The following is a 113,213-nucleotide window of genomic DNA, read 5'->3' on the forward strand; positions in this document are numbered from 1 at the left end:
ACCGTGGCAGCAACTGCACCGTGCCGGGGTCGGTCAGATGGACACCGGCATGGTGATCGAGGACGCCGTCGAGTTCCAACGCATCGCCCAACGCCGCGGCCTGCCCCGGCACAGTCACTGAGGGATGCGCCGGTGAGCCGGCGGCACCGCCGGACCGTGCTGGGTCAGTCGGGGATCAGGTCGCGCCGGGAGCGCCATACGACACCCAGCGGAACGCACACGAGGAAGCACAGGAGCAGCACGAAAACCCCTGTGCTCGGTCCGTTTCCGTCCGCGTAGTCGGGCACGTGCGAGAAGACGGCGCTGACCTGCAGCCAGCGCGGCGCGTGCAGCACCGAGCCCATCAGGACGAGCACCGCGGAGCCGGCGACCGGGATCCAGGTCGCGACCGCAACGGTGCGGCGCGCACCGACCAGGAGCACACCGACACCGGTGAGCGCCAGGACCGCCGGCCACTGGCCGACGGTGTAGGCGAAGTTGCGTCCTGCGGCGGCGTCGTCCAGTTGGGTCATCGTCACCAGCGCGCCGATGCCGCCGACCACCGCCAGCATCGCGAGCGACCCGAGCACCGCCACCACCGCGCGCACCACGAGCGGTGTCCGCCGTGCCACGCCACAGGTCAGCACGTCCTCGAGCAGACCGTCGGCCTCGTCGGTGCCGCTGCCCAGCACCGTCAGCACCGCGTAACAGCCGGCCAGCAGGGCCAGCAGCACCCCGGCGAAGGAGAAGAACGCAGCGTCGAGTCGGTGCTCGCCGGTCAGGTCGCTCATCAGCTTGGCGGTCGACGAATCCCGTTGCAGTAGTTGGACAAGACTGCCACTCATCCCACCGAACAACGCGGCGAGTGCGGCGCAGACCGCGGTCCAGCTCAGCCAGCGTCCGCGCTCCAGGTGCCAGGTCAACGCGAGCGCGGAGCGCACCTGCAGGCGGTCGTCGCTGGTTGCCCGGTCGTGCAGCGGCGCGGTCGCGTACTCCCGGCCGCGCCCGATCAGCCACACACCTGCGCCGACCGCTCCGCAGAGCGCGGCGAACACGAGCAGGCTCCACCACCGGTCATCGGTGTATGGCGCCTCGACGTCCTTCCAGCCGAGCGGACTGACCCAGCGAAGCGCGGTGACGCCGTGCACGTTGGCCACCGCACGGAGTGCGAAAGCCACTGCCAGCGCGAGAAATCCGAGCAGTTTGGCAAGCCCGGTGCTGTCCGCCGACTCCCCGGCGGCCAGACCGATCAGCCCGAAGCAGAGACTGCAGCATGCCGTCACGGCACCGAGCCCGACGGCGCCCTGCCAGGTCAGCTCGTCGACGATCGGGAGCTCGGCCACACCGACAGCGGCGACCGCGAGACCGAAGCCGACGGCGACGACCGCGACGGCAGTCAGCCCACCCCGCAACCGGTCGCGCCCGTCGTGACCGCTGGCCTGCAAGAGCTCGGCGACACCCGAATCCTCGGCACCACGAACAAAACTCACACCAAGCAGCAGCGCCATGATCGACGATGCGATGATCAGGTAGGTGCCCATCTCCCACGCCGCGAGCTGCCCGATGGTGCCCGGGTCCGGCAGCGGACCGTAGAGCAGCCGGGTCGCCGCGTTGTCGCCCAGACTCTCGATGAGGTGCTGGCGTTGGGAGAGCTTCGGGTAGGTCGAGGCGTATGACGGTGCCACCACCGCGAGGAGCCCGAGCAACGGCAGCGTCCAGGCGAGGATGCGCCGACGGTGGGTCCGCAGGGCGACCCGGGCCGGGCCGGTTCCGTGCGCCGCGCTCATCTCGCCGCCACCTTGTAGTGCCGCAGGAAGAGGTCCTCCAGGCTGGCCGGTGTGCACCGCACATCGGTCGGGTGTGCCACCAGGAGCACCTGCAACACCCGGTCGACAGCCTCCTGCGGGACGCTGGCCTCCACGCGGATCTTGCCGTCCGACAACGGCTTACGGGCGACCTCGACTCTAGTGCCGAGCACGTCCTGGACCTCGTCGACGACCCGGTCGGCGACGTCCCCCGACAGCACCGCACTGATCGTGGACGCCGCGAGGTGCCGCATCTGGGACAGCTGGCCGGTCTCGACCAGCCGGCCGTCCTTGATGATCGTCACCGCGTCGCACAGCTGCTCGACCTCGCCCAGGATGTGGCTGGACAGCAGGACGGTGCGTCCTTGCGAGGTCGCCTGCTCCACACACTCGCCGAAGGTGCGCTCCATCAAGGGGTCGAGGCCGGACGTCGGCTCGTCGAGGATGAGCAGCTCGGTGTTCGCCGCGAAGGCGGCCACCAGCATGACCTTCTGCCGGTTTCCCTTGGAATACTTACGGATCCGTTTGCTGGTGTCGAGTGCGAACGCCTCGATCAAGGCGCTCTCGCGCTGGTCGTCGTAGTCGCCGCCGGCGGACCGCCGCAGTCCGGCCAGCGCGTCCAGTGCCTGCCGCCCGGTGAGCGTGGGCCACAGTGCGACCTCGCCGGCGACATACGACACCTGACGGTTGACGGTCGCGCTGTCAGTGGCGGGGTCACGGCCGAGCACGCGCACGACCCCGGCATCCCGCCCGTAGAGGCCGAGCAGCACCCGGATGGTCGTGGTCTTGCCGGCGCCGTTCGGCCCGAGGAATCCGTGCACGGTGCCGCGGGACACGGCCAGGTCGAGACCGTCGATCGCCCGGAACCTGCCGAACGTCTTGGTGAGGCCGACGACCTCGATGACTCGGTTGGTCGTCGGCGACTGCTCCACGGCGCGTGCCTTCGTGGACGGGGTGGTCATGACACGGCACCTTTCGACTCGGGCGGCAGCAGGCCGCGCTCGAGCAGCCCGCTCTCCAGTTCGTGCATGAAGGACTTCTGCAGGTCCTCGGGGAAGAGCTGCGTGGTCGCATAGCCGACGTACTCGCCCGAGCTCTGCGACGCCTGCTCCAGCATGCCGCGCACCTGACCCGGTGTGAGGTCCAGTGCTGCCAGGAAGTCGACGGAGTGCTCGGCCATCTCCTCGACCCGGCGGAGCCGTTCGGCCTCGGGCAACGTGTCGACGGACCGGCTGAGATCCCGGAACTCGATGAAGAGCGGAAGGATCAGATCAAGTTGCTCGTCGGTGAGATGCTCCGCGAGGTCGGTGATCATGGACGGCAGCTCCGTGCGGTAGCAGGCGAATTCGACCACCTGCCGTTCGGCTGCGATGAGCGCGGCCACCTCGGGATCACCGGCCCGGGCGAGCAGCCGGTCGTACATCTCGTGCACCGCCCGCGGCATCGGGGACACCGGCCCGCCCTCCCCCGTCGTACGCAGCAGGTTGACCAGTTGCTGTCGCTGCCGGCCCAGTTCGCCGATGCGCTCATCCACCCCGGCGAGTGTCACCGCGAGGTCGGTGCGGATCGCGTTGCGTTCGTCCGGGTCGTCACCGGACTCCTCGATCATCGCTCGCACCGAGACGAGCGGCACCCCGGAGCCGACCAGCCAGCGGATCCGGACCAGCCGCGCCAGCTGCACCATGCCGTAGTCGCGGACCCCGCCGATCCGCTCGGGCACCGGCAGCAACCCGATCTGGTGGTAGTAGCGGATGGTCCGCACGGTAGTGCCGGCCAGATCCGCCAGCTCTTTGACTCGCATGCTTCGATCATTGACTGTGACGTAACGTCACAGTCAAGCACCGACGGCGCAATTCCGGTCGCTCGGCATCCAGTGCGTATGTATCGTTTGATACATGATGGAGATCAGCGAGCCCTCCACCGCGAACGCTCAGCGGTTGTGGCACTACCTGGGAGACGTCGAGCGCTGGGGTGACCACCTGCCGACCTTCAAGTCCGTCCGGCACGTCGGGGGCCCTACCCCGACGGACGTCGGCAGTCGCTTCGAGGTGCGGCAACCCGGGGTTGCCACGGCGGTCTACGAGATCACCCGGTGGGAGCCGGAGCAGGGCTTCACCTGGGTCGGCCGGGTGCCGGGAGTTGCCACCACCGGCTCACACGACATCGAGCCGGACGGGGACGGCAACCGGATCCGGCTCGCCCTCGACTGGTCCGGTCCGCTGGCGTGGGCGATCCGGCCGTTGCTGTCGGCGAAGGCACGCCGGATGATGCAGTCCGAAGGCCAGACCATCGCCGGCCTCGCCGAACGGCCCGAGGGGTGAGCAGCCCGCGAGAAGCACTGTTGCAGAAGGCGATCGGCTACTTCGCCGAGCACGGTGTGCGTGACACGAGCCTGCGCACCCTCGCGGCAGCCATCGGCACCAGCCAGCGGATGCTGCACTACCACTTCGGCTCGCGAGAGGACCTGCTCGTGGCAGTCATCGAGTCCGTGGTCGAGACCGACACCGCCGTGCTGAACCACCTCTTCGCGACCGAGCCGGACCCGTTCGAGGCGGGCCGGGAGAACTGGCGGATCGCGGCGGAGCACGCACAGACCTTCGGTGCGCTCTACTTCGAGCTGTCGTCGCACGCGATGTACGGCAAGCCGTATGCCGAGGAGCTGGGACGGACGCTGGTCACGCGCACCCAGGCGGCGTTCGAGGCGGCATACACCACGCTCACCGACGAGGCGTCCGCGCGCACCCTCGCCCGGCTCACCCTCGCCGTCGGGCAGGGTCTGCTGTTCGACACCCTCATCGACGGCGACCGTGCGGCATCCGACGCCGCCATCGAGGAGTTCATCACGATGATGCGTGCCCGACTCGACCGGACCGTCCGGCCTGGCTGACCGCGAACCAGCACAGCGCGCCGAACAGGACCACGTGCGCGAGGACGGTGCCTGCCTTGCCGGCCAGACCCAGATCGAGCAGCGGGAAGGCGAGCAGGAGCACGCTGGCCGGCCGCGCCAGCCGCGCCCGCCAGGTCGCCACCGCGAGGGACACGACGCCGACCACCGTGCCGCCGAGGAACATCAGCAACACGACGACCCCGATCGGGTTGCCCGACATGTCGTCGATGAGTCCGGCCGCGGTGTCGGTGGGCAACCCGTTCTGCACGGCCTGCAGTTCGACGCCTTGTATGGCGCGCACGCCGGTGAAGCCCATCATCGAGATGACCGCGACAGCGCCACCGATCCGCGCCGCCACGGGGCTGCGCCCCACGCACGCCTGTGCCAGCCACACGAACGCTGGCACGAAGAGCACCGTGCCCAGCAGGCCGACGAGCACGGAGAGGACGAACACACCGCGGTTGGCGTCGATCGCCGCAAGATCGGCCGCAGTGCTGGAGTCTCGCAGTGGCGAGATCGCTGCCTCGGTCACCCCGAGCAGCGGTGCGACGACCAGACAGGTCAACCCGACTCGACGCCCGAGCAACGCGGGCGGTGGAGTCGACGAGATCGGTTGGGCCTGTTGCGCAACGGGTGTGGCCATGAGGGTTCTCCTTGGGTTGCGTCGCGATCGGAGCGGGGACGTCCAGCACGCTAGGAGCGGCGCAGCCCTCGGCGCCTCGGCCACCGGGACGGATCGCGGTGCCGTGCGAACGATGCGGTCTCATCCTGCAGAACGAGGCGCGCAGGCCGACCTCGGTTCTATCGTGTGCAAATGCAGCGCATCCGCCGGCATCCACAGCTGCTCGATGCAGCGCTCGCCGGTGTGCTCCTGGTGGCGGGGCTGGCCGACACCGCACGGCGGCCGGAGCTGCTCCACCCGGTCACCGAACTCTTCGTGCTGCTCTCCGTCGGTGCGATCGCGCTGCGCAGCCGTGCGCCGCTGCTGATGTGCGTGGTCGCCGCAGCCGGACTCGCCGGATTCGGGCTGCTACCCGAAACCACCACTCCCCTCTGGGGATTCGTGGCGGTCCTGGTGCTGGCGTTCTCCGCGGGCGCGAACCTGGGCGGCCGGCTACGCCTTGCGGGCGTCCTCGCGTTGCTCGTGGCGGCATACATCCTCCAGGTGGCCACGAGTGCCCGCCTGCGCGACGGTGAGGTGTCGTGGGCGGACGTGTGGATCACCCCGCTCGTGCTGATCGGCGTGCCTGCCCTGGCCGGCGGGCTGCTGCGTCATTCCCGGGCGCAGACCCGGCGGGTGCGCGAGCTCGCCGCGGAGTTGGCCGTCGAGCGGGACCACCACGCGGCGGCCGCGGCCGCCGCAGAGCGCAACCGGATCGCCCGCGAACTGCACGACGTCATCTCGCACTCGGTCAGTGTCATGCTCGTGCAAGCCGGTGCCGCCGAAGCGTTGCTGCCTCCCGCCGCGCCCGCACTGCAGCCGGTGCTCCGGGTGCGCTCTGCGGGGCGGGACGCGCTGGCCGAACTGCGCAGGCAGCTCGGCCTGCTGACCGACGGGCCAGGTCCGGGCGACCCGATGCCTGGTCTGGATGATCTGCGCTCCCTGGTCGCCGGTGTCGACGGACAGCTCGAGGTTGTGGGCGACCTCGACGGAATCAGTTCTCCCGGCGTGCAATTGACCGCCTACCGGGTGGTGCAGGAGGGTCTCACGAACGCGCGGCGGCATGCGAACGGCGGGTCGGCCCGGGTCCGCGTCGTGCGTTCCGAGGCGGCGATCGAGGTGACGGTGCTCGACTCCGGCGGCGGCGATGGCGGCGGCGAGGGCGGCGCGACGAGCGGTGGCTACGGGTTGCGCGGGATGCGTGAGCGGGTCGAGTTGTATGGCGGTGAGCTCACCGCGGGACCCCGCGGTGACGCACCCGGCTGGCGGCTGTGCGCGACACTTCCGCTGGAGCAGCGATGACCGGTCCGATCCGGGTGCTGGTGGTCGACGATCAGGCCCTGGTCCGCAACGGCCTGGTACTGATGCTGGACCGGCACGATGACATCCAGGTCGTGGGTGAGGCCGCCGACGGGCGCGCTGCCGTCGAGCGGACCCGTGAACTGCGACCCGACGTGTTGCTGATGGACGTCCGGATGCCGGTGCTCGACGGCATCGATGCCACCGCCGCCGTTGTGGCGCTGCCCGATCCGCCACGGGTGTTGGTGTTGACCACTTTCGACGTCGACGACTACGTCGTCGCGGCCCTGCGTGCCGGCGCGAGTGGCTACCTGCTGAAGGACGTCGACCCGGACCAATTGGTCCGGGCGGTGCGCGACGTCGTCACCGGCGATCTCCCGCTCGCCCGGCAGGTGCTGGATCGGCTGGTGGCGTCATACCTCGGGGTTGCGCCGCGCCCCACGGACCCGCGTCTGGAGCGACTGACCGCGCGTGAGCGCGACGTGCTCGGCCTGCTCGGTCGTGGCCTGACCAATTCGGAGATCGCGGCCCAGCTCTACCTGAGCACCACGACGGTGAAGACCCACGTGGCAGCGGTGCTGGCGAAGCTCGGGGTTCGCGACAGAGTGCAGGCTGCACTCGCCGCGCGGGAACTCGGCGTCACCAGCCCGTGATGTCGACGCGGCGCCGACAGCCCGTTTCTGCGGTCGCCGAGTAAGCAGCGGTGGCCGAGTAGGTCGAGCCGCTAGGCGAGACCGTGATCGAGGTCCCGCACACACCCGCGGTGGCCGAGTAGGTCGAGCCGTTAGGCGAGACCGTGATCGAGGTCCCGCACACACCCGCGGTGGCCGAGTCATCACCCCGCGCAACCCATTTCAGCGCAGTCCACTTCAGCGGCGGCAATCTCAGCGGTGGCCGAGTAAGGGCGAGGAACGAGCCCGCATCGAGGTCCCGCACACACCAGCGCTGGCCGAATCATCACCCCGCGCAGTCCATTTCAGCGGTGGCCGAGTAAGGGCGAGGAACGAGCCCGCATCGAGGTCCCGTCCGGTCTGATGTTCAGGCGACCTTGTCGGCGGCCCAGCCGGGCATGGCGCCGTCGGTCAGGTCCCAGTGCACCCCGTCGGCAGTGATGGTGGCGGTGTAGCCGTGCCGGTGGACGATCTGGTGGTGTCGGCGGCAGAGCATGGCAGAGTTGTCCAACGCGGTGTCACCGCCGGCCCACCAGGGCAGGATGTGGTGGATCTCACAGTAACCCGGGGGTCGGTCGCACGCGGGGAAGGTGCATCCCATGTCTCGGTGGACGACGGCGGCCCGTATCGCTTTGGTGGCCAACCGTTTTTCACGCCCCACGTCCAGGGGTTGACTCTTGGTGCCGAGGACGACGGGGATCAGGTCCGCGTCACACGCCAGGCGGCGGGCGGTACCCGCGTCGAGGATCTCCCCGCCGATGGTGATGGCACCGTCCAAGTCTGTGAGGAGCCGGTGTAGGTCCATGGTGACCAACACGGTGGCGCCGGCGCCGATGCCCATCCCGTCCCCGCACACGGTCTTGGCGCCTGCGGCGACCAGGTCCATCAGCGCGTCCACCCGCCGTTTGCCCGGGGTCCGTTCATCCCGCACCCGCCCGGTCGCGGCGCCTGTGCTGGTGCCGCCCGTGCTGGTGGCGCCGGAGGCCGCGCGATTGACGTCACCGTCGCAGTCGTCGTGCTGGACGTCGGGGTGCAGGCCGAACGCGGCACCGGCGTGACCGGTCGAGTCACCGGTGTCACCGGTGTCACCGGTGGTGTCCTGGAGGTCACCGGTGGTGGTGTCCGCGTCGTGGGTGGGCCCGGAGTCACTGTCGCCCGCGACACCGGCGGCGGCGTCGGTGGGGTTGCTTTCCTGGCTGGTGGTGGTCCCGCCCGTGGTCTCGGTGGTGCTGGTGTGCTTGGTTTGGGCGGGGTGGGGTGCGGACAACGCGGTGATGGCTTGTTTGAGGATGGCGGCGTTGGCGGGGCACAGGTCCGCGATCAACCGGATCATCCCGGTCGGCAGGGTCCGCCAGGTCAACGACTCCACCTTCTCCAGGTGCGCATCCTCGGCCGAGAGTTTGTCCGCGGCATAGTTGGCGATGATCCGCCGGGTCAGTTCCGTCACGCCCCGGGACCCCAGCGCCGGGTCCAGTTGCAGGAACCACGCCTGGATGTCTTCGCGGGCCGCGGTCGGTAACACTTCGGCGACTTTCGCGGTTTGCCGTAACGCGGTCCGGGCGGTGGCCAGGGTGCAGGACCCGTCGCGGACCGCGGACGCGATCACATGGTTGCGCCGGTCCCGGCACGCCTGCGCCACCACACTGATGGTGGACGCCGCCGACGGTTCAATACTGGTCCCCGCCCGTGCTGCGCACCCGGTGACCCACTGGGTGGCATTCGCCGCGTCCGAGGTCAACAACACGCCCCGGTCCAAAGCGTTCGCGGTCGCCACCGTCGCGACCTGCCCGGCCCTCGCCTGCAGCCGCAACAGGACCCCGACGAGGTCGGCCTCCTGGTCGTCCCCGAGTTGCTCCAACACACCCGGCAACTCATCCAACGCTTGGACGGTCGCGGTCACCTGGTCCAGGAGGCGGGGTCCCAAACCCGGCTCCGGCCGCCGGGCGGGATCGGGCCCGTCCCAGCAAGTCGTATCCGGTTCCACTGGTACCGGTTGGTCGGGGATGCGCAGGGGTGAGTCGATGGCCATGGTGATCGAGTCCCCCTGTCCCCTGGGTGGTTTCGTTGTCATGATTCTATCGGGTGGCGTTCAGGAAGTACAGAGGTTATGCGAACATTTCTTCGATACGTTCGCTCTGAAACGTATCGGAAGTACGCCAAAAACTGTGCGCGGACCTCGATACGCCGTTCCTCCGCTGCGCTCCCCCACGCCTACTCGGCCAACGCGTGGGATCGGCTACTCAGCGAGCGCGTCGGGTCGGCTACTCGGCCGGCGCGGCATACGGCTGCTTGGCCACCCGGGGGACGCGACCTCGATACGCCGTTCCTCCGCTGCGCTCCCCCACGGCTACTCGGCCAGCGCGTGGGATCGGCTACTCGGCCAGCGCGTCGGGTCAGCTACTCGGCCGGCGCGGCATACGGCTGCTTGGCCACCCGGGGACGCGACCTCGATACGCCGTTCCTCCGCTGCGCTCCCCCACGCCTACTCGGCCAGCGCAAAATGGCCGGGTCGCCAGCGCGTCGGGTCACCTATTCGGCCATCGCGTGGGGGGACCTCGGCCTCCGCTTCGCCCCCCACGGCTACCCCGGCCAGCGCGTGGGGGCGGCTACTCAGCAGCGCGTCGGATCGGCTACTCGGCCGGCGCGGCATACGGCTGCTTGGCCACCCGGGGGACGCGACCTCGATACGCCGTTCCTCCGCTGCGCTCCCCCACGGCTACTCGGCCAGCGCAAATAGCCGGCTCGCCTACTCGGCCAGCGCGGGTGGCGACCTGTATACGCCGTTCCCCCGCTGCGCTCCCCCATGGCTACTCGGCCAGCGCGGCGACGGCGGATCGGCTACCCCGGCCAGCGCGGGATCGATCGGGGCCTAATGGAACACCAGGGTCAGGAGCAGGCTGGCGACGAGTGCCGAGCCGCCCATGACCGGCAGCCCGACCAGCAGTTCCTTGCGGTACATGGCATCCTGCTGGTCCTCCGGGGAGAAACCCATCACCATCGCACCGCCCTCGGAGTACGGCGAGACCGCCATCGACAGACCCCCGATCGTGGCGCACACGAACAGCAGGGTCGGGTTGAGGTGCGTCACCGCCCCAGGGTCGGCACCACCGGGAAGAGCGCCGGAGCGGTGACCCCGATGTAACTGCTGAAGGCCGTGATGACGGCGGCGACCAGTGCGAGGAACACCGGGACCAGGTAGGTCGGCAGGTGTCCGTCGCCCAGCCAGTTCGCGATCTGCGTGATCGTCCCGGCCGCCACGGCGACCTGGATGAGCATGCCCATCCCGCTGATCATGATCAGGATGCCCCAGGGCACCCGCGCGATCACCCGGTGGCTGTCCGCGGTGCCGCACAACATCGCCACCACCGCCAGCACGATGCTCAGCAACGGCGGATCGACGTTGGTCGCCCAACTGCCGAACACGTCGACGTGCGAGAAGAGCACGTGCAGGATCGACGGCACCAACGCCAGCAGCAGGAAGATCCCGATGAGCAGCAGGGTCACCTGCTGGTGACCGTCGAACGGCTCCGGCTCGGCGACCACCAGATCCTCACGTCGTGCCTGCTCGCCGCGGCGGATCGCCTTCCTGCGGAAGTACAGCGTCATCACGACGATCACCAGCAGCGTCAGCACCAGGTAGGCGACGAAGATCGCGAAGGAGATCCCGAACGCCCGCGACTCCGAATAGCCGAGCTTCTGGAACAACCCGCGGAAGACGATGCCGTTGAGACTGGTCATCAGGTTGGAGCCGACCTGGGCGCCGACGATCACCGCGAGCCCGGCGAGCAGCGGTTCGATCTTCACCTGGGAGCAGATGACGAGAGCGGCGGGCGCGAGAAAGACCATCACGGCGTAGAAGCCGGCTCCCAGCCCGGCGACGACCACAGCCGTCACGAAGAAGACGACCGCCAGCCCCCATGCGAGTCCGCGCGAGCGGTGCAACATCCGGGTGCGAGATCTTCTCCAGCGTGCCGTTCTCGATGGCGACCGAGAAGAACAGCGTCACCGCGAAGATCGTGAAGAAGATCGGGACCGGCCACAACGCGGTCACCTCGGCGGGCTTCATCCCGAGGACGAACACGCCGATGAGATAAGCGAACACGATCGCCAGCAGCCCGTGTTGATCTTGGTCCGGTAGCTGATCCCGATCGATGCCACGATCGCGATCGCGATCAGCAGGCTATGCATGGTGCTGCCCGGCGCCGACTGGACTGATCCACCATTGTGCCGACCGCATCGTGTGTCCCATCGCCGCTCGGGTGGCCGGTCGTCCACGAAGGGCACACCGCCCAATTCTTGATTCGATGAATACAAGAACCTGCTGAAAGCTGCCTGGGAGCGTCCTCCCTCTGCGCTGGACACGCGGCCGGGCTGGGCGCCCCGTCCGGGTCGGCCCACTGCGTTCACCGAATCTCAGTAGCTCACTACTGAAGCTGCTTCGTTGCGCGGAAACTATTTTCGTTGGTATGACGACGCAGGCCAGGGACGCTGCGCACCGTGTCCCCCACAGACCCTCGTTGCACAGCGCCGTGCCACCCGCGGCCGGCGTCCGCAGCCCCGCGACGCTGACCCACCGGCTGGCAACCGCCAACTCCTGCGACCTGGACGCCTTGCCGGCGAACCGGGCCGGGCGGCTGACCCCCACGCAGCAGGAGCAGCTGCGGGCCCGGCTGCACGCATCACGCCGCAGCAGTATCGTCCCGACCACCTGTTGTGCGCTGGCCCTCGCCGTGCTCGCCTACAGCCTGTGCACCGGCAGCCTGGAGACCGGCACAGAAGTCTCCATCGGGCTGCTCGCGTCCGTGGCCGGGTGGCTCGGTCTGGTCCGGCCGCACTACCGGCGGCTGAGCGGGGACATCGACGCGGGTCGGGTCGCCTGCGCCGAGGGCCACGTGACGCGTGAACGGGACGGCTGGCCGGACTACCAGGGCAGCAGCGAGTCCTGCTCGCACTACTACGTTCTCGGCACCAAGAGGTTCCTGGTCTCCGGGGACGGGTATGCCGCACTCGTCGAAGGCCGCGCCTATCGGATCTACTACCTCACGGACGCACCCACCGACCGACGCCAGGTGATGTCGCCGATGGTCAACATCGAACTGGTCGCCGGACCCGACTGAGCTCGCCCATTCGGTGCACCCTGCAGAAAGTGCGCCATACCGCACCTTCTACGGACCGCCGTCGGGTTCGCGGATGCGCTTTCTCCGTAGTGCGACACGGATGCCGGCCCTGCTCGGCATACCTACCTTCGATGCATGAACACACGCCCGTGCACCCTCGCCGCGATCGTCGTCCTTGGTATGTCGCTCAGCGCCTGCTCCGGCGGAGGCGGTTCGTCGGGAGGCGGTGCGCCGTCAGGAGCGGGCGCCGCGTCGCCACCGGCTTCGCACGCGCTCGCCTCGGCCGCCTCCACCGGCGCGAAGGCCTCGCAGCAGGTGGCCGTCAAGGCTTCCGACGTGGACACCTGCAAGCTCATCACCCCGGCGGAAGCGGCGAAGGCCCTCGGGGAGCCGGTACGCGCCCCCGAGCACGACAAGGACCAGCCCACCGCGTGTGACTGGCAGGCGACCAAGGACCTGCCCGTCGAGATGGTGTATGTCGACGTCTTCGGGCAGTTCGACCAGATCTACGGCAGCATGGACGACAAGCAGATGACCGATGCGTTCGTGCTGCAGAAGGTGTCGGGCGTCGGCGACAAGGCCTTCACCCAGTCGTTCAAGGCCGACAAGAGCGGCTCGAACGTCGGGGACGTCTTCGCGGTCAAGAAGGGCGACGTCGCGCTGAGCTTCACCATCCTGCGACCCACCATGTCCAAGCAGCAGGGATTCGCGGCGGACAAGGTCCTCGCCCAGGCGGCGCTCGGGCGGCTGTGACGGGTTCCTAACCCGGCTCCTCCGGTGCCGCCACCAACTCGGAACGGCCGGCCACCCCGAGCTTGCGGTACGCGTGCTGCAGGTGGCTCTCCACCGTGCGCACCGACACCACCAGCAGGTCGGCGATCTCCTGGTTGGTGCTGCCCCGCCGGGCCAGGTCCACGATGTTGCGTTCCCGCGCGGTCAACGCGATCGGCTCGACCAGCAGTAGCGGCTTCGGGGCGCCGGGACACTGCGCCGAATACGCCCGCGACGCCTGCGCCATCCGGTTGGCGGCCGCCGCGTGACCGGCCCGACGCTCCGCACGGGCGGCCTCGGCACTCGCCTGCGCCGCCAGCATCAACGCGCCCGCCTCGGCGAAACGCTCTGCAACCGCTCGAAGTTCACCGGCGCCACCGCCCGCGGACGCAGCCGCATGCGCCGCGAAGAGCGCGACGAGCCCCGCGTCCGTCGCACCGGAGAGTATGGCGAGCCGCTCCTCCACCGCGGCGGCATCGTCGAATCGCGCGACGAGATGCAGGCAGGCCGCCTCCAGCACGAGTTGCCCTGCGTTCCTTGCCCGTTCGGCGCCGGCAATGGCCTCGCTCCGTGCCTGTGGCAGATTCCCCGCTGTCGCCAGGACCACCGAGCGGGCTCGCGCCACCGATGCGGCGAAGATGCAGGTCGCGGGGGTCAGCCGATCGTTCGCCTCGTCCAGCACCTCCCTGGCGAAATCGGTGTTGCCGGCCAGCGCTTCCGCGCGCGCCAGATCCGCCAGGCAGGAGACCACGGTGCCGTTCGCGTCCGACTCACGCAGCGCCGACGCCGCGGCGCGCAGGGCGCCGAGGGCGCCCCGGACGTTTCCCGCCGCCAGCGACGCCCCGCCCACGGCGGCGTTGAGCAAGCCGTAGGACTGGGTGTGCCGGGCGGTCTCGAGAGCCGCACGGTGCAACGAGTCGGTCGCGGTGCTGACGGCCTCCCCGATCTGCCCGGACCAGCGCAGGGCATACGCGTACTCCCACTCCAGCTGCGCGTTCGCGTACGTCGGGCCGTACGGCACCGCCCCGGAGAACTCCTGGCTGGGCGCGGCGGCACGCGCCCATTCGACCAGCGCGACCGCCTCGCAGACGCGACCGGCAATGACGAGCGCCGGCACCACCGCCAGCGAGGCGAGGACGCGGACCCGGACCTCGCCGTCAGGGTCCTGCGCGATGTCGAGTGCCGCGTCCAGGGCGGCGTTGGGAGCACCCCGGAACACCTCGACCGCAGCCCGCATGCCGGCGATCAGCGGCACGTAGGGCGCGAACTCCGGATCGTGCTCGGCCTCCACGAGGAGCCGGACCGCCGTCGCGGCGTCGTGCTGACTCCAGGCACGGGACATCGCGGTCTCGAGCGTGACACCCATCCGCTCCTCGCGGGTCAGCGGGCTGCGCAACAGACGCCGGTAGACCCGGTCCGCCTCTGCGCCACGCCGTTGGTCGAACAGTGCACGGCCCAACACGTGCATGGACTCGAAGGTGGGCTTGGCACCGCTCACCGCCACCCGCGCGAACCGCTCGGCGAGGCCGGCGTCGAGCAGCAACGCACGCTGCGCGGCATCGACCATCAGGGCCTTGTCGGAGATGTCGCCGCCCTCCAGCCGCCAGCCGGCCACCCGCACCACGTCGGGGCCGCTCACCAGTCTGCGCCGGGTGAAGGCGTCGGCCAGCCGGAGTTCGATGGTGGTCCTCGCGAGCGTGCCCAGCGCAGCGCGCACGACACTGCCGTACAACGGATGCGCCATACGCAGCCGGCCGGTGCCGTCCTCCTCGATCAGCGACCGCTGTGCGAGCTCGTCGATCTGCCGCCCGACCCCGAGCTCATCCCCGACGGGGAGCGGCAGCGGCTCACCGACGGCGACGATCTGCAGCGCCCGTTGCTCGTCCTCCGGCAGCCGATCCATCCGGTCGGCGAGCAACTGCCGGAGACCACCACCGCCGATCGGGCCGTCCCAGCGCCAGACGTCGGCGCGACGCTGCAATGCTCCGTCGTCGGTGCCTTGTGCAACCAATTGCCTGAGCCAGAGCGGGTTTCCGCTGCTGTGCGCCCACAACAATGCCAGTGTTGCGGCGTCCACGGCGCCGCCCAGCACCGACTCGGTCAACACCGACACGTCGTCCTCGGCCAGCTCCTGGATCTGCACGTGCTCCACGCGGTCGTCGCGCGCCAGCGCGGCCAGCCAGGCCGGGATGTCGTCGTCACGGGCGGTGAGTAGCAGCCGGACCGCATCGCCACCACGGACCAGCTGCTGCACGAGGGCGGCGGTCAGATCGTCCAGCAGCGGCGCGTCGTCGATCACCAGCAACTCACGCGACGAGCCTCCGGCGGTGAGACACCGGCGGGCCCAGCCGAGCAGCCGGAAGCGGTCGGAGTCACCCGCGTCCGGCATCGTGCCCGGCAGCAACGGCGCAACCGCACCGAGCGGAACCTCACGTGTCTGCTCGGTGCCGATCGCCCAACGGACCTGCCAGCGTTGGCCTCTGGCGTTGTCGGCGAGCTCCCGCGCGAGGCGGGTCTTGCCGACACCGGCCCGGCCGGAGAGCACGACGCATCGCCCCGCCGGATCCCCGAGCGCCTCCGACACCAGCGCCAGCTCCTCGGCGCGCCCGACCAACGGCCATCGCGCTGCCATGCGGTCAGGTTAGTGGGAACCGGCGGTCTCCGCGGCTCCGTAGTCGGTCACGGATGTATGACGCCCCTGCGGGGAGTTGGGTCTGGTGCCATGGACAAGCAGTCGGCGATCGCGCACCTGCCCGGCACGTACGGGTTCGCATTGTTCCTCCGGGACCTCGGGTTGAGCGACGCCGAGATCGCCATACGCCTCGGCCTGGACGAGAAGGTGACCAGCAACCTGCTCACCGTCGCCGAGGCGAAACTTCGCCAACTGATGTCCTCCGGGGACAACGGTGCAGGATCTCCGTAGTGCGCCACGGATGCGGCCCGGCCCCGACCGGGCGAACCTGGCGATCATGAGCACCCAGCTTCGGCATGCCGCCGTGATCCTGGTCGCACTGGCGACCGCGATGTTCGGCCAGTTCATCGGATCCGCTGCGCCGGCGCATGCCACGGGCACCGACCCGGCAACGGTCAACTTCGTCTCCTCGCTCAGTCCCGTGGCGGTGGGCGGCACGGTGCCGTTGGCGGCCTACGTACGCGACGTGACGCTCGGCTGCATCGGCGTCCATAACTGTGACACCCCGAAGGGAACGGTCGAGTTCTCGCTCGCCGGGAACGGCCGCACCGAGAAGCTGGGCAGTGGCACGCTCGTCCCGGTGGCGCACCTCCACGCGCAGTCGCAGACGCCTCCCGCCTCGGCCGTCGTCACACTGCCCGCGGGCACCTACACGCTGACCGCCCATTATCTGGGGGACGACACCTTCAGCCCCCACCACCGCGACCAGCCGTTCACCGTCACCAAGGCCTCGCTCCCGGCCAAGCTCGACCAGAGTTCGACCGAGTCCGCCTCCGGCAAGTCCGTGCGGTTCACCGACATCTTCGGCGCCACCGGACACGCACCGGGACCCACGGGGACGGTTCAGTTCTACGACAACGGCCAGCCCCTCGGGTTCGCCACCGTCATGCCAGGAGCGCCGTTCATCAGCCCTCGGGCCTGGCTGGACACGACCAAGCTCACTCCCGGTAAGCACGCGATCACCGCGGCGTACTCCGGCGACGCCAACTACAACGCGGTCTCGGCCGCTGCGGTGCAGCACACCGTGAAGTACCTCATCCCCAGCATCAACCCCTGCGCCATCGTCACCTGCAGCACGACACCCACCCCTCCGCCGAACAGCACCTGCACCAGCTCCGGCACCGAGGGCCATGCGGCCGGTGACTGCGGCGTCGGCAATGTCACGACGACGCCGGGACCGAACTCGACCGCGAGCGGCACCTCCGGCGCCGCTGACCCCGGCGCGGGCGGCGGTAACGGAGGAGGCAACGGCGGCGGCAACGGCGCTCCCGGAAACGGTGGCGCGAACGGCGGTGGCGCGGCGAACGATCCGGGTGCGTCGGCCGGACCGGGGTCGACGGGCAGCGGAGTGGTCGCGGCGGGTACGGCGGACGGGTCCAACGCTGCGGGCTCCGCGGCCGCGGCGGGACCGGTCGATCCGCAGGCCACCAGCGGCTCCCACCTGACCCTGTGGCTTGCCATCGCGATCGTGGTGCTGCTCGCACTGGCAGCCGCGCTCGTCCTGGCCCGCCGGCGGCGGACGCCGAGCGTGTGACGGCGGACAGGAGCGTCCCCATGGACAACGACCCCGTCGCCCTGACCGCCCGGTTGGTCGCGGCGAACAGCTTCGACCTCGACGCGCTGCCGGCGAACCGGGCGGGCCGGCTGACCGCGGCCCAGCGGCGGCGGCTGCGCACGCGGTTGCGCTCGTCGCGCCGCAACAGCTGGGTGCCGAAGATCGGCTGCTTCGCCGCACTCGCGTTCCTGATCCACGGCGCCGCAACGGGCACGCTGAGCGGAGGCACGGCACTGTCCGTGGCGTTCCTCGCGTTCGTCACCGGCTGGGTCGGGTTCGTCATACCCCACTACGGCGGCTTCGGCAGGAACGTGTCCTCCGGGGTCGTGGCCAACCTGGACGGCGTCGTCACCCGCAAACACGAGGTCGGCGGCGACTACTTCGCCATGGGTGGCGGCGACGACCACTACTACGTGCTCGGAGATGCGCGGTTCCGGGTGTCCCGCACCGGGTACGACGCGCTGGTGGACGGTGTCCGGTGCCGGATCTACTACCTGCCCGACGCACGCACCGACGACCGGCAGGTCATGTCGCCGATGGTGAACATCGAAGCCCTGTCCGACGGGTGACGGCACTCACCACAGCTGCAGCGAGCGTTCGAAGATGCCGGCGAGCGCGGCATCGTCGACCGGGCGCGGGGAGATCGTCAGCAGCCGCTGCTGTTTGGCGGCGCCCTCGACCAGTGCGTCGATGTCGGCCGGGCCGAAGCCGACGGCCCCGATGCCGTTCGGTATGCCGATGTCGCGCATCAGCCGGATCAGCACCGAGGGAAGGAAGTCCGCGGCGTCGTCCGGCTGCGCGGCACCGGGCTCGAGCAGTTGTGCCGCCCGGAGGTGACGCTCGGGGGCCGCCGGGAAGGTGTAGCGGAACGCCTCCGGCGCGGTGAGCGCCACCGACATACCGTGCGGAACCATCGGCTCGTCGGCCGGGTAGTCCTTCGGGTGGAAGTCGCGGACCTGGCCGGCGATCGGGTAGGCGTTCGCGTGCGGGATGTGCACTCCGGCGTTGCCGAAACCCATCCCGGCGAAGGTGGCGGCCATCGCCATGTCGCCGCGGGCCCGGGTGTCCGACCCGTCATGCACGGCCTGCCGGAACGACTGCGCCAGCAGGCTCATCGCCTTCTCCGACCACATGTCGGCGATCGGGTTGGCGCCGCAGTAGGGCACGCGCTGCTCGGGCCGCTTGCGCTCGAAGCTGTCGTATGGCGCTGCCGTGTAGCTCTCCAGCGCGTGACACAGGATGTCCATGCCCGCCGACGCAGTGACACCGGCCGGCTGGCTGACCGTCAGGTCCGGGTCGATCACGGCCAGGGTGGGCCGCGGCATGGCGTGGCTGATGCCGGTCTTGACGTGCTGGTCGAGCACGTCGAGCACACAGACGGTGGTGCTCTCGCTGCCGGTCCCGGTCGTCGTCGGCACGGCGATCAGCGGTTTGAGCGGCTGCTGCGGCGCCCGGCCCGCACCGATCGGCGCGTTGATGTAGTCGAGCAGCTCACCGGGGTTCGTGGTCAGCAGGTTGATCGCCTTGGCGGTGTCGATGGCCGACCCGCCGCCGACCGCGACGAACGCGTCGAAGGGGCCGTGCTGGCGACCGAAATCCACCGCCGCTCGCAGGCTCTCGTCGGTCGGTTCGACGTGGCTGCCGTCATACATCTGCGCCTCGATGCCGAACTCGCCCAGCTGCTCAGCCACCCGCTGCGGCGTGCCGGTCGCGGCGACACCGGCGTCGGTGACCACGAGCACCCGGCGCGCACCGGTGCGGCTCAGGTCGTAGCCGATCTCGGCGGAGGCGCCGGATCCGCACTTCAGTTGCGGAGCGCCGTAGGTGAAGATCGTCTCCGGGTTCGCCGGTCTGCTCATCGGATGCTCCCGCGTCGACTGTGCCTGATAGAACACCGAAGGCCCCGTCGTCAGTGACGGGGCCCACGGGAACAAACTGTGGAGCATAGGGGATTCGAACCCCTGACCTTCTCATTGCGAACGAGACGCGCTACCAACTGCGCCAATGCCCCAGGAAGCGAGAGCAACTTTAACACCCGGAGCCCGATCGGTTAAATCGGCCGCCTGGTGTCGGCTGCCCTCGCCGCGCGGCGTTCAGCCGGCGCGGAAGACGGAGGGCAGGTCGTCCAGGTCCTGGTCGAGCGCGAGCCCATCGAACGGCAGGTCCTCGTTGGCCACGTGCTCGTAGGACTTCGGGTTGGAGGTGGGCGCCGGCGCCTGCTGCGGGCGTTCCGGGGCGCGCTCCTTCATGGTGTATGTCGGGGGCGGCACCGCCACGGGCTGCCACGCGTCGGCATTGTCCGCCACCGGGGCCCGGACCGGCGCGGGTTGCGGCTGCGCGGGTGCGGAGGCGGAGGCGCGCACGTCGAAGACCTGCTCCTCGGGCGGCTGCGGGGCGACGGCCTGCGCCATCCGGGACGGCGCCGGCATGGTCGCCTTGACCACGGGCAGCGGCGCTGCGGTCTTGCGCCTGGGCAGTTTCGCGGCGCCACGCAGACCGCGGCCGGGCCCCTGCTGCGGTGCCGGCTGGTCCGCTGCCTTCCGGGACGCCTGCTGCGGAGCGCGTGCCGCCGGGCGCCGGGCGGCCGCAGCGGCCATCGCGGAGGCGCGGCACCAGTAGAAGACGCCGCCGGAGACCGCCAGCATCAGGATCGGCGACCACCACGGCACGGCGCCGAACGGCGCACACACGACGGTGATCAGCAGGATCGCAACGCTCAGCACGAGGGCGATGGCACGCAGTTTCGGCGAGCCCGCGGTGGCGGCGGACTGCGCGAGGCGGTGCCGCTTGCTCGGACCCTGCGCGTCGGCCGGACGCGTGTCCGGTGCGATCGGTTCTTCGGTGACGGGGGGCTGGATTTCTCCGGTCATGACGGTCCCTGCTCGCAGTGACGGGCGCGGCACGCTGTCGCGGGCCTGCGGTGCCGACGGTCGGCCGGCCTCGGATGTGTCGGCGGTCTGCTCGGCCATGCCCTCGATCTCGATCGGGTGCTCACGACGTTCGAGCACCCGCATCGCATCGCTGAACTGGTCGACGGATCGAGCCGTGGCCAAGGCCTCGCGGCGACGGATCCAGTGCTGCAACAGATAGGCAGCCCAGATGACGACAATGGCCAGGAAGATCAGGCTGCTCGGCTGCTGCACGGGACAGACGTTAGAGCCAAAACCGTTGCAATCCGTGGACGTCCGCGGTGTGTCGCTGCTTGCACAGCAACGCCTCATATGCCAGGTGGGTGATGGTCAGGCGAGTTCCGTTGTGCGACATACACTTTCACAGTTGTCACACCGTTCACCTGATTCCCACGCCCGAGCGTCGCCAGGCGAGCGTTTCAGTATGCCGATCGCGTGGCATACGCCGCGATCGGCATACTCCACGAGCGACAGGGTGCGTGGGATATGCCGGGCGCGCGGAGTGTGCCGCGATCGGCATACTCGCGACAACGCGAGACCGGGTTTTCCACAGCCTCCCTGCAGCGAATCGCCCGGTCCGTCAGGATCGTCCAGATGACAGGTGAGTCCGCAGCCGTCAGGCACCTCGTGGTCGGCCGCCCCAAGAGGTATGGCGCTGACCGGCGTTCCGTCGCGACCGAGCTCGCGGCGGAACACGGTGGCGTGGTGCATCGCCTCGCGCTGGCCCGGCACGGCATCGACCGTCACGGCATTCGGACCGAGATCGCAGCAGGGCGGTGGTTCCGGTCGGGGCGTCATACCGTGGCCGTCGGTTCACCCGAGCTGAGCATCGTCGCACGGCGGTGGCGTGCGGTCTGGGAGACCGGCTCCGGGGCGCGGCTCGACGGAGCCAGCGCGCTGGGTGCGGCCGGCATGACCGGCTTCACCACATCGGTGATCGACGTGTCGTTGCCCGCCCGAAACCGACATCACCCGGTGGCCGGCGTGCGCCCGCATCGGTTGCATCATCCTGCGCCCGTCGTCGGTGCGGGAATCCCGCGCGTTTCGACCGAGATCGGCACGATCCACGCGGCGCAGTGGGCGGTGTCGGACCGCCAGGCGGCGTTGTTGATCTGTTTGCCGGTGCAGCAGCGGCTGACGACTCCGGCGCGGCTCGGGCTGGCCTGGCGTGGAGTGAACCGATCGGCGCGGCGGTCGTTCCTGGATGCGGTGATCGCCGACGTGACCGACGGTGCACATTCCTTGGGTGAGCTCGACTTCGCGCGGATGGCGCGTGGGGTCGGTTTGCCTGAGCCGACGCGGCAGGCGGTGCACAAGGGTCCGAAGGGCCGCGTCTATCTCGATGTCCGGTGGGACGACGTCAGGCTCGTGGTCGAGATCGACGGCGGTCACCATGCCCTTGCGCTCAACCCCGTCGATGACGCCTTGCGGCAGAACGAGCGGGTGGTCGCAGGCGAGCGGGTCCTACGGATCCCGGTCATCGGGCTGCGGCTGATGCCGCAGGAGTTCCTGCTGCAGGTCCGCCGGTTGTATGACGCGCTCCACCACGCCCGGCGCTGACGGCACACCGTGAGTATGCCCATCGCGGCGAATACCACGCGGTCGGCATACTCCCCTACTCCGCCGAACTTTCGGGTATGCCGCGCGCGGCGAATACCACGCGATCGGCATACTCCTGTACTCCGCCGACCTTTCGGCGCCATCGGCTCAGCCCCCGACGCGGCGACGGAAGCGCTCGACCATGGTCTCGCTCGGGAGTTCCTCGACGGTCACCGCGAAGGTCAGGTGGTCGTGCCAGGCGCCGTTGATGTGCAGGTACCGCTTCCGCAGCCCCTCTTCGCGCAGCCCCAGCTTCTCCACGACACGCAGACTCGCGTCGTTGTCCGGCCGGATGTTCACCTCGATCCGGTGCAGCCCGGCGTCACCGAAGGCGTGGTCGATCAGCAGCGCGAGCGCGAACGGTGTGATCGACCGGCCGGTATACCGCTCCCCGATCCAGTAGCCCGCGGACGCGGACAACAGCGCGCCCCGGGAGATGCCGAACAGGTGCATCTGGCCGACGAGTTCGCCGTCCCGCTCGACCGCGAACGGCAGCAGCCGTCCCTCACGCGCTTCCCGGTCCTGCGCGTGGACCATCTGGGAGTAGCTCATCGAGGTCGCGGCGCTGGGGCCGGGAGCGGTCGAGTCCCACGGGCGGGTCCACGCCGCGTTGGCGGAGCGCAACTCCAGGAACTCCCTCTTGTCCGCGCGAGCCCGCAGCCCGCGCAACACGATCCGCGAGCCGCGCCACTCGCCGGTGACGGCGACCGGCCACCAGCGCGAGCTAATGATCGCCGCCGTCCAGTTGCGACACCGCGTGTGGCAGCACGGCTTCGAGCAGACCGAGAGCGTCCTTGACCCCGCCGGTCGAGCCGGGGAGGTTGACGATCAGGGCCCGGCCGGCGACACCGGCGATGCCACGCGACAGACACGCGGTCGGTATGCCGCCACGCACGCCCTCGGCACGCAACGCCTCGGGGATGCCCGGCACCTCGTGGTCGAGCACCGCCCGGGTCTCCTCGGGGGTGCGGTCGGTCGGCGAGATGCCCGTCCCGCCGGAGGTGAGCACGACCCGCGCCCCCGCCTGCACCGCCTCGCGCAACGCGTCACCGACCGGAGGACCGTCCGGCACAACCTTGCGGGTGACGGTGAAACCCCAGTCCTGCAAAGCCTTTTCGAGGAGCTTGCCGGAGCGGTCGTCATACACTCCGGCGGACGCGCGGTTGGAGCAGGTGATCACCCAGGCACTACTCACGCGGGTCTCCTTCGCGCCAGTCGCCGGAGCGACCACCGGCCTTGGCGGTGACGCGGACGTCCGTGATCCGGGCGTGCTTGTCGACGGCCTTGATCATGTCGATCAGTGCGAGCGCGGCGACGGTCACACAGGTCAGCGCCTCCATCTCGATGCCGGTGCGGTCGGCGGTGCGCACCTCCGCGACGATGTCGACCCCGTCGTCGGCCACGGTCAGGTCGACGGCGACGGCATGCACCGCGATCGGGTGCGCCAGCGGCACCAGATCGGGGGTGCGTTTGGCGGCCTGGATCCCGGCGATCCGCGCGACCGCGAGCGCGTCACCCTTGGGCACGGTGTCCGATCGCAGCGCGTCGATCGCGGTGGCGGACAACAGGACCCGACCCCGCGCCTCGGCGACGCGCGCGGTCACGGCCTTCGCGCTGACGTCGACCATGTGCGCGGTGCCGTCGTTCCTGAGGTGGGTCAGTTTCTCAGCCATCCGAGATCGCCTGCTCGCGGTGAGCTTTCACGCCAGGCCCTCCAGGGGTATGACGCGCAGCGTCTCCCCGACGGCAACCTCTGTCGTGGCAGCCGGGACGATGGCGAGCGCCTGCGAACCCGCCAGCCCGCCGAGCACATGGGACCCCTGCCCGCCGATGGGACGCACGACCCGGCCGTCCTCGTCGAACACGACCCGGGCGAACTGCTGCCGACCCGGAGGGGAGGTCCACCGCTCCGCCACCGCCGCCTCGACCGTGGGCACCGCCGGGTCCCGGCCGGCGAGCACCCGTGCGGCCGGCGCCACGAACAGCAGGAAGGACACCAGCGAGCTCACCGGGTTGCCGGGGAGCGCGAAAACCGGTGTGCCCGCTACCGTCCCGATGCCCTGCGGTTTCCCGGGCTGCATGGCGACCTTCACGAACTCGAAGTGGTCGCTGTCCTCGAAGGCCAGCTTCATCGGCTCGAACGCTCCGGCGCTGACGCCGCCGCTGGTGACGATCAGGTCCGCGGTCTGGGCGAGTTCGCTGAGTGCCTGCCGGACGGCCTCGGCGGTGTCGCCCGCACGACGCACCTCGGCGACCTCGAACCCGCACTCCCGCGCGAGCGCGCCCAGCATCGGCCCGTTGGAGTCGACGACCTGCCCGTGGGCGACCGGCTCGCCCGGTGACACCAGTTCGTCGCCGGTGCTCACGACCGCGACGCGCGGCCGCGGGAGCACCGCTATCTCGTCGACGCCGACCGACAGGAGCACCGGGACGTGCCGCGGCTGCAACAGCGTTCCGCCGGCGAGGACCTCGTCGCCCGGCTGCACGTCCTCGCCCTGGCGCCGCACCGCGGTGCCGGCGTCGACGGCCCCGCGGATCTGGACCCGTTCCGTGCCGCCGTCGGTCAGCTCGACCTGCACGACCGCATCGGCCCCGGTCGGTAACGGCGCACCGGTCATGATCCGCCAGCAGGATCCCGCGGACAGCTCCAACTGTCGGGTGTCGCCGGCGGGGATGTCGCCGGCCACCGGCATCTCGACCGGTGACTCCTCGGTGGCCCGTTGCACGTCGGCGGCGACGACGGCATACCCGTCCATCGCCGAGTTGGTGAAGCCGGGCAGGGCGACCGCGCTGCGCACCGACTCCGCGGTGACCATGCCCAGCAGGTCGGCCACCTCGGCGGTCGGCCGCCGTTGAGCGGGCAACGGGCCCACCGAGGCGATCACCCGTTGCTGGTATTCGTCGAAGGTCAGCACAGGTGCAGCCTAGTGATCGGACGCGACCGCTCAGTGCCCGAGATGGTCACCGTCGGTCTCGTCGGTGCCCGGATGCCGGCCGCGTCCCTCGTCGGTGTCGATCCAGTCGGTCAGCCAGGCGCGGAAGTCCGAGCCGAAGTCACGGTGCCGCACCGCCAGCCGCACCATCGCCTTGAGGTAGTCGAGCCGGTCACCGGTGTCGTAGCGCCGGCCGCTGAAGACCACGCCGGTCACGCCTCCGCCCGGCCGGTCCGGGTTCTGCGCCATCTCCAGCAGGGCGTCGGTCAGCTGGATCTCGCCGCCGCGGCCGGGTCCGGTGTGCGCGAGCACATCGAAGATCTGCGGTGAGAGCACATAGCGACCGATGATCGCCAGATTGCTCGGCGCCTCCCCGATCGCCGGCTTCTCGACGAGGGAGTTGACCCGCACGAGGTCGTCGGTGGCATCCGGGATCGCCGACACGGCCGCGCAGCCGTAGAGGTGGATCTGGTCCTCCGGCACCTCCATCAACGCGACGACCGACCCGCCATACATGTCCTGGGTCTGAACCATCCGCTCCAGCAACTGATCCCGCTCGTCGATCAGGTCGTCACCGAGCAGCACCGCGAACGGGCTGTCACCCACGTGCGTCCGCGCGGACAGCACGGCGTGGCCCAGACCGAGCGGCTCACCCTGGCGGATGAAATGCACGTTGCCGAGGTTCGCCGACTTGCGCACCCGGCGCAGCCGCAGCTGGTCGTCCTTGCGCTCCAGCGCCTGCTCGAGCTCCCAGTGCCGGTCGAAATGGTCCTCCAGCGCCGTCTTGTTGCGCCCGGTCACCATGAGGATGTCGTGTATGCCGGCCCGCTCGGCCTCCTCGACCACGTACTGGATGGCCGGCTTGTCCACCACGGGCAGCATCTCTTTCGGGATCGCCTTGGTGGAGGGCAGGAACCGGGTGCCGAGACCGGCAGCCGGAATCACAGCCTTGAGGACAGCGGAATTCCCCTGAGTCGTCATGGCGTTCAGGCTAGGGCACCCGGGCTGGGCCTCGCCCCGGTTACCGGCAAGAATCATCTGTATGACGCGGCTCACGTTGCCCTCCGACAAAAAGGCCGCACGGCGGGTGGTGCGGACGGCGCGCACGGCCCGGCGGGCGGGCGTGACGGACGAAGAATGGGCGGAGCTCGGGGCAGACCTCGGCGCCGGTCTGGTGGCCTGGCTGCGCGGCCGGCCGCGCCCGTCCGTGGTCGCGCTCTACGAATCGCTGCGGACCGAACCACCCACGAGTGGGGTGCGGGATGCGTTGATTTCACTCAACGTTCGGCTGCTCGTCCCGATCCTGTTGGACGACAAGGACCTGTCCTGGCGGGATCCGGAGACGGGTGCTGAGCTCGGCGTCGACGCGATCGCGGACGCCGACCTGATCATCACCCCCGGGCTCGCCGTCGCTGCGGGTTCCGGTCTGCGGCTCGGGCAGGGCGGCGGCAGCTACGACCGCGCCCTGGCCCGGGCCGAGCAACGAACTCCCGTGCTGACAATGCTTTTCGACGACGAGCTGGTCGAGCACGTCCCCGCGGAGCCGCACGATCGCCCGGTGCACGCCGTGCTGACACCCGCGGGTGGGGTGGCGGCGGTCGGACGCACCGTTTGAAATACTGGGGCGACCCCCGACCCACTCTGCCTGCGAAGGAGACCCACCCGTGGCCACCTCCGCGGCATCGAGCTTCACCACCCACGACCTGGCAGCCGTGCTGTTCATCGGCTCACTGGTGCTGCTGATCTCCATCCTGGCGGTCCGTTTCGCGAACCGGTCGGGCATGCCGACACTCGTGCTCTACCTCGGGATCGGCCTGGTCATGGGCGAGGCCGGGCTCGGCATACATTTCGAGAATCCGGAGCTGACCCAGGTCCTCGGCTACTCGGCACTGGTGCTGATCCTCGCCGAAGGTGGCATCTCGACGCGCTGGTCCGGCATCCGAAGATCCATCGCGCCCGCGGCGGTGCTCTCGACGCTCGGCGTGCTGGTCTCGGTCGTGACGGTCGCCGTGTTCGTCGCACCCCTGCTCGGCAAGTCGTGGACCATCGCGCTGCTGCTCGGCGCCATCGTCACCTCCACGGACGCCGCGGCGGTGTTCTCGGTGCTGAAACGGGTCGGTCTGCCCCGGCGGCTCACCGGCGTGCTGGAGGCGGAGTCCGGTTTCAACGACGCCCCTGTCGTGCTGCTGGTCGTCGCCCTCGCGACGGCCGCGACCCCCGGACAGACGGCGCACGCGTGGTGGGTCGTGACGATCGAGGCGGTCCTGGAGCTGGTGGGCGGCGCGATCATCGGTCTGCTGCTCGGCTGGATCTTCGCCCACCTCAGTCGGCGCGCAGCGCCGGGCTCCTCGGGTCTGTTCTCGATCGGCATCCTGGCCGTCACGATCCTGGCGTATGCCGCCGCGACCCTCGCGCACACCAGCGGCTTCATCGCGGTCTACCTGGCCGCGCTCGTCCTGGGCAACAGCAACCTGCCGCACCACCGGGCCGTGCACGGCTTCGCCCAGTCCTTCGGCTGGCTGGCCCAGATCGGCCTGTTCGTGCTGCTGGGCCTGCTCGCCTCACCCAGCCGGCTCGGCTCGCAGGTGGTCCCGGCCATCGTCGTCGGTCTGGTGCTGCTGTTGATCGCCCGGCCGCTGTCGGTCTTCGCCAGCCTGACGTGGTTCCGGTTCTCCTGGCGTGAGCAGCTGTTCCTGTCCTGGGCCGGGCTGCGCGGTGCGGTCCCGGTCGTGCTCGCCACGGTGCCGCTCACCGTCGGCACCCCGCGCACCGAGTGGATCTTCGACCTCGTCTTCGTGCTGGTGCTGGTCTTCACGCTGGTCCAGGCGCTGCCGATGCCGTGGATCGCGCGCACCCTCGGGCTCGCCGAGTCGGCGCAGGTGATCGACCTCGACGTGGAGGCCACCCCGTTGGAGGAGCTGCGCGCCGACGTCCTGCAGCTGCACGTCGGCGCCACCTCACGGCTCAACGGCGTCGAGATCCAGGAGTTGCGCCTGCCCGAGGGCGCGAACGTCACCCTCATCGTGCGCGGCGACCAGGGCTTCGTACCCACCCGCCGCACCGTCATCCGGCGTGGTGACCAGCTGCTGCTGGTCACCACCGCGGGCTCGCGGGAGCAGGCGATCCGCCGGGTGCGCTCGGTGTCCCGGGACGGTCGTATGGCGGGCTGGTCGACCCCGTGGCGCACCGATTCGGACCAGTAACGGCTGTCCACCGTCCGACTGGTGGATGGGTCGGCGGCCGGAACGGCATACACTGTGCGCCGTGCCGACCTACGCCTATGCATGCAAGGACTGCGGGCACGCCTTCGATGTCCAGCAGTCCTTCTCCGATGACGCCCTGACCGTGTGCCCCGAGTGCGGTGGCGTGTTGCGCAAGCAGTTCGGCGCCGTAGGGGTCGTCTTCAAGGGCTCCGGCTTCTACAAGACCGACTCGCGCGAGTCGGGCAAGAAGACCGCGCCGTCGAGCGCGGCGACCGCCAAGGACTCCTCCAGCAAGGACTCCGCGTCGAAGGACTCGTCCAGCAAGGACGCGACCAAGTCCTCGGGCGGTGACAAGGCGGCGTCCGCGGCGTCCGGCTCCTCGTCGTCGAGTTCGTCGTCCTCCGGCTCGTCGTCGAGCGGCGGCAGCGCGGCCTGAGCCGTCGACGTCATCCACATCCCGCCGCTCCCCCGTACGTCGTCCACCGATGACACCGTTGCGCCCTGCCTGCAGCTGACGGTGGCTGGTTAACCTCGGCTGCATGACTTCAGCGCAGCGAGCGGATATCGGCGTCATCGGCGGCTCGGGCTTCTACTCCTTCTTCGACGACCCCGAGCGGATCAGCGTCGACACCCCGTTCGGAGCGCCGAGCGACGACATCGTCCTCGGCGCTGTGGACGGCCGCCGGGTCGCCTTCCTCGCGCGGCACGGCCAGGGTCACCGTTACCCGCCGCACCTGGTCAACTACCGGGCCAATCTCTGGGCGCTGCGCTCGGTCGGGGTCCGCCAGGTGCTCGCGCCGTGCGCGGTCGGCTCGCTGCGTGCCGAGCACACCCCCGGCACGCTGCTGGTGCCCGACCAGGTCGTCGACCGCACCAGCGGGCGAGCAAGCACCGTGTATGACGAAGTCGGCCCGGTCGTGCACGTTTCCTTCGCCGATCCCTATTGTCCGCAGGGGCGTTCGGCCCTGCTCACGGGTGCCGGCGAACACTTCGACCGCCTGGTGGACGGCGGCACCCTGGTCGTGATCGGCGGACCGCGTTTCTCCTCCCGTGCGGAGTCGCAGTGGCACCAGGCAGCTGGATGGTCCGTCGTCGGCATGACCGGCATGCCGGAGGCGTCGATCGCACGTGAACTGGCGATGTGCTTCTCCACCGCGTGCCTGATCACCGACAACGACGCCGGCGTCGAGGGTGGTGGCGAGTCCGTCACCCACGAGGAGGTCATGCGGGTCTTCGGCGACAACATCGAGCGGCTCAAGGTCGCCCTGCGCGAGGCGATCTCGCGACTGCCGGAGGCGGAGTCGGACGACGCCGCGACCTGCCCCTGCCGTCGGGTGCTCGACGGTCAGGAGCTGCCGATCACCCTGCCGTCATGAGCGAACGGAGACTCCAGCGCCTGCTGCCCGATTCCTGGCAGGGCGACGGCCGGGAGGCGCGTTGGCGCCGTTCGCGCGCACGGCGGGTGCTCGCTGGGCTGCTCTGCGGGGTCGCCGTGCTCGCGGTCGTCGGCGCGGTGCGGCCGGCAGATCCGCCGACCCACTCGGTCGCGGTCGCCGCACGCGACCTTCCGGCGGGCAGTCGGCTGACCGCCGACGACGTGCGGGAGGTGCGGTGGTCCACCGCGGACCGGGTTCCGGGGCGTGTGTCGGTGCGCGCGGTGCCCGGCACGATCCTGACCGCGCCGATCCTGGCGGGCGAGCCGTTCACCAGCGCCCGGGTCCGCTCGGCCCGGACCTGGCCCTCCGTCCCCGCCGGTCGCGTGGTCGTCGGCGTCTCCACCGGCGACACCGCGATCACCCGGGTGCTGCAGGCGGGCGATCGAGTCGACCTGATCGACACCGGCAAGGGCGCCACGATCGCCGTTGCCGTGCCGGTGCTCGCGGTCATCGCCGAGACCGCCGCAGCACATGGGACCGGCCTTGCGGGCGGGTCGTCCGCCGAGGCCCCCGCGGTGCTCGTCGCGGTCACCCCGAGCGACGCGGCGGCGGTCGGTTCCGCGAGCGCGGCGCGCTCGGGAGGACTGGGCGGCGGCATACAGCTCGCCCTGCGGGCAGCGGTGTGAGGAAGGTCGAGCTTGGCTACTCGCGGGTCACGAAGTAGCACACATCACGCGGCTCCACCGGTGTTTCGCGTTTATTCTGCTGCCACTTTTCGTTAGTGTGCCGAACGACAGTGCCCCAACCAGCCCAAAGGACACACCCCCATGAAGGGTTTCAAGGAATTCCTCATGCGCGGCAATCTCATCGAGCTTGCCGTCGCATTCGTCATCGGCTCCGCGTTCGCGACACTTGTCGAGAACTTCGTCGGCAAGATCGTGACGCCGATCCTCAATGCATTCAGCGGCGGCGGTCCGGCCTCGCAGGGCCTCGGCTTCAAGCTGAAGTCCGGCCAGTCCAACACGTTCATCGACCTGTCCGGCATCATCAACGCAGTCATCGTGTTCGTGCTCACCGCGCTCGTGGTCTACCTGCTGTTCGTGGTCCCCTACAAGAAGTACCAGGCCATGAAGGGCAAGGAGGCGTTTGCCTCCGGCCCGACCGAGGTCGACCTGCTCACCGAGATCCGGGACCAGCTGGCCGGCGGGTCCCAGCAGAAGTAAGGGCCTCCGGGGTAGTCGTTCGCGGCTGACCACCCGCGCAGAAGGGCGGGACCGTTCGACGGTCCCGCCCTTTCGCATGCCCTGGAGATGGCCCTCACTGCCAGTGCGGCGGGCGCTGCTCGCGCCACCAGCGATCCTGCGCCGATTCGGGCCCGTCATCGGCGCCGGCGACGCGACGCTTGCCTCGCTCGATCCCCGGTTCTTCGGCCGGGTCTGCCGCGGACGGGTCCCCCTCGACGGACTCCTTCGTCCAGTGCCCGGCGTCGGGGTGGCCGGTGGTCGCCGGTCGGCTGGCCCGGCGATGGCGCCGCACCGGCCGAGGGCGTTCCCCGTCGGACGGCTCAGTCATCGGCCAGCCACGGGTTGGCGACGGCGCGGTCGTGGGCGCTCTCCAGCCGGTCGTCGCTGACGGCGGCGGAGGCGGCGTGAACGGCGGCGGTCAACCGGACGACCTCCCGCCCCGGATCACGGAACAGATCCCGGGTCCAGACCCGCTCGTGGGCCCAGCCCAGCCGCCGCAACTGCTCCACGCGCAGCCGCTCACGGTCCCGGGTGGACTCGATCGAGCCGTAGACGGGCCCGTCGGTCTCGATCGCGACCAGCAGCGAGCCGGGGCGTAACGGGTCCTCCACTGCCAGGTCCAGCCGGTGCTTCGAGGTGCCCCAGCCGGGGTGGACGACCAGGCCCTCGGCGCGCAGCCGGCGGGCGAGGTCGTGGACCAACGCCGGAATCTCGACCTCGGGTGCCGGTGGCAGCATCGGGCGGTCCAGCACGCTGCCGGAGGATGCGGCCCGGCGGCGTCGCCCGTCCGGGCCGAGCACCACGCCGGCCGGCGTCGCCGGTGTCTCGGCCGGAGCGGTCTCCTCCGACTGGACGCGGCGGGCCGCCCCGCCGGACCCGGCATACAACAGGAAGTCACGCAGCAGCAGGCCACCGCGCGAGTGCAGCCTGCCGGGGTGCAGCTCGGTGCCGGAGAACGAGGACACCATCACCATCCGCCTGCGGGCGCGGGTGATCGCGACGTTCAGCCGGCGCTCGCCACCCTCGGCGCTGATCGGTCCGAAGCGGTGCGGTGCCGTGCCGTCCGCGGCCCGGCCGTAGCCGACCGAGAGGATGATCGCGTCGCGCTCGTCGCCCTGCACGCGTTCGAGGTTCTTGACGAAGAACGGCTCCGCCGCCTCCTCGTCGAGCAGTCCGGCCAGTTTCGGATCCTGCGCCGCAGCGTCCCGGATGGCGGCCTCGATCCGGTCGGCGTGCCGCTGCCCGAAGGCGATCACCCCGATCGACTCGTCGGGGCGCTGCCTGACCTGGTCCTGCACCACGCGGACGACCCGCTCGACCTCTGCGTCCGCGGAGCCACTGCGGGCTTCCGGGCCGTCGTGGACCACATCGAGCCGGACCACGGTGTCGTCCCCGACCCCCGGGAAGGTGACCAGCCGCCCGCCATACATCTGCGCATTCGCGAACGCGATCAGCCGCTCATCCAAAGCCCTGTAATGCCAGGTGAGTTCGCGCTTGGGCAGCAGCGGCGCAAGCGCGTCGAGGATCGACTCGGTGGCGGACGGGCCACCGTCGCCGGGATCATCGGCGCCGCGGAAGAAGCTGGTCGGCGGCAGCTGGTGCCGGTCGCCCGACACGACGACCTGGCCGCCGCGGGCGATCGCCGAGATCGCCTCGGCCGGGGGGATCTGCGACGCCTCGTCGAAGACGACGACGTCGAACCACACCCCCGGTGGCAGCACGGAGGCGACGAGCAGGGGGCTCATCACCCAGCACGGTTTCACCGCGGTCAGCAGCTCCGGCGCCTGCGGCAGCAGGTCGCGCAACGGCACCGGCCGCTCGGCGCGTGCCTGCTCGCGCAGCAGCGCCTCCTGCTCGGGCAGGTCGCGCATCGTGCGACGCACCTGATCCGCCCAGGACGCACGCACCGCCGCGCTGCCGGAGTGCACGTGCTCCCGGTCTGCCTCGAGGTATGACGCCGCCTTGGTGCGCAGGTCCCCGCCGTCCGCGGCGCCATACGCAGGATCGAGGTCCGCGATCCGGCGGAGCACCGCTCGCCACCACACGAATTCGAATTCGGTCCCGACCTGCGGGGCGCGGACCTTGCGCGCCGCCAGGTCGTCGATCAGGTCGCCCAGCCCGTTGGCGCGCAACTGGTCCAGGCTGCCGATGACGGTCGGCAGCAGCGCCAGCCGGTCCTTGGCGTCGGCGAGCCGTCGCAACCGGTCCTGCAGGGCGTCGAAGTCGGCTTCGAGCAGTTCGGTGCCCTCGCGGGTGCCCTCGAGCCGCTCGGCGAGCCACTCCAGCTCCTCCCGGAGTCGCTCGTGCGCGGTGACGTACCGGGCCAGGTCGGCGGGCGCCGAGGGCCGAGATCCCTTGCCCGCCACCGTCTTCCAGCGTTCCTGCTGACCGGCGGCGAGCACCAGCACGCCGTGCAGGTCCGATGGCGGCTGCCCCGGCCGGAGCAGGGTCCGGGCCTGCTTGCGCAGCCGGCGGCGCTCGAGCGTCCCGAGGTCCGCGGGATGCTTCTTGCGGAAGTCGCTCGAGCCGGTCGCGAACGCGAGCTGGTCCAGCGGGGCATGGAACACCTCCGGGCGGAACGTCTCCAGGGTGCGGTGCGCCTCCGACATCAGCTCCAGCTGCCGCTCCGACTCCCGCATCGTGCGGGCCTCGGGCAACCCCACCTTGTCGCTCACGGCGTTCATCAGGTCGCGGTGCTCCTGCAGCCCGCCGTCGGCGAGCCGGGTGACCAGTTCCTCGGTGCGGGCCGCCTGCTGTACGCCGACGACGCGGCCGCCGTACCAGGGGTCCGGTGTGCCGTCGGTGCGCCATGCCCCGAGCTCGGCGACCTCGACCAGTTGGTCGCGCAGCTCGTCCCGGCGGGCCGCCGAGATCGCGTCCAGGTCCGCCGGATCGATGTCGGCGTGGGTGCGCGGCGCCGGCTTCTTCGCGTAGAAGGCCGCGATCGCGGCCTGTGCCTCGTCGACGCTCACGCCCCACGGTTCGCGGCGCTCGTGCATCGCGGCACGGTGCCCGGCCAGGTGGTCCCGCAGCGCGACCAGCTCCGAGCGGCCCTCGTCCGGGACGGGGTCGGCACCCACGATGTCGTCCATCGCCGAGACCAGTCCCGCGACCGTCCCGCCGCGACCGCCCTGACCGTCGTGCGCGTCGAGCACCAGGTCCCGCAGACCCACCCGGTCCAGCCGCTTCACGACCGCGTCGATCGCGGCGCGCTTCTCGGCGACGAAGAGCACCCGCCGACCGTCGGCGGCCAGCGCGGCGATCAGGTTGGCGATGGTCTGGCTCTTGCCGGTACCGGGAGGGCCCTCGACCACGAGGTGCGCGCCGGCGCGGGCGGCCTCGACCACGTCCTGCTGCGAGGCGTCGGCGTCCAGCACGAGTCGTTCGGTGTCCGGGTCCCGGTCCACCAGCGCCGCCGCTTCGGCGGCGACCTCCTCGGTCGCGGCCTCGTCACCGGCCAGCGCCGCGATCACCGGGTGCGCGGCCAGGGTGTCGAGCTGCTCGGTGAGATCGCGCACCATCGGCAGCTTGGTATAGCTGAACGTGCCGACGACATACCGCCGGTCGATCCGGAAACCGGGTATCTCGGAGCACGCCTGCTGGATGCCCGCGAGGACCTTGTTGACGTCGACGTTCCGGGCGCCGGCGAGGTAGTCGTCGATCGCGGACCGGTCGAGACCGTTACCGTGCTCGACCTCCACGTACTTGGCGAAGACCGAGTTGAACTCGGTCTCAGGTGCGACCCGCAGCACCAGTTCCTGTGGGTCCTTCGGGGACCCGGTGATGTCGAGGCGGCGCAGCAGCATGGGAGCGGCGGGCTGGCGGGGAGCGCCCGGGTGCTCCCAGGTGGCCATCCCGATGCTGAGGTAGCAGGAGGAGATGCCGCGCTCCTCCTCCAGCGCCTGGGTGCGCGACCGGATGACCCGGGCACGGCGTTCGGCCTCCGCCAGCGCCGCAGGTTCGCGCAGGATCAGCCGCAGCGGCACGGATCCGGCGGAGAACAGTTGCGCCATACCGGCCGGGTGGGCGCGGGTGAGGTCCAAGGTTGCGCTCGGCAGGTCACGGAACCACAGCAGGGTGTTCCGGCCGCCGAGATCGACCAAATGGCGCTGCCACTCGGCCACTGCCTCGCGCACGAGGGCATCACGACCGGTCTCCGGTGGGGTGCCGACCGAATCGTCTTGCGGGCTGGGCGAACTCACCGAGCAAGGCTAACGGTCGTGCGGACGGCCTCTCGCAAGGCACGCCCGGAGGGCGCGCACATCGGCCGGCTCCACGGATCCGGGCGGGTCGTGCCATACCGTTGCACCCGGGCCCACCGGCCCTGGATTCGTCATGCCGTCGCACCTGGGAGGATCACCGCGATGCGCCTACGCCGTCACCGTCCCAGCGACCCTGGGCCCGTCGTCGAGCGCGACGAGCAGCGCACGGACGCTCGGCTCAAGTCCGGGGCGGACGACGTGCCGTCCGCCGCCGAGGCGGTCGAGCGCAACCCCAACAAGGGCATCGATCGTGCAGCGGTCATCAGCCACGCGCTGAAGTGGACGGCGAGCTGGTCGTTGCGCTTCCTCGTCGTGGTCGCCGCGACCTGGGTGGTCCTGCAGATCCTGGGCATGTTCTGGCCGGCGCTGCTGCCGGTCGCCATCGCGTTGCTGGTGACGACGGTGCTGTGGCCGCCGGTGCGGTGGATGCGCGCACACAACGTCCCACCCGCGCTCGCCGCGGTCGGTGGCATGCTCCTGGCCGTCGTGGTCGTCGGCGGGATCATCGCCGCCATGGCACCGACGGTGTCGTCCCAGTGGGGTGACCTGGTCAACCAGTCGGTCGCCGGTGTCAACCAGTTGCGGGACGAGTTGCAGAACGGCCCGCTGCACATCCAGCCCGACCAGATCGACCAGGCCACCACCAGCATCACCGACCGGCTGAAGTCCAGCGGTGACCGCATCGCCTCGGAGGTCTGGGGCGGCATCACGCTGGCCGGCCAGGTGCTGATCGACGGTGTGGTGGCGCTGATCCTGACGTTCTTCTTCCTCAAGGACGGGCCGCGTCTCCTGCCCTGGCTGCGGGTGTCGGTGGGCCGCGGCGCCGGTGCCCACCTGACCGAGGCGTTGACCCGGGTCTGGAACACCCTGTCCGGTTTCATCCGGACGCAGGCGATCGTGAGCGCGGTCGACTCCATCTGCATCGGCATCGGCCTGGTGGCCCTGCAGATCCCCCTCGCGGTGCCGCTGATCGTGCTGACGTTCTTCGGTGGTTTCATCCCGATCGTCGGGGCGTTCGCGGCCGGCACCATCGCCGTGCTGGTCGCCCTGGTCGCCGGCGGCATCACCAAGGCCGTCATCGTGCTGATCATCATCGTGGCGGTGCAGCAGATCGAAGGACACGTGCTGCAGCCGCTGTTGCAGAGCCGGTCGATGTCGCTGCACCCGGCGATCGTGTTGCTGTCGATCGCGTTCGGCGGCGACCAGTACGGCATCATGGGCGCGTTCTTCGCCGTACCGGTGGCGGCGTCGGTCGCGGTCCTGTGGCGATATCTCTCCGAGCAGATCGATCTGCGCACCGGTGACGCGTCCGCAGCCGAGTTGCGTCAAGCCACGTCGGAGGGCGAGTATGCCGCCGCGCGCGGCGCGGACCACGGCCGGCTGCTGGCGCGCTTGCACGGCCGTTCCGACTGAGGACGGCGGTCAGCCGGGCAGTCGCGCGACGATCCAGTCGATGAGCGGCCGGCCCTGCTCCCAGTCGGACCGCACCCGGTCCAGCAGCGCCGGTGTCTGCACGAAGTCGGCGAAGCCGTACTCCTGCAACACGGTCAGCGACCGCTTGCGCAGCAGGTGGATGCGGGGATGGTCCTTGGCGTAGCCGCGTGGCGCGGTCTTCAGCTCGTCGCCGCCAGTGCTCCAGCCCTGGGCGGCGAAATCGTCGAGGAGGCGCTGCAGCTCGGCGCCGTCCGGTGAGTCGATGCCGGCCCGGATCGCCTTGAGCGCTGCGGAATCCGCGTGGTAGCACCCGGCCGCGGACCGCACGCCCGCTGCGGACACCTCCAGGTACCAGCCGGTCGCCGTGCCGGCGCTGACGAACAGTCCCTGGTGGGTCTTGTAGGGCGTCTTGTCGGCCGCGAAGCGCACGTCCCGGTACGGCCGGAAGAGCTTGGCCGGCCCGAAGTCGTCTTCCAGCGCCTCGGCGATCGCCGCCATCGGCGCGCGCACGGCCTCGTCATACAACTGCTTGTGTGCGGTCCAGAAGGTCTTGGAGTTGTCGACCTCGAGGTCGTCGTAGAAGTCGAAGGCCGCCTCGGGGATGCCGGTGAATGCCACGGACCGATCGTAGGTCGGGTCGCGGGGTGCCCGCGCGACGACCGACCGACGCGTGAGTTAGGTTAGGCTAACCATTATGTCGAGCGAGAGGAATCCCACCGTGAGCGTGACCGCCGTGGTGTCGCCCTACCGGATGTTCCCGGTCCGCCTGAGCCGGCGCGAGCGCCGCTCGCCGAGTCTGGTCCGGTTGACGTTCACCGACCCGTCGCTCGCACACTTCGCGGACCGGGGTTACGACCAGCGCATCAAACTGGTGGTGCCCAGGCCCGGCGGGCTCCCGCGCAGCGACTTCCCGGCCGACGAGAACTGGTGGGAGGTATGGCGCGACCAGCCCGTCGAGGAGCGCGCGTTCATCCGCACGTACACCGTCGTCGACGCGCGCCCCGACACCGGCGAGATCGACGTGGACTTCGTCGACCACGGCGTGACCGGTCCCGGCTCCCGGTTCGCGGTCGAGGCGCAGCCCGGCGACGGGGCGATCATCTTCGGCCCGAACGCAGACTTCGACGGCGACGCCGGCGGACTGGAGTTCCGCCGCGAATTCGCAGGATCGGCAATGCAACTCGTCGTCGGCGATCTGAGTGCGTTGCCGGCGATCAACGGCATCGCGACCCGGCTGCCGTCCGGTGCACACGGACTGATCTGCGTCGAGGTGCCGCACGACGAGGACGCCCGCGGCATCTTCGCGCCACCGGAGGTCGACATCGTCTGGTGCGTGACCGACCGCGGGGACGACCAGGTCGCCGCCGTGCGTGACTGGCTGGAGTCGATCGGCCCGCTGGCGGCGGACGGCGCATCGACGACGGTGGTCGACGACGGCGCGGTGGACACCTACTGGGAGGTCTCGGACCCCGAGTCGGCGCCGAGTGACGGGCCGGCCCTGTCGGCCTGGATCGCCGGCGAGTCCAGCCGGGTCCGCGAGCTGCGCCGGCTGCTGGTCAACGACTTCGAGGTGCCCAAGGGCGCGGTGTGCTTCATGGGCTATTGGCGGATCGGCGTCGCCGGCTCCTGAGCGACGCTCAGTCCTCGGCGACCTGCGTCACCGTGCCCGAAGTGATGCGCACCAGGTCGGCGAAGCCGATTGAGACGACGCTGTTACGGCTACCGGCCGCGGCCCAGAGCACGCCATACTCCTGCAGGCTCCGGTCGACCAGGGTGCGCAACGGCGCGGGGTGACCGATCGGCGACACTCCCCCGATCGGCTGCCCGGTGACCTCCTTGACGACCTTGGCCCGCGCCATCTGCACCGGCACCCCGAGCTCGCGCGACAACAGGTCGGTGTCGACCCGGTGCACGCCGCTGGTCATCACCAGCAGGGGCTCGTCGCCCGCCTGGAAGACCAGGCTGCTGGCGATCGCACCCGGGTCACAACCCAGGGCCGCGGCCGCCTGCGCGGCGGTGTGTGCCGACTCCGGCAGCACCCGCACCTCCCCCTGCACGCCGGCCTCGTGGAGCAGTTGGCGGATGTCGTCGGTGCGGTCCGGCACGGGTTTCCTTTCGTTCGAGGGCTGTTCGGCTGCGGTCAGCTGAGGCCCTGTTCCGCGAGTTCAACGATTGCGTGTCCATGCGCAACAAGAGCCAGCGTCATGGCCCACGAGACAGCGACCAGCAGCGCGCACCGGATCAGCGCTCGCCGATCGGTCGGTTGCGGCTCCAGCAGGTCGCGCACGCGGGACACGACATCGCTGTGCGTGGCGCCGAGCGCGCCCTCCGGTGCGCGGCGGTCGGTCAACGCGGCACGGCCCAGCGCGTGGGCGACGATGACGGGGTCGCCGACGGCTGCCGCTGCATCGCGGTCGGCCCACCGCTCACACGCGTGGTCGACCGGAGCGACGAGATCTCCCACGAGTGGATTGGCGGCGGCCGCAACGCGGATCACGAGGGCGTACAGGTGGTGCGCATGGCGCAGGTGGGAGCGTTCATGGGCGATAAGAGCCTTGCGCTCCGGCACCGTCATCACGGCCAGGAGTTCGCGCGACACGACGATCCGGCCGCGTCGTCTGCTGAACCAGGCGGGCGCAGCGAAGGCAACCCGCGACGCACCGGCCACCACGGCGAGATCAGCACTGGGCGCCAGGCGACGGCTCGCCGCGTTGGTCGTCCGCACCGCCGACAGTGACAGCACGATGCGCGCGCCGGCCCGGGCGAGCAGCGCTGCTGCCACGATCGCGCACCCGACGGCGCACCAGGCGGGGATACGAAGGTTCGCCCCGAGGACGGACGCCGACCAGTCGGACGGGTGCACCACGGGGAACAACTCGATCGTGCCGAGGTAGGCGGTGAGACACAGCACGATCCCCTGTGTGAGCGCGAGTGTCAGCGCGTATGTCGTCAGCGCGAGCGCGGCCGCGCCCGGTGGGCCGTGGTGCGCGAATCCGGTCGACCATCGCCGGCGAAGGGCGGAGACCAGGAACGGCGCCAGCCCGAGGCTCACGTAGAGCAGCGTCGAGGCCGTCATCGGGAGTCCGACCGCGGGTGGCGTTCCATCAGGTCGCGGAGCAACTGCGCCGCATCGTCGTCCTCGAGGCCGTTCACGAACTGCGCGAGGACGCTGTGCCGATCCTCTCCGGCGTCGAGGATCTTCTGCATCCGGCGTGCCGTGAGGCCGGCTCGCACATCTGCCGCCGAGGAGGCGAGCCGATAGGCGTACCCACGGCCACGGCGCTCCCGGGTGACAGCGTCTTTCGCGTGCAGCCGGGCCAGCGTCGTCATCACCGTGGTGTACGCCAGGTCCCGGTCCAGCGCGGTCTGGACCTCGGCCGGCGTCATGGGGCCGTCGGAGCTGGCGAGAGCTGCGAGCACTTCGCTTTCCAGGGTGCCGCTCGGCCGATGGTGTGGCCGCATCACGCTCCTCGTCAGGACAGAAGTTGCGCCAGGTAGTAGGTCAGGCTAACCTCACCTACTATCGATCGATAGTAGGTCGGTAACTCGGCGCCTCGATCCTCTCACGGCGTCGAGGCGCACAGCACGCACGCTTCCGCCCGGGCCGACCACGGCCCCCGCCCGGATGAGTGGTGCCGACACGTCAGTCCCAGGAGTGGATCCTTTGCTCGCCACGTTCGTCATCGGTTTACGAGAGGGCCTGGAGGCCGCCCTCATCGTGGCGATCATCGCCACCTTCCTCCGCAAGAACGGGCGCCGCCTGACCACCATGTGGGTCGGCGTGGTCGCCGCCGTGATCATCTGTCTCGGCGTCGGCATCACCCTCAAGGTGGTCGAATCGAATCTGCCGCAACGGCAGCAGGAAGCAATGGCAACGGTCATCGGTGTCGTTGCGGTGCTCTTCGTGACGGGGATGGTGCTGTGGATGAGCACCCACGCTCGCGAGCTGAAGAAGGACGTCGAGTCCGCAGCGAGCAGTGCCCTCGGATCCGGCACCTCGCGCGCCCTGGTGCTGATGGCGTTCCTCGCGGTGCTCAAGGAAGGTTTCGAAACCGCCGTCTTCCTGCTGGCCACCTTCCAAGCCGCCAGCAGCACGCGGAGTGCGGTGATCGGCGCCGCCCTGGGGATCGGGGCTTCGATGCTGCTCGGCGTCGGCATCTACACCGGCGGCGTGACCATCAATCTGGGCAAGTTCTTCACGGTGACCAGCGGCTTCCTGATCCTGATCGCGGCCGGCCTGGTCGTCACCGCACTGCGCACGGCGCACGGCGCGGGCTGGTTGAACGCCGGCCAGGGACGCACCGTGGATCTGCACTGGCTCGCGCCGCCCGGGTCGGTTCGCAGCGCGGTGTTCACCGGAGTTCTCGGGATTCCGGCCGATCCGCGGCTCATCGAGGTCCTCGGATGGCTGCTGTATGTCGTGCCACTGGCCGCGATCGCCTACTGGCCGCGCGCGCACCGACCCGACGCGGCGGCGAAGGTCTTCCTCAAGGTCCTCATCGCATTCGGGTGCCTGGTCGGTGCAGCGACGACCTTCGTCGCCGTGCCCCGCGCCCACCTGACTGCGCCAGCTGCCGCACCCGTCTCCGATGCTGCCGGCGTCTCGGCCGGCACCATCTCACTGGACGGGTCCACCCTTCGCCAGTCCGCCGGCGAGCGCACGACGTTGCGCGCGGCGGGAGACGCGGTGGTCGCGGGGGTACGAACGCACCATCTCGTCGCCACCCCGCATCCCGGAACGACGCAGCCCACGACATTGACACTCGCCGAGGTGATCGCGCTGAACGGCGGCCGACCACCTGTCGGCATGGACCCCGCGCTGAACCCCGGTCCGTACGCCGCGTCCTGGCACAGACAGGACCGGATCGACGTCTGGACGACGCACGGCATCGTGTATGCCGCGTCGCGGCAGTCCCGCCTCACGGTGCAACTGACCGGCGGCGGGCTCCGCTCCCCACGCACCCTCACCGTGTCGTCCGGCGCACACCTGCCGGCCGGGGTCACCGCGCCCGCGCCGGCGTGGACGGTGCCTTCGTCATACTCGGACGACATCAGTGCCCGGTTGAATCAGCTTGTCAATCAGCAGGATTCGGCCCACTTCTGGGGGCGGGTCGTGCCGGCGGGTCTGGTGTTCGTCGCCGTCCTGTTGTTGGTCACGGCGGGCCGTGATCGGCGCGATCTGAGTCAAACGTCTCGCACCACCCAGGACGAATCATCATCTTCAAGGAGTACTGCGCATGCATGAGTCCCGTCGTTCACGGATCACCGGTGTGGGGGCGACCGTCGCTCTTGCCGTGTCACTCGCGGCGTGCGGGTCGTCATCCGCAGGGTCCGCCTCGTCGTCGGCGCCCGGCAAGCACCCGTCCGGGGCAGCCACGGGGGCGCCGGTGTCGGGCGGGGCGGCCCAGGTGCAGATCACCCTGACCAGCAGTGGTGGCTGCGAACTGGACCACGCCTCGGCACCCGCCGGCCCGGTGACCTTCTCGGTCACCAACAAGGACGCGCCCGCCATCACCGAGATCGAGTTGCAGAGCGATCAGCGGATTCTGGGCGAGAAGGAGAACCTCGCCCCGGGCCTGCCGCCGGTGAAGTTCACCACGACCCTGTCCGGTGGCAAGTACCAGCTGTACTGCCCTGGCGCGGACCGGGAGAACGTCACCTTCTCGGTGTCGGGCAAGGCCGCGGCACCCGCCGGCGGATCGACCGCCACCCTGCTGGCGCAGGGGACGAAGGGTTATGCCACCTTCGTCAACCAGAACGCCACCGACATGGTGGCCGCTGTCGGTTCGCTGAAGGCCGCAATCGACAAGGGCGACCTGGCCGCCGCGAAGAAGCAGTACGCCGGTGCGCGACCGTTCTACGAGAAGATCGAGTCCGACGTGGGTGGTTTCGTCCTGCCCGGGTTCGCACCGGGCGACAACGCCGGCAACCTGGACTACCTGATCGACATGCGCCAGTCCAACCTGGACCCGAAGGTCGGTTGGCACGGCTTCCACGCCGTCGAGCGTGACCTGTGGCAGCGCGGAAAGATCACCGGCAGCACCAAGAAGCTCGCGGCCGAGCTGAAGACCAACGTCACCAAGCTCGCCGGCCTGGTCACGGGCATCACCTACAGGCCCGAGGACCTGGCGAACGGTGCCGCGAGCCTGCTGGAAGAGGTACAGCGCAACAAGATCAAGGGCGAGGAGGAGAAGTACAGCCACCTCGACCTGGCTGACTTCGCGTCGAACGTCGAAGGTGCGCAACAGGCGTTCGCCTTCCTCAAGCCGGGTTTGCAGAAGATCGACCCGACCCTGACCTCGACGGTCGGTCGCCAGTTCACCAACGTCAACAATTCGTTGACGCCCTACCGGGACGGCCACGAACTGGGCAGCTTCAAACCGTGGACGCCGAAGCTGCGTGCCACGGACGCCGCAGAGCTCAGCAGGACCGTCCAGTCGCTGCAGGATCCGCTGTCCAGGATCGCCCAGAAGGTGGCGACCGCAGGGTGACCGAGCACGACTCGCCGGACGCAACAGCGTCCGGGCTCCCGCGGCGGCGCCTCTTCCAGGGCGCCGCCGGCGGCGCTGCTCTCGGTGCACTGGGTGTGGGCAGCGCCTGGGGCCTCGGCGCGGCCACCGGCGATACCCCCGTGGCCGACAAGGACGGGATAGACCTCACCACCCAGCATCCGTTCTACGACGAGGTCCATCCGGCCGGCGTCCAGACGCCGCCACAGCGGTACTGCATCTTCATGACGTTCGACATGACCGCAGGAACAACCGCGACGGACCTGCAATCGCTGCTGGCCCGCTGGTCGGCCGCCAGCGCGCAGCTCATGGCGGCCCGACCCGTCGGCCAGGTGCGGCCCACCTCGGATGTCGGCGTCGGGCGCGACACCGGCGAGGCGCTCGGACTGGACGCCGCCGGCCTGACCGTCACCATCGGTCTGGGCACCGGGATCTTCGACCATCGCTTCGGCCTGGCCAACCGTCGACCGCACCTGCTCAACGCTTTGCCCAGCCTGCCGAGCGACAACCTGGACACCGCGTCGAGCGACGGTGACCTGTCGGTCCAGGTGTGCGCGGACGATCCGCAGGTGTGCTACCACGCGGTCCGCAACCTGGCCCGGATGGCCCGCGACGTCGTACAAACCCGTTGGACGGTCATGGGATTCGGGCGGGCGTCCGCAGGCAAGGGTCAGCAGACGCCGCGCAACCTGTTCGGCTTCAAGGACGGCACCCGGAACATCTCGACACCGGCGGACTTCGACCGTCACGTCTGGGCGCGCGACGCGGGCTGGATGACCGGCGGCACGTACCAGGTGGTGCGCAAGATCGAGATGAACATCGAGATCTGGGACGCCGACCGGGTGAGCGACCAGGAGCACATCTTCGGTCGTGGCAAATCCGAGGGCCAGCCGCTCACTGGCACGGCCGAGCACGACACTCCCCGGTTCGCGGAGAAGGCCAAGGACGGCACCGCCGTGATCGCGCCGACGTCGCACATCGCGCTGGCGGCGCACGAGAACAACGACGGCATCAAGATCCTGCGCCGCAGCTACAACTACACCGACGGGATCAATCGTTTCGGCCAACTCGACGCCGGCCTGCTGTTCATCGCCTATCTGAACGACCCGGGACACTTCGTGCGCCTCCAGCGCAAACTCGGTGCGAGCGACCTGATGAACGAATACATCCAGCACGTGGGGTCAGGCCTCTTCGCCGTGCCACCCGCGCCGAAGCGCGGGCACTACGTCGCGGAGGAACTCTTCAGGCACTGAGGCGGAGACGAGGATTCTGCGGGCTCGCGACGTAGTATCGGAACCGAACGAAACGGATTCGTTTCAAGTTTGAGGAGCCTCCGATGTCGAACCAGCCACGCGCTCAGACCCTGCGTTTCCAGGGTGCGGTCAATCGCGTCATGCGGACACTACTGCGGCTACCCGTCCTGAGCCGCGGCCCGGGCCGCCGACTGGTGCTACTGGAGATCGTCGGCCGCCGCAGCGGTAAGCGGCTGGAGATCCCGGTCGCCTATACGAGGCAGGGCGATGACCTGCTGGTCGGCACGCCGTTCGCCTGGGGACGCAACCTGCGCACCGGCGATGTCATCGACCTGGTGCTGCTGGGCAAGAAACAGCAGGCCGACGTCACCGCCTTCACCGACCGGGACGGGGTGATCGACGCGTATGCCGTGATGTGCCGCGACAACCGTGCGTTCGCCAACTTCAACAAGGTCCGGGTGACCGGCGGCGAACCGGATGCCGCCGACCTGGAAGCGGCCTGGAAATCGGGCGCCCGCGCCTTCCGGCTGACGCCACGCCATGAGTAGCCGGAACCACCCTCGTCATACCAACACCCGGGTGGCGTAGGAACCACCGCGCGCTCCACCTATGATGAGTGCGCCGGGTCACCCGGCCCCCGCCCCCGTAGCTCAGGGGATAGAGCACCGCTCTCCTAAAGCGGGTGTCGGACGTTCGAATCGTCTCGGGGGCACCAGCGTTCTTGGTCGCAGCCGGCACCGGATCTGGGTGCTGGCCTCCCAGCGCATCGCTCGCTAGCTGGCCACGATGCCCTCGGCACCGACGCCATCAGGAACGGTGACGGAACCGATGCGCTGCAGCGAACCGCCGCGGGCGACGCGGAACTCGTCGACGACGCCGGCCGCGCCGGTCTGAACGTAAAGGTAGCGGCCGTCGGAACTCGTTGCGGCGTCGACGGTCCCGGCGTCAGTCGCGGTGTTCCCCAGCGGCTGCAGAGCACCGTTTCGACCGATCCTGTAGCCGCTGACGCTGCCGCTACCAGCATTCGACGCATAGACATACCGGCCGTCGACGACGATCCAGCAGGTGGCTTGCTGCCCGGTCGTCTGCTCGGCAACCTTGGTCACGGATCCGTCCGCGTGCACGGTGAAACTGGCGACCGCGTTCGGCCCGGCCTCGCTGGCGACCAGGTGTCGCGACCGATCGAACTGAAAACCGAACGGCACGTCGCCCGCAAAGGTATTGACGACCGGTTTGCCCGGTGCGCCCAGCCACCCGAGGTGGAAGACCATGAATGCGCTGGTGTTGCCCTTGGTGGACACGACGAGCTTCGACCCGTCCGGCGTGAACGCGATCTGCGCCGGCGTGTGCGTGAACTCCGGCGCCGCGTTCGGGTCGAGGCCAAGATCGCGATGCCAGCCGGGCACGGCGATGAGGGTGCCGCCGAGGTTGAGATAGCCCTGGATGGAGCCGCCGTCGCGGGCATTGAGCACGTAGACCAGATCACCGTGCGCGGCGATCGACACCGGGGCCGTGCCCCCCGAGGCGAGCACCTGGCGGCGGGACAGTCGGTCGCCACTGACGTGGAACGAGGTGATGGTGTTGCTTCCGGCGTTGACGGCGAACAGGCTTGCGCCGGAGCGCACGAGCGAGCTCTGCGACGCGAGGTGATCGACGACCGATCCGTCGAGAACAAGGCCCCTGCCACCGGTGGCATAGGTGCCGGCCCGGCGCAGCGTCCCGTCGGCGAGCCGGTCGTAGCCGACGATCTGGTTGCCGTCGACGGCGTCGTTCTGGACGAACACTGTCCCGGCGGGGCTGCTGCGATGGTGCTGCGCCGGCGCGGCGTCCGCGCCTGCAGCGCCGACGCCGGTCAGCGTCGCGGTGACCGCGGCAGCGAGTGCGAGACGGATGATGGTCTTCATCGGGTGCTCCTGGGATTGGCATGGATCTGGCGAGATGGCGCCCGTGACGGCTCGGCCGGACCTCCGACGAAGAGCTGACGCACGCGGCGCGCTCGATCAATGAAGCACTCGAACCCGACTCGTAGCGCTCAGATTTCAGCCTCGTAACCAATCCTTTCAGGACCGTAAGGAGCTACTGCTGGGTTGAGCCCACGACGGGATCTACGCTCAACAGATGCAGACAGGCGCGCAGATCGCGGTCGTCGAGGACGATCCCTCGGTGCGGATGGTGGTCACCGATCATCTGCGTCTGGCCGGCTGCGAGGTCCACCAGTACGGCGACGGTGAAACGGCGTGGCGCGCAATCGAATCGCGCATGCCCGACCTGCTGATCGTGGATCGGATGCTGCCCGGCCTCGACGGAGATGAGCTGTGCCGGCGCATCCGTGCGGTCTCGAACGTCCCGATCATCATGCTGACCGCCCTCGACGGCCTTGCGCACCGCATCGACGGACTCGAACAAGGCGCCGACGACTACCTCGCCAAACCGTTCTCCCTGCGGGAATTACAGCTGCGGGTCAACGCGCAACTGCGCCGGGCCGGAAGTGCCGCTGCTTTCCTGGAGTTCACCGCCGGTACCTTCCACGTCGATCCCGCCCATCGGCGCGTGTGGGTCGGACAGCGCGAGATCGCGCTCACCACACGCGAGTACGAGCTCTTCCTCTATCTCGTGCGCAACCCTGACCGCGTGATCAGCCGCGAGGAGATCCTGCGTGAGGTGTGGCGGTGGGACTTCGGTGACGCGTCCACCGTGACCGTTCACGTGCGTCGCCTGCGCGAGAAGATCGAGCCCGATCCGCATTTCCCGACGTTCCTGCACACCGAGTGGGGAGCGGGTTACCGCTTCACCACGGGAACGGGCCGAGCGTGCTAGGCCTACCCCAACTGCTGCTGATCACCGGTACGACGTTCGCCGCCACCGCACTGCTGACGTGCGGGACGCTGCTGACGCTGCACGGCAGTCGCCGCCGCAGCGTCAGCTTCCGTGCAGTACTCGTGCTGTGTGGCGCTCTGCTGTCGGTGATCGTCTCGACGATCGCGGTCGCCGCCGAGATGTACCTGTCCGACCACGACGTTCTCGTGCTCGGCTGGGTCATCGGGATCTCCGCGGTGATGAGCATTGCGGCCACCTGGATCGTGACCGGGCGCAGCGCCCGCGCGTCCGTGGCAGCGCTGATCGGCGACACCCGGCGCGTGGGCGCAGGGGACGTCGTGGGCCCGGTAGCCACCGGCTGGCGCGAGTTCGACGACGTCTCCGCCGAACTCGCGGAGACATCGCAGCGTCTCGCGGCGGCGCGAGCGCAGATCGTCGAGCTGGACGCAGCACGGCAGCAGTTCTTCGCGTGGATCTCCCACGATCTGCGCACTCCGCTGGCCGGTATGGCGGCGATGGCGGAAGCACTCGAAGCGGGAACGGCTCCGGATCCCGCGGTCTACCTGCAGGCGCTCCGCTCGAAGGTCGACACCGTCGCCCGGATGGTGGACGACCTCTTCGAGCTCTCCAAGCTGCAGAGCGGCACACTCGAGTTGCACCGCGAGCCTGTCGTGCTGCTCGACCTCGTGAGCGATGCCGTCGCCGACGTACGACTCGTCGCCGAGAGCCGACGAGTCACCGTCACCCAGGAGAACGTGGACGGCCACCTGCTGTGGGCCGACCCCCGAGAGCTGACCCGCGCCATCGGGAACCTGCTCGCGAACAGCCTGCGCTATGCGCCGGACGACAGCACGATCCTCATCAGGGCAGACACCATCGGCGAATCCCAGCTGGTGCTCAGCGTCATCGACCAGGGCGTCGGTGTCGCTGCGGAGAACCTTGGCCGCATGTTCGACGTCGGCTGGCGCGCCGACCCCTCCCGCTCCAGTGGTCCCGCGAACGGCACACCGGGCGCCGGGCTGGGCCTGGCGATCGTCCGTGGCATCGTCGAAGCGCACGGAGGATCGGTGCGTGCCCGGCACAGCGCCGCCGGCTTCCATCTCGATCTCCTGCTGCCCGTGGCGGATCGAGGATGAGGAGCACGGACCGTGCGCGACTCGCCCCAGTGGGGACCTATGAGCGCCACATCCGGTCCCGGGCGCACCGGAGTCCCCACGGGGGGGGACCTGTGCGCGGGAAACCGGTTCCAGGCGAGCCGGAGTCCCCACCGGGGGGACCTATGACCGGGAAACCGGTCCCGGGCGCACCGGAGTCCCCACCGGGGGGACCTATGACCGGGAGCCGGGCGCCGGGCGCCGCGCCGCCCTGCCACGATGGGGGTATGACGCACACCGACGACGCGAAGATCGTGACCGCAACCCGGACGATCGACGCCCCCGCAGCAGCCATCTTCGAGCTCATCGCCGACCCGAGCCGCCAGCCGGACTGGGACGGCAACAACAACCTCGCCCGCGCCGAGGCCGGGCAACGCGTGCACGCCGTCGGCGACGTCTTCCACACGATGCTCACCAGCGATTCCGTGCGGGACAACCATGTCGTGGAGTTCGAGGAGGGCAAACGGATCGCCTGGTGTCCCAGCGATGCCGGGGCCGAGCCGGCCGGTCACCTGTGGCGGTGGGAGCTGGAGCCGACGAGCGACGGCCGCACCCGGGTGACGCACACCTACGACTGGACCCATCTGGCCGACCCGAAGCGTTTCGAACGGGCCCGGTCGACCACCTCGGACAACCTGTCCGCTTCACTCGAGAAGCTGGCGGCGACAGTCGGTTCCGACTGAGGATCGCGGGCGGTTCAGGGCTTCCCGCGCAGCTTCGCCAGGCGGGACTGCAACCGCTCCACCCGGTGCGCGTTGCCCTCGAGGGCGACATACTCCTCGCCGAACCGTTGCAGCAACGCGTCGTCCAGCCGGCGCACCGCCCCGGGCGGGGTGCGGTAGGCCATCCGCTCGTCGATCCGCGTCGTGTCGACCTGCCGCAACTCGTCGGCCAGCTCGGCCAGCGAGTGGATGCCGAGCTCGTGCACCAGACCCGCCATCCACGAGTAGTGGTCGGCACGGGACCACTCGGCCTGGGCGTACTGCCCGGCCAGGTAGGCCGCGAGTTCGCGGGAGGAGATGCGGTCGGCGCCGCCCTCGCTGGGCACCGCCTCCTGCACCCCGGAGCGCAGCTTCGCGCGGATCGTGGAGAACTCGCTGTCGGCGAGTTCGAGCAGGCCCGCGGCGAGGGTGAAGCGCCGGTCGAAATCCGGCCGCTGGGACGCCGGGATGGTGCCCTTGTAACGGATGTCGTGCTCGAACTCGGCCCACGCGTGCTGCAGCACGGTCCGGATCTGCACCTGCACCTGGCGGTCGCCGATCTCCGGGTGACTGAGCCGGTCGTCGTCCTTGACCCGCAGCTGCAGGTGCCGGCTGGCGTAACCGAACCGGCCCTCGCTGGCGGTCTCCTCCCCCATGTCCCGGTCGTCCAGCACGTCCGTCTCGGCCGCGAGCAGCTGCACCACCGCGTCGACGTCGCTGCGCACATAGGTGATGACCCGCACGCCGATGAGGTCGCCGATCTGCCGCAGCGGGTCCGGGTAGAGCGGCTCGCCGTCGGCCTCCCGAGCCGCCTTCTCCGCAAAGGACACAACGGTTTTCGCGCGCCCGGTCACCGTCAGGTAGTTGAGGCCGGCGTCGTCGAGCACCCCGGCGATCAGGTCGACCGCATCGGCGGCGGCCTGCTCGACCTGCGGGAACTGCGCGGCATACTCCCGCCGGGCTGCGCTGACCAGCTCGGCCCGGCTGCGCTGCTGCGGACTCTGCCGGGACGGCTCCAGATCGTCCGGCAGGCTTGGCGTCACGATGTAGCCGGTGGCGAAGTCGCCGTAGGTGGTGACGCGTTCGGGAGCCTGGTGTGCGAGGAGGGCGACATACGCGCAGATCACGGCGTCGATCGGGTCCTCCGCGCTGCGCAACTGCGCCTTGCGGGTCGCCGTCTGGACCGTGTCGACCAGCTCGTGCCACTGCGCGCTCTGCCGCAACCGCAGCGCCGGCTTGACCCGCTCGAGGGACTCCAGCAACCGGATCAGGGTGACCAGCTCGCCGCGCAGCTGATCGAGCGACCGACCCGGCTTGTTCTTGTACTTCAGCGTCTGACCGAGCCGGAACAGCGCCACCGTCGCCGGATGCGGATAGACCTCCAGGGCACGGCGGCCAGCGGTCGACGCCGGATCCATGTCGAGATCGAGCAGCTCGGCGATCCGCGCGCCGCGAGTGCCGCCCGCGAACGCCGGATTGGTGGTGTTCGAGGGGTGCGCGCCGGCCTGGTATGCCGCGAAGTCCTTGCCGAGGGCCTGCTCGGCGGGACGGCTGCCCGCCTCGTTGACCACGATCAGCGGGGCGTCGATGCCGACCACACAATCGCCGGCCGCGTGGTCGCGGACGTGCGCGACGATCTCCTCGTCGGTGCGCACAGCTGCGACGTGACGCAGTGCCCCGGTGTCGTCCAGCACGGCGACGCCGGTCGGATTCCGGACGCCCCAGGCGAGATCGAGACCGACGAAGTGCATGCCTGCAGCATGCCGCATCTGTGCCCCACACACCGGGCTTCGTGCCCCGGTCCGGCGCGTCCTTGCTCGTAGCATGGGCTCATGTCGACGAGTGGGGACGACGAGCAACGGTCCGCCAACGACGCGTTCATGGATTCGTGGGCGAACGACGACGGCGGCGGCGGTTACGCCGAGGAGTCACATCGCGGTGCCGCGCCGGGCCTGCTCCCCGGCGCGCTCCTGGGCGCCGGCATCGCCGCGCTGTGCGCGGTCGGCATCTACCTGCTCGCCGGCGGCGGAGGTGACGGCAGCGCCGGCGCCGGCCCCGAGACCATCACCTACACGCAGGCCGGACCGACCCAGACCGTCACCCAGCAGTCCACCGACGATCCCGTGGACGACAGCACTGTCACCAGCACCGTGACGGTGACGGCGCCGGCGCAGACCGTGACCGTCAAGGTGATCCAGCCCGGACAGAACACGACCGTCACCGAGACCACCACTGCGACCGCCACCACCACGACGACGGCCTCGGCTCAGCCGACCACCGTCACCGAGACCACCACGGTGACCTCGACCGCGGTCCTCGGTCCGCCGACGCGCACGACCGGAGAGGGGTGAGCGCGCGGCCGATCAGGCCTTCAGTTCGTCGGGCGCCGCGTCCAGCGCCTGCTGGATCGCGTCGATGATGCGCTGCGCCGACGCGGCCGTCAGCTCCAGCGCGATGCGCTGCCCCGGCCCCTCACTCGGGTCGGTCAGGTCGAGGTTGAGGGTGTGCTCGGCCATGGCGTGCACCGGGTGGTCGAAGTACGCCGCCGCGTCGGTGACCCGGAACCACTTGCCTCCCGGAGCCTTCGCGCTGCCGTCGATGTCCGTCTTCACGGTGATGTAGGTGCACACGGTGTCACGCCCCCAGGTGCTCGCCGTAGAAGGCCTCGATGCGTTCCCACCCGTCGCCCGCGGCCGCGACGTTGTATGACGGTCGGTCCACGGCGAAGAACGCGTGACCGGCATCGTCATACGAGAAGAACTGGTGTTCCTTGTGATTCGCGGTCAGGATCTCGTCGAGCTCGGCGACGTGCTCCGGGCTCGGGAACTTGTCCTGCTTGCCGAACAGCCCGAGCAGCGGGGCGCGCAGCTGCGGCAGCAACGGCACCAGGTTGGTGATGGCGACCGGGTAGCTTTCCGGCGGGGTCCCGGTCACGAAGGCGCCGTAGCAGTCCACCGCCGCATCCAGGTCGACATGGCACGCTGCGAGCACGGAATGGCGGCCGCCCGAGCAGTACCCGATGCTGCCGACCTTGCCGTTCGAGTGCGGCAGCGCCCGCAGGTACGCGGTCGCCGCGGCCGCGTCGCCGACCAGGCGGTCGTCCGGTACCCCTCCCGCGGCGCGCACGGTGGCCGCCGCGTCGGACGGCTCGGCGCCCGGCGCCTCGCGGTAGTAGAGGTTGGGGCAGATGGCGTCATACCCCAACTCCGCGAAGCGGCGGACGATCTCCTTGGTGGCCCGGTCGTACCCGGGCATGTGGTGTATGACGACCACACCGCCCCGCGACTGCTCCCCGTCCGGGGTGGCGAGGTAGGCCTCGACCTCCGCCCCGTCCTCGCCGGTCAGAAAAACGGTGGTCGCGCTCAGCGAATCAGACATGGCGCTGGTCTATCAGAACTTCATGGGCGCCGACCCGGCAAGCGGTCAGGATGCGTGCTGCTGGACGACCTTGCCCAGGCGGGGCAGCGCGTGCTCGACGTGCCCCTTGGCCTTGCCGCGCAGCCCGTTGTAGGCGCGTCGCAGCGGCTCGCGCTGGGTGGCCGCCGCGCGAGCATCGGTCACCGCGAGCAACGCGTCGGCCGCCTCGTCGCCACGGCCCGCCAGGTAGGTGCCGAAATCCTCGGCCCGGTCGGCACCGAAGTCGTCCCAGAACGGCTGCAGGGCGGTCGCGAAGTCCGGCAGCATCCGATCCGTCGCGCTGGCCGCGATCGTCGGGCTCACCTTGCGGACGGCGGCATACGCGCCCTTGACGGTGACCCCGCCGATGCCCTTCTTGTCCTTCACCTCGGCGTCGATGACCGACACCAGGTCGGCGACGACGGACGGGCGACGATCCGCCGCGAGCAGGGTCTCGGACAACGACGACATGACGATCCTGACTTCGAAGGGCTGTGGACGGGCGAACCCGCCGCGCCGATGCGGCGCGACGGGCTCGAAGTGTATGACCGGACCGGGCGGCTCAGATCCGGCCGTAGCCGGACACACCGCTGTAGATGGCGCGGATGCCGACCGTGCCACCCGGGTGGTTGGCGTCGATCATCATGCCGTTGCCGACGTAGATGGCCACGTGGTAGGCGTAGCTGCCGCTGCCGAAGAAGATCAGGTCTCCCGGCTGCGGGCTGCTGACCCGGACCGCGGCGTTCATCTGTGCGGTCGCGGTGCGCGGGATGGACTTGCCGGCGAGCCCGTAGACGTAGGAGGTGAAGCCGGAGCAGTCGAAACCTGCCGGGCTGGAGCCGCCGTAGACGTACGGGGAGCCGATGAAGCGCTCGGCGATCGAGACGATGCCGCTGGACGACGCCGGCACGGTCGGAGCCGGAGTGGTCGTCGGCGGCGTCGCCTTGGGCTCGGTCGGCTGCGTGGACTGAGTCGGCTGCGTCGGCTGGCTCTGCGTGGTGGCCGGCCGGGTGGTCGAACGCGACACCGACGAGACTGCCGGGCGGACGACCTTCTTCGGCACGACGTACGTCTTCGCCTCGACCGCACTGGCGAGCTGAGGCTCGGCGGAGACGGTGCCCAGCTGCTCCTGCGCCTGGGTCGCCTTGAGGGGGTGGGCGAGGACCCGGGCACGAGCGGCCTGGGTGGCGATGCCGACCGTGCTCGCGCCGGAGATCGAGGCGACGCCGGTGGCGGCGTCCGCGGCTTGTGGCGCGGCGATCGAGGCGACCAGGCCACCGGCAACGGCGACGGTCGCGGACACACGGGCGGTCGAGTTGAAGGTGGTCGACAACTTGTTCGGGGCGCGGTGGCGCCCGCGGGGACCAAGAATGGACACGAAAAACCTCTCCGTCGCCTACGAGGTCAGCTGTCGGGCTCGGGCCGAAGATGCCCGGTCTCGGTGCAGCAATCCCCGCGGTGCTGCAGCCTCGACTTCGCCCCAAGGACGACTTGCGTCGCCCAATGTGGGTCCCCCGCTCCTGCCAGGCGGTTGCTCACCCGGGCGACTGGCAGGACTAGGCGTTGCCTTCCGGGAGCTCACCCGTGTGGCGAGCCGGAGGTAACGCTACACAATGATCACGGTCATGTCACAGCGAGGTCACGAATTACTGCACAGTCTCCGCAAATTTCGCGGAACGGCCCGGTTTCGCCCGATCAGCTGATGTCGACGAAGACGTGCATGGCAACGTCGCGCGGCAGGGACACCGCGTCGCTTCCGTCGGCCTGCACGAGCACCCGGTCGCCCTCGACATGGGCCTCGACCGTCGCGTTGGGGGTGATGCCGCCCGAGGTGAGCACGCTGATCGCGTCCTGGTCCGCCTGCGCCGGCTCGCCGACCCGACGCACGATGTGCTTGGTGGGCTCCTCGGTGATGGCCTCGGTGAGCGGCTGGACGCCGTCGCGGAAGTGCAGCCGGGTCTCCTCCTCGCCCAGCTCCTCCAGACCCGGGATCGGGTTGCCGTAGGGCGAGATGTGCCGCTCGTCGAGCATGGCCAGGATCTTGCGCTCGACCCGTTCGCTCATCACGTGCTCCCACCGGCACGCCTCGTCGTGGGCGAACTCCAACTCGACGCCGATCACGTCGACGAGCAGTCGCTCCGCCAACCGGTGCTTACGCATCACCCGCACCGCCAGCAGACGCCCGCGCTCGGTGAGCTCCAGGTGCCGGTCACCGGCCAGGGTGAGCAGGCCGTCACGCTCCATCCGCGCGACCGTCTGCGACACCGTCGGTCCGGAATGGCCGAGCCGCTCGGCGATACGCGCGCGCAACGGAAGGATCCCCTCCTCCTCCAGGTCGAAGATGGTGCGGAGATACATCTCGGTGGTGTCGATCAGGTCGCTCACAGTGACAGCCTGCCACTAAGCGCCGACAGGTTCCATTTCGACCAATTTTCCCGGATTGTTTCGGGAATCCCTGCCGGTAGCGCTACGTTCTTCTCCATGGAGGCCGAGGGGCTCCTCCCCCCTGACCCTCGGCTTCCCGAACCGCCCGCTCTGCGGACGGGGTGAGCACGCTGTTCGCAGCAGTGCTCGGGCGGCTGGCGCACCTCCCCTGGGCGCCAGCCGCTCTTCCATCTCCGGCTCCGGTGACGTGGGCCGCATCTCGTCCGGATTAATCCATTGCCTTCCTCCGGCCACCGGATTTAGCGTGGACGCACACGAGAAAGGAGGTGGTCCAAGAGTGAATTCTCAAAGGACGCGTGAGGTGGTTGCGAGCTAGCTCGGACCTTCGTACAACGTCGCCGGCCACCTCCCAAAGTGGACCGACGAAGCGGACGTTCAGGTAGCTACTCCAACGCAGCCACCGCAGCCCGTGGGTGGCGCGATCTCGTCCATCGCGCCCACCGGTTCCGACCGGTTGCCCACGGGCTGTCTCATGCCTCTTTGCGGATCGAGTGCTCTACGGCTGCCGGCGCTCGACCTGCCAGCTGGCCTCGTCGGCGAGGTCGCCGGCACCGGTGCGGACGAAGACGAGCCGGTCGTGCAGCCGGCTGCTGCGGCCGGCCCAGAACTCCACCTCGTCGCAGCGGACGACATACCCGCCCCAGAAGTCCGGCAACGGGACGTCGTCGGGGCTGCCGGTGTCCGGCCACTTCGCCTCGTATGACGCCACCGCCGCCTCCAGTTGCGCCCTGCTCGCGGCGGTTTCCGACTGGTGCGACGCCCAGGCACCGATGCGCGACCCGTAGGGCCGGCTGCGGAAGTATCCGGTGGAGCGCTCGACCGGCATCTTGTGCGCGACACCCACGAACCGGATCGCGCGAAACATCGGCGGCCAGGTCAGCGCCGCCGCGATGTTCGGGTTGTCGTCCAGATCGCGACCCTTGCGGCTGGCGTAGTTGGTGTAGAAGCCGGGCCCGTCCGCACCGAGATGGCGCATCAGCACGGTCCGCACGTGCGGCTGACCGGCCGCGTCCACAGTGGCGACGGAGATCGCATCCGGTTCCGGCACATCACCTTTCGCGGCCTGCCGGTCCACGGCGTCCTGCACCCACCGCTCGATCAGTGGCAGCGGCGCGCCCGGCAGATCGTGCTCGTCCAGGCCCTCGCCGGCATAGTCCCAACGTTCGATCGGCTGCATACCCCTGACGCTACCGCTGGCAAAATGGGCACCGTGACCGACCAGCTCACCATCCCCGACTCACTCAAACCCGCCGACGGCCGCTTCGGCTCCGGCCCGAGCAAGATCCGCCCCGAACAACTCGACACCCTGCTGTCGCAGGGCCGCACCGTCCTCGGCACCTCACACCGCCAGGCCCCGGTCAAGGACCTGGTCGGGGCAGTGCGTGACGACCTGGCGCAACTGCTCGGCGCGCCGGACGGCTACGAGGTCGTCGTCGGCATGGGAGGCACCAACCTCTTCTGGGATGCCGCGTCGTTCGGGCTGATTCGCGAACGTGGCGCGTTCGCGGTGTGCGGAGAGTTCAGCGCCAAGTTCGCGACCGTCGCGCGCAAGGCTCCGTTCCTCAGCGACCCCCTCGTTGCCGAGGCGCCGACCGGGACGTCGGTGCAACTGAGCCTCGCGCAGGGCGCCGACGTCTACTGCTGGGCTCACAACGAGACGTCGACCGGCGTGCTCACCCCGGTCCACCGGGTGGTCGACGCGGACGACGCGTTGATGCTCGTCGACGCCACCTCGGTGGCCGGCGCGGCGCCGGTCGACCTCGCCGAGACCGACGTCTACTACTTCGCGCCGCAGAAGGTCTTCGCGTCCGACGGTGGCCTGTGGTTCGCCGCCATGTCGCCCGCCGCCCTGGAGCGCATCGCCGAGCTGAGCGCACAGCGCTGGACTCCCGCGATCCTGGATCTGCAGGTGTGTGTGGACAATTCGCGACTCAACCAGACCTACAACACCCCCGCTGTGGCGACCTTCGCACTGATGGCGGCACAGCTGGAGTGGATGCTCGGCAACGGCGGTCTCGCGTGGACCGCGGAGCGCAGCGCCACCTCGAGCGGGATCCTTTACGACTGGGCCGAGCGCACGGCATACACCTCGCCCTTCGTTGCCGACCCGGCCGACCGCTCCCCCGTCGTCGGCACGATCGACTTCGACGGGGTCGATGCCGCTGTCGTCGCAAAGACGTTGCGCGCCAACGGGATCGTCGACACCGAGCCCTACCGCAAACTGGGCCGCAACCAGCTACGCATCGGCATGTACCCCGCCGTCGACCCCGACGACGTCACCGCCCTCACGGCCTGCATCGACTACGTCGTCGAGCACCTCTGACGCCCAGGACCAATCCCACCCATCCCACCACGCACCGCCTCCCCACCGACCACGCACCGCCTCCCCATCACCCCAAGCGCCGAGAGGCTCAGTAAGCGCCGAGCGGCCCAGTAAATCGGGGTCGGTCGGGGCCGAACAAGTGAGCCTGTCGAGCACAACTGAGCCTCTCGGCGCTTGGGGTGGGCGTGTGGGGTGGTGAGCGGGTGGGGCTTGGTGGCGGGACGCGGCGGGCGGCCCCGGCGTCGGTCGCGGTGTCCACCATCAGAGACGATGACGGGATGAGTGCCCCCGATCTGAACCTCACCCGTGACGAGTGCGCAGTCCGCAGCGGTCGGATCACCGTCGACACCCATCGCGTCGACCTCGACCTGCGCGACCTGGACCGGGCCGAGGTGCAGACGTTCGCCTCCCGGTCGACGATCCGCTTCACCAGCACCCACGAGTCGACCTGGCTGGATCTCGTCGCCGACGAGGTCACCTCGCTCACCGTCAACGGCACCAGCACGGACGCCGGGTATGACGGAGCGCGCGTGAGCGTGGGCGGTCTGCGCACCGGCGGCGACGTCAACGAGGTCGTCGTCGAGGCACGCTGTCAGTACAGCCACACCGGCGAGGGAATGCACCGCTTCACCGACCCCGTGGACGAAAAGACCTACGCCTACACACATTTCGAGCCCACTGATGCACGACGCGCGTTCGCGTGCTTCGAGCAGCCCGACCTGAAGGCACGCTTCACGTTCTCGGTCACCGCGCCGGCCGACTGCCGGATCTTCGGCAACCAGCCCGCGGTCGAGCAGGTGTCGCAGGACGGCACATCAACCGTCACCTTCGCGCCGACGCCACCGTTGTCGTCATACCTCACCGCCGTCGCCGCGGGCCCCTTCCACCACGTGACGGATGTATGGCGCGCCGATCGCGCGGACGGCAGCACGCTCGAGGTGCCACTCGGCGCGATCTGCCGCGCGTCGATGGCGGCGCACCTGGACGCCGACGACATCTTCCGGATCACCAAACAGGGCCTGTCGTTCTTCGACGAGGCCTTCCGATTCCCTTACCCCTGGGGCAAATACGACCAGATCTTCCTGCCCGAGTACAACCTCGGCGCCATGGAGCACCCCGGGCTCGTGACCTTCAGCGAGGCCGCCTACCTCTTCCGCGGCACACCCAGTGAGGCGCAGCGCGAGGCCCGGGCAGAGGTGATCATGCACGAGATGGCGCACATGTGGTTCGGTGACCTCGCCACGCCACGCTGGTGGGACGACACCTGGCTGAAGGAGTCGTTCGCCGACCTGATGGGCTACCTGGCCGGCGCCGAGGCGGCCGGCTTCCCCGGGTCATGGGTGACCTTCGCCCTGAACCGCAAGCAGTGGGCGTACACCCAGGACCAACTGCCGACGACCCATCCGATCGTCGCCGACATCCCCGACCTGGAGGCGGCGCGCCAGAACTTCGACGGCATCACCTACGCCAAGGGCGCGTCGGTGCTCAAGCAGCTGATGGCCTATGCCGGACGGGACGAGTTCTTCCGCGCCGCCCAGCTCTACTTCCAGCGGCACGCCTTCGGGTCGACCGGCCTGCAGGATCTCATCGACGCGCTTCAGGAGAGCAGCGACTCCGACCTGGCGAGCTGGGTGCCGACCTGGCTGGAGACCACCGGTGCGTCGGTCATCGGGGTGGAACGTGATGGCGAACAGCTTTACCTGACAACGGATTCCCGCGATGTCGTGGCCGGTCAGCAGGTCGACCGCAAGCACCGGGTCGTGGTGTCCACGTTCGCGCTCGGCGACGACGGCCTCGAACGCAGCGCCCGGGTGGACGTCACGATCGACGCGCCGCGGGTCGCCGTGCCGCTCCAGGCCGGCACGCAGGTCGACGCGGTCGTCGCCAACGACGACGATCTCAGCTACGCACTGCTGCGACTGGACGACCGGTCGGTCGAGACACTGCTCGGCAACCTGTCGTCGGTGCAGCCGACCCTGACGCGGGCCGTCGTCTGGTCGGCGCTGTGGAACGCCGTCCGCGATGCGCAGCTGTCCGCGACCACCTACCTGGAGGCCGCCGCCCGCAACGCCGCGACCGAGTCCGACGCCGGACTGCTGGCGATGCTGCTCGGGCAGGCACACGCAGCGATCACCGACTACCTTCCGCCGGCCGAACGCCCCGCCGCCGCAACGAAACTCGTGCGCTGCATCGACGAGGGGCTGTCGGCCGCCCCGGCAGGTTCGGACCTGCAGCGGGCCTGGGCGCACGCCCTCGCCGGCACCGCGGGTCTCTCCCCGGCCGGGGAGGCGCCGGTGCGTCATACCCTCGACGGCCGGGTCGACGGCCTCGAGCTCACGCCGTCACTGCGCTGGGGGCTGCTGGCGGCCCTGGCCGAGCTCGGCGCCGTGGACGAGGCGCGTCTGCGGGACGAGTACACCGCGGACCCCACGATGAGTGGTGCGGTCGCCAGGGACCGCGCGCTGGCGTCACTGCCGGGCGTGACGACCAAACAGCGGGTATGGCGCGAGCTCACCACCGACACGACGCTGACCAACGACCGGCAGCGTGCCCTGCTCGCCGGCTTCGCGACCGGACCCGACCAGGACGTGGCCGAGTTCGCCGGGCCCTACTTCGAGCAGGTCACCGGATGGTGGCGCGAGCAGACCATGGCGATGGCGGCGCGCGTGGCGGCCGGCCTGTTCCCGAGGACCAGTGTGGACGACGGTGTCACGGACAACCCGGTCGTCGCGGCCGCGGAGCGGTGGCTCGCCATACATCAGGACGCGCCGCGTGCCCTGCGCCGCATCGTCATCGAGCAGTCGGACCACACCCGACGCCGCCTCACCGCCCAGCATGCGTCCGCCTGACGCACCCCCACGACCGAGGGGAGTACAACCTGACCGACAGGAGTACGAATTCGGGACAAACGTGTACTCCCCTCGGTCGATACGTACTCCGGTCGATCTATAGGAGCGCGCCGAGGATCGCCACGCCGACGAGGGCGACGAGGGCGACGACGACCACCAGCCGCTGGGTGCGGGGGGACATCATGCGGCGCGCTGACTGACGAGGTCGTCGCCGGTGCCGTCGCGGTGGCGCACCTCGAAGTGCGGGATGGGCCGCCCCTCCAGGCGGACCCGCAGGTCGTCACGTCGCATCAGGTAGGCCATGGTGGCAACCACAGTAGCCGCGCTCGCGACACTGCCGACCAGGATGGTCCAGCGCGCGCCGAACTCCGACCCGATCCAGCCGATCACCGGGGCGCCGACCGGCGTGCCGCCCATGAAGATCGCCATGTAGAGCGCCATCACCCGGCCCCGCATGACCGGTGTGACGCTCAGCTGCACCGCGGAGTTGGCGGTGTTGAGCGTGGTGATCGCGCACAGCCCGGTGGGGATCAGGAAGACCGCGAACAGCAGGTATGTCGGGGCGAGTGCCGCGATGGCGGAGAAGACCGTGAAACCGGCGAGCGACCCGAGCACGATCCGCAGGCGGGGTGCCGGACGCCGCGCGGCCATCAACGCCCCGACCAGGGAACCGATCGCCATGATCGAGCCGAGCAGACCGTATTCGGCTGCGCCCTGGTGGAAGACCGTGGTGGCCATCAACGCGATGGTGATCTGGAAGTTCATGCCGAACGTGCCGAGCATGAAGACCATGAACATGATCAGCAGGATGTCCGGCCGGTGCTTGACGTAGGCCAGCCCCTCCCGGACCTTGCCCTTGCCACGCACCTGGGGTGACGGCATCAGGTCCGCCGGGTGCATCGCCTTCAGCGCGATCAGCACCGCGATGAACGAGAACGTGTTGAACACCAGCGTCTGGCCGGTGCCGATCAGACCGATGCAGAGGCCGGCGACACCGGGTCCGATCAGTCGTGCCGCGTTGAACGACGTGGAGTTCAGTCCCACGGCGTTGGTCAGCAGCTCCGGCCCGACCATCTCGGAGACGAAGGCCTGTCGGCCGGGGTTGTCCAGGGCGGTCGCGACTCCTTGCAGCAGCGCGAGCGCGTAGACGTGCCAGAGCTGTACGACGTCGGCGAGCACGAGCGCCGCGAGCAGCGCGGCGGTGACGGCGAGGGTGGTCTGGGTACCGAAGAGCACCCGGCGCTTCGGGAAGCGGTCGGTGAGGGCACCGGCGAACGGCGCCAGCAGCACGACGGGCGCGAACTGCAGGGCGGTGACGATGCCCAGCGCCGTCGAGTCGTGGTGGGTGAGTTCGGTGAGGACCAGCCAGTCCTGGGCGGTGCGGCCCATCCAGGTGCCGATGTTCGAGACGAGGGCGCCGGCGAAGTAGACGCGGTAGTTGTAGACGGACAGGGACGCGAAGGTCCGGCTCTTCATGTGTTGGACACCACCCGCTCCAGGATGTCCGCCGCCTGCCGCAGCACTTCACACTCCTCATCCGAGATGTCACGCATCCGCGCGTGCACCCACTCATCACGTGATCGCCGAATGCCGGCGAGCTTCTTGCGCCCCTCCGGGGTCAGCTGCAGGCGAACCTGGCGGCCGTCGTCGGGGTCGGCATCCCGTCGTACGAACCCCTGCTCGACCAGTGCGTTGACGGTGCGCGTCATCGACGGCGCGCTCACGCACTCGATCTCGGCCAGCTCGCGGGGGGTGCGGATCTGCTGGTCCAGCTTGCTGAGCACCGACACCTGGTGCGGTGGCAACACTCCCCCGCCGGAGAAGCGCACCCTCCTGCTGATCCGCATGCAGACCGAGCGCAGATCGACCGCAAGTCGTCGTCGTTCTGCCGCATTCACGATAGTTAGCTTAGCTCATTAGCGAAGCTAAGTACATTCGAAAAGAATGCCGCTACGCACCCCCAGAAACGCCTCCAGGCAATATCATCGGACTTTCAGGAGATTCCCAGCATCGGAGGTAAGAGTGGCTGACATGAACTCTCCGGAAGCACGCCTCCTCGTTGTCGAGGACGAGACCAACATCCGCGAATTGCTCGCAACCAGCCTGAAATTCGCCGGTTTCGAGGTTCACACCGCAGCAAACGGCAACGAGGCGATCACGGTCGCGGGTGAGCATCCGCTCGACCTGGCCGTGCTCGACGTCATGTTGCCGGACATGGACGGGTTCACCGTCACCCGCAAGCTCCGTGGCAACGGCATCGACCTGCCGATCGTGTTCCTCACCGCCCGCGACGCGGTCGAGGACAAGGTCAAGGGACTGACCGTGGGTGGTGACGACTACGTGACCAAGCCGTTCAGCCTGGAGGAGGTCGTCGCCCGCATCCGCGCGGTGCTGCGCCGCACCCACGTCGACGACGACTCGCGCTCGACCGTGCAGGTCGCCGACCTCGAACTCGACGAGGACTCCCACGAGGTGCGCCGCGCCGGTCAGCTGATCGAGGTGTCCCCCACCGAGTTCAAACTGTTGCGTTACCTGATGCTCAACCAGGGCCGGGTGCTGTCCAAGGCCCAGATCCTCGACCACGTCTGGGACTACGACTTCCGTGGCGAGGCGGGCATCGTCGAGAGCTACATCTCCTACCTGCGGCGCAAGATCGACGTCGGTGACGTCGCGCCGCTGATCCACACCAAGCGCGGCGTCGGTTACGTGCTGCGCGCACCGCGCGAGTGACGGCCACGGACGACACCTCTTTACAGCGTCGGGTCCGGCACGAACTGTCGGCCATGCCGCTCCGGCTGCGGCTGACCGTGCTGCTGATGGTGCTGCTCGCAGTCGCCATGCTCGCGACCGGCACCGCCGTCACCACCCAGGTCCGCAGCTTCATGACGGGCCGCCAGGACGCCGAGTTGCGTGCTGCCAGTGCGCATCTGGTCGACGGTGCGGTCGCCAACGAGGCGACCGAGCAGCGGGCGTTCGCCTACGTGCCGACCAATACCTACGCGATCGAGTTGCTGACGATCGACGGCCAGGAACGCAGCCTGATGACCGACCCGGGCAACTCCTCCTCCGGCGGCAACCTGCCCGCCATACCCAGCCTGACCCGCAACGACCCACGGGTGAAGAGCGGGAAGGTCTTCAGCGTCGGCTCCCAGAGCGGTGACACCACCTGGCACGTGGTCGCCGGCACGGTCACCGACGAGGGCGTCACCTACGTCTACGCCGTCGCGGTGTCGATGGACCACACGGACGAGGTGATCGAGCACCTCGAACTCGTCATGGTCCTCGTCGGGCTGGTGGCCCTGCTGGCCTGTGCGGCGCTGGGCTGGTTCGCCGTCCGCCGTGCACTGCTCCCGCTGCGCCAGATCGAGGACACTGCCAAGAAGATCGCCGGTGGCGACCTCACCCAACGTGTCCCCTCACCGAGTGCGCCGGACGAGGTCGGCAGCCTCAGCAAGTCGCTCAACGTCATGTTGGCCCGCATCGAGGACTCGTTCGCCGTGCGTCGTGCCTCCGAGGAGCGGATGCGGCGGTTCGTCGCCGACGCATCGCACGAGTTGCGCACGCCGCTCGCCACCGTGCGGGGGTATGCCGAACTCTTCCGCCAGGGCGCCGTGTCGGAGCCGGCCGACGTGCGCTCGGCGATGCGCCGCATCGAGAGCGAAGCGACCCGGATGGCCGCCATGGTCGACGACCTGCTGCTGCTCACCCGGCTCGAGCGGCGGCACAAGGACAACACCGAGAAGCCGCACACCCCCGTCGATCTCACCGTCCTGGCCGCCGACGCAGTCCAGGACGCGACCGCGATCGACCATGCCCGCGACGTCCGTCTCGTGGGGCTGCACGGCCCGGTCGGCCCCACCGTCGTGCTCGGCGACGACGCCGCGCTGCGCCAGGTCATCACCAACCTGGTCGCCAACGCGATCGGCTACACCCCGGCCGGCACACCGATCGAGGTCGCCGTCGGCGCGACGGATAGCACCGCGGAGCTGCGGGTCGTCGACCACGGGGACGGCATACCTGCCGCGCTGCACGACCGGATCTTCGAGCGCTTCTACCGGGCCGACGAGTCACGCAACAGCGAGCGCGGCGGCAGCGGGCTCGGGCTGGCGATCGTCACCGCGATCGTGGCGAGCCACAAGGGCGAGGTCGAGGTGCAGGACACCCCCGGTGGTGGTGCCACGTTCGTCGCGAAAATACCCTCGATGCACACGGACACCGACGCAGCCGCCGTCGAGCCGGCCGAGGACGAGCCACAGGAGACACACAGGTATGACGAAGCGTGACAACAGCCGCGCGGCGTCGACTGAGAACAACACGACCACCGACGGCGGCAGAATCACCACGAGGGGTATCAACGATGTCGTTTGAGCAGCACCCTGACCAGGACGGCCAGGGTCGCGAGCCACAGGATGCCGAGCAGACCGGGCGCATCTACGGGGCTGACGACCACACCGCGCACCTACCTGCCCACCCACGCCCGCAGGACCCGTTCGGCGCACCACAGCAGCCGCAGGGGCAGCAGTCCGGCGCCCCGCACAACCCCTCCCCGCACTACGGCGCACCCCAACAACCCCAGTACGGCGCTCCGCAGCAGCCCGGGCAGTACGGCACCGAACAGCAGCCGGCGTATGCCGCGGCCGGCGCGCCCGCCGGGCCGTTCGCCCCGCCGACCCAGGCGCAGGGGGGCTCCGGCGGCCCCGGCTACGGCGCCCCGTCATACGTCTCGAACCAGCCGTACAACGGCGGGAACGGCGGGACCCCGACGAAGAGCAAGCGATGGGCCGCGGTGCCGGTGGTCGCGGTGCTCGCCGCGGCACTGGCCAGTGGCGGCACCTACGCGCTGACCAAGGACAACGGCGGATCGTCCGCGGGCGGCGGATCGCACACGACCGTCGTACAGGCCAACTCGGCCGACTTCGGGTCTGGTGGGGTCAACTGGGCATCCGCGGCCAGCAAGGTCAGCCCCAGCGTCGTCTCGATCACGGTGATCGCCGGCAGCTCCGGCGACCAGGGTTCCGGTGTCGTGCTCGACAAGGCGGGCAACATCGTCACCAACAACCACGTCGTGACCGGCGCGGGCGATGACCCGAAGGTCACGGTGACGCTCAGCGACAACCGCACCTACGAGGCGAAGGTCGTCGGCACCGACGTCAGCACCGACCTGGCCGTCGTCAAACTGGTCAAGCCGCCCAGCAACCTTACGCCCGTCGCGTTCGGGGACGACAGCAAGCTCGTGGTCGGCCAGCCGGTGATGGCCGTCGGCAACCCGCTGGGCCTGGCCGGCACGGTGACCACCGGCATCGTGAGCGCCCTCAACCGCCCGGTGACCACTCACCAGGAGAGCGAGGACCAGCAGGACGACCCGTTCGGGCAGCAGGAGCAGTGCGGGGTCAACAACTGTTCGACCACCAACGCGATCCAGACCAGTGCGGCGATCAACCCCGGCAACTCCGGCGGCGCGCTGGTGACCGGCACCGGCAAACTCATCGGGATCAACTCCTCGATCGCCACTCTCGGCCAATCATCAGGTTCTTCCCAGTCGGGCAACATCGGGATCGGGTTTGCTATCCCTGTGACCGTCGTCAAGAGCATCACCTCGCAGCTGATCAAGACCGGGTCGGTGAAGCACCCGCAGATCGGCGTGCAGGTGTCCAATCGGGCCGCGACGGTCAAGCTCGGCGACTCCACCGAACCGGCCGCCAAGATCGTCTCGGTCATCAAGAACTCCCCCGCCGCCAAGGCGGGCGTCAAGGGCGGCGACCTGGTCACCAAGTTCGACGGCCAGCCGCTCGGCACACCCCCGTACGACTCGCTGATCGCCTACGTGCGAGCACACAACGTCGGGGACAAGGTCACGCTGACCATCGTGCGCGATGGGAAGCAACAGAACGTCACGGTCACCCTGGGCGAGGCATCGTCCGGGTAGGCCGCGACGAAGGACCCCCGGGCAACTCTCCCTTCCTCCGTGCCCGGTAGGTCCTGACGGGGTGGATCCGGCTTGTGACGGGGCCGGATCTCGCGAGGGGCGCCTCCGACGGCGTGGGTGAATCGAGCAATCGCTCTTCCCCACCCGCCCGGAGGCGCCCCTTTGTCATGCGCGCGACGGGGGTATGACGACCCCGACGTCGTCATACCCCCGTACGAGGGTCCGGCCCGAAATCGTGCTGCTGGACAGTACCGCGCTGCGGGTCGCCCTCCTTAGCGTGATCGGCACAGGCCCCTTTCCCTCCAACACGATGAGGACTCCCATGGCCATCGCGCACCTGACTCGGGACTTCACCAACGGAAGTGTTTCCTTCTGGCACCGGCAGAACGGCATATCCGCGCCCCGCCCGGCGCTCCAGGGCGACCGGGAGTACGACGTGGCGATCGTCGGGGCCGGGCTGATCCGCTGCTCAGGCCGGGCGGATGTTCTGGTTGCACCGGAAGGTGTTGTCCGGGTCGTACTCTCCCTTGACCGCCGCGAGCCGGTCGTAGTTGGCGCCGTAACTCGCGCGGACCCGGTCCTGTCCCTCGTCCATCATGAAGTTCACGTAGGCGGCGCCGGCCGAGTAGGGGTGGACGGCGTCGTGGTAGTCCTTCGTCCACGTGCTGATCGCGGGTGCGTTGGCCGGGTCGGGGTCGACGCCGACGATCACCTGGGAGAAGTTGACGTCGCGGTGGGCCCAGGCCGTGTCCTGCGTACCCACCCGGTGCACGGCCCCGTCCACCGGGTAGATGTGCATCTGCGACAGGGGCGTGGGTGCCAGCTCGCCGAAGCGGGCGTGCTGGTCGATGGCCGCGTCGGGGATCTCCCGGAACAGGTCGCCGCGCCAGTACCACTGCAGGCCGGTCGGCAACAGTCCGTCGAACATCCCCTGCAAGGCGGGGTATGGCGCCTCGCCGGTGCCGTCCCACGCCGGTGACAGCTCACGCACCGGGGCCAGCGCATCGCCGGCGTCCGCCGGGTCGCCGGTGTAGCACCACACGATCGCGCACGCCTTGTGCAGGTGGAACGGCTCGGGGAAGGGCGCGACCGGCGGCACGGTCATGGTCACGAAGAAGCCGTACAGGTCCTCCGGCGCCGCCGGCAGGAAGTCCCGGTACCAGCGCAGCACGTCGCCGGTCGCGGCGGCAGGCCACGCGGTCGGCCCGCACACGACGGTCGACACCGGGTGCAGCCGCAACGTGAACGAGGTGACGATGCCGAAGTTCCCGCCGCCGCCCCGGATCGCCCAGAACAGGTCGGGGTGCTCGTCCTCGGATGCGGTGACGACGCGCCCGTCGGCCAGCACGACCTCGGCGGACAACAGGTTGTCGATGGTCAGGCCGTACTTGCGGGAGAGGTAGCCGTGCCCGCCGCCCAGGGTCAGGCCGCCGACACCGGTCGATCCGACGACGCCGGCCGGTGTCGCGAGTCCGTGTGCGCCGGTCGCCGCGTCGAGCTCGTGGAGCGTCACACCGCCCTGGGCCCGGGCGATGCGCGCGTCGGCGTCGACGTCGATCGCCGACATCGGCGACAGGTCGATGACCATGCCGTCGTCGACGACGCCGAAACCCGGCCCCGAGTGGCCGCCGCCGCGCACCGCGACGGCGAGGCCATTGCGCCGTGCTTCCGCGAGCGCGTCCTGTATGTCGACGGAGTTGCGGCAGTATGCGATCGCGGCGGGACGCCGGTCGATCATCGCGTTGTAGACCCGGCGTGCGTCGTCGTAGTCGGGGTCGCTCGCCCGCACGACGCCACCGGCAGTTCTGCGGTCCGAGATGGTGGTCATGAGCGCGCTCCTTCGTCGTATGCCGTGCTCCGTCGACATTCAGCGTCGCGCCACCGCACCGGGCGCGTCATGACCTGATCTGGCCCACTTCGGCCGGCGAGCGCATAGTCAGAACTGACCATGTGTGCGTCCACGCCGGCGATAAAATCAGCGGATGGAGTGGCCGGCGATACCACTGCCACGTCGCTTCCAGGTGGCGCGCCGCTCCCGACTGGTCGGCCGGCGTCACGAACTGGCCGAGCTGGAGGGCATCTGGTCACGAGTCGAGGACGGCGACGGTCAGGTCGTGCTGCTCGGCGGCGAACCGGGCGCGGGCAAGACCCGGCTGGCGGTCGAGGTCGCCGGTGCACTGCACGACCACGGCGTCCCGGTGCTGATCGCCGCCGCCGGCAAGGACGCCGGGGTCCCCTACCAGCCGGTGGTCGAACTGCTCGACCACCTCTTCGAGCACGCGCCCTGCTGCGCCACCGAGCGCGGCGAGGTGTGCCCGCTACTGGCCGGCGCGCCATACGACCTGGGGCGGATCTCGGGTCGGGCGGCCCGGCACCACGCGCCCGAGGTGACCCGGACGTCCGGTGACGCCCGCCGCGACCTGTTCGACGCACTGGCGATGCTGCTGCGCCGGCTGGCCGAGGAGCAACCGCTGGCCGTCGTCCTCGACGACCTGCAGTGGGCGACGCAGCCCACGGTCGCGCTGCTGAAGCACGTGGCGGGCTCGACCGTCGACTCCCGGCTGCTGCTGATGGCCACCTTCCGGACCACGGCGCCCGACCGTTCGCCCGAGTTGAGCGAACACCTGGCCGACCTGCACCGGCTGGACGGCGTGCACCGCCTCGACCTCGGCGGCCTGGACACCGCAGCGATCGCCGACTTCGTCAGCGAGCACGCCGGCATCTCCGCGTCGGCCGCCCGGCAACCCGCGTCGATCCTGCGCGACCGCACCGGCGGCAACCCCTTCTACCTGCGCGAGATGTGGACCGACGTGCAGCGGCACGGCGGGGTGGAGTCCCTGCGGGACGGCCGCAGCGTGCCGGCGTCGATCGCCGACACGATCGCCGTCCGGCTGGCGGGAGTGGGGCCCGAGGTGCTCGAAATCGTCCAGCTGGCAGCAGTTCTCGGCGACTCCTTCGACATCGCGACCCTGGTGACCGCCAGCGAGGTCGGCGGCACCCGCAGCGTCGAGGCGGTCGACTCGGCCGTGTCCGCGGGGTTGCTCGAGGCCGTCGACGACCCACCGGCCCGCTACGGGTTCGTCCACTCGCTCACCCGGCAGGTCGTGCTCGACCGGCTGCCCGCCGCCCGCCTGCAACCCCTGCACGCGCAGGCCGCGCACGCGCTCGATCGTGGTCCGGAGACCTCACCCGACCTCTACCCGCGGCTGGCGCACCACTACCTGTGCGCGCATCCGCTCGGCTATCGCGAGCAGGCCTACCGCTACGCGTGCCTCGCGGCCCGGCAGGCCGCGCACAGCTTGGCCTTCGAGGACGCCGCCGGGTGGTTCGAGCGTGCGGCGGCGCTGCCCGAGACCGCGGCCGACGAGGTGGCCGACTCGCTCTTCGGGGCCGCCCAGAACTACCTGCGCGCCAGCGAGTTCGCCCGCGCCAGGGACATCTACGACCGGCTCACCGAGATGCCCGATCCCCTCACCCGGCTCCGCGCGGCGATGGGTTTCGAGGACACCAACTGGCGGCCGGGCCCGATCGACGCCCGCGCCGCTGAACTGCTCGCCACCGCGATCGCCGACTGCGGCCTGCCGGAGGACGACGTGCGGCACGTGCGCGCGACGGCATCGTTGGCGCGGGCGCTGGCGTTCGCCGGGCAACACGACCGGGCCGAGTCGCTGGGTAGTCGGGCCATGGCGATGGCGCGCCGGACCGACGACCGCGCCACGGTGATGCACACCCTGCGTACCGGGCTCTGGCACGATCTGCTGCCCGGTGGCGTCGACCGTCAACTGGACCGGGTCCGGGAGCTGACCGCACTCGCACGCGAAGCCGTCGATCACGAATCCCTCGCCGAGGCAGCGCATTTCGGCGCGCTGGCGAGTTACCTCGCGGGCCGCCCGGTGGAGCTGGAGGGATACATCCGGCAGGAGCGTGCCGCCGCCGCGTCGGGCCGGCAGCCGTTCATGGACTACACCGCGACCTGCATGATGCAGAGCAGAGCGTTCCGCCGTGGCGAGTTCGACGAGGCGGAACGGCTCGCCGACGCCGCCCTGCAGATCGGCGAGTTCGACGCCGAGTCGACCGACGGTCCGCACAGTGTGCAGCTGTTCATGATCCGCCGGGAGACCGGGCGGCTGGACGCGGTGCGTCCGCTGGTGACCGGACAGGAGCAGTTCGCCGGCCGCTGGTTGCCGGGGCTGCTCGCCCTCTACACCGAATTGGGGCTCACCGACGGCATGCGACGCACGTTGCGCACCCTGCTGGCACGGGACGTGGAGTCGTATGTCGCCGACGCGCGCTTCCCGATCGAGCTGGCCTTCCTGGCCGACGCCGCCGCCGATCTGGCCGACGCCGAAGCCATGGACACCCTGCTGCCCTTCCTCACCGCGTACGCGGGCGGGAACATCGCGACCGGCCAGTTCGTGGCGGTGTTCGGCAGCGCCGACCGCTACCTGGCCCGCTTCGCCGAGGCCGGCGGCGACCACGGGGCCGCTGACCGGCTCTTCGCGTCCGCGCTGGCCATGGACCGGCGGATGGGCTCTGCCGTGCACATCGCCGAGACCCTTGCCCGGCACGCCGTCGTACTGCACCGCCGCGGCGACGACCCGGCCCGCGCCGCCCGGCTGGCCGCGGAGGCCCGCTCCCACGCCGAGCCGATCCGGCAGCTGCGGGTGCTGCGCTGGCTGGACGCGATATCGGTGGGTGCCACGCCGGACGGGCTGACCGGCCGCGAACTCGACGTGCTGCGGCTGTTGGCGGCCGGCCTCAGCAACCGGGAGATCGGGGCGCAGTTGTTCATCAGCGCCAACACCGCCGCCAATCACGTGCGCAGCATCCTGCTGAAGACCGGTGCGACCAACCGCACCCAGGCGGCGCGGTACGCCACCGACCACGATCTGGTCTGAGCCGGAGCCGGAGCCGGACGACCGGCGAGTCTGACGGCCGGATTCACCGCTGACGGCCGAATTCGGCCGTCACTCGTGAATCCGGCCGTCAGTGTTGGTGCAGGGGCTCCAGCGTCGCGTCCGGCAGGATCCGGTCACTCACCTCGACGATCTCGTCGGCGGGTATGCCGGCACGACTCGCGGCCCGCCGGATCGCCTCCGGGGACGGCGCCTCGTAGAGGCAGTAGGTCTTGCGCTTGTCGGCGGACAGGAACGAGTAGAGCCAGCGCACGTCCTCGTCCAGATTGATCCGATTGATCCCGTCAGCGTCCTCGGTGTCCAGCTCCAACGCCTCGGCGAACCGCCGCTCCACCACGAAGATCGGCATGATCGACCCCAATCTCAGACGATCCATCCAGGGTAGCGCCGTAAACCACATGACCTTCCGCGGTCCGGCCGGATACAGTGGCTCCTCCCCCATTTCATCGACCCGCCGGAAGGCGCCACTTCGACATGCCTGGAGCCCATCGAACCGCCACACCCACCTCCACCAGCCCCGACCTCGAACCCGAACGCGCCTACCTCGCAGCCGCCCGCGCCGATCTCGCCCGGATGCGCGAGCGCGCCGAGTCCCTCGATCCCACCCGGGCCAGCGACGGCGACTCGGCATACGAGCTGGCGATCACCCTGGCCCGCCGGGTCGCGTCGCTGCAGGACGACCCGCACACCGCACTCTTCTTCGGGCGTTTGGACTTCGAGCAGCCATCATCAGGAGGTCGGGGTCCCCGCGAAGTATCGGAGGAGCGTGGCGGGGTCCCCGCGGAGTATCGGAGCGAGGAACGAGCGGAGAACTCTGTGGGGTGCCAGAGCGGGGGAGAACTTCGTGGGGTGACTTACATCGGTCGGCGGCACGTGAGCAACGCCGACGGCGACCCGGTGGTGCTGGACTGGCGGGCCCCGGTGTCGACGGCGTTCTACCGGGCCTCACGCACCGAACCGATGGGGGTCGTGCGGCGGCGCCGGTTCGGGGTCGACCACGGTCAGATCACCGCCATCGAGGACGAGAACCTCCTGGCTGCAGAGGATTCCGGCGAACACAGCTCGATCCTCGCCCACGAGATCGAGCGGCCGCGCACCGGGCCGATGCGCGACATCGTCGCCACCATCCAGCCGGAGCAGGACGAGATCGTCCGGTCCGACGTCGAGGTGTCGGCCTGCGTGCAGGGGGCACCGGGCACCGGGAAGACGGCGGTCGGGCTGCACCGTGCGGCATGGCTGCTCTACACCCATCGCGACCGGCTGGACCGTTCCGGAGTGCTCGTCGTCGGCCCGAACCGGGCGTTCCTGGACCACATCAGCGCCGTGCTGCCGGCGCTCGGGGAGATCCGGGTGGAGCACTCGACCGCCGCCGACCTGGTGGCGCACGGACGGGTCCGCGCGGTGGACAGCACGCAGACCGCTGTCCTCAAAGGAGATCCGCGAATGGCGCAGGTGCTCCGCCGGGCGCTGTGGTCACGAGTGGGCCGCGCCGGCGACGCGCTCGTGGTGCCGAGGGGATCACGCAAGTGGCGCATCCCGGCATACGAGGTCCAGGAGATCGTCGAGGAGCTGACGACCCGCGGTGTGCGCTACAACGCGGCCCGCGACATGCTGCCGCGCCGTCTCGCGCACGCCGTGCTGCTGCGCATGGAGCGGGCCGGTGACTCACCGGACGACCGGGTGCAGGAGTCCGTGGCCCGCAGCGCCCCGGTGAAGAAGTACGCAGCGTCGATCTGGCCGGCCGTCGATCCCACCCAGGTGCTCTTCGAGCTGTGGTCCGCACCGGATGCTCTGGCCGCTGCCGCGGAGGATGACCTCACTGCCGATGAGCAGCGAATCCTGCTGTGGGACAAGCCCGCCCGCACCAAGGGCAGCGCGAAGTGGTCGGTCGCGGATCTGACGCTGCTGGACGAGCTGCACGACCTGCTGGGGCGCACCCGCAGCCTCGGGCACGTGATGCTCGACGAGGCGCAGGACCTGTCGCCCATGCAGCTGCGGGCGGTGGGCCGACGGTGCTCAACCGGCTCGGTGACCGTGCTCGGGGACATCGCGCAGGGCACCACGCCGTGGGCGACCGACAGCTGGGCCGAAGCGATGGGACATCTGGGCAAACCCGATCACCACCTGGAGGTGCTGGACCGCGGTTTCCGGGTACCGGCATCGGTGATCGACTTCGCCGCCCGGCTGCTGCCGAGCATGGCACCCGGCCTCGGCGCGCCGGTCAGCGTCCGTGACAACCCCGGTGAGCTGTCGCTCATGCCGGTCGCCGCCGACGCCCGGCTCGAGACCCTGGTGGCGGTCGTGCAGCAGTCCCTTGCCGGCGAGGGGTCGGTGGGGGTGATCGTGCCCGACGCGATCGGTGATGACGTGTCGAAGGCGTTGCGAACAGCGGGCATCGAGCACGGCAGGCTCGACGTCGACACCGGCGACGAAGCGGATCACACGGTGCAGGTGATCCCGGCGACCGTGGCGAAGGGCCTGGAGTTCGACCACGTCGTCGTGCTCGAACCGGCCGAGATCGCCGACGCCGAGCCGGACGCGCGCACCGGTCTGCGCCGCCTGTATGTCGTTCTCACCCGCGCGGTTTCGTCGCTCAGCGTCATACACTCCCGGCCGCTGCCGGCCGAGCTGAGCGACGCCGACCGACCCGCCTGTGGATAACTTCTGCGGGAGATGACCGCACCTGCCTAGCGTCGTCCCATCACGCCCGCATCCGGCGGGCGACTTCACGGGAGGCCAGCCATGCACACACCCACCGACGGCTATTCGGTCAACAGCGCCGATCTCGGCACGCACAGCACCGACATCGCGCAGATGGCCGAGGAGATCGACCTGCTCATGCAGCGGATGAAGGGCAAACTCACCACCCTGCAGGCCAGTTGGACCGGTAAGGGCGCCAACCAGTACGCCGCGCTCAATGCCGAGTGGACCAAGGCGCAGACCAAGGTCCGCACCGCGCTCGGGCAGATCGGCGTCGCGGTCGGCTCCGCCGGCACGGCCTACGCGCAGGTCGAGGCGGACGTCGTCAAGGCGTTCACGACCAGCGCCTGACGGCGCAGGCTACGGCGGGCGGTCAGACCGTGCCGGCCGAAGGACGGACGACAAACATCGGGCGAGCGACGCGATGATGAGGAACGAATCCTCGCGTCAGACCGTGCCGGCCGAAGGACGGACCACGAACATCGGGCGAGCGACGCGATGATGAGGAACGAATCCTCGCGTCAGACCGTGCCGGCCGAAGGACGGACCACGAACATCGGGCGAGCGACGCGATGATGAGGAACGAATCCTCGCGTCAGACCGTTGCCGCCAGCTCGGTCGCCTGCGCGATCGCGCGTTTGGCGTCGAGTTCGGCGGCCACGTCCGCCCCGCCGATCACGTGCCGTCCGGCGTCACCGTCACGCACCAGCTCGCGCACGGACTCCTGACCGGCACAGATGACGATGGTGTCGACCTCCAGGACGCGCGACTGCGGCGTCTGACCGCTCCGGCGCACCGTCAGGTGCAGCCCGGCGTCGTCGATCCGGTCGTACGACGCCGACCCGATCAGCTCGACCTGCGCGTCCTTCAGCGCGGCCCGGTGCACCCACCCGGTGGTCTTGCCCAGGCCCTTGCCGAGCGGCGCCGGTTTGCGCTGGATGAGGTAGACCTGCCGGCGCGGCTCGGCCGGGTGCTTCCGGGTGAGACCGCCGGGCACCTGGGGGTCGTCCGTCACGCCCCACTGGGCCTGCCAGTCCGGCAGCTTCTTGTGCTGGTCCTCCAGGAGGAATTCGCTGACGTCATACCCGATGCCACCGGCGCCGATGACGGCGACGCGGCGGCCGGCCTCGAGCTCGCCGCGCAGCAGCGCGTCATACATGACGACGCTGGGGTGGTCGATGCCCGGGATGTCCGGGACGCGGGGGCGGACACCGGTGGCGACCACGACGTCGTCGAAGCCTTCGAGGTCCTGCTCGCTCGCGCTGGTGTCGAGCCGGACGTCGACGCCGAGCACCTCGAGTCTGCGTTCGTAGTAGCGCAGGGTCTCGGCGAACTCCTCCTTGCCGGGGATCCGCATGGCCAGCCGGAACTGTCCGCCGAGCTGCTCCCCGCGCTCGAAAAGCGTGACGTGGTGGCCACGTTCGGCGCTGGACACGGCCGCTGCCAGGCCCGCTGGCCCGCCTCCGACGACCGCGATGCGCCGCTGCCGCTTCTTCGGGACCGGCAGCAGCACCAGGGAGGTCTCGCGGCCGGCGCGCGGGTTCACCAGGCAGCTGGCCTTCTTGTTGGCGAACGTGTGGTCCAGACAGGCCTGGTTGCAGGCGATGCAGGTGTTGATCTCGTCCGCCCGGTCCTCGCGGACCTTGCGCACGAAGTCGGGGTCGGCGAGCAGCGGCCGCGCCATCTGCACCAGGTCCGCCTGCTCGTGCTCGAGGATCTCCTCGGCCACGTCCGGGGTGTTGATCCGGTTGGAGGCGATGACGGGGATCTCCACCTCGCGCTTGAGCCGTGCCGTCCAGTCGACGAACGCGGCGCGCGGCACCGAGGTGACGATGGTCGGCACCCGCGCCTCGTGCCAGCCGATGCCGGTGCCGAACATCGAGGCACCGGCGTCCTGCAGCTTCCTGGCGAGGGTCACGACCTCGTCCCAGGTCTGGCCGTTCTCCACCAGGTCCAGCAGCGACATCCGGTAGCCGACGACGAAACCGGCACCGACCGCTTCACGGACCCGCCGGACGATCTCGACCGGGAAGCGCATCCGCTTCTCCGCGGTGCCTCCCCAGGCGTCAGTGCGGTCGTTGGTGTGCGCCGCGAGGAACTGGTTGATCAGGTAGCCCTCGGAACCCATGATCTCGATGCCGTCGTACCCGGCCAGTTTCGCCAGCCGCGCCGCCCGCACGAAGGCGTCGACGGTCCGCTCGACGCCCCCGGCCGACAGGGCACGCGGCCGGAACGGCGTGATCGGCGACTTGCGGCCGCTCGCGGAACGGATGAACGGGTGATAGCCGTAACGCCCGGCATGCAGGATCTGCAACAGGATCCGGCCGTCCTGCGCGTGGACCGCGTCGGTAACGGCGCGGTGCTTGTGCGCCGCCCGCCGGGTGGCCATCAGCGACCCGGCCGGCAGCAGCCAGCCCTCGACGTTCGGCGCGAAGCCGCCGGTCACGATCAGCCCGGTGCCGCCCTCGGCACGCTCGGCCAGGTATGCCGCGAGCCGCCCGAAGTCCTTGCTGCGGTCCTCGAAGCCGGTGTGCATCGAGCCCATGGCGACTCGGTTGGCCAGCCGCACCCCGCCGATGTCGATGGGTGCCAGAAGTCGGTCGAATGCCACGGGTATGCCGCCCTTCGCGTGTGGTGTGCGCCGATGTTACCAGCGAGTAGCGTCACGTGCTGCTGGCGGCATACCCGTCCCCACCCGGCGACCGTCGGCACTTCGGGACGCCATTTCTCGCCATACCCGTCCCCACCCGACGACCGTCGGCACTTCGGGACGCCATTTCTCACCACACCCGTCCCCACCCGACGACCGTCGGCACTTCGGGACGCCATTCTCGCCACACCCGTCCCCACCCGGCGACCGTCGGCACTTCGGGACGCCATTTCTCGCCACACCCGTCCCCACCGGACGACCGTCGGCACTTCGGGACGCGCCGGGCGCCATACAGCCGAAAGCGGCCGCCCACCCGATGGGTGAGCGGCCGCTGACGTGAGGTGATTTAGAAGCCCATGTCTCCCATGCCACCGGACGGGTCGGCCGGCATTGCCGGAGCCTTCTCCGGCTTGTCGGCGATGACGGCCTCGGTGGTGAGGAACAGCGCGGCGATCGAGCCGGCGTTCTGCAGCGCCGAACGGGTCACCTTGGTCGGGTCCGGGATGCCGGCCTCGAGCATGTCGACGTACTCACCGGTGGCGGCGTTGAGGCCCTCACCGACGGGCAGCGACCGCACCTTGGCGGCGACGACGCCCGGCTCCAGGCCCGCGTTGGCAGCGATCTGCTTCAGCGGCGCCTCGGAGGCGACCTCGACGATGTTGGCGCCGGTGGCCTCGTCGCCCTCCAGCTTGAGGGAGTCGAAGGCGACCTTGGCGGCCTGGATCAGCGCAACGCCACCGCCGGCGAGGATGCCCTCCTCGACGGAGGCCTTGGCCGCACGCACGGCGTCCTCGATGCGGTGCTTGCGCTCCTTCAGCTCCACCTCGGTGGCAGCACCGACCTTGATGACCGCAACACCGCCGGCCAGCTTGGCCAGGCGCTCCTGCAGCTTCTCGCGGTCGTAGTCGGAGTCGGAGTTCTCGATCTCGGCGCGGATCTGGCTGACGCGACCGGCGATCTGGTCAGCGTCGCCGGCACCCTCGACGATGGTCGTCTCGTCCTTGGTCACGACGACCTTGCGGGCCTTGCCGAGCAGGTCCAGCTCCGCGGTGTCGAGCTTGAGGCCGACCTCCTCGGAGATGACCTGGCCACCGGTCAGGATCGCGATGTCGCCGAGCATGGCCTTGCGACGGTCACCGAAGCCCGGGGCCTTCAGCGCAACCGACTTGAAGGTGCCACGGATCTTGTTGACCACCAGCGTCGACAGGGCCTCGCCCTCGACGTCCTCGGCGATGATGACCAGCGGCTTGCCGGACTGCATGACCTTCTCCAGCAGCGGCAGCAGGTCCTTGATGCTGCCGATCTTGGAGTTGACGATCAGGATGTAGGGGTCCTCCAGGACCGTCTCCATCCGCTCGGTGTCGGTCACGAAGTAACCGGAGATGTAGCCCTTGTCGAAGCGCATACCCTCGGTGAGCTCCAGCTCCAAGCCGAAGGTGTTGCTCTCCTCGACGGTGATGACGCCTTCCTTGCCGACCTTGTCCATGGCCTCGGCGATCAGGTCACCGACGCTGGAGTCGCCACCGGCGGAGATGCCGGCGACCGCGGCGATCTGCTCCTTGGTGTCGATCTCCTTGGACGCCTTGGACAGCTCCTCGGACACGGCAGCCACGGCGGCCTCGATGCCGCGCTTGAGGGCCATCGGGTTGGCGCCGGCGGCAACGTTGCGCAGGCCTTCCTTCACCATGGCCTGGGCCAACACGGTCGCCGTCGTGGTGCCGTCACCGGCCACGTCGTCGGTCTTCTTGGCAACTTCCTTGACGAGCTCGGCGCCGATCTTCTCGTACGGCTCGTCGAGCTCGATCTCCTTGGCGATGCTCACACCGTCGTTGGTGATCGTGGGTGCGCCCCACTTCTTCTCCAGGACGACGTTGCGGCCCTTCGGGCCGAGGGTGACCTTGACGGCGTCGGCGAGGGTGTTCATACCCCGCTCGAGCCCGCGCCGGGCCTCCTCGTCGAATGCAATGGTCTTGGCCATCTGCAGTCCAATCCTCACGTGTTGTTGCGGAGTCAGTCGTATGGCGCCCGCGACGGACGGACCGGGTCTTCGGGAGACTGTCTGAGTCCCGCGAGGACCGGCCCTCGCCATACATCCGAACTATCACTCTTAACAGGAGAGTGCTAAAGCCCATTATTGGCACTCTCCCACTGAGAGTGCAAACGCACCGCCTCACCGTACGGCGAAATCTCACCGTCGCTCGACGAACCCGCCGTCAGTCGGCGAAGCCGGTCGCCGCAAGCACCCGTGCCGCGACCTGCTCGGGCGTCTCGTCCCCGACGTCGATGGTGAGATCGGCCGACGCCGCGTTGTCCAGCAGCCCGTCGAGTTCGGGGGCTCGGCGGATGTGCCAGTCGCGCTCCTCGCCCGGCTCATGCCGGTCGGTCAGCCGCGCGGTCACCACCGACAGCGGTGCCCGGAGCCGGCAGAGCCGCACCGGTTCGCCGAGCGCGTCCTCGTAACGATGGCGATCACGCACCACAACACCGGCAAGCACGAGGTATGTCGCGCCGGCCGTTCGATAATTCGCCGCCACTGCGCGCAGGTTGGCCAGTTCCACCTGCTGCTTGAACGGGTCTCCCGCCGGTGCCGGCCACAGCCGGTGCAGCTCGTCGAGGTCGATGACCGCATGCGACACATCGCGCGCACGCAGCAGGTCCCCGACCGCGTATGCCGTCGTCGTCTTGCCGGCTCCGACCGTCCCGGTGAGATGCAGACAGCGGGGTTGCGCGGGTGAGGCGGAGATCATGGAAGGAGGTTAGACAGATCGCGCGCTCCACCGCGCGATGTGCATAACCGGGACGGAGGGACCGGGGCGGCGGGCCTGTCAGCGCTGCCAGAAGGGATCGTCCTCCACCCGCACGCGGATCCCACGCTCTTCGGCCATCGCTGCCACCTGCTTGCCGAACTGCGCCAGGTGCCGCCCGCAACCGCGACTGGGGACCACCGGATGCTCGCGGCCCGCGACGGTCAGCACCACCGAGCGGGGCCGCCCGGACCCGAACGCCAGGAACGGTGTGAGTTCGACCCTTTCGATCTGCTCCCACGAGAACGAACGCGGGACGAAGTAGCGCCACCGCACCCCCGTCCGATCCCCGCGGGCCCAGCCGGTGACGCCGACCAGCCACACCAGCACCAGCGCCACCGTCCAGATGCCCTGGGAGACGGACGTCACCGGAGAGCTGTGCAGCGCGACCCCCAGCCCGATCCCGAGTCCGACGACCAGCAGCACGGCGAGGGTGAGGACGACCTGGAACGGCTGCCCCTGGGTGAGCCGGGCCCACACCGGGCGACGCAGACGGACAACGGACGGACTGCTCACCTCGACAGCATGCCACCAGGTGTTGCCGCCCGGCGGCTACCCGCCGCGAGCAGCGGGTTCTGCCGGTGATCGGGCGCGCGCGATCGCGGCCGGAGCCGGCCTCCCGGTGGCCCGGAGATTACGTCCCAAACTAGTGACTAAGCGCTTGCTTAGCGCCTACTGTAGTGCGTCAGCCGACCGAAACGACGACAGGAGTCAGCGACAGTGAATGGCCTCACCGGAAAGACCGCGATCGTGACCGGAGCCAGCCGTGGCATCGGCCTCGCCATCGCACAGCGCCTGATCACCGAGGGCGCCAACGTCGTCATCACCGCCCGCAAGCAGGAGGCGCTCGCCGACGCCGCGAATAGCCTCGGTGATCGCGCCGTGTATGTCGCGGGCCGCGCGGACGACGCCGATCACCAGGACGAGGTGATCGCCAAGGCCGTCGACACGTTCGGCAGCGCCGACTTCCTGGTCAACAACACCGGCATCAACCCGGCGTACGGCCCGCTGATGGACATCGACCCGGGCGTCGCGCGCAAGATCATGGATGTCAACGTGATCGCCGCGCTGACGTGGGTGCAGAAGCTGCGTGCCGCCTGGCAGGGCGAGCACGGCGGCGCCATCGTCAACGTCGCCTCCGTCGCCGGCCTGCGTCCCGCACCGGGGATCGCGATGTATGGCGTCAGCAAGGCGGCCGTCATCCACCTGACCGAGGAACTCGCGTGGGAGCTCGGCCCCGACATCCGGGTCAACGCCGTCGCTCCCGCCATCGTCAAGACGAACTTCGCCAAGGCCCTGTATGACGGGCGCGAGGAACAGGTGGCGGCGCAGTACGCGCTGAAACGCCTGGGCGTTCCCGACGACATCGGCAGCGTGGTGGCGTTCCTGCTCTCCGACGACGCCGGCTGGATGACCGGGCAGACGCTCACGGTCGACGGTGGGGTGCTCCTGGGCGGCGGCGTCTGATGACCGAGGATCTGCCCGGACTGGATCTGCAGGCGCTGCAACGGTTCCTGGTCGATGCGTCGCCAGGGCTGCTCGACGGTCCCCTGACGGCGGAGCTGATCGTCGGCGGCAAGTCCAACCTGACCTACATCGTCTCCGACGGCGCGCGCGACGTCGTCGTGCGGCGCCCTCCCCTCGGGCACGTCCTGGCGACCGCGCACGACATGACCCGGGAGCACCGGGTGATGGCCGCACTTGCGGACACCGCGGTGCCGGTCCCCGTGATGTATGCCGCCTGCACGGATCCGGAGGTGCTCGGGGCACCGTTCTACGTCATGGAGCGTGTGGCGGGCACGCCCTATCGATCGGCGGATGAGCTGAACGCCCTTGGGCCGGAACGAGTCCGGGGCATCGCAGATGCAGTGACGGACACCTTGGTGGCATTGCACGCGGTGGACCCGGCAGGTGTCGGGCTGGCCGATTTCGGCAGGCCGGACGGTTACCTGGAGCGGCAGGTGCACCGGTGGCGGCGACAGATGCAGGCCTCGAAATCTCGCGAACTGGCCGGCGAGGAGGAACTGCACCAGCGGCTCGCGGCTGCGATCCCTGCGTCCGGCGGGGCCGCCATCGTCCACGGCGACTTCCGCATGGACAACACCCTGATCGACGACACGGATCACGTGACCGCCGTGCTGGACTGGGAGATGGCGACGCTCGGCGACCCGCTCTCCGACGTCGCGTTGATGCTGGTCTACCAGGCGCTGGTCAACGTTGCGCCGCATGCGGTTTCGACCGTCTCGCAGGCGATCGGGCATCCCACTCGCGAGGAGATCGTGCAGCGCTACAGCGAACGCTCCGGCCGGGACGTCAGCCACCTGGCGTTCCACGAGGCACTCGCCTACTACAAGCTGGCCGCGATCCTGGAAGGCATCTACTTCCGGCACCAGCAGGGCCAGACGGTCGGTGCCGGATTCGAGGACATCGGCGGCTCCACGGAGCCACTGTTGGCGGCAGGCCTTGCCGTCATACAAGACTACGACGCCGCACCGGAAGGCTGACAGAGCAATGGATTTCGAGTTCGACGCGACCACCGAGGACCTCCGCGCGCGGGTGCGCGACTTCCTGGACAGCGAGATCACCCCCGCCGAGCAGGTCTTCGAGGAGCAGCTGGCCGGCTCCGACGACCCATGGGCCTGGAGCAGCGTCCCGGTCCTGCGCGAGCTGAAGGACAAGGCGAAGACGGCCGGCCTGTGGAATCTGTTCCTGCCCGGTGCGAACGGCGCCGGGCTCACCAACCTGCAGTACGCACCGCTGGCGGAGATCACCGGCCGGTCGTTCCTCGCACCGGCGGTGTTCAACTGCTCGGCACCGGACACCGGCAACATGGAGGTGCTGAACGAGTTCGGGAGCCCCGAGCAGCAGGAGCAGTGGCTGAAACCGTTGCTGCGCGGCGAGATCCGCTCCTCGTTCGCGATGACCGAGCCGGATGTCGCCTCGTCCGACGCCACGAACATCTCGACCCGCATCGAGCGGGACGGCGACGATTACGTGATCAACGGCCGCAAGTGGTGGATCACCGGCGCGATGAACCCCGAGGCGAAGATCTTCATCGTCATGGGCAAGACCGACCCGTCCGCCGAGCGGCACCGCCAGCAGTCGCAGATCCTGGTGCCGCGGGACACTCCCGGCCTGGAGATCAAGCGCGGCATGGAGGTCTTCGGGTACGACGACCACGACCACGGCGGCCACGCCGAGCTGGCGTTCCACGACGTGCGCGTCCCGGCGAGCAACCTGATCGCCGGTGAGGGGCTGGGTTTCGCGATCGCACAGGCCCGCCTCGGTCCCGGCCGGATCCACCACTGCATGCGGTCGATCGGTGTGGCGGAGAAGGCGATCGAGCTGATGTGCGCACGCGCCGATGCGCGCACTGCGTTCGGCAAGCCACTGTCGGAGCAGGGCGTCATACGCGACTGGATCGCCGAGGCCAGGGTCCGCGTGGAGCAGCTGCGGCTGCTGGTGCTGAAGACCGCGTGGCTGATGGACACGGTCGGCAACAAGGGCGCACACACGGAGATCCAGGCGATCAAGATCGCGACGCCGCGGACCGTGCAGTGGATCCTGGACCACGCGATCCAGCTGTATGGCGCCGGCGGTCTCTCCCAGGACTTCTCGCTCGCCAAGGCGTATGCCGGCATCCGCACCCTGCGGTTCGCCGACGGACCCGACGAGGTGCACAAGGCGTCGCTGGCGCGGCGCGAGCTGCGCCGGCAGGCGGAGGCCCGCGGCTGAGTTTGCGGGCGGCGCCTCCTCACGCATCGGGTGCGTGACCGTCACCGGGATGTCACAGCGCAACTGCTGGTCTCGTCTCCTGCAGGACGGAGACGAACGAAGGAGCGAAGCGATGCGAGTTTTCCTAGATGAGTAATTCCCGGGGTCAGTGGTCGTATGCGGTTAGGGAGCGTAGGACTGGTGCGCCGATGCGGTCGTTGTGCCAGATGGCTGCGGTCATGGCCAGGAGGCGTTGCCAGATGCGGACGATGACGCCGCTGGTGGAGCGTGCGCCGTGGTCTTCCAGGTTGAGTTGGCCTTTGAGGGTGTCGAAGATGGACTCGATGACTTGACGTAACGGTTTGAAGAATTGGCTGCCGGGGCGGTCGGGTTCTCCCTTGCGGGCCGGCCTGAGCAGTTCGATCCCGGCCCGGGTCAAGTGGTCTTCGAAGTCGGCGCCGAAGTAGTTCTTGTCCCCGATCACGGTGTTTCCGACCGCCAGGTCGGCCAGGGCAGGGTCTGCCAGGATGCCCTGCAAAGCGTGGCGTTCGTCGGCTTTGGCGCCGGTCAAGGCGAACCCGATCGGCAGGCCATGTACGGTGGCCAGCAGATGCAACCGCAAACCCCAGAAGAACCTGGAATGGCTTGCACAGCAACCGTATTCGGCGAATCCGGCCAGGTCGGACCGTTTGGCGGTCTCCCGGGACCGGCCACATTCCACCGGGGTGGAGTCAACCACCCATACGTCATCAGACCAGATGCTGGTGTCGCGGCCCAGGACGCGGATCAGCCACCCGATGGTGGCGCTCAGCTTGCGCAGCCGCTTGTTGTACCCCGGCTGTAACGGCAGGTAGGGGAACAGGTGCCGCAAGTGTGTGGTGGCGAACCGCAGCCAGCGTGCTTCACTGGTGAAACCCAGCAGTGCTTGCATCACCGACAACGTCACCAGCTCGGCATCCGTCAGGTGCACCGGGAACCCTGTGCGGGGCCGTGCCGGAAGCCGATCGGGCGCGTCTTTGAAGAGATCGTCAACGCGCGCATAGAGTGCGGTTGCGAGGGTGTCCAGATCGGCGTCCACGGCGGACCTCCAGGTTCGGTGTTGGTTTACGCAACGCCGAGTCTGGGCACCCTCCACCCGAAACATCACACGCCACACCGAAAACACCAGCCACAGCCAGGAATTACTCATCTAGCCGGCGGAAGCGGCGTCCTGGGGCAGCATCTGGTACCTCAATTGGTCGCCGGTGGGCATCAGGTGACCGCGACGACGACCTCGACGACGAAGTTGGACCTACTGGTCGGCCTGGGAGCGCCGTACAAGTCCTGGCGTGACGGGTTCGTGGAGGAGTTGCGATGACGACACACCGCGGCGCGGACAACCCTCGCGGGTCGCGCAACCCGCGCGGGTCGAGTAGCCGGAGGAGCGCAGCGGAGGAGGCGTATCGAGACCCTGCCGAGGCGTTCGAGGACCTGCGCCCCCTGCTCTTCTCGATCGCCTACCGCATCACCAGCAGCGTCACCGAGAGCGAGGACGTGGTGCAGGACTCGTGGCTGCGCTTCGAACAGGTCGCGGACCGGGTCGAGTCACCCAAGGCGTTCCTGTCGACCGTCGTCACCCGCCTGGCCATCGACACGTTGCGTTCGGCCCGTGTCCGCCGCGAGACGTATGTCGGTGAGTGGTTCCCCGAGCCGTTGCTGGCCGACCCCTACGAGGACCCGGCGCGTGCCGCGGAGCTGGCGGACTCGGTGTCGATGGCGGCGCTGTTGCTCCTGGAGCGGCTGTCACCGCTGGAGCGCGCGGTCTTCGTACTTCGGGAGGTGTTCGGCTTCGGCTTCGCCGATGTTGCCGCGGCAGTGGGCCGCAGCGAGGACGCGTGCCGGCAACTGGCCAGCCGTGCACGGCGGCACATGGCGGCCGGCCGGGCACGGTTCGCGGTCGACCGTGCGGAGCGTGACCAGCTGGCCGACCGTTTCTTCGACGCGTTCCGCGGCGGCGACGTCGACACCCTGCGCGAGCTGCTCGCCGCCGACGTGCAGCTGGTCAGCGACAGCGGGGACCACGCTCCGCGCTGGGGTGACGGCATCTTCGGTGCCGAGAAGGTGGCTCGCGTGGTCGTGGCGCTGATCGGAGCGTTCCGGCAGATCGGCGGCACCGTCGAGGTGCATCAGCTCAACGGGGAGCCGGGCGCGATCTTCCGCGACCGGGACGGACTGGTCGTCAACACCTGGACGCTGGACATCCGCGAGGGTCAGGTGCAGGCGATCCGCACCGTCCTCAACCCCGACAAGCTCGCGCACGTCGGACCGGTCGCGGACGCCTGGGCGGTGTTACGCGAGGCGTTCGGCTCTCGTGGGCGGCCATGAGACGGCGCCCCTGAGCCGGTCGGGCCGCCCAGCTGCCGGATACAAGTCCGCCGAGCGGGCTCAATCCAGGTCGAAGCCGAGCCGGCGTGCGGTGCGCTGCCGCATCCGACCGGCCCGCAGCCGCTGCAGCCGCTTCACGAGCATCGGGTCGAACTTCAGCGCGGCCGGGGTGTCGATCACCGCGTTGAGCACCTGGTAGTAGCGGGTCGAACTCATGTTGAACGTCTCGCGGATCGCCTGCTCCTTGGCGCCCTGGAGCTTCCACCAGTTGCGCTCGAAGGCCAGGATCGAGGCGTCCCGCTCGCTTAGCTCACCGTCGCCCGACGGCATCACCTGCTGCGCGGCAGCCGTGGTGCGCTCGCCCATAGATGCGGTCCTTTCCGGTCGCGAGCCGATCTCCGTCACCGATGATAGGCGGTAAATCACATGCGTGTCATTCCGGCAAGCACCACGCCCGGCATGTCGTGACAGATGTGACTCGTGTGGTTGGAGATCTGCGTCGCGGGGACCTCAACGCGTCGGCCCGCTACACGCGGAAACGACATATGCTCCCCACGTGAGCCCGCTGAGTCTCGATGACGTGCGCGCCTGGTACGCGCAGCAATCTACGGCAATGCTGGTGGCTGACGCCCTGGTCACGGACGAAGCGGGCCGCGTCCTCCTGCTGCAGCCCGCTTACAAGACAGGGTGGCTGCGTCCGGGTGGCGTCGTTGAGCGGGACGAAGCGCCGCATGATGCCGCTGCCCGGGAACTGCGCGAGGAGACCGGATTGCAACGTACATCCGGCGCTCTGCTGGCAACCGAATGGTGCCGAATGTTCGACCAAGGCGACCTCCCACTCGTCGGGTTCACCTTCGACTTCGGAACCGTCTCATCGAAGGAGCCGCTGGTACTCCAAACGAGTGAGATCAGCGACAGTGGCTTCTTCACCCCCGCACAAGCGGAACGACGGGTCGCGCCATACGACCTATCCCGGCTCAGGGCCGCCGTGGCGGCCCGTTCCTCTGGGATCGCAACATACCTGTCTGACGGACGGATCCTCGACGGCCGACGAACACGTGGAGCCAGATTGGAGCCAAAGCGTCTAGAATGAGGCATGCCGAATATTCAGGTGAAGAACGTTCCGGAAGAGACCTGGCTGACGCTCCGCAGACGCGCCTCCGAGTCCGGCCGTTCGCTCCAGGAGTACCTGCGCCGTCGGCTGATCGAAGACGCGTCGACACCGACCATGGATGAAGTTCTCGACCGTATTGGCAGCCACAGCGGCGGGGAGCTGGGGCCCGACGACGCAGTCGCTGAGCTACGGGCGTCGCGTGCTGGTCGTTGACGCCAGTGCGCTGTCGGTTGCCCTCGCCGACGACACCTCAATCGGGGATTCCGCACGCGGGCGGCTACGAGGACAGGCATTGCGCGCGCCGGCACTCATCGACGTCGAGGTGCTCTCCGTGCTCCGAGGTCGGGTGCTGGGCCGCAAGCTGACCACAAACCGCGCGCGCACCGCCGTGCACGACCTTCGAGCCATGCGATTCCCACGCGCTCCGCACCAACCGTTCGCAGAGCGCATCTGGGAGTTGCGGGACAACGTCTCGGCATACGACGCTGCATATGTGGCTCTGGCCGAGCTACTCGAGGCGCCTCTGCTCACCGCGGATCGGAAGCTCTCTCGCGCATCCGGTCCTCGATGCCACTTCGAACTTCTCGAGAGCTGAGCCGACGACCCCGATCAGACCATCGAGTCCAGGATCGCGACGATGTCTTCCCGCGACGTCTTCGGGTTGACGATCGCGAATCGGGCGATGGTCTCCCCCGCGTGCGCGCTCGGCACCACGAAGCCCTCCTGCCGTTCCAGCAGTCCGTCGGACCACGTCTGGTAGTCGGCCGGCGTCCAGCCAAGCCGCCGGAACGCGACGACGGACAGGTCCGGCTCCCGGACCAGTTCGAACTCGGGCCGGGCGTTGATCTGTTCCGCGGCGAACCGTGCGATGTCCAGGGTGTGCTCGATCGCCTCGGTGTAGGCGTCGGTGCCGTTGGCCACCAAGGAGAACCAGAAGGGCAGGCCGCGCGCCCGGCGGGTCAGCCCGACCGAGTAGTCGGTCGGGTTCCAGTCGGGTGCCTCGTTCAGGACGTCGAGGTATGACGCGTGCTGCGTGTGCGCGGCACGTGCCAGCGCGGGCTCGCGGTAGAGCAGGGCGCAGCAGTCGAACGGCGCGAAGAGCCACTTGTGCGGGTCGACGATGAACGAGTCGCACTGCTCGACGCCCTTGTAGCGGTCGCGCACGCTGGGTGCTGCGAGACCGGCCCCGCCATACGCGCCGTCGACGTGGAACCAGATCCCGAACTCCCGGCACACCGCGGCCACCGACTCCAGGTCGTCGATGACGCCGAGGTTCGTGGTGCCGGCGGTCGCGACGACCGCGAAGAAGGTCTCCGGCCCCTCCCGCAGCAGTGCCGCCCGCAGCGCGTCGCCGGTGAGCCGCAGCCGATCGTCGACCGGCACGGCGACGAGTTCGGCATCCATGACCTCGCAGGCCGACGCGATGGACGAATGCGAACCCTCGGTGGCGGCGACGCGAAACGGCCTGGTGCCGTTACGTGTCCGCGCCGCGTTCGCGCGCGCGGTCACCCGCGCGGCCACCAGTGCCGAGAGGTTCCCGATGGTGCCGCCCTGCACGAATCCGCCGCCGGCGCCCTCCGGCAGGCCGGCGAGGTCGGCGATCCAGCGCAGCGCCTGGTTCTCGGCATACACCGCACCGGCGCCCTCGAGCCAGGAACCGGCGTAGATGGAGGACGCGCCGACCACGAGGTCGAACATCGCCGCCTCGCGGGTGGGTGCGCACGGGATGAACGACAAGTAGCGCGGGTGGTCGATGGACAGGCACGCCAGCGCGAGCTCGTCCTCGAAGAGTCGCAGCGCCGCTTGGCCGCCGATACCCTTCGGCGAGATCGCCCCGCCCGCAACGGCATCCAGCTCCTCGACGGTTCGGCTGAAGTCCAGCGGCACGGGGTCGAGCTTCAGACGATCTGCGGCGTACTTCAGGATGGCGTGGCCGAGCTGCTCGGTCTCCTCGGTGTAACGGTGCACCCGCCGAGTCTAGATACCCCCGCGAAGTTCTGCTCCTCCACTTCGCGGACTGCATCCGCTTCGTTAGGTTGAGCGGTATGGCGGTCCGTCCCCTCGCTGAACTCGTGCATCCCTCCTGGCTGCCGGTGCTCGAACCGGTCGCCGACAAAGTCACCGAGTGTGGGGAGTTCCTGCGCGCGGAAATCGCTGCGGGGCGCGGCTATCTGCCCAGCGGTGACAAGGTGCTGCGGGCGTTCGAGCGCCCGCTGGACGACGTGCGGGTGCTGATCGTCGGCCAGGACCCCTACCCGACGCCGGGGCACCCGATCGGGCTGTCCTTCGCCGTGGCGCCCGATGTCACTCCCCTTCCGGCGAGCCTGCGCAACATCTATCAGGAGCTCGTGAACGACATCGGCTGCCCGCCGCCGACCAACGGCGACCTGTCGCCTTGGGCGGACCGTGGCGTGCTGTTGCTCAACAGGGTGCTCACCGTGCGGCCCTCCGCGCCGAAGAGTCACCACGGCAAGGGCTGGGAGCACGTGACGGCGGCCGCCATCACCGGCCTGGTCGCCGGTGGTGGACCGCTGGCCGCGATCCTCTGGGGTAACGACGCCCGGGGACTGGTGCCGCACCTGGGGCAGGTCCCCTACCTCACCAGCGCGCACCCGTCGCCGCTGTCGGCATACCGCGGCTTCTTCGGCTCGCGCCCGTTCAGCAAGGTGAACCAGCTGCTGGCCGACCAGGGCGCCGACCCGATCGACTGGTCCCTCCCCTGACCACCCCCGAACCCCGCCGACAGGCCCACAAACGACCGACAGGCCCACAAATACCCCCGTTCAGAGGCGTTTCGCGACGGTATTACTGGGCCTCTGGGTCGTAGGTGGGCCTGTCGGTGAGAGGGGTATGGCGTCAGCGTCAGGCGGCCAGCTCGGCGCGGATGGCGGCGATGAACGCATCGACATCGGCCTCGGTGGTGTCGAAGGAGCACATCCAGCGCACCTGGCCGGCCGACTCGTCCCAGAAGTAGAAGCGGAACTTCTCCATCAACCGCTCGGACACCTCAGACGGCAGGATCGGGAAGACACCGTTGGCCTGCACCGGCAACGGGATCGTCAGGCCCGGCAGGTCGCGGACACCCTCGACGAGCCGCCTGGCCATCGCGTTGGCATGGCCGGCGTTGCGCAGGTACAGATCGTCGGTCAGCAGCGCGATCAACTGCGCGGAGATGAAGCGCATCTTCGAAGCCAGCTGCATGGACTGCTTGCGCAGGAACTTCATCTTCATCGCGGGCACTGCTGTGGTGTTCAGCACCAGCACCGCTTCGCCGCCGAGCAGGCCGTTCTTGGTGCCGCCGAACGAGACGATGTCCACGCCGGTGTCGGTGATCATCTCGCGGAACGAAACCCCAAGTGTGGCAGCGGCATTCGACAACCGCGAACCGTCCACGTGCAGCACCATGTCGTGTGCGTGGACGTGCTCGGCGATGGCCCGGATCTCCTCGACCGTGTATGCCGTGCCGAGTTCGGTGGTCTGGGTGATCGACACGACCCGCGGCTGCGCGTGGTGTTCGTCGCCCCGGCCGAGCGGCACGGTCGCGATGAGTTCCGGCGTCAGCTTGCCGTCCGGGGTCGCGACCGTGAGCAGCTTCAAACCGCCCATGCGCTCCGGCGCCGCACACTCATCGACGTGGATGTGCGCCGTGCTGGTGCAGATGACGGCGTCCCAGCGCTCGGTGACCGACTGCAACGACACGACGTTCGCGCCGGTGCCGTTGAACACCGGGAACGCCTGCACGCCGTCGCCGAAGTGTGCGGCGAAGACCTCTTGCAGGTGCTCGGTGTAGACGTCCTCGCCGTACGACACCTGATGGCCGCCGTTGGCGCGCACGATTGCCGCCAGCACCTCCGGGTGCACCCCGGAGTAGTTGTCGCTGGCGAAGCCACGGACCGACGGGTCGTGCAGGGGCGAGGGGAAGCTGGCCGAGTCACTCACCGGGTAATCGTCTCAATCAGGCCGTTGACCTCCGCGGCGGGCCGGTCGTAGAGACCGACCAGCCAGTCGGCGATCTTCGCCACGGGCGTGAACTTCTTGTAACCGTCGGGCTTCTCGTCCTGCATCTGCGGGGTGACGAGCGCCATGATGCGGCCGATCGTGGCGGCAGCATTGGACTCCTTGAACGAGTCGGCCACCGCGAGCAGCCACATCTCGGCGCCCGCCTTCGCCGTCAGGTATGCCGCATTGGTCGCGCGCGGACTCGCCAGCCCCGTCGAGGAGACGATCGCGATCCGGCCGTGCGGTGACTGCAGGAGCGGGTCGTGCAACGCCCTCGTCGTGTGCTGCAACGTGCGGATCAGGTTGACCTGCAGGAAGTCCCAGTCGGCCAGGTCGCTCTCGACGATGCCCTTGCCGCCGCGCCAGCCACCGACCAGGTGCATCAGCCCGTCGACGCGGCCGTGCTCGGCGAGCAAGCCCTGCGCCCACTCCTGCGTCGCCCGCTCGTCATTGAGGTCGACGACCGACGGGACGATGTGCTCCGGGTCGAGTGCCACCACAGCGGCCAGCCGGCCGGCGTCCCGGCCGGCCGCGACGACCGTGGCCCCGGCCGCGGCGAATGCCGCGGCCGTTGGCCGGCCCTGGTCTCCGGCGGCACCAGTGACGACGACAACCGATCCGCTCAAGTCACTCACGCGACAGTCCTCCTGCGCTGGTCGAGCGTTGTCCTGAGTAGTCCGCGAGGAACGAGCGGACGTAACGAAGGGTAGGCCGAGGCGCAAGCCGAGGCCGTATCGAGACCGATCATGCCGCCTGCGCTGGTCGAGTAGGCCGAGGCGCAAGCCGAGGCCGTATCGAGACCGATCATGCCGCGTGCGCTGGTCGAGTAGGCCGAGGCGCAAGCCGAGGCCGTATCGAGACCGATCATGCCGCGTCGGGAGTCGACGCGGTGATGCCCGAGGTCGACTCGATGACCGTCTTCATCTTCTTGCGCAGCGCCTCGTAGAAGACGTTGAGCGGGAACTCGTCGGGCTGGACGAGGTTGACCAGTTCCTTGATCGGGCCGTCCAGCGGCAACGCCTGTGCACCCTTGGCCCAGGTCGACGCGGGGCTGGGGGCGACGTACGCGCTGACGAACTCGTATGCCGCGATCCAGTGACCGACCTTCGAGCGATCGATGCCGCTGCGGTAGAGCTCTTCGACGCGCTCGCACAGCTCCACGACCACCTCGGGGACCCGGCGCCAGTCGAAGGACAGCCGGTTGTCGGTCCAGTTCAGGGCACCCGACTTGTGCAGGTAGGCGAACATCAGCTGACCGCCGAGTCCGTCGTAGTTACGCACCCGCTCGCCGGTGATCGGGAACCGGAAGAGCCGGTCGAAAAGGATTGCCAGCTGGACGGATCGGGCATACGGCTGGCCTTCGGCCTCCAGTTTGACCGCCTGCCGGAAGGTGTTGAGGTCGCAGCGCAGCTCCTCCAGCGCGTACATCCAGAACGGCATCCGCTGCTTGATCATGAACGGGTCGAACGGCAGGTCACCGTGACTGTGCGTGCGGTCGTGGATCATGTCCCACATCGCGAAGGTCGACTGCGCCAGCTCCTGCGAGGCGACCAGCCGCTCGGCGTCCGGCGGCAGTTGCAGGGACAGCAGCTCGGCGGCCGCCGAGACGACCCGACGGAAGCGAGCACCTTCACGATCGCAGAAGATCGCGCCCCAGCTGAACTTCGGAACCTCGCGCACCGCAACGGTCTCCGGGAACAGCACCGCGGAGTTGGTGTCGTAGCCGGGCGTGAAGTCGATGAAGTTGACCGCCAGGAACATCTTGTTGTCGTAGGTCTCCTCGACCTTCGCCAGCCAGTCGGGCCACTGCACCGACAGCAGCAGCGCCTCGAAGACCCGGTCGAGGTTGCCGTTCTGGGTGTACATCGGGAACACCACCAGGTGCTCGATGCCGTCCTCGCGACACAGGTCCGGGCGGAACTTCATCAGCGAGTCGAGGAAGTCGGGCTTGGCGAAACCGGACTCGACCCACTTGTCCAGGTCGACCGGCAACTCTGCCAGGTAGTCGGCATCGTGCGGGAATCGCGGTGCCAGTGCTGCGATCTGGGTCTTCATCTGCTCGACCAGCTCGGCCGCGCGTGCGTGATCCCCGACCGCGCGTGCGTGATCCCCGACTGCGCGCGCGTGATCTCCCTCCGCGCTCCCAGAGCTTGTCGAAGGGATCGAGCCGTCCTTGACCTGCATCAGCCGCAGTTCCTCGACGGCCTCCTTGAGCGCGCGCCACTCGGGGCTGCGCTCGACACCCGAACCGATCGAGGTGACGGTCGCGGCGGGCTTGCGGGCCGCGGCCGCCCAGGTCACCAGGTTGGTCCAGAAGCGTCGGTGGTCCAGCTCGTCGATCGAGTCGTCGCCGACCAGGTCGGAGTCGGCCAGCACGACCACGCGGCCGGCGCCGTACGGCAGTGCCACGGCGAGCGGCTCACGGGCGGGGTATGCCGTGCCACTCGTCCGGGCGAGCACCTGCGCGGCGGGTGCACCAGAGATGTCGATGATGCCGGCGCGGTAGAAGCACAGCTCGTCGACCCCGGCCAGCAACCCCTGGCCGAGACCGCCCTCGACCTCGGCGAGCACCCAGGTCGCGTTGTTGTGGAAGCGGCGGCCGCCTTCGAGCGATTCGTGGACGGTCGTGCTGGTCACGTGCAACCCGAACCGGGCGAGCAGCTCCTGCACGTTGTTGCCGTAGGTGTCCTGGTCGCACTCGGCGAGGACGACGAGGCCGCCGCCCTGCTCGACGAAGTCGACGATGGTGTCGATCTCCGACGTGGCGAGCACGGGCGGCAGGTCACCGGTGACCTTCTCCGCCTGGGCGTCGGACGGGTGGTCGATGACCAGCACGTCAGCACCGTCGAGAGCCGACGCGTCGAGCGTGCCGGATTCGTGACCGATGACGTCGAAGCCCTTGGCACGCAACGAGTCCGCGGCCTTCTCCAGCGAGGAGTCCGCCGGGTTGGCTGGGTTCATCGTCGCCGCGGTGTCGCGGCGCAGGGCCCAGGCACTGCTGTGGGCCTGTTCGACGACCACCTTCGGGAAGACGCTCATTTCAGTCACATCCTTCACGATTGATAGAAGATTTTCTTGTCTGATCTATCTTAGACCGGAAAACTTCCTGTTTCCAACCCGCTGTGTCGCGTCACTGTGACGCGGATTACGCTCCATTGCATGCCGGTCGAACGCATCCTTCCCACGGCCGACGCGGCGGACCTGATCGAGCTCACCCGCGAGATCGCCGCACGCGAACTGACCCCGCGAGTCGAGGAGGCAGAGCGCACGGGCACACCGCCGCGCGACGTCTTCCGCATCCTGGGGCGCGCCGGGCTGTTGTCACTCGCCTATCCCGAGGAGTACGGCGGGGGCGGTCAGCCCTACGAGGTCTATCTTCAGGTCGTCGAGGAACTCGCGATCGCCTGGATGAGCGTCGCCATCGGCGTCTCGGTGCACTCGCTGACGGCATACCCGATCGACCGCTTCGGCACCGATGCGCAACGCGCGGCGCTGCTCCCTGACATTCTGGGTGGCGAAACCCTCGGCGGTTACTGCCTGTCCGAGCGGGAGGCCGGATCCGACATCGCCGCGATGCGCACCCGCGCCACGCTCGCCGACGACGGCAGCGCCGCTCTCAGTGGCACCAAGAGCTGGATCTCGCACGCGTCACACGCCGACTACTACACGACGTTCGCGCGCACCGACGACTCCGGCGGCAAGGGCATCTCGTGCTTCGTCGTGCCGGCCGACGCGGCCGGCGTCAGCTTCGGCTCCCCCGAACGGAAGATGGGCCTGGCCGGGGACCCGGTCGCCGAGGTGCACTTCGACAACGTGGCGGTCGGCGCCGACCGGATGATCGGTGCCCGCGGTTCGGGTATGCCGATCGCACTGTCCGCGCTCGACTCGGGCCGACTCGGCATCGCGGCGGCGGCAACCGGGCTCGCGCAGTCGGCGCTCGACCTGGCCGCGTCATACGCCGCGGAGCGCCAGCAGTTCGGCAGACCCATCGCGCAGTTCGAGGGACTGGCGTTCCTGCTGGCCGACATGGAGGCAGCCGTCACGTCGGCACGTGCGACGTATCTGCTCGCCGCCCGGCTCAAGGACGCCGGCCGCCCCTTCTCCAAGCAGGCGGCGGTCGCCAAGCTGGTCGCCACCGACGCTGCGATGCGCGTGACGACCGACGCGGTGCAGGTGCTCGGCGGGGCCGGTTACACCGCCGACTTCCCCACCGAGCGGTTCATGCGCGAGGCCAAGGTGACCCAGATCTTCGAAGGCACCAACCAGATCCAGCGGCTGGTCATATCGCGGCACCTGCTGCAGAACCTCAGCAACCGAAAGGGCTCCACCCGATGAAGATCGACTCCACCACCGTCGCCCTCGTCACCGGCGCCGGCTCCGGCCTCGGCGAGGCCACCGCGCGCAAGCTGTCCGCCGAGGGAGCCTCGGCGGTGCTTCTCGACCTTCCGACCTCCAAGGGAGCAGAGGTTGCCGAGTCACTCGGCGACAGAGCGCAGTTCGTCGCGGCTGACGTGACCGATGAGGAGCAGGTCCAGGCCGCGGTCGACGCGGCCGCGAATCTCGGCACGTTGCGGATCGTCGCCAACTGTGCGGGTGTCGCGACACCTGGGCGGATCATCAGCAAGCGCGGCGTCCTGCCGCTCGAGGCGTTCAGCAAGGTCGTGCAGATCAACCTGATCGGCACGTTCAACGTGCTGCGGTTGGCCGCCGAAAAGATGGTCGGCAACGAGCCGGTCGACGGCGACCGCGGCGTCATCACGATGACGGCGTCGATCGCGGCGTATGACGGCCAGATCGGCCAGGCGGCATACGCCTCCTCGAAGGCGGGCATCGTCGGACTCACCCTGACGGCCGCTCGAGACCTGGCCGACAAGGGCATTCGCGTCGTGACGATCGCGCCGGGCACCTTCGAGACGCCGATGCTCGCGGGTCTGCCGAACGATGTGAAGTCGGCGTTGGAGGCGCAGGTCCCGCACCCGTCACGACTGGGCCGGCCGGAGGAATACGCCTCGCTGGTCGCGCACATCGTCGACAACCAGATGCTCAACGGTGAGGTCATCCGTCTCGACGGCGCACTCCGGATGCCTCCTCGCTAGCGCTCGGAGCCACCCGTCGCCCTGAACCTTCGATCGCGGCTCCTCCGTCGCCACGATCTGGATGCCTCCTCGCCAGCGCCGCCCGCGCCCGCTGCGCCGGCCGAGTAGGGCGAGCCCCCTGGGGCGAGCCCGTGATCGAGGCCCCCGATCCGCCGCCGGACCCGCCACAGCAACCACGCCACGCCGATCCCGGTGACGGTCACGTCGAGACGCCCCGCGAGCCCGACGCCGACGGCCAGCAGGCAGTACCAGCCGACGAACCCGGTCACGACCCGGAGCCCGTCCCTCCCGAAGACCGGGCCGCTGACCCTCCCCCGGATCAGCAGCACGCCTGCGGCAACCGGGGCGAGAACGGCCAGGAACGTCACCGGCCAGACGACGGACGTGTCGGACAGACCCATGAGCACCATGTTTGCCGCGGCCGCGACGAACGCGATCGGCGCGACCCACCGCCGTGCGGGAGCCGGTCGCGCGTCGGACTCCCAGAGGGATGGCCGGGCGGGCGACCGGACACCCAGCATCACCAACCCGATGACGAGTCCGCCTGCGCAGATCAACTGCGGGAGTGGCTGCACCGAGTACTGTCCCGACAGCAACAGTGGCACCACGAGGAAGACACCGACGGTGACCGCGACCCCGCGCGGGGTGAGATAGGCGCGCTCTCGATGCCCGGGAAACAGCAGCTCCACCAGGACGATCGTCGACACGATGCTCACTGCGACGTGGAAGACGGTGAGGTTGGTCGCGAGCAGCACATTGGTGTGCCACACCTCGCTGTAATGGCCCAGCCCACCGTCCGAGGACGGCCGCGCCGAGAGCCAGAACCGGTCCACCAACGCCTCTTCGAACACCGCATAGGCAGCACCGAGCAGGCACAGCCCCCGCAGACCGAGACCGCGCCGGAACGCGATCTCCCTGCAGAGCAAGGCACCGCATCCGTACAGCGCGATCAGCAACACGGCACCGGGCGGCCACAGGACCACGTCGAGGGGCGGCGTGGCACCTGTCAGGCAGTCACCCAGGACGGGCGCGAGCAGCAGGATGGCGACCACTGGCCGCCAATTGCCCTCTGTGCGTTGCTTACCCACGCAACCAGCAGATCAACTCGGTGGTATGGCGGGCATCGGCCGAAGGTATCGGCGAGCAATCCGGAAGTTGGAGTCGCGTCCGCGGAGCGCGACGGAGGTCAGCTGTTGGACGACTTCGCCCAGAGGTTGATGCCCGACTCGACGGCGTGCCGGTCGATCTTCTTGAGTTCGTCCTCGTCGAACTGAAGGTTGTCCAGGGCGCCGAGGTTGTTGTCGAGTTGTTCGACGCTGGACGCACCGACGAGCACCGACGTCACCCGCTTGTCGCGGAGGGCCCACGCGAGCGCCAGTTGGGCCAGGCTCTGCCCGCGCTTCTTGGCGATCCGGTTGAGCGACCGCAGGTGCTTCAGCGTGTCCTCGGTCAGCAGCTTCGGGTCCAGCGACTTGCCCTGCGTCGCTCGCGAACCCTCCGGCAGACCTTTGAGGTACTTGTCGGTCAGCATGCCCTGCGCCAAGGGCGAGAACGCAATGCAGCCAACGCCGTTCACCCCGAGGACATCGAGCAGGTCTTCCTCGACCCACCGGTTGATCATCGAGTACGACGGCTGGTGGATCAGCAGCGGCGTGCCCATCTCACGCAGGATCTTCACGGCCTCCCGGGTGCGCTCGCCGCTGTATGACGAGATCCCGACATACAACGCCTTTCCTTGGCGCACTGCGGTGTCCAACGCGCCAAGGGTCTCCGCCAGCGGCGTGGTCGGATCGAACCGGTGGCTGTAGAAGATGTCGACGTAGTCGACGCCCATCCGCTGTAATGACTGGTCGAGCGACGCGAGCAGGTACTTGCGCGATCCGCCGCCCTGCCCGTACGGGCCCGGCCACATGTCGTAGCCGGCCTTGGTCGACAGGATCAGCTCGTCCCGGTAGCGCTTGAAGTCCTGCGTGAAGATCGTGCCGAAGTTGCGCTCCGCGGAGCCGTACGGCGGGCCGTAATTGTTCGCCAGGTCGAAGTGGGTCACGCCACGGTCGAAGGCTCGGCGCAGGATAGCGCGCTGTCGGTCCAACGGCACGTCGTCACCGAAGTTGTGCCACAGGCCGAGGGAGATGGCCGGCAGGTCCAATCCGCTGGCACCGCAACGGCGGTAGGTCATCGAGTCGTAGCGCTTGCGGTGGGCTTGGTAGTCGTCGGCGTGCATAGTCACGCCATACATTCAATCGCACGGGCGGACGGATTCGTGGGACGGGCGCAACCCCCGGTAGCATGAGGCCGCTCGCGAGCCGCAAGCTCGCGAACACGCCGGTGTAGCTCAGTTGGTAGAGCGCTTCACTTGTAATGAAGATGTCGCGGGTTCGACTCCTGTCACCGGCTCCGCTGGTGTCAGCGCGCTTGCTGCGTTCCGTGGTTGCGAGACTCGTTGCGTGGCAGGGATTTTGCGAACTCGTCGTGCTGTGCGAGCCAACGGAGTTCGTGGTGCTGACAGACCCCGAAGGAAACGAATTCTGTGTCGAATCTGTTACCGGGACGGTTCCGCGCCAAGTGGCCGGTCACACGAGTTGGATGTCGCACTGGGGCCGGGTGCGTTAGCCAGACGGGCGTCGGCGGTCAGCAGGGCAGTCGCTTCAGTCAAGTCGGCGAGAGCGAACGTAAGTGCGGTGCGGCAAGTTCTTCCTCACCCAGCCGATCAGCATCGAGACGACCGGCGAGCAGCTCGGCGACGACACCGGCACCGGCACTGACGACTTTCACTCGCCGCGGCCTCCGCCAAGGCGTCATGAACCTCATCAGGCACGTCACGGATCTGCACGACTTCCGACATGTACCATCCTGACGCGATGGGTGCACTCTGCACCCATCGCGTCACTGGAGGATCGCTCTCCGGTCGGCGACAAGGCGATCAGGGCCGGTCACGAGGTTTCGCAACCACACCTCAGCCCTCCTCGTCGAGCAACTGCCGCAGCACGTACGGCATGATGCCGCCGTGCCGGTAGTAGTCGGCCTCTCCGGGGGTGTCGATGCGGACCACGGCGTCGAAGCTGGTCTCCGCGCCGGTCCCCGGGTGAACGGCATGCACCTGCACCGTCTCGGGAATCCCGTCGGTCAAGGCAGCGATGCCGGTGATGTCGAAGGTCTCCTCCCCGGTCAGCCCCAACGAGTCCGCGCTCTCACCATCGGGGAACTGCAGCGGCAGCACACCCATCCCGATCAGGTTGGACCGGTGGATGCGTTCGTACGACTCGGCGATCACCGCTTCGACACCGAGCAGCGTGGTGCCCTTCGCCGCCCAGTCGCGTGACGAGCCTGAGCCGTACTCCTTGCCGGCCAGCACAAGCAGCGGGGTCTGGGCAGCTTGGTAATGCTCACTCGCCTCGAACACCGTTGTGACCGTGGCGTTCTCGCCTTCTCCGGTGGTGAAGTCACGGGTGAAGCCACCCTCCGTGCCGGGCGCCAGTTGGTTGCGCAGCCGGATGTTCGCGAACGTCCCGCGGATCATCACCTGGTGGTTGCCCCGGCGCGACCCGTAGGAGTTGAAATCGCGCGGCCCGACGTCGTGTGCAGTGAGGTACGTGCCGGCCGGCGAGTCACGCTTGATCGATCCGGCCGGCGAGATGTGGTCGGTCGTGACGCTGTCACCGAGTTTCAGCAGCACCCGTGCACCCTGCAGGTCCGTGACCGGCACCGGTTCAGGCCCGACGCCGTCGAAATAGGGTGGTTGCTGCACGTATGTCGAGGCGTCATCCCAGGTGAACGTCTCTCCCTCGGACACGTCGAGACCACGCCACCGGTCGTCCCCGGAGAACACATCGGCGTATCCCTCGGCGAACATCTCCGCTTGCAGACAGGATTCGATCACCTCGTTGATCTCCTGCTCGGTCGGCCAGATGTCCCGCAGGTAGACGTCGGCGCCCGACTCGTCGACGCCGATGGGGTCGGTGAGCACGTTCACGTGCAGCGTGCCGACCAGCGCGTAGGCGACGACGAGGGGCGGCGAGGCGAGGAAGTTCATCCGGCACTCGGGATGGATGCGGCCCTCGAAGTTGCGGTTGCCAGACAGCACCGAGCACACCGTCAGGTCGTGCTCCTGCACGGCCGCGGACACCTCGGGGATCAGCGGTCCGGAGTTGCCGATGCAGGTGGTGCAGCCGAAGCCGACCAGGTTGAAGCCGAGTTTGTCCAGGTACGTGGTCAATCCGGCACGCTCGATGTAGTCGGTGACCACCCTGGAGCCGGGCGCCAGGGAGGTCTTCACCCACGGCTTGCGGGCCAGCCCGCGCTGCACGGCGTTCCTGGCCAACAACGCGGCCCCGATCATCACCGACGGGTTGGACGTGTTGGTGCAGGACGTGATCGCGGCGATCACGACGTCGCCGTTGTCGATGCTGTATGGCGCGCCGTCGAGCTCGATGTCCGCCGGTGAGCTCGGCCACTCGTGCTCGCCGCCGCAGGCGCACGGCGAATGCGGGGCGTCCTGATCCCGGTCGTGGTCGACCGCGACCGGATCACTGGCCGGGAAAGACTCACCCGAAGCCTCGTCGAGGCCCGCCTCGATCGCCTCGGCCTGACTGCGCCCGGACAGCAGGGCGGCCACGGCGTGCGGGGCGATGCGCAGCGGGATCCGGTCATGCGGTCGTTTCGGTCCGGCGATCGACGGCTCGACCGACCCGAGGTCCAGCTCCAACACCTGCGAGTAGTCCGGTTCGCGGTCGGGGTCGTGCCACATGCCCTGCTCGCGGGCATACGCCTCGACCAGCTGGATCTGTTGCTCCGCGCGCCCGGTCAACCGCAGGTAGTCCAGCGTGACCTGGTCGACGGGGAAGATCGCACAGGTGGCGCCATACTCCGGGCTCATGTTGCCGATCGTGGCGCGGTTGGCCAGCGGCACGTTGGCCACGCCCGGCCCGAAGAACTCCACGAACTTGCCGACCACACCGGTCCGGCGTAGCAACTCGGCGACGGTCAGTACCAGGTCGGTGGCGGTGGTGCCGGCCGGGAGTTCACCGGTGAGTTTGAGCCCGATCACCTGCGGCACCAGCATGCTCATGGGCTGGCCGAGCATCGCCGCCTCCGCCTCGATGCCGCCGACACCCCAGCCCAGCACGCCCAGACCGTTGACCATCGGCGTGTGCGAGTCCGTGCCGACGAGGGTGTCCGGGTACGCCTCCAGACCGTCCGGGCCTTCCCGGGTGAAGACCACCCGCGACAAGTACTCCAGGTTGACCTGGTGGCAGATGCCGGTGTCCGGCGGGACCACGCTGAAGTCGGTGAACGCCTGCTGGCCCCAACGCAACAGCTGATAGCGCTCTGCGTTGCGCTCGAACTCCAGCTCGGCGTTGACCCGGAACGCATCCGGCCGCCCGAACACGTCGGCGATGACGGAGTGGTCGATCACCAGCTCGGTGGGGATCAGCGGGTTGATCCGGGACGCATCACCTCCGAGCTCGGTGATGGCGTCACGCATCGCCACCAGGTCGACGACGCACGGCACCCCGGTGAAGTCCTGCATGAGCACCCGGGCCGGGTAATAGGAGATCTCGCGACCGTGTGCAGCGGTGGGATCCCAGCCGGCGACGGCCTCCACCTGCTCGGCAGCGACCTGTCCGGCCTCCTGGTGACGCAGCAGGTTCTCCAGCAGCACCTTCAGGCTGTAGGGCAATCGCTCTGCCCCGTCGACACGGTCCAGACGGTGGATCAGGTAGCTGGTGCCGTCCACGACCAGTGTGTCTCGGGTCTGGTTGCTGTCGATGGTCATGAGACCTCCCGGTGCCGGGTTTATTAGGTGGTCGAGCGTCGCGTAGTGCGCGTCGTCAACGATTGACCGCGGTCAGCAGAAACGCAGTGTCGGTCAACGCCTCGACCGAATGTGGTGCGTCCGGGACGGCCAACAGGTCACCGTCTCGGCCTTCCCAGCTGACCTCGCCCGCCCGAAGCCGAAGGCGGCCGGTGATCACCAGCAGCGTGGTATCGCCCGGGTTTGCGTGTTCGGCGAGTTGGGCGTCGGCCCGCAGCGCGATCACGGTCTGACGTAGTCGCGTCTCGTGCCCGCCGTAGACCGTCCGTGCCGCTCGCCCACTGCTGGCCTCCGCAGCCCGTTGGCCCATCTCGCGGGCCAACGCTTCCAAGCTGTGCTTGTGCATGTGCGCTCCTCGAGTCCGGGCATCCGGTCCTTCGAAGATACTGCTGCCGGTCGATGCAGCGGGCCGTAGCACGCAAAATCAGCTGCGCTGCGAGTTACGACGTCGTGCCATGGACCAACGTCCCGACGTTGCCTGCGCTCCCGCTTGTCGTATGACGAGCGATCCTCAACTCAGACCGGCTAGCAGCGAGTCCAGCACTTCCGGCCCGTTCTGCGCATCGGTGAGCTCGGCACACCGGGCGCCGGCCCGCCGGGCGAACCCACTCGCCTCCGCGCTGTCACCACCCGGTGCGAGGACGACGAGTTCGTCGAGGGCCTGCGCTGCGCGGACTGCAGCCGGGAGCCCTTCGCCGTGCGAGTCGCTGACCCGGCAGTCGGACAGGAGCACCACGACCCGGCGGGATGCCCGGGAACCCGCAAGGACCTCTGCCGCCCGGGTCAGGGCGTTCGTCAGCCCGGTCTCCCCGTGCCCGACCAACCGCAGAACCCGGTCCACGACGTCGGATCCCGGTGCCTGCTCGTGCAATTCGCGCAACGTCACCACGTCGCGACCGAACGCCAGGACAGCGAATTCGTCGGGCATCCGGACGGCGCAGGCGGCGGCAAGGATGGACGCCTGGGCGAGCCGATCACCGCTCATCGATCCGGACCGGTCGACCAGCAGGACGAGACACAACGAGCTTCGCGACCAGTGCGACGACACGAGATCGTCCAACGCCACCGGTCGCGCCTGGGCCCGTGCGTCGACGATCCGGTCGAGCGACGCCTCGATGTCCAGGTCCCCGTCCAGCCGGCCGACCGAGCGCAGTCGCCGGTGTATGCCGGAGCGGTCGGGTCGGCCCCGTGCGACGCGCTCGAAGATGAGCCGGGCGGACAACCGTTCGGCCGCGGCTCGCAGCGCCGGGTCGGTGGCGCGACGCATCCGCGACAGCAGCACGATCGTGCCGTCGACGTCGTCGGACAAGGCATCCCTCAGGGCCTCCTCGTCGACCTGCCCGACCTCCGGCGAGATCTGCTGGAACGACGGCGAGGACTCCAACTCACGACGAGACACCTGTCGTTCGTCGGGGCTGCTGCGCGGACGGGGGCGGCGCTGCGGGGCGGCCTGCTGCTCGGAGTCTGCGCCACCCTCAGCAGCGGCCGAGGATTGCCCCGGCGAATCACCCTCGGTAGCTTCGGTTTTCGGCGTCGTGAAGAAGCGCTCGTACAGCTCGGCGATGATCGCCTCCGGGGTACGGTCGGACGTCCGCGCCACTTTGATCCGGCCGGACAGCGAGACCTTGGCCGCGTCGAGGCCGACGTCGGCCAGGGGCGCGTCCCGTCGGGCCGCGAGCGCCAGCGCAACCCGGGTCAGGTCGATCGCGCCCCGCACCGACGAGCCGGTCTGCAGCTCGGGGTGTTCCCGGGTGGCGCGCACGAGCTCGACCGCCCGCCGCACCCAGTCCTCGTCCAGGGCGGCGCCGGACTCGGCGACGCTCCCCCGCACGATGGCGACCTCGCTTGCGGCGCTCTGGTAGCCCATCGCGATCCGGCAGGTGCGGTCCGACAGGGCCCCGGAGATGCGGGCGGTGCCGACGGTGTCGTAGGGATTCATCGCGGCCACGAACCGGAAGCCGGGTCCGGCGGTGACCCGGCCCAGCCGGGGGACCGCGACCTCCCGTTCGGACATCGCGGTCAGGAGCACGTTGAGGGTCTCCTCGGGCACCCGGTTGAGTTCTTCGACATACAGCAGGGTGCCCTCCCGCATCGCCTCCAGCAGTGGCCCGTCGACGAAGACGTCCGGGCTGTACCCGCGCGCGATGACCAGGGCCGGGTCGAAGTGCCCGACCAGCCGTGCCGGTGTCAGCTCGGCGTTGCCCTCGACGAAGGCGAAGCCGATGTCCCGCGACCGGGCCACCGCACGCAGCAGCGTCGACTTGCCGGTGCCCGGCGGTCCCTCCAGCACGACGTGCGCACCCGCGTCCAGGGCTGCCTCGAGCAGCTCGGCCTCCGGTGCCCGGTCGACGACCACCGCGCGGACCGGCGGCCCGCCGGCACGGGACCGCTCCCGCGCCGGCGAGCCGCCCCCGCGCGACGGGTCAGTGTTCATGGACGATGATGCCCCGCACGTTCTTGCCCGCCTCCAGGTCGGCATACCCTTCGTTGACCTCGTCCAGTGTGTAGGTCTGGGTGATCAGCTCATCCAGTTTGAGGTCACCGGCCTGGTAGAGGCCCAGGATCCTGGGGATGTCGGTCATCGGGTTGCAGTCACCGAAGAGACTGCCGATGATCTTCTTGCGGAAGAGGGTCAGGATCGACCCGGGCAACTGGATGTTGTCCATGTCCAGCTTGTTCAGACCGGTCAGGACCACATTGCCGTCCTTCCCGACGATGTTGAACCCTTCGGACACCACCTCGGACGTCATCAACCCGACGGTCAGGATCGCCGCGTCGGCCATCTGACCACGGGTCAGCTCGGTGACCGCCTCCATGGCCTCACCGGCCGTGGCGAACGCGTGCGTCGCACCGAGTTCGAGTGCTTTTTCGCGTTTGTTCTCCAACGGGTCGATCGCGATCACGTTCTTGGCACCCGCGTAACGGGCACCCTGCACCGCGTTGATACCGATGCCTCCGACCCCGATGACGACCGCGGTGTCACCGGGTCGCACCTTGGCACTGTTGACCGCCGACCCCCACCCGGTGGGCACCCCGCACCCGACCAGGACCGCCTTGTCCAACGGCAGATCACCATCCACCGGCACGCAGGAGTTCTCGTGGATCACGCTGTACTGGCTGAACGTCCCCAGCATGCACATCGCCCCGTAGTCACCCTTGGGGCCGGTCAGTGGGAACCGCTCACCGGGCAGGTACCCCTCCAAAATGGTTGCGCCCATGTCGCAGATCGACTGGCGCCCGGTGGAGCAGTACCGGCACTTGCCGCACGACGGGATGAACGAACACACGACGTGATCGCCCTCGGCGACCCGAGTCACGCCCGGGCCGACCTTCTCGATGACACCGGCACCCTCGTGCCCCAGCACCATCGGCAGACGCGCCTGCATGTCCCCGGTCGTGATGTGCAGGTCCGAGTGACACAGACCCGCGTAGAGGAACTTGATCAGGACCTCCCCGGGTCCCGGATCGTCCACATCGAGTTCTTCGATGACGATCGGCTTGCCGGGCTCATAGACGACTGCGGCGCGTGTCTTCATAGGCATTGGGGACCCTCCGACTGATTCGGATCGTGACTGGATGTGACCTATCCCACTCTGCCCCGAAATGCGGTCGTCGGTCGGCGGATCGGGTCAGGAAGGTCGGATATGACCGACCCTCTTCCATTTTGACCCCCAGTGCCATTATGGTGATCGGCACCACAATGAATGGGTGTAGGCCCAGTGATCGCAGGGAGTAGCCATGGCACAGCAGACCGAAGCAGTGGACGCAGCGACCGAGTCGGCGCAGGAGGGCCCGGTGGAGGTCGTGAGCGCCGACGAGTTGATCGAGGACGTGTCGATCGACGGCATGTGCGGTGTCTACTGAGCGTATGGCGCACACTCAGCGCCCGGCGCTGGATGAGCGGTGGCGGCTTTCGCCGTCGGTGGCGCTGCGGCCAGAGTCGTTCGGTGCGTTGGCCTACCACTTCGGCAATCGCCGCCTGACCTTCCTGAAGAACCCTCGCCTGGTGGCGCTGGTGCAGGGCCTGGCCGAGCAGCCGAACATCGGTGCGGCGCTGGCGGCCGCTGAAGTCCCCCAGGAGCAGTGGCCGGTCTACCTGCAGGCGTTGGCCGGCCTTGCCGACGGAGACATGATCCAACCCCTCGACCGGGATCCGGCCGACGAAGGAGATGCGGTATGACGAGCACGGCCCTGGCGCGCCCGACGGGTGGCCCCTTGCTGCAGCAGTTCGAATACGGCCTGGACGCACCGATCTGCCTGACCTGGGAGCTGACCTACGCGTGCAACCTGGAGTGCGCGCACTGCCTGTCGTCCTCCGGGCGGCGGGATCCCCGGGAGCTGACGACCGCGCAGTGCGAGGCGGTCATCGACGAACTGCAGCGGATGCAGGTGTTCTACGTCAACATCGGCGGTGGTGAGCCGACGATCCGCCCGGACTTCTGGCACCTGCTGGAATACGCCGTCGCACACCAGGTCGGGGTGAAGTTCTCCACCAACGGCGTTCGCATCACGGAAGATCGCGCCCGGTTCCTGGCCTCGACCGACTACGTCGACGTGCAGATCTCCCTCGACGGCGCCACCGCAGAGGTCAACGACTACGTGCGTGGCCCCGGGTCGTTCGACACCGCGCTGCGGGCACTGCGCAACCTGCGCGACGCTGGCTTCCAGGACGCGAAGATCTCGGTAGTGGTGACCCGGCAGAACGTCGAGCAGCTGGACGAATTCAAAGCCATCGCAGACGAATTCGGTGCGACCCTGCGGTTGACCCGGCTGCGCCCCTCGGGTCGCGGTGCGGACGTGTGGGACGAGTTGCACCCGCTGCCCGAGCAGCAACGAACGCTCTACAACTGGCTCCTCGCGCACGGCGAGGACGTGCTGACCGGCGACTCGTTCTTCCACCTGTCCGGCTTCGGCGAGTCCCTGCCCGGGCTCAACCTGTGCGGTGCCGGCCGGGTCGTGTGCCTGATCGACCCGATCGGTGACGTCTACGCCTGCCCGTTCGCCATCCACGACAACTTCCTCGCCGGCAATCTGCTGCGCGACGGCGGGTTCGCAAACGTCTGGCGCACCTCCGAGCTGTTCGCCGACCTCCGCTCGCCGCAGACCGGCGGCGCGTGCGCCAAGTGCACCTTCTTCGACTCCTGCCGCGGTGGCTGCATGGCGGCGAAGTTCTTCACCGGGTTACCGCTGGACGGCCCGGATCCCGAGTGTGTGCAAGGGTATGGCGAGTCCGCGCTGGCCGGCGAACGCGTCCGACCGGACGGCGGCCGGGACCACTCCAAGACGGCTCCCACCCGCAATCAGCCGGTGATGCTGACCCTGCGCCGTCGCGAAGACCTGCAGGCACCGCCGGTCTCGGCGTGCGCGGAGAACCCGCTGGCAGGATTCGTTCCCGACGCGCACTGAGACGCCACGAACGTCATACCGGCGAACGGTTGGCAGCTGAGACCTCGGGTTCGGCCACGTCCGAGCTCGTCGCCCCAGGTCGTATGACGAGTGCCCACACCGCGATTCCGAGGGCGGCCGACACCGTCATACCCGCCGTCATCGCACCCAGAGTTGCGCCGCGCACCGACACCAGCGGCCCCACGACCGCCCCGGCGAGGTACTGCAGCGAGCCGAGGATCGCCGACGCCATACCCGCGTTACGGCTGTGTCGCAGCAGGGCGAGCGCGGTCGCGGTCGGCATCACGATGCCGACCGATCCGATCGCGAACACCAGCGACGGAAGCAGCCCGATGAGCCCGAGTTGCAGTGCAGCGCTTGCCGATCCGGCGATGGAGGCTGCTGCCATGAAGGTCAGACCGATCCCGAGGACGATGTGCATCGGCAGGCGGCGCAGCAACCGCTGACTGACCCAGCTGCCGGCGATGATCGCCGTGGAGTTGATGGCGAAGACGGCGCTGAACTCCCCTGCCGACAACCCGAAGCGGTCCTGCAGGACGAAGCTGCTGAGCGAGATGTAGGTGAACAGCGTGCCGCTGGCGAGCGCGAGCACGCCGGTCGCCCCGCGGAACAGGCGGTCGCGCCCCACCTCGCGTGCTGCTGCCGCAATACCGCGCAATGCACCGCCCTGCCGGCGCTCGGGCGGCAGGGTCTCGGGCAGCGCCATCACGGTCAGCCAGCCGATCAGCAGCCCGACGGCGGTCAGGACGCCGAAGAGGCCGCGCCACGGCATCAGGTGCAGCAGGCCCCCGCCGACGAGCGGTGCGAGCACCGGCGCCAGGCCGTTCACCACCATCAGCAGGGAGAAGACGTCGGCGATGTGCTCGTCGGGGTAGGCGTCCCGGACGATCGCCCGGGCGATCACCAAACCGGCCGCACCGCAAAGCCCTTGGGCGAACCGGGCGACGATCAGCACCCCGATCGTGGGCGCGACCGCGCACACGACGGACAGCACGACAAAGCCGGCCAGCCCGAGCAACAGCGGCCGGCGACGGCCGATGCGGTCACTGATCGGACCGACCAGCAACTGCCCGACGGCCAGTCCGGCAAGCGACCCCGACAACGTCAACTGCGTTGCGCCGGCACTGGTCGCGAGGTCCTCGGAGATGCGCGGGAGCGACGGTAGGTAGAGGTCGAGCGAGAGCGGACCGAAGGCGGACAACAGCCCGAGCGCAACGATCGCGGCACGGGGTCGCCGTGCCAGCCGCTTCGACTCGATTATTTGCACATAATTATGTTTGCATAATTCCAGATATGCTGCCAGGCATGTCCACGATGCACGACAACGAACCGCTCGCCGAGTTCGCCGACCTGGTGCTCAACGTCGGTCGGCTGATCCGGGCACACACCCCCGCAGGTTCGGAGATCGTCGCCCTGACCGAGACCGAACGCCAGGTGATGCGCCTGATCGACCTGCATCCGGGCTGTGCACCGAGCGACATCGCAGCGCGCGGCCGCCTGCAGCGCACCAACGTGAGCGCGGCGCTGCGGGGGCTCGAGGGCAAGGGGATGATCCGGCGCACCGCGACCGGTCGGCAGGTGAGTGTGACACCGACCCGGCTGGCCGCGACCAACCTGCGGCGGCTGCGTGCGGCCTGGGCGACCGAACTCGCCGAAACAATGGACACGGACCGCGAAACCCTGTTCCAGTGCACGCAATTGCTCCGCGCACTGGAACAGCGGCTGACCGAGCCGGCCGACTGAACGCCGCGGGGTTCGCCTTCGACCCGGGACCTATGGCCCTACCGGCCCGAGCGTTTCGCCGTCGACACTCGGAGACATGAAGTCCTCGACGCACCCACGCACCCAGATCCTCACCTCCGACCAGTGCCTCGCATTGCTCGGGGTGGCACCCGTCGGCCGGCTGGGCGTGGTCGTCGGCGGGCGCCCCGAGATCTACCCGGTCAACCACGTCCTGCACGAGGGCGACATCCTCTTCCGGACGGGCTCGGGCACCAAGCTCGACGGTGCGGTCGGGCAGCCGGTCGCTTTCGAGGTGGACGGCTACGACATCGTGGCGCAGACGGCTTGGAGCGTGCTGGTGACCGGGGTGGCCGAAGAGGTCTCGCGGGTGCACGAGCTGCTGGATCTGATGCGGTTGCCGGTGTTCCCGTGGGAGCCCGGCGCCAAACCGCACCTGATCCGGATCCGCCCGGAGGCCATCACCGGCCGCGAGTTCCCCGCCGTCGACATGTATGCCGACCAGCCGGTCACTCGGACCCGGCGTTGACGGTGCGGCCACCGCTGACCCGGACACGACGGCCGGTCACGGTGCGCGGCTCGATGCGCAGGAAGTAGGGCTTCGCGCCGCCCTGCCACGGGAAGACCGGCAGCTGCAACGCGTCGATCGTCTCGTACAAGCCGTCGACGGAGCGTGCGACGCCCTTGACGACGACACTCCAGGCTTCGCCACGCTCGGCGTCATACCCGTCGGCTTCGAAGGCGACCACGTGCCGGTCCGAGGCGCTGAGTTTGGTGCCCGCGGCCGTGCGGATGACGATCGTGCCGTGATCGACCACGTGGTTGATCGGGAAGATGTCTGGCTCTCCGTCGACGGTCACGGCGAGGCGGCCGACGGGGACTGACCGGGCCAGCGCCCAGCACTCGGAGACGGACAGTTCGACGGTGTCGGGTTGGTTGCTCGTGATGTTCATGACCCGACGATGCCGCCGGCTCGGCCCGTGCCACAGGGTCATTGGTCCCGGTTCCGATGGACAGGACCCAAAAAGATCCCGTCGACCGCCGCGCAGCGTTCGCGGAGGGACGTTCGTCCCTTACCGGCCGGTGCCATCCCGCTGACGCTTGTACCGACAGAGCAACGTGGGAAGGGGTCCCTCATGGAAACAAGGGTTCCGCTCGGAGCGGTACTGGTCGGCTTGGACGAGTCCGCGGAGAGTGCTCGGGCACTCAGCTGGGCAGCGACAGAAGCCCGCCGGCGGCGCTGGCCGCTGCACCTGATGCACGTGGTGCACGATGCGGCGTGGATCTACTCGACATCCACCACCACGAACTACCCGATGACCCCGGTGGTCAGGGATGCGGTGGTCATGCTCAGCGACTGGCATCCCGACCTGCCGGTCACCTGGTCGCAGCCGGCCGGCGACCCGGCCGCGCTGCTGGCGGACGGTGCCCACGCCGCCCGCGTCACAGCGGTCGGGTCCCGGGGCCGCGGAGCAGTGAGCGACGCGGTGCTCGGGTCGGTGACGACCCAGCTCATCGCCCAGACTCGGTGCCCGGTCGCCGTGTTGCGGGCCGGTACGCCCATCGCGCACCCGGACGCGCCGGTGGTCGTCGGCGTCGGCCACGACACGTTGTCCCTGCCGCTGCTGGATGCTGCGTTCGAACAGGCCAGCAGCCGCCACGTCGACCTCGTCGTGGTGCACGCCTGGCAGCTGGACGGGCCGACGATCGCGGACCACCTCGAACTGCAGGGTCTGACGGCCGAAGGGGCTCAGCGGCATGAAGCGGGCCTGCTGACCCGGATGGTCGCGGACCTCGCCCAGGACCATCCGGAGGTGGAGGTCAGCACGCACGCCGTCCGTGACGGAGCGGCGCGAACGCTCGGCCGCCACGCGGCCGACGCCGCGCTGCTGGTGGTCGGGTCCCGTGGCCGCGGAGAGATCGGCGGTGCGATCCTCGGATCGGTCAGCCAGAGTGTGATTCGGTCCGCCACCTGCCCCGTGCTGGTGGTGCGGGGCGGGCGAACGACGGTCACCGTCCCGTCCGACCAGACCGTTGCCGAGGCGTCGTCATGAGCCGGCTGGAGAAGCCCGACAGCGACCACCCGAGCAGCACCGCACCCACGGCACGCACCAGTCATCAGGCTTCGATCCCGAGCCGGGCGGTTGTGGTCGGGATCGATCGTTCGGCGCACAGCACGGCTGCCCTCGAATGGGCGGTCGCGGAAGCGATGTGCCGCAGTCTTCCGCTCCACCTGGTGCACGCTGTCGGACCGCCGCCGCGGCCGGACCCGTCCGACTCCGGTGGGTATGACGAGAGTCCCGCCGGTTGTGTCACAGACGCTCTGCGGGCGCTGCACGACAGCTGCGCGGGGTTGCCGGTCACCTGGAGTCAGCCCCACGGCGCAGCGCTGCCGGTGCTGGTCCGGGCGTCGCGGGTCGCCACCCTCGTCGTGGTCGGCACCCGCGGACGTGGTGCTCTTCGGCAGGTGGTCACCGGTTCGACCGCTGTCGAACTGATCGCCGACGCGCACTGCCCCGTCGTCGTGGTGCGCACACGGCTGTCAGACCCGGGCGACGGGCAGGCGCCGGTCATCGTCGGGCTGGGGGCCCGTGAGAGCGACGCCGACGCCTTGCGCGCAGCGTTTCGCGAAGCCGAGGCGCACCAGCGGCCCGTACTGGCCGTCCACGCGACCGACTACGGGTTCCTGGAGCGCGCCCGCATCGAGCGTCTCGTCTCCACCGAACAGCGGCGCCACCCGACCGTAACCGCGAAAGTTCTTGTGAAACGGGGTGTTCCAGCAGACTTGCTGGTCGCACGCAGCGCGCGTGCGTCGTTGCTCGTGCTGGGTTCGCACGGGCGTCACGAGGCGGCAGGGGTGGTGCTCGGCTCGGTCAGTCAGGCAGTGCTGCGCCGTGCCGAGTGCCCGGTGTTGGTCGCGCGCGAAGGCACGCTCCGGCCGTTCGGGACCGTGCCCGACCTCGCGCAGACGGGGACTACTCCGCGGGATCCCGGTACAGGTCCGACGAACTCACCGTGATCCGGCGACCGGTGATCGTCTGCGGTTCGATGCGCAGAAACCGCGGTTTCGCACCGTGCTGCCAGGGAAAGACCGGTAGCTGGAGGGCTTCAACCAGCTCATGCACCCGCTCGATCGAACGTGCGGTGCCTTTGATGACGACACTCCACGCCACCGCGTGCTGGAGGTCGTAACCGTCGACCTCGAAGGCCACCGGCTGCCGGTCGGCAGCACTGTGCTTCGTGCCCGACCCGGTTCGGATCACGATCGTTTCATCGTCGACCAGATGGTTGACCGGGAAGATGTCGGGCTTGCCGTCCACGATGACGGCGAGCCGCCCTACCCGCACGGAGCGGGTCAGTTCCCAGCATTCGTCGGTCGGCAGCTCGACGGTGTCGCGGTTGGTGAAGCTCATGACGTCGAAACGGGTTCGCCTACCGGAACCTTCCCGGGCCGTTGCTCCCGCTGCGCGGTTCGTCGGCGTGGGTGGCTGCGAACACCGCGGCCTGGGTGCGGCGTTCCATGCCGAGTTTCGCGAGCAAGGAGGTGACGTAGTTCTTCACGGTCTTCTCGGCCAGGTGCAGCGTGTCGGCGATCTGTTTGTTCGTCATACCGTCCGCGATGTGGTCGAGGATGCGACGCTCCTGCGGCGTCAGCAGCTGCAGGCGCTCATCCGCACTGTCGGGCTGCTTCCAGGACCGGTGCAACCGCTCGACGTCCTGTGCGTGCAGGAGGTTGCTCCCGCTCGCCACCGCACGGATCGCGTCAGCGAGGCTCGGACCCTTGATGTCCTTGAGCAAGTAGCCGGCCGCGCCCGCGAGCACAGCCGCCTGCAAGGCGCGGGCGTCACTGTAGGAAGTGAACATCAGCGCCTGCATCGTCGGCAACGCCGAACGGGCGTCGCGGCAGACGTCGATGCCGGACCCGTCCGGGAGACGCACATCGAGCAGCGCGACATCGGGTCGGGTGAGGACGATCTCACGGAGTGCGTCCGCGGCGGTGCCGGCCTCTCCGACAACGGCGAAGTCCGGCTCGACGGTGAGCAGGTCTCGTATCCCACGCCGGACCACCTCGTGATCGTCGAGCAGAAAGATCCGGATCGTCATCGGCTGCCTGCCTGTTCCTGTCGCCGGGTCTCGGTCAGCGGAATTCGCCAGGCGAGCTCGGTGCCCGAAGGCGCCCTCGGACGCACCTCCAAGGATCCGCCGTGCACCTGGGCCCGCCGGGCGAGGTTGTCCAGGCCGCTGCGCCGTGCGACGTCAGCGATACCGCCGCCGTTGTCGCGCACCCTCACCAGCAGTTCCTGCGCGCACTCCACGTGCACGGAAGCCCGATCGGCACCGGCGTGGCGGGCGATGTTCGACAGTGCCTCGCGGACCACCGCCAGCACGTCGGTCATCACGTCCGCCGGAAGCCGATCGACCGAACCCTCGACGGAGACGTCCGGATGAAAACCCAGCGGGGTCGTCAGGTCGGCGACCAGGTCGAGGATCGCCTGCTGTGCGGTCGGTGCGTTGACCTCGTGGAGTTCGAAGATGGCCCGCCGAATGTCCTTGATGGCCCGGTCGAGTTCGTCGACCGCATCGTCGACCCTGGCACGGACGGTCGGATGGGTCGCCAGGTGGCTCGCGGCCTGCAGGGACAGCCCGGTCACGAACAGCCGTTGAATGACGTGGTCGTGCATGTCACGTGCGATACGGTCCCGGTCCTCCAGCAGTACCAGGCGTGACTTGTCACGCTGCGCTCTCGACGCCGTCAACGCCAGACCGGTTTGACCAGCCAGTCCGGCGAGCAACTCGATCATCTCCGCTGCCACGGACGCGCTGTCCTTGTCCCACGCAACGACCAGCACCCCGACGTCCTCGGTGCCGACCACGACCGGAAGCACGGCGATCTCACCGTGTCCGTCCCCCAGGACGGCTGCGAGTTCGGTCAGCAGACCGTCTTCCACGCCCGGAGGAAGGTTTCGGTCCGATCCGAGCAGTACGGGTTCGCCTTCCTGCACCAGCGTGCGCCATCCGGGTGCCTCCAGCACTGCGTCGCAGCCCACGGTGTCGGGTTGCAGGTCGCAGGTCACCACGTGCAACTGGCCCAGCTCGTCGTGCAGCGCGACGAAACCGTGCCGGG

The 113,213-nt window shown here is 69.3% G+C and carries 106 protein-coding genes, 3 tRNA genes and 1 riboswitch (1 of these 110 running past the window's edge); of the genes, 54 read left to right on the top strand and 55 right to left on the bottom strand.

Going from position 1 to position 113,213, the window contains the following annotated elements; all coding sequences use genetic code 11:
• Window positions 1–164: 164 nt before the first annotated feature.
• From FHU39_RS13015 to FHU39_RS13025, 3 genes are read right to left on the bottom strand one after another with little or no spacing between them, the layout of a single operon-like run.
• A complete protein-coding gene (locus FHU39_RS13015) occupies window positions 165–1,766 on the bottom strand; it encodes a hypothetical protein (protein WP_183321056.1) in 1,602 nt (533 codons plus the stop codon).
• Window positions 1,763–2,746, bottom strand: coding sequence for an ABC transporter ATP-binding protein (locus tag FHU39_RS13020; protein ID WP_183321057.1), 984 nt, complete (start codon window positions 2,744–2,746; stop codon window positions 1,763–1,765). The genes FHU39_RS13015 and FHU39_RS13020 overlap by 4 nt, the downstream gene beginning before the upstream one ends.
• Complete coding sequence (locus FHU39_RS13025; RefSeq protein ID WP_183321058.1) at window positions 2,743–3,585, bottom strand: MerR family transcriptional regulator; 843 nt, start codon at window positions 3,583–3,585, stop codon at window positions 2,743–2,745. The genes FHU39_RS13020 and FHU39_RS13025 overlap by 4 nt, the downstream gene beginning before the upstream one ends.
• A 94-nt stretch (window positions 3,586–3,679) precedes the next feature.
• Between FHU39_RS13025 and FHU39_RS13030 the strand changes: the two genes are divergently transcribed.
• Together FHU39_RS13030 and FHU39_RS13035 are read left to right on the top strand one after the other, a co-directional pair.
• Complete coding sequence (locus FHU39_RS13030; protein WP_183321059.1) at window positions 3,680–4,105, top strand: SRPBCC family protein; 426 nt, start codon at window positions 3,680–3,682, stop codon at window positions 4,103–4,105.
• Window positions 4,102–4,671 (top strand): TetR family transcriptional regulator, encoded by a 570-nt coding sequence (locus tag FHU39_RS13035; RefSeq protein WP_183321060.1) that lies wholly within the window; start codon window positions 4,102–4,104, stop codon window positions 4,669–4,671. The genes FHU39_RS13030 and FHU39_RS13035 overlap by 4 nt, the downstream gene beginning before the upstream one ends.
• Here FHU39_RS13035 and FHU39_RS13040 read toward each other — a convergent pair.
• Window positions 4,625–5,314 carry a hypothetical protein gene (locus FHU39_RS13040; protein WP_183321061.1) on the bottom strand — a complete coding sequence of 230 codons (690 nt, stop codon included), beginning with the start codon at window positions 5,312–5,314 and terminating at the stop codon, window positions 4,625–4,627. The two genes, FHU39_RS13035 and FHU39_RS13040, sit on opposite strands and share 47 nt — an antisense overlap.
• Window positions 5,315–5,485: 171 nt before the next feature.
• Here FHU39_RS13040 and FHU39_RS13045 point away from each other — a divergent pair, with 171 nt between their 5' ends.
• Window positions 5,486–6,634, top strand: a complete 1,149-nt coding sequence (locus FHU39_RS13045; RefSeq protein WP_183321062.1) for a sensor histidine kinase — start codon at window positions 5,486–5,488, stop codon at window positions 6,632–6,634.
• Window positions 6,631–7,284 carry a response regulator gene (locus FHU39_RS13050; protein WP_183321063.1) on the top strand — a complete coding sequence of 218 codons (654 nt, stop codon included), beginning with the start codon at window positions 6,631–6,633 and terminating at the stop codon, window positions 7,282–7,284. The genes FHU39_RS13045 and FHU39_RS13050 overlap by 4 nt, the downstream gene beginning before the upstream one ends.
• A gap of 385 nt (window positions 7,285–7,669) precedes the next feature.
• Here FHU39_RS13050 and FHU39_RS13055 read toward each other — a convergent pair whose 3' ends face one another.
• The 3 genes from FHU39_RS13055 to FHU39_RS13065 form a co-directional block, all read right to left on the bottom strand.
• Complete coding sequence (locus FHU39_RS13055; protein ID WP_183321064.1) at window positions 7,670–9,202, bottom strand: DUF222 domain-containing protein; 1,533 nt, start codon at window positions 9,200–9,202, stop codon at window positions 7,670–7,672.
• Window positions 9,203–10,171: 969 nt separating this feature from the next.
• The gene (locus FHU39_RS13060) at window positions 10,172–10,390 is read right to left on the bottom strand and encodes a hypothetical protein (RefSeq protein WP_183321065.1); all 219 of its coding nucleotides are present in this window, start codon (window positions 10,388–10,390) and stop codon (window positions 10,172–10,174) included.
• The gene (locus FHU39_RS13065) at window positions 10,387–11,247 is read right to left on the bottom strand and encodes an SLC13 family permease (protein ID WP_183321066.1); all 861 of its coding nucleotides are present in this window, start codon (window positions 11,245–11,247) and stop codon (window positions 10,387–10,389) included. Before FHU39_RS13065 ends, FHU39_RS13060 begins: the two co-directional genes overlap by 4 nt.
• Before the next feature lie 23 nt (window positions 11,248–11,270).
• Between FHU39_RS13065 and FHU39_RS24715 the strand changes: the two genes are divergently transcribed.
• The 3 genes from FHU39_RS24715 (at window position 11,271) to FHU39_RS13075 (ending at window position 13,172) form a co-directional block, all read left to right on the top strand.
• On the top strand, window positions 11,271–11,396 hold the full coding sequence (locus FHU39_RS24715; RefSeq protein ID WP_281379734.1) for a hypothetical protein: 126 nt from the start codon (window positions 11,271–11,273) through the stop codon (window positions 11,394–11,396).
• A gap of 372 nt (window positions 11,397–11,768) precedes the next feature.
• Window positions 11,769–12,419, top strand: a complete 651-nt coding sequence (locus FHU39_RS13070; protein WP_183321067.1) for a hypothetical protein — start codon at window positions 11,769–11,771, stop codon at window positions 12,417–12,419.
• 135 nt (window positions 12,420–12,554) lie between these two features.
• Window positions 12,555–13,172, top strand: a complete 618-nt coding sequence (locus FHU39_RS13075; RefSeq protein ID WP_183321068.1) for a hypothetical protein — start codon at window positions 12,555–12,557, stop codon at window positions 13,170–13,172.
• A 7-nt stretch (window positions 13,173–13,179) separates the two neighbouring features.
• Here the strand turns inward: FHU39_RS13075 and FHU39_RS13080 are convergent, their stop codons facing one another.
• Window positions 13,180–15,822, bottom strand: a complete 2,643-nt coding sequence (locus FHU39_RS13080) for a LuxR C-terminal-related transcriptional regulator (RefSeq protein ID WP_183321069.1) — start codon at window positions 15,820–15,822, stop codon at window positions 13,180–13,182.
• 90 nt (window positions 15,823–15,912) lie between these two features.
• Here FHU39_RS13080 and FHU39_RS13085 point away from each other — a divergent pair, with 90 nt between their 5' ends.
• The 3 genes from FHU39_RS13085 to FHU39_RS13095 are packed head-to-tail and all read left to right on the top strand — an operon-like array spanning window position 15,913 to window position 18,006.
• Window positions 15,913–16,113, top strand: coding sequence for an RNA polymerase sigma factor (locus tag FHU39_RS13085; RefSeq protein ID WP_183321070.1), 201 nt, complete (start codon window positions 15,913–15,915; stop codon window positions 16,111–16,113).
• A 46-nt stretch (window positions 16,114–16,159) separates the two neighbouring features.
• Window positions 16,160–17,416: an Ig-like domain-containing protein gene (locus FHU39_RS13090; RefSeq protein WP_183321071.1), complete on the top strand. Its 1,257-nt coding sequence runs from the start codon at window positions 16,160–16,162 to the stop codon at window positions 17,414–17,416.
• Window positions 17,417–17,436: 20 nt separating this feature from the next.
• Entirely contained in the window at window positions 17,437–18,006 is a 570-nt protein-coding gene (locus FHU39_RS13095) for a hypothetical protein (RefSeq protein ID WP_183321072.1), read from the top strand.
• Window positions 18,007–18,012: 6 nt separating this feature from the next.
• Here FHU39_RS13095 and FHU39_RS13100 read toward each other — a convergent pair whose 3' ends face one another.
• From FHU39_RS13100 to FHU39_RS13110, 3 genes are all read right to left on the bottom strand, one after another.
• Window positions 18,013–19,296, bottom strand: a complete 1,284-nt coding sequence (locus FHU39_RS13100) for a hydroxyacid-oxoacid transhydrogenase (protein ID WP_183321073.1) — start codon at window positions 19,294–19,296, stop codon at window positions 18,013–18,015.
• A 79-nt stretch (window positions 19,297–19,375) separates the two neighbouring features.
• A tRNA-Ala gene (locus FHU39_RS13105) sits at window positions 19,376–19,448 on the bottom strand.
• An 82-nt stretch (window positions 19,449–19,530) separates the two neighbouring features.
• Window positions 19,531–20,580: a hypothetical protein gene (locus FHU39_RS13110; RefSeq protein ID WP_183321074.1), complete on the bottom strand. Its 1,050-nt coding sequence runs from the start codon at window positions 20,578–20,580 to the stop codon at window positions 19,531–19,533.
• A 360-nt stretch (window positions 20,581–20,940) separates the two neighbouring features.
• On the opposite strand from FHU39_RS13110, the gene FHU39_RS13115 reads away from it, so the two are divergent.
• Window positions 20,941–21,906, top strand: coding sequence for an endonuclease domain-containing protein (locus tag FHU39_RS13115; protein WP_221185524.1), 966 nt, complete (start codon window positions 20,941–20,943; stop codon window positions 21,904–21,906).
• 147 nt (window positions 21,907–22,053) lie between these two features.
• On the opposite strand, the gene FHU39_RS13120 is transcribed toward FHU39_RS13115, so the two are convergent.
• Genes FHU39_RS13120 through galU form a run of 5 tightly spaced genes read right to left on the bottom strand, consistent with a single transcriptional unit; the run spans window position 22,054 to window position 25,859 of the window.
• A complete protein-coding gene (locus tag FHU39_RS13120) occupies window positions 22,054–22,617 on the bottom strand; it encodes a GNAT family N-acetyltransferase (protein WP_343065885.1) in 564 nt (187 codons plus the stop codon).
• A 52-nt stretch (window positions 22,618–22,669) separates the two neighbouring features.
• A complete protein-coding gene (locus tag FHU39_RS13125; protein ID WP_343065886.1) occupies window positions 22,670–23,140 on the bottom strand; it encodes a MogA/MoaB family molybdenum cofactor biosynthesis protein in 471 nt (156 codons plus the stop codon).
• Entirely contained in the window at window positions 23,133–23,618 is a 486-nt protein-coding gene (gene moaC / locus FHU39_RS13130) for a cyclic pyranopterin monophosphate synthase MoaC (RefSeq protein ID WP_183321076.1), read from the bottom strand. Before moaC ends, FHU39_RS13125 begins: the two co-directional genes overlap by 8 nt.
• 27 nt (window positions 23,619–23,645) lie before the next feature.
• On the bottom strand, window positions 23,646–24,860 hold the full coding sequence (locus FHU39_RS13135; RefSeq protein ID WP_183321077.1) for a molybdenum cofactor synthesis domain-containing protein: 1,215 nt from the start codon (window positions 24,858–24,860) through the stop codon (window positions 23,646–23,648).
• A 30-nt stretch (window positions 24,861–24,890) separates the two neighbouring features.
• Complete coding sequence (gene galU, locus FHU39_RS13140) at window positions 24,891–25,859, bottom strand: UTP--glucose-1-phosphate uridylyltransferase GalU (RefSeq protein ID WP_183321078.1); 969 nt, start codon at window positions 25,857–25,859, stop codon at window positions 24,891–24,893.
• A gap of 61 nt (window positions 25,860–25,920) precedes the next feature.
• Here galU and FHU39_RS13145 point away from each other — a divergent pair, with 61 nt between their 5' ends.
• The 6 genes from FHU39_RS13145 to FHU39_RS13170 all read left to right on the top strand — a co-directional run bounded on the left by FHU39_RS13145 (window position 25,921) and on the right by FHU39_RS13170 (window position 30,680).
• Window positions 25,921–26,493 carry a 5-formyltetrahydrofolate cyclo-ligase gene (locus FHU39_RS13145; RefSeq protein WP_183321079.1) on the top strand — a complete coding sequence of 191 codons (573 nt, stop codon included), beginning with the start codon at window positions 25,921–25,923 and terminating at the stop codon, window positions 26,491–26,493.
• Between the two features lie 49 nt (window positions 26,494–26,542).
• Window positions 26,543–28,081, top strand: a complete 1,539-nt coding sequence (locus FHU39_RS13150; RefSeq protein WP_183321080.1) for a potassium/proton antiporter — start codon at window positions 26,543–26,545, stop codon at window positions 28,079–28,081.
• A gap of 61 nt (window positions 28,082–28,142) precedes the next feature.
• A complete protein-coding gene (locus tag FHU39_RS13155; protein WP_183321081.1) occupies window positions 28,143–28,517 on the top strand; it encodes an FmdB family zinc ribbon protein in 375 nt (124 codons plus the stop codon).
• A 103-nt stretch (window positions 28,518–28,620) separates the two neighbouring features.
• Window positions 28,621–29,457, top strand: coding sequence for an S-methyl-5'-thioadenosine phosphorylase (locus tag FHU39_RS13160; protein WP_183321082.1), 837 nt, complete (start codon window positions 28,621–28,623; stop codon window positions 29,455–29,457).
• A complete protein-coding gene (locus tag FHU39_RS13165) occupies window positions 29,454–30,143 on the top strand; it encodes an SAF domain-containing protein (protein WP_183321083.1) in 690 nt (229 codons plus the stop codon). The genes FHU39_RS13160 and FHU39_RS13165 overlap by 4 nt, the downstream gene beginning before the upstream one ends.
• Window positions 30,144–30,284: 141 nt before the next feature.
• Complete coding sequence (locus FHU39_RS13170; protein ID WP_183321084.1) at window positions 30,285–30,680, top strand: MscL family protein; 396 nt, start codon at window positions 30,285–30,287, stop codon at window positions 30,678–30,680.
• Between the two features lie 94 nt (window positions 30,681–30,774).
• Here FHU39_RS13170 and FHU39_RS13175 read toward each other — a convergent pair whose 3' ends face one another.
• The gene (locus FHU39_RS13175) at window positions 30,775–31,029 is read right to left on the bottom strand and encodes a hypothetical protein (RefSeq protein ID WP_183321085.1); all 255 of its coding nucleotides are present in this window, start codon (window positions 31,027–31,029) and stop codon (window positions 30,775–30,777) included.
• The gene (locus FHU39_RS13180; RefSeq protein ID WP_343065887.1) at window positions 31,022–34,903 is read right to left on the bottom strand and encodes an AAA domain-containing protein; all 3,882 of its coding nucleotides are present in this window, start codon (window positions 34,901–34,903) and stop codon (window positions 31,022–31,024) included. The genes FHU39_RS13175 and FHU39_RS13180 overlap by 8 nt, the downstream gene beginning before the upstream one ends.
• A 162-nt stretch (window positions 34,904–35,065) precedes the next feature.
• Between FHU39_RS13180 and FHU39_RS13185 the strand changes: the two genes are divergently transcribed.
• A complete protein-coding gene (locus tag FHU39_RS13185; RefSeq protein WP_183321086.1) occupies window positions 35,066–36,376 on the top strand; it encodes an AI-2E family transporter in 1,311 nt (436 codons plus the stop codon).
• Between the two features lie 9 nt (window positions 36,377–36,385).
• Here FHU39_RS13185 and FHU39_RS13190 read toward each other — a convergent pair whose 3' ends face one another.
• A complete protein-coding gene (locus FHU39_RS13190; protein ID WP_183321087.1) occupies window positions 36,386–37,015 on the bottom strand; it encodes a TIGR02453 family protein in 630 nt (209 codons plus the stop codon).
• A gap of 100 nt (window positions 37,016–37,115) precedes the next feature.
• Between FHU39_RS13190 and FHU39_RS13195 the strand changes: the two genes are divergently transcribed.
• Window positions 37,116–38,027: a siderophore-interacting protein gene (locus FHU39_RS13195; protein WP_183321088.1), complete on the top strand. Its 912-nt coding sequence runs from the start codon at window positions 37,116–37,118 to the stop codon at window positions 38,025–38,027.
• A gap of 7 nt (window positions 38,028–38,034) precedes the next feature.
• Here the strand turns inward: FHU39_RS13195 and FHU39_RS13200 are convergent, their stop codons facing one another.
• From FHU39_RS13200 to FHU39_RS13210, 3 genes are read right to left on the bottom strand one after another with little or no spacing between them, the layout of a single operon-like run.
• A complete protein-coding gene (locus FHU39_RS13200) occupies window positions 38,035–38,502 on the bottom strand; it encodes a YbaK/EbsC family protein (protein WP_183321089.1) in 468 nt (155 codons plus the stop codon).
• 35 nt (window positions 38,503–38,537) lie between these two features.
• The gene (locus tag FHU39_RS13205) at window positions 38,538–39,473 is read right to left on the bottom strand and encodes a M48 family metalloprotease (RefSeq protein WP_183321090.1); all 936 of its coding nucleotides are present in this window, start codon (window positions 39,471–39,473) and stop codon (window positions 38,538–38,540) included.
• A complete protein-coding gene (locus FHU39_RS13210) occupies window positions 39,470–39,859 on the bottom strand; it encodes a BlaI/MecI/CopY family transcriptional regulator (RefSeq protein ID WP_183321091.1) in 390 nt (129 codons plus the stop codon). The genes FHU39_RS13205 and FHU39_RS13210 overlap by 4 nt, the downstream gene beginning before the upstream one ends.
• A 202-nt stretch (window positions 39,860–40,061) precedes the next feature.
• Here FHU39_RS13210 and efeU point away from each other — a divergent pair, with 202 nt between their 5' ends.
• The 5 genes from efeU (at window position 40,062) to FHU39_RS13235 (ending at window position 44,874) form a co-directional block, all read left to right on the top strand.
• On the top strand, window positions 40,062–41,642 hold the full coding sequence (efeU, locus tag FHU39_RS13215; protein WP_183321092.1) for an iron uptake transporter permease EfeU: 1,581 nt from the start codon (window positions 40,062–40,064) through the stop codon (window positions 41,640–41,642).
• Complete coding sequence (efeO, locus tag FHU39_RS13220; RefSeq protein WP_183321093.1) at window positions 41,635–42,888, top strand: iron uptake system protein EfeO; 1,254 nt, start codon at window positions 41,635–41,637, stop codon at window positions 42,886–42,888. The genes efeU and efeO overlap by 8 nt, the downstream gene beginning before the upstream one ends.
• Window positions 42,885–44,159, top strand: coding sequence for a Dyp-type peroxidase (locus tag FHU39_RS13225; RefSeq protein WP_183321094.1), 1,275 nt, complete (start codon window positions 42,885–42,887; stop codon window positions 44,157–44,159). The genes efeO and FHU39_RS13225 overlap by 4 nt, the downstream gene beginning before the upstream one ends.
• An 83-nt stretch (window positions 44,160–44,242) precedes the next feature.
• Complete coding sequence (locus FHU39_RS13230) at window positions 44,243–44,707, top strand: PNPOx family protein (protein WP_221185526.1); 465 nt, start codon at window positions 44,243–44,245, stop codon at window positions 44,705–44,707.
• 91 nt (window positions 44,708–44,798) lie between these two features.
• A tRNA-Arg gene (locus FHU39_RS13235) sits at window positions 44,799–44,874 on the top strand.
• Window positions 44,875–44,932: 58 nt separating this feature from the next.
• Here FHU39_RS13235 and FHU39_RS13240 read toward each other — a convergent pair.
• Window positions 44,933–46,063 (bottom strand): lactonase family protein, encoded by a 1,131-nt coding sequence (locus FHU39_RS13240; protein WP_183321095.1) that lies wholly within the window; start codon window positions 46,061–46,063, stop codon window positions 44,933–44,935.
• 214 nt (window positions 46,064–46,277) lie between these two features.
• Between FHU39_RS13240 and FHU39_RS13245 the strand changes: the two genes are divergently transcribed.
• The 3 genes from FHU39_RS13245 to FHU39_RS13255 all read left to right on the top strand — a co-directional run bounded on the left by FHU39_RS13245 (window position 46,278) and on the right by FHU39_RS13255 (window position 48,813).
• Window positions 46,278–46,976, top strand: a complete 699-nt coding sequence (locus FHU39_RS13245) for a response regulator transcription factor (RefSeq protein WP_183321096.1) — start codon at window positions 46,278–46,280, stop codon at window positions 46,974–46,976.
• Window positions 46,970–48,112, top strand: coding sequence for an ATP-binding protein (locus FHU39_RS13250; RefSeq protein WP_183321097.1), 1,143 nt, complete (start codon window positions 46,970–46,972; stop codon window positions 48,110–48,112). The genes FHU39_RS13245 and FHU39_RS13250 overlap by 7 nt, the downstream gene beginning before the upstream one ends.
• Window positions 48,113–48,357: 245 nt before the next feature.
• Window positions 48,358–48,813: an SRPBCC family protein gene (locus FHU39_RS13255; RefSeq protein WP_183321098.1), complete on the top strand. Its 456-nt coding sequence runs from the start codon at window positions 48,358–48,360 to the stop codon at window positions 48,811–48,813.
• A gap of 14 nt (window positions 48,814–48,827) precedes the next feature.
• On the opposite strand, the gene FHU39_RS13260 is transcribed toward FHU39_RS13255, so the two are convergent.
• Window positions 48,828–50,582, bottom strand: coding sequence for a DUF429 domain-containing protein (locus tag FHU39_RS13260; RefSeq protein ID WP_183321099.1), 1,755 nt, complete (start codon window positions 50,580–50,582; stop codon window positions 48,828–48,830).
• Window positions 50,583–50,663: 81 nt separating this feature from the next.
• On the opposite strand from FHU39_RS13260, the gene FHU39_RS13265 reads away from it, so the two are divergent.
• Window positions 50,664–51,182, top strand: coding sequence for a hypothetical protein (locus tag FHU39_RS13265; RefSeq protein WP_183321100.1), 519 nt, complete (start codon window positions 50,664–50,666; stop codon window positions 51,180–51,182).
• A gap of 12 nt (window positions 51,183–51,194) precedes the next feature.
• Here FHU39_RS13265 and FHU39_RS13270 read toward each other — a convergent pair whose 3' ends face one another.
• From FHU39_RS13270 to pdxH, 6 genes are all read right to left on the bottom strand, one after another.
• On the bottom strand, window positions 51,195–51,461 hold the full coding sequence (locus tag FHU39_RS13270; protein ID WP_183321101.1) for a DUF6295 family protein: 267 nt from the start codon (window positions 51,459–51,461) through the stop codon (window positions 51,195–51,197).
• Between the two features lie 4 nt (window positions 51,462–51,465).
• The gene (locus FHU39_RS13275; RefSeq protein ID WP_183321102.1) at window positions 51,466–52,209 is read right to left on the bottom strand and encodes a dienelactone hydrolase family protein; all 744 of its coding nucleotides are present in this window, start codon (window positions 52,207–52,209) and stop codon (window positions 51,466–51,468) included.
• Window positions 52,210–52,254: 45 nt separating this feature from the next.
• A complete protein-coding gene (locus tag FHU39_RS13280) occupies window positions 52,255–52,698 on the bottom strand; it encodes a DUF6918 family protein (protein WP_183321103.1) in 444 nt (147 codons plus the stop codon).
• Window positions 52,699–52,789: 91 nt separating this feature from the next.
• Window positions 52,790–53,605: an NlpC/P60 family protein gene (locus FHU39_RS13285; protein ID WP_183321104.1), complete on the bottom strand. Its 816-nt coding sequence runs from the start codon at window positions 53,603–53,605 to the stop codon at window positions 52,790–52,792.
• Window positions 53,606–53,800, bottom strand: a riboswitch (cyclic di-AMP (ydaO/yuaA leader). It lies immediately after the preceding gene.
• A gap of 122 nt (window positions 53,801–53,922) precedes the next feature.
• Window positions 53,923–54,612 carry an iron-dependent transcriptional repressor DtxR gene (locus FHU39_RS13290; protein WP_183321105.1) on the bottom strand — a complete coding sequence of 230 codons (690 nt, stop codon included), beginning with the start codon at window positions 54,610–54,612 and terminating at the stop codon, window positions 53,923–53,925.
• Window positions 54,613–55,168: 556 nt separating this feature from the next.
• Entirely contained in the window at window positions 55,169–55,849 is a 681-nt protein-coding gene (gene pdxH / locus FHU39_RS13295) for a pyridoxamine 5'-phosphate oxidase (protein ID WP_183321106.1), read from the bottom strand.
• Window positions 55,850–55,873: 24 nt separating this feature from the next.
• Between pdxH and serC the strand changes: the two genes are divergently transcribed.
• Together serC and pepN are read left to right on the top strand one after the other, a co-directional pair.
• Complete coding sequence (serC, locus tag FHU39_RS13300; RefSeq protein WP_183321107.1) at window positions 55,874–56,995, top strand: phosphoserine transaminase; 1,122 nt, start codon at window positions 55,874–55,876, stop codon at window positions 56,993–56,995.
• A 278-nt stretch (window positions 56,996–57,273) separates the two neighbouring features.
• A complete protein-coding gene (gene pepN / locus FHU39_RS13305) occupies window positions 57,274–59,844 on the top strand; it encodes an aminopeptidase N (protein ID WP_183321108.1) in 2,571 nt (856 codons plus the stop codon).
• Between the two features lie 180 nt (window positions 59,845–60,024).
• On the opposite strand, the gene FHU39_RS13310 is transcribed toward pepN, so the two are convergent.
• On the bottom strand, window positions 60,025–61,320 hold the full coding sequence (locus FHU39_RS13310) for an MFS transporter (RefSeq protein WP_183321109.1): 1,296 nt from the start codon (window positions 61,318–61,320) through the stop codon (window positions 60,025–60,027).
• On the bottom strand, window positions 61,317–61,742 hold the full coding sequence (locus tag FHU39_RS13315) for a MarR family transcriptional regulator (protein ID WP_343065888.1): 426 nt from the start codon (window positions 61,740–61,742) through the stop codon (window positions 61,317–61,319). The genes FHU39_RS13310 and FHU39_RS13315 overlap by 4 nt, the downstream gene beginning before the upstream one ends.
• 133 nt (window positions 61,743–61,875) lie before the next feature.
• Between FHU39_RS13315 and FHU39_RS13320 the strand changes: the two genes are divergently transcribed.
• The 3 genes from FHU39_RS13320 (at window position 61,876) to FHU39_RS13330 (ending at window position 65,770) form a co-directional block, all read left to right on the top strand.
• Complete coding sequence (locus FHU39_RS13320) at window positions 61,876–62,574, top strand: response regulator transcription factor (RefSeq protein ID WP_183321110.1); 699 nt, start codon at window positions 61,876–61,878, stop codon at window positions 62,572–62,574.
• The gene (locus tag FHU39_RS13325; RefSeq protein ID WP_343065889.1) at window positions 62,571–64,127 is read left to right on the top strand and encodes a sensor histidine kinase; all 1,557 of its coding nucleotides are present in this window, start codon (window positions 62,571–62,573) and stop codon (window positions 64,125–64,127) included. The genes FHU39_RS13320 and FHU39_RS13325 overlap by 4 nt, the downstream gene beginning before the upstream one ends.
• Before the next feature lie 74 nt (window positions 64,128–64,201).
• Window positions 64,202–65,770, top strand: a complete 1,569-nt coding sequence (locus FHU39_RS13330; protein WP_183321111.1) for a trypsin-like peptidase domain-containing protein — start codon at window positions 64,202–64,204, stop codon at window positions 65,768–65,770.
• Between the two features lie 469 nt (window positions 65,771–66,239).
• Here the strand turns inward: FHU39_RS13330 and FHU39_RS13335 are convergent, their stop codons facing one another.
• Complete coding sequence (locus FHU39_RS13335) at window positions 66,240–67,598, bottom strand: FAD-binding oxidoreductase (RefSeq protein ID WP_183321112.1); 1,359 nt, start codon at window positions 67,596–67,598, stop codon at window positions 66,240–66,242.
• Between the two features lie 154 nt (window positions 67,599–67,752).
• Here FHU39_RS13335 and FHU39_RS13340 point away from each other — a divergent pair, with 154 nt between their 5' ends.
• Window positions 67,753–70,668 carry a helix-turn-helix transcriptional regulator gene (locus FHU39_RS13340; protein ID WP_183321113.1) on the top strand — a complete coding sequence of 972 codons (2,916 nt, stop codon included), beginning with the start codon at window positions 67,753–67,755 and terminating at the stop codon, window positions 70,666–70,668.
• A gap of 88 nt (window positions 70,669–70,756) precedes the next feature.
• On the opposite strand, the gene FHU39_RS13345 is transcribed toward FHU39_RS13340, so the two are convergent.
• Complete coding sequence (locus FHU39_RS13345; protein ID WP_246336568.1) at window positions 70,757–71,062, bottom strand: DUF4242 domain-containing protein; 306 nt, start codon at window positions 71,060–71,062, stop codon at window positions 70,757–70,759.
• 98 nt (window positions 71,063–71,160) lie between these two features.
• On the opposite strand from FHU39_RS13345, the gene FHU39_RS13350 reads away from it, so the two are divergent.
• Together FHU39_RS13350 and FHU39_RS13355 are read left to right on the top strand one after the other, a co-directional pair.
• On the top strand, window positions 71,161–73,347 hold the full coding sequence (locus FHU39_RS13350; protein ID WP_246336569.1) for a HelD family protein: 2,187 nt from the start codon (window positions 71,161–71,163) through the stop codon (window positions 73,345–73,347).
• An 81-nt stretch (window positions 73,348–73,428) separates the two neighbouring features.
• Window positions 73,429–73,737: a WXG100 family type VII secretion target gene (locus FHU39_RS13355; RefSeq protein ID WP_183321114.1), complete on the top strand. Its 309-nt coding sequence runs from the start codon at window positions 73,429–73,431 to the stop codon at window positions 73,735–73,737.
• A gap of 244 nt (window positions 73,738–73,981) precedes the next feature.
• On the opposite strand, the gene FHU39_RS13360 is transcribed toward FHU39_RS13355, so the two are convergent.
• The 4 genes from FHU39_RS13360 to FHU39_RS13375 all read right to left on the bottom strand — a co-directional run bounded on the left by FHU39_RS13360 (window position 73,982) and on the right by FHU39_RS13375 (window position 79,356).
• Window positions 73,982–75,997, bottom strand: coding sequence for an oxidoreductase (locus FHU39_RS13360; RefSeq protein WP_183321115.1), 2,016 nt, complete (start codon window positions 75,995–75,997; stop codon window positions 73,982–73,984).
• Between the two features lie 385 nt (window positions 75,998–76,382).
• Window positions 76,383–78,014, bottom strand: coding sequence for a chaperonin GroEL (groL, locus tag FHU39_RS13365; protein ID WP_183321116.1), 1,632 nt, complete (start codon window positions 78,012–78,014; stop codon window positions 76,383–76,385).
• 235 nt (window positions 78,015–78,249) lie between these two features.
• Window positions 78,250–78,783: an ATP-binding protein gene (locus FHU39_RS13370; protein WP_183321117.1), complete on the bottom strand. Its 534-nt coding sequence runs from the start codon at window positions 78,781–78,783 to the stop codon at window positions 78,250–78,252.
• Between the two features lie 78 nt (window positions 78,784–78,861).
• Window positions 78,862–79,356: a hypothetical protein gene (locus tag FHU39_RS13375; RefSeq protein WP_183321118.1), complete on the bottom strand. Its 495-nt coding sequence runs from the start codon at window positions 79,354–79,356 to the stop codon at window positions 78,862–78,864.
• Window positions 79,357–79,560: 204 nt separating this feature from the next.
• Between FHU39_RS13375 and FHU39_RS13380 the strand changes: the two genes are divergently transcribed.
• The 3 genes from FHU39_RS13380 to FHU39_RS13390 are packed head-to-tail and all read left to right on the top strand — an operon-like array spanning window position 79,561 to window position 82,575.
• Complete coding sequence (locus FHU39_RS13380; RefSeq protein WP_183321119.1) at window positions 79,561–80,307, top strand: glucose 1-dehydrogenase; 747 nt, start codon at window positions 79,561–79,563, stop codon at window positions 80,305–80,307.
• Window positions 80,307–81,344 (top strand): phosphotransferase family protein, encoded by a 1,038-nt coding sequence (locus FHU39_RS13385; protein ID WP_183321120.1) that lies wholly within the window; start codon window positions 80,307–80,309, stop codon window positions 81,342–81,344. The genes FHU39_RS13380 and FHU39_RS13385 overlap by 1 nt, the downstream gene beginning before the upstream one ends.
• Window positions 81,345–81,351: 7 nt before the next feature.
• Window positions 81,352–82,575 carry an acyl-CoA dehydrogenase family protein gene (locus FHU39_RS13390; protein ID WP_183321121.1) on the top strand — a complete coding sequence of 408 codons (1,224 nt, stop codon included), beginning with the start codon at window positions 81,352–81,354 and terminating at the stop codon, window positions 82,573–82,575.
• Between the two features lie 145 nt (window positions 82,576–82,720).
• On the opposite strand, the gene FHU39_RS13395 is transcribed toward FHU39_RS13390, so the two are convergent.
• The gene (locus tag FHU39_RS13395) at window positions 82,721–83,632 is read right to left on the bottom strand and encodes an IS982 family transposase (RefSeq protein WP_183321122.1); all 912 of its coding nucleotides are present in this window, start codon (window positions 83,630–83,632) and stop codon (window positions 82,721–82,723) included.
• Between the two features lie 275 nt (window positions 83,633–83,907).
• Here FHU39_RS13395 and FHU39_RS13405 point away from each other — a divergent pair, with 275 nt between their 5' ends.
• On the top strand, window positions 83,908–84,918 hold the full coding sequence (locus tag FHU39_RS13405) for an RNA polymerase sigma-70 factor (protein ID WP_183321123.1): 1,011 nt from the start codon (window positions 83,908–83,910) through the stop codon (window positions 84,916–84,918).
• 60 nt (window positions 84,919–84,978) lie between these two features.
• On the opposite strand, the gene FHU39_RS13410 is transcribed toward FHU39_RS13405, so the two are convergent.
• The gene (locus tag FHU39_RS13410) at window positions 84,979–85,284 is read right to left on the bottom strand and encodes a DUF3263 domain-containing protein (protein ID WP_183321124.1); all 306 of its coding nucleotides are present in this window, start codon (window positions 85,282–85,284) and stop codon (window positions 84,979–84,981) included.
• A 190-nt stretch (window positions 85,285–85,474) separates the two neighbouring features.
• On the opposite strand from FHU39_RS13410, the gene FHU39_RS13415 reads away from it, so the two are divergent.
• The 3 genes from FHU39_RS13415 to FHU39_RS13420 are packed head-to-tail and all read left to right on the top strand — an operon-like array spanning window position 85,475 to window position 86,627.
• A complete protein-coding gene (locus FHU39_RS13415) occupies window positions 85,475–86,011 on the top strand; it encodes an NUDIX domain-containing protein (RefSeq protein WP_183321125.1) in 537 nt (178 codons plus the stop codon).
• Window positions 86,012–86,014: 3 nt separating this feature from the next.
• Window positions 86,015–86,245 carry a FitA-like ribbon-helix-helix domain-containing protein gene (locus FHU39_RS25240; protein WP_425484786.1) on the top strand — a complete coding sequence of 77 codons (231 nt, stop codon included), beginning with the start codon at window positions 86,015–86,017 and terminating at the stop codon, window positions 86,243–86,245.
• On the top strand, window positions 86,151–86,627 hold the full coding sequence (locus FHU39_RS13420; RefSeq protein WP_221185528.1) for a type II toxin-antitoxin system VapC family toxin: 477 nt from the start codon (window positions 86,151–86,153) through the stop codon (window positions 86,625–86,627). Before FHU39_RS25240 ends, FHU39_RS13420 begins: the two co-directional genes overlap by 95 nt.
• Window positions 86,628–86,641: 14 nt before the next feature.
• On the opposite strand, the gene FHU39_RS13425 is transcribed toward FHU39_RS13420, so the two are convergent.
• Window positions 86,642–88,000: an aminotransferase class V-fold PLP-dependent enzyme gene (locus FHU39_RS13425; protein ID WP_183321126.1), complete on the bottom strand. Its 1,359-nt coding sequence runs from the start codon at window positions 87,998–88,000 to the stop codon at window positions 86,642–86,644.
• 77 nt (window positions 88,001–88,077) lie between these two features.
• Between FHU39_RS13425 and FHU39_RS13430 the strand changes: the two genes are divergently transcribed.
• Window positions 88,078–88,755, top strand: a complete 678-nt coding sequence (locus FHU39_RS13430) for a uracil-DNA glycosylase (protein ID WP_183321127.1) — start codon at window positions 88,078–88,080, stop codon at window positions 88,753–88,755.
• Between the two features lie 139 nt (window positions 88,756–88,894).
• Here FHU39_RS13430 and FHU39_RS13435 read toward each other — a convergent pair whose 3' ends face one another.
• From FHU39_RS13435 to FHU39_RS13445, 3 genes are all read right to left on the bottom strand, one after another.
• A complete protein-coding gene (locus FHU39_RS13435; RefSeq protein ID WP_183321128.1) occupies window positions 88,895–89,971 on the bottom strand; it encodes a beta-eliminating lyase-related protein in 1,077 nt (358 codons plus the stop codon).
• Window positions 89,968–90,666, bottom strand: coding sequence for an SDR family NAD(P)-dependent oxidoreductase (locus FHU39_RS13440; RefSeq protein WP_183321129.1), 699 nt, complete (start codon window positions 90,664–90,666; stop codon window positions 89,968–89,970). Before FHU39_RS13440 ends, FHU39_RS13435 begins: the two co-directional genes overlap by 4 nt.
• 229 nt (window positions 90,667–90,895) lie before the next feature.
• Window positions 90,896–93,070, bottom strand: a complete 2,175-nt coding sequence (locus tag FHU39_RS13445) for a DUF6421 family protein (RefSeq protein WP_183321130.1) — start codon at window positions 93,068–93,070, stop codon at window positions 90,896–90,898.
• A 120-nt stretch (window positions 93,071–93,190) separates the two neighbouring features.
• Here FHU39_RS13445 and FHU39_RS13450 point away from each other — a divergent pair, with 120 nt between their 5' ends.
• Together FHU39_RS13450 and FHU39_RS13455 are read left to right on the top strand one after the other, a co-directional pair.
• Window positions 93,191–94,366 (top strand): acyl-CoA dehydrogenase family protein, encoded by a 1,176-nt coding sequence (locus FHU39_RS13450; protein ID WP_183321131.1) that lies wholly within the window; start codon window positions 93,191–93,193, stop codon window positions 94,364–94,366.
• Complete coding sequence (locus FHU39_RS13455; RefSeq protein ID WP_183321132.1) at window positions 94,363–95,127, top strand: SDR family NAD(P)-dependent oxidoreductase; 765 nt, start codon at window positions 94,363–94,365, stop codon at window positions 95,125–95,127. Before FHU39_RS13450 ends, FHU39_RS13455 begins: the two co-directional genes overlap by 4 nt.
• On the opposite strand, the gene FHU39_RS13460 is transcribed toward FHU39_RS13455, so the two are convergent.
• Window positions 95,124–96,215, bottom strand: coding sequence for a hypothetical protein (locus FHU39_RS13460; protein WP_183321133.1), 1,092 nt, complete (start codon window positions 96,213–96,215; stop codon window positions 95,124–95,126). The two genes, FHU39_RS13455 and FHU39_RS13460, sit on opposite strands and share 4 nt — an antisense overlap.
• Before the next feature lie 98 nt (window positions 96,216–96,313).
• Window positions 96,314–97,351, bottom strand: coding sequence for an L-glyceraldehyde 3-phosphate reductase (gene mgrA, locus FHU39_RS13465; protein ID WP_246336609.1), 1,038 nt, complete (start codon window positions 97,349–97,351; stop codon window positions 96,314–96,316).
• 100 nt (window positions 97,352–97,451) lie between these two features.
• Between mgrA and FHU39_RS13470 the strand changes: the two genes are divergently transcribed.
• Window positions 97,452–97,524, top strand: a tRNA-Thr gene (locus tag FHU39_RS13470).
• Window positions 97,525–98,083: 559 nt separating this feature from the next.
• Here the strand turns inward: FHU39_RS13470 and acnA are convergent.
• The 4 genes from acnA to FHU39_RS13490 all read right to left on the bottom strand — a co-directional run bounded on the left by acnA (window position 98,084) and on the right by FHU39_RS13490 (window position 104,484).
• Window positions 98,084–100,903 (bottom strand): aconitate hydratase, encoded by a 2,820-nt coding sequence (gene acnA / locus FHU39_RS13475; RefSeq protein WP_183321135.1) that lies wholly within the window; start codon window positions 100,901–100,903, stop codon window positions 98,084–98,086.
• Window positions 100,904–100,958: 55 nt separating this feature from the next.
• A complete protein-coding gene (locus FHU39_RS13480; protein WP_183321136.1) occupies window positions 100,959–101,288 on the bottom strand; it encodes a cupin domain-containing protein in 330 nt (109 codons plus the stop codon).
• Window positions 101,289–101,453: 165 nt separating this feature from the next.
• The gene (locus tag FHU39_RS13485; RefSeq protein ID WP_183321137.1) at window positions 101,454–103,376 is read right to left on the bottom strand and encodes an AAA family ATPase; all 1,923 of its coding nucleotides are present in this window, start codon (window positions 103,374–103,376) and stop codon (window positions 101,454–101,456) included.
• Window positions 103,366–104,484 (bottom strand): NDMA-dependent alcohol dehydrogenase, encoded by a 1,119-nt coding sequence (locus tag FHU39_RS13490; RefSeq protein ID WP_221185530.1) that lies wholly within the window; start codon window positions 104,482–104,484, stop codon window positions 103,366–103,368. The genes FHU39_RS13485 and FHU39_RS13490 overlap by 11 nt, the downstream gene beginning before the upstream one ends.
• Before the next feature lie 196 nt (window positions 104,485–104,680).
• On the opposite strand from FHU39_RS13490, the gene mftA reads away from it, so the two are divergent.
• Genes mftA through mftC form a run of 3 tightly spaced genes read left to right on the top strand, consistent with a single transcriptional unit; the run spans window position 104,681 to window position 106,348 of the window.
• Window positions 104,681–104,806: a mycofactocin precursor MftA gene (mftA, locus tag FHU39_RS13495; RefSeq protein ID WP_183321138.1), complete on the top strand. Its 126-nt coding sequence runs from the start codon at window positions 104,681–104,683 to the stop codon at window positions 104,804–104,806.
• 4 nt (window positions 104,807–104,810) lie between these two features.
• Window positions 104,811–105,122, top strand: a complete 312-nt coding sequence (gene mftB, locus FHU39_RS13500) for a mycofactocin biosynthesis chaperone MftB (protein ID WP_183321139.1) — start codon at window positions 104,811–104,813, stop codon at window positions 105,120–105,122.
• Window positions 105,119–106,348, top strand: coding sequence for a mycofactocin radical SAM maturase (gene mftC, locus FHU39_RS13505; RefSeq protein ID WP_183321140.1), 1,230 nt, complete (start codon window positions 105,119–105,121; stop codon window positions 106,346–106,348). The genes mftB and mftC overlap by 4 nt, the downstream gene beginning before the upstream one ends.
• Window positions 106,349–106,361: 13 nt before the next feature.
• Here mftC and FHU39_RS13510 read toward each other — a convergent pair whose 3' ends face one another.
• Window positions 106,362–107,615 carry a multidrug effflux MFS transporter gene (locus FHU39_RS13510; RefSeq protein ID WP_343065892.1) on the bottom strand — a complete coding sequence of 418 codons (1,254 nt, stop codon included), beginning with the start codon at window positions 107,613–107,615 and terminating at the stop codon, window positions 106,362–106,364.
• Between the two features lie 38 nt (window positions 107,616–107,653).
• On the opposite strand from FHU39_RS13510, the gene FHU39_RS13515 reads away from it, so the two are divergent.
• Together FHU39_RS13515 and FHU39_RS13520 are read left to right on the top strand one after the other, a co-directional pair.
• Window positions 107,654–108,091 carry a MarR family winged helix-turn-helix transcriptional regulator gene (locus tag FHU39_RS13515; RefSeq protein WP_183321141.1) on the top strand — a complete coding sequence of 146 codons (438 nt, stop codon included), beginning with the start codon at window positions 107,654–107,656 and terminating at the stop codon, window positions 108,089–108,091.
• A gap of 76 nt (window positions 108,092–108,167) precedes the next feature.
• The gene (locus FHU39_RS13520) at window positions 108,168–108,617 is read left to right on the top strand and encodes a pyridoxamine 5'-phosphate oxidase family protein (RefSeq protein WP_183321142.1); all 450 of its coding nucleotides are present in this window, start codon (window positions 108,168–108,170) and stop codon (window positions 108,615–108,617) included.
• On the opposite strand, the gene FHU39_RS13525 is transcribed toward FHU39_RS13520, so the two are convergent.
• Window positions 108,598–109,041: a pyridoxamine 5'-phosphate oxidase family protein gene (locus FHU39_RS13525; RefSeq protein ID WP_183321143.1), complete on the bottom strand. Its 444-nt coding sequence runs from the start codon at window positions 109,039–109,041 to the stop codon at window positions 108,598–108,600. The genes FHU39_RS13520 and FHU39_RS13525 overlap by 20 nt on opposite strands.
• 183 nt (window positions 109,042–109,224) lie before the next feature.
• Between FHU39_RS13525 and FHU39_RS13530 the strand changes: the two genes are divergently transcribed.
• Together FHU39_RS13530 and FHU39_RS13535 are read left to right on the top strand one after the other, a co-directional pair.
• On the top strand, window positions 109,225–110,142 hold the full coding sequence (locus tag FHU39_RS13530; protein WP_183321144.1) for a universal stress protein: 918 nt from the start codon (window positions 109,225–109,227) through the stop codon (window positions 110,140–110,142).
• Window positions 110,139–111,107: a universal stress protein gene (locus FHU39_RS13535; protein WP_183321145.1), complete on the top strand. Its 969-nt coding sequence runs from the start codon at window positions 110,139–110,141 to the stop codon at window positions 111,105–111,107. The genes FHU39_RS13530 and FHU39_RS13535 overlap by 4 nt, the downstream gene beginning before the upstream one ends.
• On the opposite strand, the gene FHU39_RS13540 is transcribed toward FHU39_RS13535, so the two are convergent.
• The 3 genes in view from FHU39_RS13540 to FHU39_RS13550 are tightly spaced (at most 19 nt apart) and all read right to left on the bottom strand, a layout consistent with a single transcriptional unit that may run on beyond the window.
• Window positions 111,064–111,501 carry a pyridoxamine 5'-phosphate oxidase family protein gene (locus tag FHU39_RS13540; protein ID WP_183321146.1) on the bottom strand — a complete coding sequence of 146 codons (438 nt, stop codon included), beginning with the start codon at window positions 111,499–111,501 and terminating at the stop codon, window positions 111,064–111,066. The two genes, FHU39_RS13535 and FHU39_RS13540, sit on opposite strands and share 44 nt — an antisense overlap.
• 19 nt (window positions 111,502–111,520) lie before the next feature.
• Window positions 111,521–112,192 carry a response regulator gene (locus FHU39_RS13545; RefSeq protein ID WP_183321147.1) on the bottom strand — a complete coding sequence of 224 codons (672 nt, stop codon included), beginning with the start codon at window positions 112,190–112,192 and terminating at the stop codon, window positions 111,521–111,523.
• Window positions 112,189–113,213, bottom strand: partial view of a sensor histidine kinase gene (locus FHU39_RS13550; RefSeq protein ID WP_183321148.1) — the 3' portion only. It continues 733 nt past the right edge of the window; 1,025 of the gene's 1,758 nt are visible here — the last part of the coding sequence; the start codon falls outside the window, past its right edge — the gene reads right to left on this strand; it ends in the stop codon at window positions 112,189–112,191. The genes FHU39_RS13545 and FHU39_RS13550 overlap by 4 nt, the downstream gene beginning before the upstream one ends.

Origin of the sequence: Flexivirga oryzae (assembly GCF_014190805.1) — a bacterium.
GTDB lineage: Bacteria > Actinomycetota > Actinomycetes > Actinomycetales > Dermatophilaceae > Flexivirga > Flexivirga oryzae.

Coding starts and splice junctions, on each gene's coding strand:
- FHU39_RS13015 (WP_183321056.1), bottom strand. CDS start 1,766: ATGAGCGCGGCGCACGGAACCGGCCCGGCCCGGGTCGCCCTGCGGACC.
- FHU39_RS13020 (WP_183321057.1), bottom strand. CDS start 2,746: ATGACCACCCCGTCCACGAAGGCACGCGCCGTGGAGCAGTCGCCGACG.
- FHU39_RS13025 (WP_183321058.1), bottom strand. CDS start 3,585: ATGCGAGTCAAAGAGCTGGCGGATCTGGCCGGCACTACCGTGCGGACC.
- FHU39_RS13030 (WP_183321059.1), top strand. CDS start 3,680: ATGATGGAGATCAGCGAGCCCTCCACCGCGAACGCTCAGCGGTTGTGG.
- FHU39_RS13040 (WP_183321061.1), bottom strand. CDS start 5,314: ATGGCCACACCCGTTGCGCAACAGGCCCAACCGATCTCGTCGACTCCA.
- FHU39_RS13045 (WP_183321062.1), top strand. CDS start 5,486: ATGCAGCGCATCCGCCGGCATCCACAGCTGCTCGATGCAGCGCTCGCC.
- FHU39_RS13050 (WP_183321063.1), top strand. CDS start 6,631: ATGACCGGTCCGATCCGGGTGCTGGTGGTCGACGATCAGGCCCTGGTC.
- FHU39_RS13065 (WP_183321066.1), bottom strand. CDS start 11,247: ATGTTGCACCGCTCGCGCGGACTCGCATGGGGGCTGGCGGTCGTCTTC.
- FHU39_RS13070 (WP_183321067.1), top strand. CDS start 11,769: ATGACGACGCAGGCCAGGGACGCTGCGCACCGTGTCCCCCACAGACCC.
- FHU39_RS13075 (WP_183321068.1), top strand. CDS start 12,555: ATGAACACACGCCCGTGCACCCTCGCCGCGATCGTCGTCCTTGGTATG.
- FHU39_RS13080 (WP_183321069.1), bottom strand. CDS start 15,822: ATGGCAGCGCGATGGCCGTTGGTCGGGCGCGCCGAGGAGCTGGCGCTG.
- FHU39_RS13085 (WP_183321070.1), top strand. CDS start 15,913: ATGGACAAGCAGTCGGCGATCGCGCACCTGCCCGGCACGTACGGGTTC.
- FHU39_RS13090 (WP_183321071.1), top strand. CDS start 16,160: ATGAGCACCCAGCTTCGGCATGCCGCCGTGATCCTGGTCGCACTGGCG.
- FHU39_RS13095 (WP_183321072.1), top strand. CDS start 17,437: ATGGACAACGACCCCGTCGCCCTGACCGCCCGGTTGGTCGCGGCGAAC.
- FHU39_RS13100 (WP_183321073.1), bottom strand. CDS start 19,296: ATGAGCAGACCGGCGAACCCGGAGACGATCTTCACCTACGGCGCTCCG.
- FHU39_RS13115 (WP_221185524.1), top strand. CDS start 20,941: ATGACAGGTGAGTCCGCAGCCGTCAGGCACCTCGTGGTCGGCCGCCCC.
- moaC (WP_183321076.1), bottom strand. CDS start 23,618: ATGGCTGAGAAACTGACCCACCTCAGGAACGACGGCACCGCGCACATG.
- galU (WP_183321078.1), bottom strand. CDS start 25,859: ATGACGACTCAGGGGAATTCCGCTGTCCTCAAGGCTGTGATTCCGGCT.
- FHU39_RS13145 (WP_183321079.1), top strand. CDS start 25,921: ATGACGCGGCTCACGTTGCCCTCCGACAAAAAGGCCGCACGGCGGGTG.
- FHU39_RS13160 (WP_183321082.1), top strand. CDS start 28,621: ATGACTTCAGCGCAGCGAGCGGATATCGGCGTCATCGGCGGCTCGGGC.
- FHU39_RS13165 (WP_183321083.1), top strand. CDS start 29,454: ATGAGCGAACGGAGACTCCAGCGCCTGCTGCCCGATTCCTGGCAGGGC.
- FHU39_RS13170 (WP_183321084.1), top strand. CDS start 30,285: ATGAAGGGTTTCAAGGAATTCCTCATGCGCGGCAATCTCATCGAGCTT.
- FHU39_RS13175 (WP_183321085.1), bottom strand. CDS start 31,029: ATGACTGAGCCGTCCGACGGGGAACGCCCTCGGCCGGTGCGGCGCCAT.
- FHU39_RS13185 (WP_183321086.1), top strand. CDS start 35,066: ATGCGCCTACGCCGTCACCGTCCCAGCGACCCTGGGCCCGTCGTCGAG.
- FHU39_RS13205 (WP_183321090.1), bottom strand. CDS start 39,473: ATGACGGCCTCGACGCTGCTCTACGTGAGCCTCGGGCTGGCGCCGTTC.
- FHU39_RS13210 (WP_183321091.1), bottom strand. CDS start 39,859: ATGCGGCCACACCATCGGCCGAGCGGCACCCTGGAAAGCGAAGTGCTC.
- efeO (WP_183321093.1), top strand. CDS start 41,635: ATGCATGAGTCCCGTCGTTCACGGATCACCGGTGTGGGGGCGACCGTC.
- FHU39_RS13230 (WP_221185526.1), top strand. CDS start 44,243: ATGTCGAACCAGCCACGCGCTCAGACCCTGCGTTTCCAGGGTGCGGTC.
- FHU39_RS13240 (WP_183321095.1), bottom strand. CDS start 46,063: ATGAAGACCATCATCCGTCTCGCACTCGCTGCCGCGGTCACCGCGACG.
- FHU39_RS13245 (WP_183321096.1), top strand. CDS start 46,278: ATGCAGACAGGCGCGCAGATCGCGGTCGTCGAGGACGATCCCTCGGTG.
- FHU39_RS13255 (WP_183321098.1), top strand. CDS start 48,358: ATGACGCACACCGACGACGCGAAGATCGTGACCGCAACCCGGACGATC.
- FHU39_RS13260 (WP_183321099.1), bottom strand. CDS start 50,582: ATGCACTTCGTCGGTCTCGATCTCGCCTGGGGCGTCCGGAATCCGACC.
- FHU39_RS13265 (WP_183321100.1), top strand. CDS start 50,664: ATGTCGACGAGTGGGGACGACGAGCAACGGTCCGCCAACGACGCGTTC.
- FHU39_RS13275 (WP_183321102.1), bottom strand. CDS start 52,209: ATGTCTGATTCGCTGAGCGCGACCACCGTTTTTCTGACCGGCGAGGAC.
- FHU39_RS13280 (WP_183321103.1), bottom strand. CDS start 52,698: ATGTCGTCGTTGTCCGAGACCCTGCTCGCGGCGGATCGTCGCCCGTCC.
- pdxH (WP_183321106.1), bottom strand. CDS start 55,849: ATGCAGCCGATCGAACGTTGGGACTATGCCGGCGAGGGCCTGGACGAG.
- serC (WP_183321107.1), top strand. CDS start 55,874: ATGGGCACCGTGACCGACCAGCTCACCATCCCCGACTCACTCAAACCC.
- pepN (WP_183321108.1), top strand. CDS start 57,274: ATGAGTGCCCCCGATCTGAACCTCACCCGTGACGAGTGCGCAGTCCGC.
- FHU39_RS13310 (WP_183321109.1), bottom strand. CDS start 61,320: ATGAAGAGCCGGACCTTCGCGTCCCTGTCCGTCTACAACTACCGCGTC.
- FHU39_RS13320 (WP_183321110.1), top strand. CDS start 61,876: ATGAACTCTCCGGAAGCACGCCTCCTCGTTGTCGAGGACGAGACCAAC.
- FHU39_RS13330 (WP_183321111.1), top strand. CDS start 64,202: ATGTCGTTTGAGCAGCACCCTGACCAGGACGGCCAGGGTCGCGAGCCA.
- FHU39_RS13335 (WP_183321112.1), bottom strand. CDS start 67,598: ATGACCACCATCTCGGACCGCAGAACTGCCGGTGGCGTCGTGCGGGCG.
- FHU39_RS13340 (WP_183321113.1), top strand. CDS start 67,753: ATGGAGTGGCCGGCGATACCACTGCCACGTCGCTTCCAGGTGGCGCGC.
- FHU39_RS13345 (WP_246336568.1), bottom strand. CDS start 71,062: ATGGATCGTCTGAGATTGGGGTCGATCATGCCGATCTTCGTGGTGGAG.
- FHU39_RS13350 (WP_246336569.1), top strand. CDS start 71,161: ATGCCTGGAGCCCATCGAACCGCCACACCCACCTCCACCAGCCCCGAC.
- FHU39_RS13355 (WP_183321114.1), top strand. CDS start 73,429: ATGCACACACCCACCGACGGCTATTCGGTCAACAGCGCCGATCTCGGC.
- groL (WP_183321116.1), bottom strand. CDS start 78,014: ATGGCCAAGACCATTGCATTCGACGAGGAGGCCCGGCGCGGGCTCGAG.
- FHU39_RS13370 (WP_183321117.1), bottom strand. CDS start 78,783: ATGATCTCCGCCTCACCCGCGCAACCCCGCTGTCTGCATCTCACCGGG.
- FHU39_RS13385 (WP_183321120.1), top strand. CDS start 80,307: ATGACCGAGGATCTGCCCGGACTGGATCTGCAGGCGCTGCAACGGTTC.
- FHU39_RS13390 (WP_183321121.1), top strand. CDS start 81,352: ATGGATTTCGAGTTCGACGCGACCACCGAGGACCTCCGCGCGCGGGTG.
- FHU39_RS13405 (WP_183321123.1), top strand. CDS start 83,908: ATGACGACACACCGCGGCGCGGACAACCCTCGCGGGTCGCGCAACCCG.
- FHU39_RS13410 (WP_183321124.1), bottom strand. CDS start 85,284: ATGGGCGAGCGCACCACGGCTGCCGCGCAGCAGGTGATGCCGTCGGGC.
- FHU39_RS25240 (WP_425484786.1), top strand. CDS start 86,015: ATGCCGAATATTCAGGTGAAGAACGTTCCGGAAGAGACCTGGCTGACG.
- FHU39_RS13420 (WP_221185528.1), top strand. CDS start 86,151: ATGAAGTTCTCGACCGTATTGGCAGCCACAGCGGCGGGGAGCTGGGGC.
- FHU39_RS13430 (WP_183321127.1), top strand. CDS start 88,078: ATGGCGGTCCGTCCCCTCGCTGAACTCGTGCATCCCTCCTGGCTGCCG.
- FHU39_RS13445 (WP_183321130.1), bottom strand. CDS start 93,070: ATGAGCGTCTTCCCGAAGGTGGTCGTCGAACAGGCCCACAGCAGTGCC.
- FHU39_RS13450 (WP_183321131.1), top strand. CDS start 93,191: ATGCCGGTCGAACGCATCCTTCCCACGGCCGACGCGGCGGACCTGATC.
- FHU39_RS13455 (WP_183321132.1), top strand. CDS start 94,363: ATGAAGATCGACTCCACCACCGTCGCCCTCGTCACCGGCGCCGGCTCC.
- mgrA (WP_246336609.1), bottom strand. CDS start 97,351: ATGCACGCCGACGACTACCAAGCCCACCGCAAGCGCTACGACTCGATG.
- acnA (WP_183321135.1), bottom strand. CDS start 100,903: ATGACCATCGACAGCAACCAGACCCGAGACACACTGGTCGTGGACGGC.
- FHU39_RS13480 (WP_183321136.1), bottom strand. CDS start 101,288: ATGCACAAGCACAGCTTGGAAGCGTTGGCCCGCGAGATGGGCCAACGG.
- FHU39_RS13485 (WP_183321137.1), bottom strand. CDS start 103,376: ATGAACACTGACCCGTCGCGCGGGGGCGGCTCGCCGGCGCGGGAGCGG.
- FHU39_RS13490 (WP_221185530.1), bottom strand. CDS start 104,484: ATGCCTATGAAGACACGCGCCGCAGTCGTCTATGAGCCCGGCAAGCCG.
- mftA (WP_183321138.1), top strand. CDS start 104,681: ATGGCACAGCAGACCGAAGCAGTGGACGCAGCGACCGAGTCGGCGCAG.
- mftB (WP_183321139.1), top strand. CDS start 104,811: ATGGCGCACACTCAGCGCCCGGCGCTGGATGAGCGGTGGCGGCTTTCG.
- mftC (WP_183321140.1), top strand. CDS start 105,119: ATGACGAGCACGGCCCTGGCGCGCCCGACGGGTGGCCCCTTGCTGCAG.
- FHU39_RS13515 (WP_183321141.1), top strand. CDS start 107,654: ATGTCCACGATGCACGACAACGAACCGCTCGCCGAGTTCGCCGACCTG.
- FHU39_RS13520 (WP_183321142.1), top strand. CDS start 108,168: ATGAAGTCCTCGACGCACCCACGCACCCAGATCCTCACCTCCGACCAG.
- FHU39_RS13525 (WP_183321143.1), bottom strand. CDS start 109,041: ATGAACATCACGAGCAACCAACCCGACACCGTCGAACTGTCCGTCTCC.
- FHU39_RS13530 (WP_183321144.1), top strand. CDS start 109,225: ATGGAAACAAGGGTTCCGCTCGGAGCGGTACTGGTCGGCTTGGACGAG.
- FHU39_RS13535 (WP_183321145.1), top strand. CDS start 110,139: ATGAGCCGGCTGGAGAAGCCCGACAGCGACCACCCGAGCAGCACCGCA.
- FHU39_RS13540 (WP_183321146.1), bottom strand. CDS start 111,501: ATGAGCTTCACCAACCGCGACACCGTCGAGCTGCCGACCGACGAATGC.
- FHU39_RS13545 (WP_183321147.1), bottom strand. CDS start 112,192: ATGACGATCCGGATCTTTCTGCTCGACGATCACGAGGTGGTCCGGCGT.